Source organism: Riemerella anatipestifer (genome assembly GCF_035666175.1).
In the GTDB taxonomy this organism is placed as follows: Bacteria; Bacteroidota; Bacteroidia; order Flavobacteriales; family Weeksellaceae; genus Riemerella; species Riemerella anatipestifer_D.
Genome location: NZ_CP142016.1, coordinates 1,095,285 through 1,210,627 on the forward strand (window position 1 = coordinate 1,095,285; position 115,343 = coordinate 1,210,627).

The 115,343-nt window shown below is 36.0% G+C and carries 100 protein-coding genes, 3 tRNA genes, 3 rRNA genes and 3 pseudogenes (1 of these 109 only partly in view); 40 read left to right on the plus strand and 69 right to left on the minus strand.

The window, feature by feature from the left end:
* Window positions 1-244: 244 nt before the first annotated feature.
* The 6 genes from VIX88_RS05470 to VIX88_RS05495 form a co-directional block, all read right to left on the minus strand.
* On the minus strand, window positions 245-1,729 hold the full coding sequence (locus tag VIX88_RS05470) for a GLUG motif-containing protein (RefSeq protein ID WP_081276938.1): 1,485 nt from the start codon (window positions 1,727-1,729) through the stop codon (window positions 245-247).
* Between the two features lie 129 nt (window positions 1,730-1,858).
* Complete coding sequence (gene rpsJ, locus VIX88_RS05475) at window positions 1,859-2,164, minus strand: 30S ribosomal protein S10 (protein WP_004916455.1); 306 nt, start codon at window positions 2,162-2,164, stop codon at window positions 1,859-1,861.
* A gap of 22 nt (window positions 2,165-2,186) precedes the next feature.
* The gene (fusA, locus tag VIX88_RS05480) at window positions 2,187-4,304 is read right to left on the minus strand and encodes an elongation factor G (protein ID WP_014937531.1); all 2,118 of its coding nucleotides are present in this window, start codon (window positions 4,302-4,304) and stop codon (window positions 2,187-2,189) included.
* Window positions 4,305-4,310: 6 nt separating this feature from the next.
* Window positions 4,311-4,787 (minus strand): 30S ribosomal protein S7, encoded by a 477-nt coding sequence (gene rpsG, locus VIX88_RS05485; protein ID WP_004916451.1) that lies wholly within the window; start codon window positions 4,785-4,787, stop codon window positions 4,311-4,313.
* Between the two features lie 25 nt (window positions 4,788-4,812).
* Window positions 4,813-5,196, minus strand: coding sequence for a 30S ribosomal protein S12 (gene rpsL, locus VIX88_RS05490; RefSeq protein ID WP_004916448.1), 384 nt, complete (start codon window positions 5,194-5,196; stop codon window positions 4,813-4,815).
* Window positions 5,197-5,308: 112 nt separating this feature from the next.
* Window positions 5,309-6,073, minus strand: coding sequence for a DeoR/GlpR family DNA-binding transcription regulator (locus VIX88_RS05495; RefSeq protein WP_064971135.1), 765 nt, complete (start codon window positions 6,071-6,073; stop codon window positions 5,309-5,311).
* A 230-nt stretch (window positions 6,074-6,303) separates the two neighbouring features.
* On the opposite strand from VIX88_RS05495, the pseudogene VIX88_RS05500 reads away from it, so the two are divergent.
* From VIX88_RS05500 to VIX88_RS05515, 4 genes and pseudogenes are all read left to right on the plus strand, one after another.
* Window positions 6,304-7,182 (plus strand): annotated as a pseudogene (locus VIX88_RS05500) (IS982-like element ISRa1 family transposase).
* A 94-nt stretch (window positions 7,183-7,276) separates the two neighbouring features.
* A pseudogene (glpT, locus tag VIX88_RS05505) lies at window positions 7,277-8,608 on the plus strand (glycerol-3-phosphate transporter).
* A 14-nt stretch (window positions 8,609-8,622) separates the two neighbouring features.
* A complete protein-coding gene (locus tag VIX88_RS05510) occupies window positions 8,623-10,047 on the plus strand; it encodes a glycerophosphodiester phosphodiesterase family protein (protein WP_064971303.1) in 1,425 nt (474 codons plus the stop codon).
* 42 nt (window positions 10,048-10,089) lie between these two features.
* Window positions 10,090-10,350, plus strand: a complete 261-nt coding sequence (locus tag VIX88_RS05515) for a hypothetical protein (protein WP_064971304.1) — start codon at window positions 10,090-10,092, stop codon at window positions 10,348-10,350.
* Here VIX88_RS05515 and VIX88_RS05520 read toward each other — a convergent pair.
* The gene (locus VIX88_RS05520; protein WP_127919812.1) at window positions 10,347-11,225 is read right to left on the minus strand and encodes an IS982-like element ISRa1 family transposase; all 879 of its coding nucleotides are present in this window, start codon (window positions 11,223-11,225) and stop codon (window positions 10,347-10,349) included. The two genes, VIX88_RS05515 and VIX88_RS05520, sit on opposite strands and share 4 nt — an antisense overlap.
* Before the next feature lie 55 nt (window positions 11,226-11,280).
* Between VIX88_RS05520 and VIX88_RS05525 the strand changes: the two genes are divergently transcribed.
* Together VIX88_RS05525 and VIX88_RS05530 are read left to right on the plus strand one after the other, a co-directional pair.
* Window positions 11,281-12,438 carry a porin gene (locus VIX88_RS05525; protein ID WP_154212771.1) on the plus strand — a complete coding sequence of 386 codons (1,158 nt, stop codon included), beginning with the start codon at window positions 11,281-11,283 and terminating at the stop codon, window positions 12,436-12,438.
* A 175-nt stretch (window positions 12,439-12,613) separates the two neighbouring features.
* Window positions 12,614-13,090: a Dps family protein gene (locus VIX88_RS05530; RefSeq protein WP_222535155.1), complete on the plus strand. Its 477-nt coding sequence runs from the start codon at window positions 12,614-12,616 to the stop codon at window positions 13,088-13,090.
* A 102-nt stretch (window positions 13,091-13,192) separates the two neighbouring features.
* On the opposite strand, the gene VIX88_RS05535 is transcribed toward VIX88_RS05530, so the two are convergent.
* The 10 genes from VIX88_RS05535 to VIX88_RS05580 form a co-directional block, all read right to left on the minus strand.
* Window positions 13,193-15,310 carry a S8 family peptidase gene (locus VIX88_RS05535; RefSeq protein WP_064971305.1) on the minus strand — a complete coding sequence of 706 codons (2,118 nt, stop codon included), beginning with the start codon at window positions 15,308-15,310 and terminating at the stop codon, window positions 13,193-13,195.
* Between the two features lie 488 nt (window positions 15,311-15,798).
* A 5S ribosomal RNA gene (gene rrf, locus VIX88_RS05540) occupies window positions 15,799-15,906 on the minus strand.
* A 109-nt stretch (window positions 15,907-16,015) separates the two neighbouring features.
* Window positions 16,016-18,765: ribosomal RNA gene (locus tag VIX88_RS05545) — 23S ribosomal RNA — on the minus strand.
* A 161-nt stretch (window positions 18,766-18,926) separates the two neighbouring features.
* Window positions 18,927-19,000, minus strand: a tRNA-Ala gene (locus VIX88_RS05550).
* Between the two features lie 16 nt (window positions 19,001-19,016).
* Window positions 19,017-19,090, minus strand: a tRNA-Ile gene (locus VIX88_RS05555).
* 197 nt (window positions 19,091-19,287) lie between these two features.
* A 16S ribosomal RNA gene (locus VIX88_RS05560) occupies window positions 19,288-20,804 on the minus strand.
* The 16S, 23S and 5S rRNA genes sit together here with 2 tRNA genes alongside, the layout of an rRNA operon.
* 458 nt (window positions 20,805-21,262) lie before the next feature.
* Window positions 21,263-22,153: a DUF72 domain-containing protein gene (locus VIX88_RS05565; RefSeq protein ID WP_064971219.1), complete on the minus strand. Its 891-nt coding sequence runs from the start codon at window positions 22,151-22,153 to the stop codon at window positions 21,263-21,265.
* Between the two features lie 28 nt (window positions 22,154-22,181).
* Window positions 22,182-23,264: a serine hydrolase domain-containing protein gene (locus tag VIX88_RS05570; RefSeq protein ID WP_064971218.1), complete on the minus strand. Its 1,083-nt coding sequence runs from the start codon at window positions 23,262-23,264 to the stop codon at window positions 22,182-22,184.
* A gap of 111 nt (window positions 23,265-23,375) precedes the next feature.
* Window positions 23,376-25,031: a ribonucleoside-diphosphate reductase subunit alpha gene (locus VIX88_RS05575; protein ID WP_064971217.1), complete on the minus strand. Its 1,656-nt coding sequence runs from the start codon at window positions 25,029-25,031 to the stop codon at window positions 23,376-23,378.
* A gap of 47 nt (window positions 25,032-25,078) precedes the next feature.
* Window positions 25,079-26,053, minus strand: a complete 975-nt coding sequence (locus tag VIX88_RS05580; protein ID WP_064971216.1) for a ribonucleotide-diphosphate reductase subunit beta — start codon at window positions 26,051-26,053, stop codon at window positions 25,079-25,081.
* An 81-nt stretch (window positions 26,054-26,134) separates the two neighbouring features.
* Between VIX88_RS05580 and VIX88_RS05585 the strand changes: the two genes are divergently transcribed.
* Window positions 26,135-26,275 carry a hypothetical protein gene (locus tag VIX88_RS05585; protein ID WP_015345427.1) on the plus strand — a complete coding sequence of 47 codons (141 nt, stop codon included), beginning with the start codon at window positions 26,135-26,137 and terminating at the stop codon, window positions 26,273-26,275.
* Window positions 26,276-26,362: 87 nt separating this feature from the next.
* On the opposite strand, the gene VIX88_RS05590 is transcribed toward VIX88_RS05585, so the two are convergent.
* From VIX88_RS05590 to VIX88_RS05640, 11 genes are all read right to left on the minus strand, one after another.
* The gene (locus VIX88_RS05590; protein ID WP_004918078.1) at window positions 26,363-27,016 is read right to left on the minus strand and encodes a ComF family protein; all 654 of its coding nucleotides are present in this window, start codon (window positions 27,014-27,016) and stop codon (window positions 26,363-26,365) included.
* Window positions 27,017-27,104: 88 nt separating this feature from the next.
* Window positions 27,105-27,175: transfer RNA gene (locus VIX88_RS05595), tRNA-Cys, on the minus strand.
* Between the two features lie 63 nt (window positions 27,176-27,238).
* Entirely contained in the window at window positions 27,239-27,790 is a 552-nt protein-coding gene (locus VIX88_RS05600; RefSeq protein ID WP_064971215.1) for a hypothetical protein, read from the minus strand.
* Between the two features lie 54 nt (window positions 27,791-27,844).
* Window positions 27,845-28,495, minus strand: coding sequence for an HD domain-containing protein (locus VIX88_RS05605; RefSeq protein WP_154212730.1), 651 nt, complete (start codon window positions 28,493-28,495; stop codon window positions 27,845-27,847).
* Between the two features lie 21 nt (window positions 28,496-28,516).
* Window positions 28,517-29,395 carry an IS982-like element ISRa1 family transposase gene (locus VIX88_RS05610; RefSeq protein WP_127919812.1) on the minus strand — a complete coding sequence of 293 codons (879 nt, stop codon included), beginning with the start codon at window positions 29,393-29,395 and terminating at the stop codon, window positions 28,517-28,519.
* A 218-nt stretch (window positions 29,396-29,613) separates the two neighbouring features.
* Window positions 29,614-30,972, minus strand: coding sequence for an NADP-specific glutamate dehydrogenase (gene gdhA, locus VIX88_RS05615; RefSeq protein WP_049334426.1), 1,359 nt, complete (start codon window positions 30,970-30,972; stop codon window positions 29,614-29,616).
* Between the two features lie 183 nt (window positions 30,973-31,155).
* Complete coding sequence (dprA, locus tag VIX88_RS05620; RefSeq protein WP_049334427.1) at window positions 31,156-32,259, minus strand: DNA-processing protein DprA; 1,104 nt, start codon at window positions 32,257-32,259, stop codon at window positions 31,156-31,158.
* 2 nt (window positions 32,260-32,261) lie between these two features.
* Window positions 32,262-32,639, minus strand: a complete 378-nt coding sequence (locus VIX88_RS05625; protein WP_049334428.1) for a group III truncated hemoglobin — start codon at window positions 32,637-32,639, stop codon at window positions 32,262-32,264.
* 10 nt (window positions 32,640-32,649) lie between these two features.
* The gene (gene ruvC, locus VIX88_RS05630; protein ID WP_064971300.1) at window positions 32,650-33,204 is read right to left on the minus strand and encodes a crossover junction endodeoxyribonuclease RuvC; all 555 of its coding nucleotides are present in this window, start codon (window positions 33,202-33,204) and stop codon (window positions 32,650-32,652) included.
* Between the two features lie 23 nt (window positions 33,205-33,227).
* Complete coding sequence (locus VIX88_RS05635; RefSeq protein WP_153929505.1) at window positions 33,228-34,418, minus strand: carboxypeptidase-like regulatory domain-containing protein; 1,191 nt, start codon at window positions 34,416-34,418, stop codon at window positions 33,228-33,230.
* An 11-nt stretch (window positions 34,419-34,429) separates the two neighbouring features.
* The gene (locus VIX88_RS05640; RefSeq protein WP_064969902.1) at window positions 34,430-34,909 is read right to left on the minus strand and encodes an Lrp/AsnC family transcriptional regulator; all 480 of its coding nucleotides are present in this window, start codon (window positions 34,907-34,909) and stop codon (window positions 34,430-34,432) included.
* A 335-nt stretch (window positions 34,910-35,244) separates the two neighbouring features.
* Between VIX88_RS05640 and VIX88_RS05645 the strand changes: the two genes are divergently transcribed.
* From VIX88_RS05645 to VIX88_RS05675, 7 genes are all read left to right on the plus strand, one after another.
* Window positions 35,245-38,187 carry a SusC/RagA family TonB-linked outer membrane protein gene (locus tag VIX88_RS05645; protein ID WP_064969903.1) on the plus strand — a complete coding sequence of 981 codons (2,943 nt, stop codon included), beginning with the start codon at window positions 35,245-35,247 and terminating at the stop codon, window positions 38,185-38,187.
* A gap of 12 nt (window positions 38,188-38,199) precedes the next feature.
* Entirely contained in the window at window positions 38,200-39,624 is a 1,425-nt protein-coding gene (locus VIX88_RS05650) for a RagB/SusD family nutrient uptake outer membrane protein (RefSeq protein WP_064969904.1), read from the plus strand.
* Window positions 39,625-39,821: 197 nt separating this feature from the next.
* Window positions 39,822-40,406 carry a Holliday junction branch migration protein RuvA gene (gene ruvA, locus VIX88_RS05655; protein WP_064969906.1) on the plus strand — a complete coding sequence of 195 codons (585 nt, stop codon included), beginning with the start codon at window positions 39,822-39,824 and terminating at the stop codon, window positions 40,404-40,406.
* Window positions 40,407-40,411: 5 nt separating this feature from the next.
* The gene (sprA, locus tag VIX88_RS05660; RefSeq protein ID WP_214194137.1) at window positions 40,412-47,440 is read left to right on the plus strand and encodes a cell surface protein SprA; all 7,029 of its coding nucleotides are present in this window, start codon (window positions 40,412-40,414) and stop codon (window positions 47,438-47,440) included.
* Between the two features lie 105 nt (window positions 47,441-47,545).
* Window positions 47,546-47,989 carry a 6-pyruvoyl trahydropterin synthase family protein gene (locus tag VIX88_RS05665; protein ID WP_013446927.1) on the plus strand — a complete coding sequence of 148 codons (444 nt, stop codon included), beginning with the start codon at window positions 47,546-47,548 and terminating at the stop codon, window positions 47,987-47,989.
* A gap of 27 nt (window positions 47,990-48,016) precedes the next feature.
* A complete protein-coding gene (locus VIX88_RS05670; protein ID WP_004918105.1) occupies window positions 48,017-48,784 on the plus strand; it encodes a UDP-2,3-diacylglucosamine diphosphatase in 768 nt (255 codons plus the stop codon).
* Window positions 48,781-49,623, plus strand: a complete 843-nt coding sequence (locus VIX88_RS05675; protein ID WP_004918107.1) for an alpha/beta fold hydrolase — start codon at window positions 48,781-48,783, stop codon at window positions 49,621-49,623. Before VIX88_RS05670 ends, VIX88_RS05675 begins: the two co-directional genes overlap by 4 nt.
* A gap of 55 nt (window positions 49,624-49,678) precedes the next feature.
* Here the strand turns inward: VIX88_RS05675 and VIX88_RS05680 are convergent, their stop codons facing one another.
* Together VIX88_RS05680 and bcp are read right to left on the minus strand one after the other, a co-directional pair.
* A complete protein-coding gene (locus tag VIX88_RS05680; protein ID WP_154212492.1) occupies window positions 49,679-51,793 on the minus strand; it encodes a prolyl oligopeptidase family serine peptidase in 2,115 nt (704 codons plus the stop codon).
* Between the two features lie 14 nt (window positions 51,794-51,807).
* Window positions 51,808-52,257 (minus strand): thioredoxin-dependent thiol peroxidase, encoded by a 450-nt coding sequence (bcp, locus tag VIX88_RS05685; protein WP_103079649.1) that lies wholly within the window; start codon window positions 52,255-52,257, stop codon window positions 51,808-51,810.
* Between the two features lie 32 nt (window positions 52,258-52,289).
* Here bcp and nth point away from each other — a divergent pair, with 32 nt between their 5' ends.
* Entirely contained in the window at window positions 52,290-52,910 is a 621-nt protein-coding gene (gene nth, locus VIX88_RS05690; RefSeq protein WP_064969915.1) for an endonuclease III, read from the plus strand.
* A 55-nt stretch (window positions 52,911-52,965) separates the two neighbouring features.
* Here nth and VIX88_RS05695 read toward each other — a convergent pair whose 3' ends face one another.
* A complete protein-coding gene (locus VIX88_RS05695; protein WP_237190429.1) occupies window positions 52,966-54,480 on the minus strand; it encodes a GH3 auxin-responsive promoter family protein in 1,515 nt (504 codons plus the stop codon).
* Between the two features lie 159 nt (window positions 54,481-54,639).
* On the opposite strand from VIX88_RS05695, the gene gltX reads away from it, so the two are divergent.
* Window positions 54,640-56,151, plus strand: coding sequence for a glutamate--tRNA ligase (gene gltX, locus VIX88_RS05700; protein WP_064969919.1), 1,512 nt, complete (start codon window positions 54,640-54,642; stop codon window positions 56,149-56,151).
* 53 nt (window positions 56,152-56,204) lie between these two features.
* Window positions 56,205-57,161, plus strand: a complete 957-nt coding sequence (locus tag VIX88_RS05705; protein WP_064969922.1) for an acetyl-CoA carboxylase carboxyltransferase subunit alpha — start codon at window positions 56,205-56,207, stop codon at window positions 57,159-57,161.
* 43 nt (window positions 57,162-57,204) lie between these two features.
* On the opposite strand, the gene VIX88_RS05710 is transcribed toward VIX88_RS05705, so the two are convergent.
* Entirely contained in the window at window positions 57,205-57,783 is a 579-nt protein-coding gene (locus VIX88_RS05710) for a DUF6759 domain-containing protein (RefSeq protein ID WP_127919950.1), read from the minus strand.
* Between the two features lie 150 nt (window positions 57,784-57,933).
* On the opposite strand from VIX88_RS05710, the gene tsf reads away from it, so the two are divergent.
* Window positions 57,934-58,902: a translation elongation factor Ts gene (tsf, locus tag VIX88_RS05715; RefSeq protein ID WP_064969926.1), complete on the plus strand. Its 969-nt coding sequence runs from the start codon at window positions 57,934-57,936 to the stop codon at window positions 58,900-58,902.
* A gap of 77 nt (window positions 58,903-58,979) precedes the next feature.
* On the opposite strand, the gene VIX88_RS05720 is transcribed toward tsf, so the two are convergent.
* Entirely contained in the window at window positions 58,980-59,945 is a 966-nt protein-coding gene (locus VIX88_RS05720) for an ROK family protein (RefSeq protein ID WP_014937574.1), read from the minus strand.
* A gap of 623 nt (window positions 59,946-60,568) precedes the next feature.
* Between VIX88_RS05720 and VIX88_RS05725 the strand changes: the two genes are divergently transcribed.
* From VIX88_RS05725 to VIX88_RS05750, 6 genes are all read left to right on the plus strand, one after another.
* Window positions 60,569-60,952, plus strand: coding sequence for an HU family DNA-binding protein (locus VIX88_RS05725; protein WP_052911831.1), 384 nt, complete (start codon window positions 60,569-60,571; stop codon window positions 60,950-60,952).
* 139 nt (window positions 60,953-61,091) lie between these two features.
* Window positions 61,092-62,912: a hypothetical protein gene (locus VIX88_RS05730; RefSeq protein ID WP_153926378.1), complete on the plus strand. Its 1,821-nt coding sequence runs from the start codon at window positions 61,092-61,094 to the stop codon at window positions 62,910-62,912.
* 99 nt (window positions 62,913-63,011) lie between these two features.
* The gene (locus VIX88_RS05735; protein ID WP_014937578.1) at window positions 63,012-63,176 is read left to right on the plus strand and encodes a hypothetical protein; all 165 of its coding nucleotides are present in this window, start codon (window positions 63,012-63,014) and stop codon (window positions 63,174-63,176) included.
* Between the two features lie 138 nt (window positions 63,177-63,314).
* Window positions 63,315-63,683, plus strand: coding sequence for a hypothetical protein (locus VIX88_RS05740; protein ID WP_014937579.1), 369 nt, complete (start codon window positions 63,315-63,317; stop codon window positions 63,681-63,683).
* A gap of 123 nt (window positions 63,684-63,806) precedes the next feature.
* Complete coding sequence (locus tag VIX88_RS05745) at window positions 63,807-65,858, plus strand: TonB-dependent receptor (protein WP_014937580.1); 2,052 nt, start codon at window positions 63,807-63,809, stop codon at window positions 65,856-65,858.
* Window positions 65,859-65,911: 53 nt separating this feature from the next.
* A complete protein-coding gene (locus VIX88_RS05750) occupies window positions 65,912-66,766 on the plus strand; it encodes a hypothetical protein (protein ID WP_237190447.1) in 855 nt (284 codons plus the stop codon).
* 84 nt (window positions 66,767-66,850) lie between these two features.
* Here the strand turns inward: VIX88_RS05750 and secA are convergent, their stop codons facing one another.
* The 3 genes from secA to VIX88_RS05765 form a co-directional block, all read right to left on the minus strand.
* Window positions 66,851-69,922, minus strand: a complete 3,072-nt coding sequence (secA, locus tag VIX88_RS05755) for a preprotein translocase subunit SecA (RefSeq protein WP_064969934.1) — start codon at window positions 69,920-69,922, stop codon at window positions 66,851-66,853.
* A 105-nt stretch (window positions 69,923-70,027) separates the two neighbouring features.
* Window positions 70,028-70,249 (minus strand): DUF2795 domain-containing protein, encoded by a 222-nt coding sequence (locus VIX88_RS05760; RefSeq protein ID WP_002662059.1) that lies wholly within the window; start codon window positions 70,247-70,249, stop codon window positions 70,028-70,030.
* Window positions 70,250-70,342: 93 nt separating this feature from the next.
* The gene (locus VIX88_RS05765; RefSeq protein WP_154469093.1) at window positions 70,343-71,374 is read right to left on the minus strand and encodes a GDP-mannose 4,6-dehydratase; all 1,032 of its coding nucleotides are present in this window, start codon (window positions 71,372-71,374) and stop codon (window positions 70,343-70,345) included.
* A 157-nt stretch (window positions 71,375-71,531) separates the two neighbouring features.
* Between VIX88_RS05765 and VIX88_RS05770 the strand changes: the two genes are divergently transcribed.
* The 6 genes from VIX88_RS05770 to VIX88_RS05795 all read left to right on the plus strand — a co-directional run bounded on the left by VIX88_RS05770 (window position 71,532) and on the right by VIX88_RS05795 (window position 76,104).
* A complete protein-coding gene (locus VIX88_RS05770) occupies window positions 71,532-72,416 on the plus strand; it encodes an outer membrane protein assembly factor BamD (protein ID WP_222535087.1) in 885 nt (294 codons plus the stop codon).
* 79 nt (window positions 72,417-72,495) lie between these two features.
* On the plus strand, window positions 72,496-72,819 hold the full coding sequence (locus VIX88_RS05775; protein WP_064970829.1) for a DNA-directed RNA polymerase subunit omega: 324 nt from the start codon (window positions 72,496-72,498) through the stop codon (window positions 72,817-72,819).
* A gap of 112 nt (window positions 72,820-72,931) precedes the next feature.
* The gene (coaBC, locus tag VIX88_RS05780; RefSeq protein WP_064970827.1) at window positions 72,932-74,134 is read left to right on the plus strand and encodes a bifunctional phosphopantothenoylcysteine decarboxylase/phosphopantothenate--cysteine ligase CoaBC; all 1,203 of its coding nucleotides are present in this window, start codon (window positions 72,932-72,934) and stop codon (window positions 74,132-74,134) included.
* 6 nt (window positions 74,135-74,140) lie between these two features.
* Window positions 74,141-74,854 carry a nucleotidyltransferase family protein gene (locus VIX88_RS05785; RefSeq protein WP_222535086.1) on the plus strand — a complete coding sequence of 238 codons (714 nt, stop codon included), beginning with the start codon at window positions 74,141-74,143 and terminating at the stop codon, window positions 74,852-74,854.
* Window positions 74,851-75,582 carry a TIGR00730 family Rossman fold protein gene (locus VIX88_RS05790; RefSeq protein WP_154137624.1) on the plus strand — a complete coding sequence of 244 codons (732 nt, stop codon included), beginning with the start codon at window positions 74,851-74,853 and terminating at the stop codon, window positions 75,580-75,582. Before VIX88_RS05785 ends, VIX88_RS05790 begins: the two co-directional genes overlap by 4 nt.
* A gap of 48 nt (window positions 75,583-75,630) precedes the next feature.
* Window positions 75,631-76,104, plus strand: coding sequence for a DUF6702 family protein (locus VIX88_RS05795; RefSeq protein ID WP_079207390.1), 474 nt, complete (start codon window positions 75,631-75,633; stop codon window positions 76,102-76,104).
* 59 nt (window positions 76,105-76,163) lie between these two features.
* Here the strand turns inward: VIX88_RS05795 and VIX88_RS05800 are convergent, their stop codons facing one another.
* Window positions 76,164-76,784 (minus strand): TetR/AcrR family transcriptional regulator, encoded by a 621-nt coding sequence (locus tag VIX88_RS05800; protein ID WP_107046215.1) that lies wholly within the window; start codon window positions 76,782-76,784, stop codon window positions 76,164-76,166.
* Window positions 76,785-76,857: 73 nt separating this feature from the next.
* On the opposite strand from VIX88_RS05800, the gene VIX88_RS05805 reads away from it, so the two are divergent.
* From VIX88_RS05805 to rnpA, 3 genes are read left to right on the plus strand one after another with little or no spacing between them, the layout of a single operon-like run.
* Complete coding sequence (locus VIX88_RS05805; RefSeq protein ID WP_214194151.1) at window positions 76,858-77,484, plus strand: TatD family hydrolase; 627 nt, start codon at window positions 76,858-76,860, stop codon at window positions 77,482-77,484.
* Window positions 77,481-78,209, plus strand: coding sequence for a tRNA threonylcarbamoyladenosine dehydratase (locus VIX88_RS05810; protein WP_154469087.1), 729 nt, complete (start codon window positions 77,481-77,483; stop codon window positions 78,207-78,209). Before VIX88_RS05805 ends, VIX88_RS05810 begins: the two co-directional genes overlap by 4 nt.
* Window positions 78,206-78,547 (plus strand): ribonuclease P protein component, encoded by a 342-nt coding sequence (rnpA, locus tag VIX88_RS05815; protein ID WP_154469086.1) that lies wholly within the window; start codon window positions 78,206-78,208, stop codon window positions 78,545-78,547. The genes VIX88_RS05810 and rnpA overlap by 4 nt, the downstream gene beginning before the upstream one ends.
* A 13-nt stretch (window positions 78,548-78,560) precedes the next feature.
* On the opposite strand, the gene VIX88_RS05820 is transcribed toward rnpA, so the two are convergent.
* The 5 genes from VIX88_RS05820 to VIX88_RS05840 form a co-directional block, all read right to left on the minus strand.
* Window positions 78,561-79,961 (minus strand): hypothetical protein, encoded by a 1,401-nt coding sequence (locus VIX88_RS05820; protein ID WP_214194153.1) that lies wholly within the window; start codon window positions 79,959-79,961, stop codon window positions 78,561-78,563.
* Between the two features lie 4 nt (window positions 79,962-79,965).
* The gene (gene lptE, locus VIX88_RS05825) at window positions 79,966-80,508 is read right to left on the minus strand and encodes an LPS assembly lipoprotein LptE (RefSeq protein WP_004916326.1); all 543 of its coding nucleotides are present in this window, start codon (window positions 80,506-80,508) and stop codon (window positions 79,966-79,968) included.
* A gap of 3 nt (window positions 80,509-80,511) precedes the next feature.
* The gene (locus VIX88_RS05830; RefSeq protein WP_154469084.1) at window positions 80,512-81,786 is read right to left on the minus strand and encodes a sigma-54 interaction domain-containing protein; all 1,275 of its coding nucleotides are present in this window, start codon (window positions 81,784-81,786) and stop codon (window positions 80,512-80,514) included.
* 27 nt (window positions 81,787-81,813) lie between these two features.
* Entirely contained in the window at window positions 81,814-83,247 is a 1,434-nt protein-coding gene (gene miaB / locus VIX88_RS05835) for a tRNA (N6-isopentenyl adenosine(37)-C2)-methylthiotransferase MiaB (RefSeq protein WP_214194154.1), read from the minus strand.
* 163 nt (window positions 83,248-83,410) lie between these two features.
* Window positions 83,411-84,205, minus strand: a complete 795-nt coding sequence (locus VIX88_RS05840; protein ID WP_064970812.1) for a DUF2797 domain-containing protein — start codon at window positions 84,203-84,205, stop codon at window positions 83,411-83,413.
* 117 nt (window positions 84,206-84,322) lie between these two features.
* On the opposite strand from VIX88_RS05840, the gene VIX88_RS05845 reads away from it, so the two are divergent.
* The 3 genes from VIX88_RS05845 (at window position 84,323) to thiL (ending at window position 87,747) form a co-directional block, all read left to right on the plus strand.
* Window positions 84,323-86,074 (plus strand): DUF4153 domain-containing protein, encoded by a 1,752-nt coding sequence (locus VIX88_RS05845; RefSeq protein ID WP_222535085.1) that lies wholly within the window; start codon window positions 84,323-84,325, stop codon window positions 86,072-86,074.
* A 107-nt stretch (window positions 86,075-86,181) separates the two neighbouring features.
* Complete coding sequence (locus VIX88_RS05850) at window positions 86,182-86,679, plus strand: acyl-CoA thioesterase (protein ID WP_064970808.1); 498 nt, start codon at window positions 86,182-86,184, stop codon at window positions 86,677-86,679.
* A 15-nt stretch (window positions 86,680-86,694) separates the two neighbouring features.
* Window positions 86,695-87,747, plus strand: coding sequence for a thiamine-phosphate kinase (gene thiL, locus VIX88_RS05855; protein WP_064970806.1), 1,053 nt, complete (start codon window positions 86,695-86,697; stop codon window positions 87,745-87,747).
* A 59-nt stretch (window positions 87,748-87,806) separates the two neighbouring features.
* On the opposite strand, the gene VIX88_RS05860 is transcribed toward thiL, so the two are convergent.
* Together VIX88_RS05860 and VIX88_RS05865 are read right to left on the minus strand one after the other, a co-directional pair.
* The gene (locus VIX88_RS05860) at window positions 87,807-88,664 is read right to left on the minus strand and encodes a GLPGLI family protein (protein WP_064970804.1); all 858 of its coding nucleotides are present in this window, start codon (window positions 88,662-88,664) and stop codon (window positions 87,807-87,809) included.
* 108 nt (window positions 88,665-88,772) lie between these two features.
* Window positions 88,773-89,039 carry a hypothetical protein gene (locus VIX88_RS05865; protein WP_064970803.1) on the minus strand — a complete coding sequence of 89 codons (267 nt, stop codon included), beginning with the start codon at window positions 89,037-89,039 and terminating at the stop codon, window positions 88,773-88,775.
* A gap of 182 nt (window positions 89,040-89,221) precedes the next feature.
* On the opposite strand from VIX88_RS05865, the gene bioB reads away from it, so the two are divergent.
* From bioB to lpxB, 3 genes are read left to right on the plus strand one after another with little or no spacing between them, the layout of a single operon-like run.
* Entirely contained in the window at window positions 89,222-90,319 is a 1,098-nt protein-coding gene (bioB, locus tag VIX88_RS05870; protein ID WP_214194156.1) for a biotin synthase BioB, read from the plus strand.
* Window positions 90,312-90,935 carry a DUF502 domain-containing protein gene (locus tag VIX88_RS05875; protein WP_064969729.1) on the plus strand — a complete coding sequence of 208 codons (624 nt, stop codon included), beginning with the start codon at window positions 90,312-90,314 and terminating at the stop codon, window positions 90,933-90,935. Before bioB ends, VIX88_RS05875 begins: the two co-directional genes overlap by 8 nt.
* A 39-nt stretch (window positions 90,936-90,974) precedes the next feature.
* Entirely contained in the window at window positions 90,975-92,075 is a 1,101-nt protein-coding gene (gene lpxB, locus VIX88_RS05880; protein WP_064969731.1) for a lipid-A-disaccharide synthase, read from the plus strand.
* On the opposite strand, the gene VIX88_RS05885 is transcribed toward lpxB, so the two are convergent.
* The 5 genes and pseudogenes from VIX88_RS05885 to VIX88_RS05905 form a co-directional block, all read right to left on the minus strand.
* On the minus strand, window positions 92,072-92,989 hold the full coding sequence (locus VIX88_RS05885; RefSeq protein ID WP_237190432.1) for a TIGR01777 family oxidoreductase: 918 nt from the start codon (window positions 92,987-92,989) through the stop codon (window positions 92,072-92,074). The genes lpxB and VIX88_RS05885 overlap by 4 nt on opposite strands.
* 60 nt (window positions 92,990-93,049) lie before the next feature.
* Window positions 93,050-95,199, minus strand: a pseudogene (locus VIX88_RS05890) (DPP IV N-terminal domain-containing protein).
* Window positions 95,200-95,317: 118 nt separating this feature from the next.
* The gene (locus VIX88_RS05895; RefSeq protein WP_004918319.1) at window positions 95,318-96,100 is read right to left on the minus strand and encodes a TPM domain-containing protein; all 783 of its coding nucleotides are present in this window, start codon (window positions 96,098-96,100) and stop codon (window positions 95,318-95,320) included.
* Window positions 96,081-96,512, minus strand: a complete 432-nt coding sequence (locus VIX88_RS05900; protein ID WP_153926317.1) for a TPM domain-containing protein — start codon at window positions 96,510-96,512, stop codon at window positions 96,081-96,083. The genes VIX88_RS05895 and VIX88_RS05900 overlap by 20 nt, the downstream gene beginning before the upstream one ends.
* Window positions 96,512-97,117 (minus strand): LemA family protein, encoded by a 606-nt coding sequence (locus VIX88_RS05905; RefSeq protein ID WP_004918316.1) that lies wholly within the window; start codon window positions 97,115-97,117, stop codon window positions 96,512-96,514. The genes VIX88_RS05900 and VIX88_RS05905 overlap by 1 nt, the downstream gene beginning before the upstream one ends.
* Window positions 97,118-97,198: 81 nt before the next feature.
* Here VIX88_RS05905 and VIX88_RS05910 point away from each other — a divergent pair, with 81 nt between their 5' ends.
* The gene (locus VIX88_RS05910; protein ID WP_153926318.1) at window positions 97,199-97,690 is read left to right on the plus strand and encodes a dihydrofolate reductase; all 492 of its coding nucleotides are present in this window, start codon (window positions 97,199-97,201) and stop codon (window positions 97,688-97,690) included.
* 10 nt (window positions 97,691-97,700) lie between these two features.
* Here VIX88_RS05910 and rimO read toward each other — a convergent pair whose 3' ends face one another.
* From rimO to VIX88_RS06010, 20 genes are all read right to left on the minus strand, one after another.
* Window positions 97,701-99,005 (minus strand): 30S ribosomal protein S12 methylthiotransferase RimO, encoded by a 1,305-nt coding sequence (gene rimO, locus VIX88_RS05915; protein ID WP_004918313.1) that lies wholly within the window; start codon window positions 99,003-99,005, stop codon window positions 97,701-97,703.
* Window positions 99,006-99,110: 105 nt separating this feature from the next.
* Complete coding sequence (rfbA, locus tag VIX88_RS05920) at window positions 99,111-99,968, minus strand: glucose-1-phosphate thymidylyltransferase RfbA (RefSeq protein ID WP_038693865.1); 858 nt, start codon at window positions 99,966-99,968, stop codon at window positions 99,111-99,113.
* 4 nt (window positions 99,969-99,972) lie between these two features.
* Window positions 99,973-101,055 carry a dTDP-glucose 4,6-dehydratase gene (rfbB, locus tag VIX88_RS05925; protein ID WP_038693863.1) on the minus strand — a complete coding sequence of 361 codons (1,083 nt, stop codon included), beginning with the start codon at window positions 101,053-101,055 and terminating at the stop codon, window positions 99,973-99,975.
* Between the two features lie 10 nt (window positions 101,056-101,065).
* Window positions 101,066-101,611, minus strand: a complete 546-nt coding sequence (rfbC, locus tag VIX88_RS05930) for a dTDP-4-dehydrorhamnose 3,5-epimerase (protein WP_013446885.1) — start codon at window positions 101,609-101,611, stop codon at window positions 101,066-101,068.
* Window positions 101,612-101,643: 32 nt separating this feature from the next.
* Window positions 101,644-102,228 (minus strand): sugar transferase, encoded by a 585-nt coding sequence (locus VIX88_RS05935; protein WP_038694281.1) that lies wholly within the window; start codon window positions 102,226-102,228, stop codon window positions 101,644-101,646.
* 147 nt (window positions 102,229-102,375) lie between these two features.
* Window positions 102,376-103,509: an aminotransferase class I/II-fold pyridoxal phosphate-dependent enzyme gene (locus VIX88_RS05940; RefSeq protein WP_127919946.1), complete on the minus strand. Its 1,134-nt coding sequence runs from the start codon at window positions 103,507-103,509 to the stop codon at window positions 102,376-102,378.
* Between the two features lie 39 nt (window positions 103,510-103,548).
* A complete protein-coding gene (locus tag VIX88_RS05945; RefSeq protein WP_013446887.1) occupies window positions 103,549-104,292 on the minus strand; it encodes an SDR family NAD(P)-dependent oxidoreductase in 744 nt (247 codons plus the stop codon).
* 7 nt (window positions 104,293-104,299) lie between these two features.
* Window positions 104,300-104,530: an acyl carrier protein gene (locus VIX88_RS05950; RefSeq protein ID WP_013446888.1), complete on the minus strand. Its 231-nt coding sequence runs from the start codon at window positions 104,528-104,530 to the stop codon at window positions 104,300-104,302.
* Between the two features lie 8 nt (window positions 104,531-104,538).
* Window positions 104,539-106,125 carry an HAD-IIIC family phosphatase gene (locus VIX88_RS05955; RefSeq protein WP_013446889.1) on the minus strand — a complete coding sequence of 529 codons (1,587 nt, stop codon included), beginning with the start codon at window positions 106,123-106,125 and terminating at the stop codon, window positions 104,539-104,541.
* 2 nt (window positions 106,126-106,127) lie between these two features.
* Window positions 106,128-106,529, minus strand: coding sequence for a VOC family protein (locus VIX88_RS05960; RefSeq protein ID WP_220332279.1), 402 nt, complete (start codon window positions 106,527-106,529; stop codon window positions 106,128-106,130).
* 14 nt (window positions 106,530-106,543) lie between these two features.
* The gene (locus tag VIX88_RS05965; protein ID WP_013446891.1) at window positions 106,544-107,596 is read right to left on the minus strand and encodes a 3-oxoacyl-ACP synthase III family protein; all 1,053 of its coding nucleotides are present in this window, start codon (window positions 107,594-107,596) and stop codon (window positions 106,544-106,546) included.
* Between the two features lie 2 nt (window positions 107,597-107,598).
* Window positions 107,599-107,832, minus strand: coding sequence for an acyl carrier protein (locus VIX88_RS05970; RefSeq protein WP_064968423.1), 234 nt, complete (start codon window positions 107,830-107,832; stop codon window positions 107,599-107,601).
* Window positions 107,833-107,843: 11 nt separating this feature from the next.
* Window positions 107,844-108,485, minus strand: a complete 642-nt coding sequence (locus tag VIX88_RS05975; protein WP_013446893.1) for an acetyltransferase — start codon at window positions 108,483-108,485, stop codon at window positions 107,844-107,846.
* A 2-nt stretch (window positions 108,486-108,487) separates the two neighbouring features.
* A complete protein-coding gene (locus VIX88_RS05980; protein WP_013446894.1) occupies window positions 108,488-109,093 on the minus strand; it encodes a sugar transferase in 606 nt (201 codons plus the stop codon).
* Window positions 109,086-110,243 (minus strand): glycosyltransferase family 4 protein, encoded by a 1,158-nt coding sequence (locus VIX88_RS05985; protein WP_013446895.1) that lies wholly within the window; start codon window positions 110,241-110,243, stop codon window positions 109,086-109,088. The genes VIX88_RS05980 and VIX88_RS05985 overlap by 8 nt, the downstream gene beginning before the upstream one ends.
* A 7-nt stretch (window positions 110,244-110,250) precedes the next feature.
* The gene (asnB, locus tag VIX88_RS05990; RefSeq protein ID WP_013446896.1) at window positions 110,251-112,140 is read right to left on the minus strand and encodes an asparagine synthase (glutamine-hydrolyzing); all 1,890 of its coding nucleotides are present in this window, start codon (window positions 112,138-112,140) and stop codon (window positions 110,251-110,253) included.
* Window positions 112,141-112,197: 57 nt separating this feature from the next.
* Window positions 112,198-113,244: a hypothetical protein gene (locus tag VIX88_RS05995; RefSeq protein ID WP_013446897.1), complete on the minus strand. Its 1,047-nt coding sequence runs from the start codon at window positions 113,242-113,244 to the stop codon at window positions 112,198-112,200.
* Window positions 113,245-114,291 (minus strand): glycosyltransferase family 4 protein, encoded by a 1,047-nt coding sequence (locus VIX88_RS06000; RefSeq protein ID WP_013446898.1) that lies wholly within the window; start codon window positions 114,289-114,291, stop codon window positions 113,245-113,247.
* A gap of 11 nt (window positions 114,292-114,302) precedes the next feature.
* Window positions 114,303-115,175: a glycosyltransferase family 2 protein gene (locus VIX88_RS06005; RefSeq protein ID WP_013446899.1), complete on the minus strand. Its 873-nt coding sequence runs from the start codon at window positions 115,173-115,175 to the stop codon at window positions 114,303-114,305.
* On the minus strand, window positions 115,172-115,343 hold the 3' end of the coding sequence (locus VIX88_RS06010) for a hypothetical protein (RefSeq protein ID WP_014411263.1). Its footprint extends 860 nt past the window's final position; the window shows 172 of its 1,032 coding nt (coding positions 861-1,032); the start codon falls outside the window, past its right edge; the stop codon is at window positions 115,172-115,174. The genes VIX88_RS06005 and VIX88_RS06010 overlap by 4 nt, the downstream gene beginning before the upstream one ends.

Genomic DNA, 115,343 nt, shown 5'->3' on the forward strand with positions numbered 1-115,343 from the left:
ATAACTCGGGGAAAACCCTCCCCTCTTTGGGGCAACCTTCCCCCAACTTAAAAAACCGTCCCCCTATCTTGGGGAGCTTATTTTCAACAATGGGGAAGCCTTTTCCTATAAAACAAAATCTATTCTTTAGCTAAAAAAAATATTCCCCAAGATGGGGCGGCAGTTCCCCAACCCCAAAATTTTTATTTTTTATCCTAAAAAAAGCCCCCCTTAGATAGGGAGGCTTTAGTCTAAACAAATAAAACTAATCTTTCATAAACTTATGCACCGTGTAGCCTTGTCCGTTTTCCAGTTTCAGCAAGTACACGCCTCGGTTCAAGTCGCCCACCTCTACGGAAGCGTTGGTTTTGCCACTTTTTAGCACTCTCCCCGTAACATCAAGCACTTGGTAAGTGTAGGTTTGAGCCTTATCCGACAGGTACAGCTTATCCTTCGCCACCGTTGGATAGATGGAAACTTGGTCGGGTTTCTTAATTTCGGAAACGCCCATCGTTGCCGCATCGTAAATCACGGGATACCCCTCATTTACACCGCTCTCGAATTTCCATTTTTCAGGTGTTCGGTTATTATTCAGTAAATCTAAGAACGACTGCACTTTCATCGCTTCGGTGGTATGCCCCATAAGGCCCACTCCCGGAGCTGGAGCATCGCCATACCCCGACATCGGAGCCACGGTCTTGTTAAAATGAGCATTTTCAAGAATGCCTCCGCCTCCGATACTTCCCACAAATCCCCCTACCGTTCCCGAAGCGCCATCAACGGTACTCACAGAATACGAATTTTTAATTTTCCCTACCTGCAAACCGCCGTAAAAACCGCCCACGTGTTCAGCCCCCATCACTTCCGCCATCGCATAGCAATCCTCTATTAAAACCTCGGAATTAGGACTGAAGGCAAAGGTACTGAACCCTACTAAACCGCCCACGAAATAAGCACCTATCACTTTTCCTTTGAAATAAGAGTTTTTTATCACGGCTTTGTTCCAAGGCGAGCCTACCAAGCCTCCCACCTGCTGGAAGCCTTTAATCACGCCTTCTGCCGAACAATAATCCACCACGCTGGAAGAAGTTACCGAACCGCACAATAGCCCCACATTAAAGGCACTCGTGGTATAATTAGGGTCGTAAACGCCCAACAGTTTTCCGTTCTTGATATGGCAGTTGCTCATTGTAGCCCCCGAGGTGAAATTCCCTACCAGCACTCCCGCCGTGTCCTTCCCTCTGACCATACCTCCGTCAATCGTCAAGTCTTTTAAATTCCCCGAAGCATAGTAGCCGAACAATCCCAGGAAATCCCCATTATCCCCTCGGTACACTTTTAGATTTTTAATGGTGTGATGCTTCCCGTCAAAATTACCAAAAAACGGCGTTCTGTAAGTGTAGCCAATCGCTGTCCAAAGGTGTTCGCCCAAGTCCAAATCGTTCCCAAGACTAATGGTTTTTCCCGAAAAACTGTTGCCTTCCTTCACCAATTTGGACAGATCAGCGAGTTGCGCCTCGGTGGTTAAGGTAAACTCGTTCACCGCATCTGAATACCAAGACACATCGGCAAAAGTCTGCCATTCCGAAGTCGGAAACACCATATTATCCAACTCGGCATCATCCGCCATCGTAACAGGACTCACACTCTCGGCTAATGGAGCTTTATAGCCCTCTTGTCCATAGAGAGAACCCAAGCCAGCCCCTACCACACAAAATGCAATTGCTGTTTTTAATAGATTTCTTTTCATAGCTTTTTACTTTTTATTGTTATGCTACGAATATAAAACTATTTTTTTATTGACAATCTATTTTACATAAAAAAACGCCTCCCTTAATTATTAAGGGAGGCGTTATAATATCATAGCAAAGTTTATTTATCAAACTTTGATTTCTACATCTACACCGCTAGGAAGCTCTAACTTCATTAAAGCATCTACCGTTTTAGAAGAAGAAGAGTAGATATCCATCAATCTCTTGTGAGCTGAAAGTTGGAACTGCTCTCTCGCCTTCTTATTAACGTGCGGAGATCTAAGAACCGTAAAGATTCTTTTGTGAGTAGGCAATGGTATAGGACCATTCACTACAGCACCAGTAGATTTTACTGTTTTTACGATTTTCTCAGCAGACTTATCTACCAAATTGTAATCGTAAGATTTTAGTTTTATTCTGATTCTTTGTGACATTTTAATTCTAAATTTTAAAAGATTAACCTTTTGCTTTTTCTATTACTTCGTCAGCCACGTTCTGAGGAGCTGGTTCGTACTTTTCAAACTCCATAGAAGATGTTGCTCTACCCGAAGAAAGCGTTCTAAGAGATGTTACATACCCGAACATTTCAGAAAGAGGAACAAATGCCTTGATAACCTTAGCGTTGTTTCTATCGTCCATACCGTTAATAGTACCTCTTCTTCTGTTAAGGTCCCCTACGATATCCCCCATATATTCTTCCGGAGTAACTACTTCAAGCTTCATAATAGGCTCCATAATTACAGCCTTCGCTGCTTTACCAGCCGCTTTGAAACCTAACTTAGCTGCTAATTCGAAAGAAAGTTGGTCAGAGTCTACCGCGTGGAAAGATCCATCTTTAAGGGTAATCTTCATTGCTTCAACTTCGAATCCTGCTAAAGGACCATTCTTCATAGCTTCCTTGAATCCTTTTTCTACAGAAGGGATAAATTCTTTAGGAATATTACCACCTTTAATTTCGTTAATGAATTCAAGACCTGTCTTACCTTCATCAGCTGGACCGATTTCGAATACGATATCCGCAAACTTACCTCTACCACCAGATTGTTTCTTATAAACTTCTCTATGGTTAGCAGTAGCAGTAAGAGCTTCTTTGTACTCTACTTGCGGCTGACCTTGGTTAACTTCTACTTTGAATTCTCTCTTCAAACGGTCTACAATGATATCTAAGTGAAGCTCACCCATACCAGAGATAATAGTTTGTCCAGAAGCTTCGTCAGTTTTCACTTGGAAAGTTGGGTCTTCTTCTGCTAATTTAGCAAGAGCATTACCCAATTTATCTTGGTCTGCTTTAGTTTTAGGTTCTACTGCAATACCGATTACTGGATCTGGGAAAATCATAGATTCTAAAACGATAGGGTTCTTCTCATCAGAAAGTGTATCCCCAGTTTTAATATCTTTGAAACCTACCGCTGCACCAATATCTCCCGCTTCGATATACTCTACAGGATTTTGTTTATTAGCGTGCATTTGGTAAATTCTAGAAATTCTTTCTTTGTTTCCAGATCTTGTATTAAGTACATAAGAACCAGCATCTAGTCTTCCTGAATAAGCTCTAAAGAATGCTAATCTTCCCACGAATGGGTCTGTAGCAATTTTAAATGCTAATGCAGAGAAAGGCTCGTTTACATCTGGTTTTCTGCTGATTTCAGCATCTGTATTAGGATCTGTACCGTTGATATCATCTTTATCTAGTGGCGAAGGTAGGTATCTACAAACCGCATCTAGCATAAACTGCACCCCTTTGTTCTTGAATGATGAACCACAAGTCATTGGGATAATAGATAAATCAATAGTTGCTTTTCTAAGCGCATCGTTGATTTCTTCTTCTGTAATAGAATCTGGATCTTCAAAGAACTTCTCTAATAAAGACTCATCATATTCAGCAACAGCTTCCACCAAGTTTTGTCTGTAAGCTAATACATCATCTTTCATATCATCAGGAATAGGCACTACATCAAAAGTAGCTCCTTGAGTTTCCTCATGCCAAATGATAGCTCTATTCTTAATAAGGTCTACCACTCCTTTGAAGTCTTCTTCTGCACCAATAGGAAGTACGATAGGAACTGCGTTAGAACCTAACATTTCCTTAACTTGGTTCACCACATTAAGGAAGTCAGCACCTTGTCTATCCATTTTGTTTACAAACCCCATTCTAGCTACTTTGTAGTTATCTGCTAGTCTCCAGTTTGTTTCAGACTGAGGCTCTACCCCGTCTACTGCAGAGAATAAGAATACTAAACCATCTAATACTCTAAGAGAACGGTTTACCTCTACGGTAAAGTCCACGTGTCCTGGTGTATCAATGATGTTGAAGTGATAATCTTTAGCGTCTGCTGTAGGCTTTCCTTCATGTCTAGGAAATACCCAATTACAAGTTGTAGCCGCAGAAGTAATTGTAATCCCTCTTTCAGCTTCTTGCTCCATCCAGTCCATAGTAGAAGCACCATCGTGTACCTCACCTATCTTATGGGTTTTACCTGTATAGAATAGAATTCTTTCAGTAGTAGTGGTTTTACCAGCATCAATGTGAGCTGCAATACCAATATTTCTAGTGTATTTAAGATCTCTTCCCATTTCCTATTAGAATCTAAAGTGTGAGAATGCTTTGTTAGCCTCAGCCATTTTGTGAGTATCAGTTTTCTTTTTGAAGGCAGCACCTTCCTCCTTAGCAGCAGCAATAATTTCAGCAGCTAATTTCTGAGCCATAGACTTATCATTTCTCGCTTTAGCGTACTTAATAAGCCACTTCATTGCCATAGAGATTTTTCTATCTGCTCTAATAGGCATTGGGATTTGGAAGTTAGCACCACCAACTCTTCTTGAACGCACTTCTACGTGAGGCATTACATTAGTTAGAGCATCTTTCCAAATTTCTAATGAAGTTTTTTCGTTTTCTCCTTTTTTAGCTTCTACGATGTCTAGTGCATCATAGAAAATTCTGAATGCGATAGACTTCTTACCGTCTAGCATTAGGTTATTCACAAATCTAGTTACCAACTGATCATTAAATTTTGGATCTGGTAACAACGGTCTTTTTTTCGCTTTTGTTTTTCTCATTGTTCTGTTTCTTAAAATTTAATGATTACTTTTTAGCATCTTTAGGACGCTTAGCACCGTACTTAGATCTTCTCTGAAGCCTTCCGTTAACTCCAGCGGTATCTAAAGCACCACGAACAATGTGATAACGAACTCCCGGTAGGTCTTTCACCCTTCCGCCTCTTACCAATACTATCGAGTGCTCTTGGAGATTGTGTCCTTCGCCCGGGATATAAGCGTTTACTTCTTTACCGTTAGAAAGTCTTACCCTTGCTACTTTTCTAAGCGCAGAGTTAGGTTTCTTAGGTGTAGTTGTATATACTCTTGTACATACACCTCTCTTTTGTGGACAAGAATCCAAAGCAGCCGATTTGCTCTTCTTGGCAAGTGTGGCTCTTCCTTTTCTTACTAATTGTTGAATAGTAGGCATTTAATTGCTTTTATTTATTTTTAGTTTCAAGGTGCAAAAGTAATAATTTTATTTTAATCTACAAACTCTTATTTATAGTATTTAAAAATCAGTATTTTATAATAATTCCTTATTAGTCAGAAACAACAACTTGAACACCGTATTCATCAAGTTTCTTTAAAATATCACCATTCAGTTTTTGATCTGTGATAAGAAAATCTATTTCTTTCAAATCACACACTTTACCTAGACCTCTTTTACCAAACTTCGAGTGGTCAGATAATATGTATACTTTTCTGGAACATTCTATCATTTGCTGGTTAAGATAAGCCTCCCCCGTATTTGAGGTAGAAACGCCAAAATCTACATCTAGACCATCTACCCCTATAAATAATTTATTTGCAGAAAGCAACCTAAGTTGATGCTGTGATATAGGACCTACCGTTGATTGTGAAGAGCGTCTTACATCTCCTCCTAGTTGTATTACTGTAATATTTTCATATTTACATAAAAGTGATGACACTATTAGAGAAGATGTGATAACCGTAAGTTTTTTATCCATTGGTAGATTTTCTACCATACTCAGCACCGTTGTCCCTGAGCCTAAAATTATCACATCATTCTCCTCTATAAAGGAAACTGCTTTTTTTGCAATTTTACTTTTTTCCAGTGTATTGATTTGCTGTTTATGACTCAACGGCTTATCAGATACATACGGGTTTTCCCAACTTGCTCCCCCATGATTCCTAAACAGCAAACCTTTGTCTTCTAGCCCTCGTAAATCTTTTCTTATGGTAACTTCCGAAACTGATAGCTCTTTTGAAATATCCGAAACTAAAATATGTCCCTCTTTTTTTATTTTATCTAAAATGTACTGATGCCTTTTAGCTGTGCTCATATCCTAACTTTTCATCTATTTTGCCAAATATAAATATTTTCTCATTACCCTACAATATGGAAAAAATGTAATCCAAGATGATAAACTTCATATTGTTTCGATTAGTTTCGATAATGTATATTTGTGGTCTAAATTTTTAGTTAACCCGTTGTGCATTATGAAATGAAAAAAACAAGAGTTGTTTATTAGACTGAAAATCAGTATATTGTTTTTGCTATAAAACGATATAAATGAACAACTTAGAGCAAATATATGAAAGAATTTTGGAAGTTTTAGGACTTTTTTCAGAAAATCAACTGATTAGTTATCAGAGAAGAACACCTAAAATGAGCGATTTAGAAGTCATAAGTCTTAATATTACTGCTGAATACTTGAGTATTGATAGCGAATTACAGTTATTTAGAAAATTGCCAAACTCTCTGATAAACAAAATTGAAAGAAGTGTTTACAATAAGCGAAAACGAAGACTATCCCTACAAACAGAGCAAATTAGACAGCGTATTTCGATGGAGTTCAATGAGTTTGAAGATATTTTTATCGTTGATAGCATGCCAATGAAAGTTTGTGAAAACGCTCGTTCTACTCGTTCAAAAATTTGTAAAGAGTAATCCTATTCTTCACCAACATATGGTTATTGTGCTTCACAGAAATTATATTTCTATGGCTATAAACTACACGCAGTATGTTCTTTAAATGGTGTGATTAAGAATTTTGATATAAGCCCTGCATCCGTTCACGACATCCACTATTTAAAAGATAGTGGTGAGCAAATGCGAAACTGTACTTTAATTGGAGATAGAGGCTATTTATCAGCAAAAGTTCAAATAGATTTATTTAACTATGCTAATATTAAATTAGATACACCAATGAGAAGTAATCAGAAAGATTATATTCCTCAATTTTCATTGTACAAGAAAAAGCGAAAACGAATTGAGACATTTTTCTCTCAACTTTGCGACCAATTTATGATTAAAAGAAACTATGCTAAAACTTTTGAAGGCTTTAAAACAAGGATAATCAGTAAAATAACCGCCGCAACGGTTATTCAATATATCAATAAATTTATCTTCCAAAGAAAATTAAATCATCTAAAAATCAGTATTATTTAAAATGCACAACGAGTTTTTAGTTACAAAAAACTTTTTGAAATAACACAAAAGTATTTTATACATCAAAAAAACAATAAACACTTTAATACAATATATGAAATCTTTTTTATCTCCTGCTAAACATCTGCCTCTTCTACCAAAAGAGAAGATTGATAGCATTTATAAGAGTAAGCGTTTTCAAGTTTTTATAGGTATATTTATAGGGTATGCTGGCTATTATTTAGTCCGAAAAAATTTCTCTCTGGCAATGCCTTATTTAGAAAATGAAGGTTTTACAAAAGCAAGTCTAGGCTTTGCTCTTTCTGCCAACGCAATAGCTTACGGTTTATCCAAATTTTTCATGGGAGGTGTATCTGATAGAAGTGATGCTAGAAAATTTCTAGCCCTAGGTCTTATTTTATCATCTCTTGTTACTTTAGTCTTAGGGACTAGCCTTGGAGTTTCTTCCATCACCATCATGTTTATTTTACAATTTTTAATTGGTTGGTTTCAAGGTATGGGTTGGCCTCCTTGCGGAAGAGTGATGACCCATTGGTTTTCTCAAAATGAACGAGGCACGAAAATGTCTTTTTGAAATATAGCACATAATGTTGGAGGTGGCCTATTAGCTCCATTAGTAGGATATGCTACTCTATGGTTTGGCTCTTGGCAAGTGGGTACATTTTGGGTTCCTGCTATAGTAGGGATTGCAATAGCCCTCATCTCTCTTTTATTAGTAAGAGATACGCCTCAATCTTGTGGACTTCCTCCTATTGAAGAATACAGAAATGACTACCCTAAAAACTACTCGAAAAACTCAGAGGAAGAACTTTCAACAAAAGATATATTCTTCACTTATGTTTTAAACAATAGAACCCTTTGGTTTATAGCTATAGCTAATGCATTTGTTTATTTGGTAAGATACGGTGTTTTAGACTGGGCTCCTACCTACTTACAAGCCGTAAAACACTATGATATAAAAGAAGTTAGCTGGGCATACTCTGCTTACGAATGGGCTGCTATACCTGGAACCATTTTATGTGGATGGTTAAGTGATAAAATTTTCAAAGGTAAGAGATCTTTAATTACCATAATCTATATGGCTCTAGTTACTGTATTTGTATTTATCTACTGGAAAAATATGGATAACAAAGTTCTTGATGGGATAACCCTTATAGCCATAGGATTTTTAATTTATGGTCCAGTAATGCTGATTGGTGTTCAAGCTCTAGATTTAGCACCCAAAAAAGCTGCTGGTACTGCTGCTGGACTCACTGGTCTCCTAGGTTATCTCTTAGGAACGGCTATCCTAGCTAATATTACCATGGGCTACCTTGTAGAATATTTTGGTTGGGACTCTGGCTTTATCCTACTTATTATAGCATGTTTGCTATCTATCATTTTCATAAGCTTTACTATAAAAGATGAGAAAAATTTAAACCCTTAAAATAAAAGATAATTATGTTAAAAAATGTATTTAGAGCTAGCATGGCTGCGTGTGTTTTCACCATGCTTGCGTGTAATTCAGATCGGGAAGTAAGTAATCCTGATATTGATGTAAGTAAAGTAGAGGTAAAACAACTCTCTCCTGAAATGATAAAAGTGAGAGATTATGTTCCTGAAAATGCTGTTATTGCACACCGTGGTTCTACATTTTGGACACCTGAAGAAAAAGAAGCTGCTTTTAGATGGGGTAGAGAAATTGGAGCAGATTATCTAGAGGCAGATTTGCAGGTATCAAAAGATGGAGTTGTTTTAGCATTACATGATGACAACCTAAAACGAACTACCAACATTGAAATAGTGTATGGAGAACATCTCCCTTCTACTAGAAAGCAATATTATTTAGATTTAGGGTATTCATCTGATGAAGCGGACAAAATGGTGGAAGTAGACAGAAAAAATTTCTACCCTAACCTTCCAAGTTCTTACACATACGAAGAATTGTTAAAATTAGACGCTGGAACATGGTTTAATGAAACCAATCCTGAACAAGCAAGAGCTGGATTTACCACTCAGCGCCAATATATATCTTCTTTAGAGGACATGATTATGTATTCTAGAGGATATAAATTAAAAAGAAATGCAGATGGTACGAGAGCTGAAACAACTAAAAAGCTGACTGACAAAACAATGTCACACCCACTTTCTGGTGTTAAAGAAAAAATCGTAAAATATACTACTCAGTATGTAAAAGACGAACAAGACACAGGGCATAGACCTGGTATTTATGTTGAATTTAAAGAACCTTGGTTAAACCCTTCTGAGTTCGAAAAAATGGTTTACGATGAGTTAGACCTTTACGGTATGAATATCATCACTAAGCCTGAAGCTGAAAATACTCCGTTCTATGTTAATGGCAAAGTTAATGTAGGTAATACTAACGGTAAAGTTATCTTACAAACATTCTCATTACAAAGTTTAAAACGAATTAAAGACTTCTATCAAGGTAAGGTACCTATGTGTTTCCTACTTTGGAAAGGAAATGGAGCTACCGATATGTCTGATGACTCTCCAGAAGGATATGCTTCTTTCATCAATCTAGGTGTAGAGAACTTAGCTCACTTCGCTGGACCATCTATCTCTGGAGCACCTAACAACTACCCTGAGATGTTAAAACCTTGGCAAGCAGATCTTATCAGACGCTCTAACATGAAAATTCACCCATATTCATTTGATACTAAAGACCAAATGAAAAAATACTTCGGTGATTATAATTATGGTAATAGTATAGGTAATCTTTCTGCTCCACCTTATTGTGACGCTATGTTTACCAATAGAGCTGAAGAAACATTACACTACTACATAGAAAAAAATGCTAGAGATAAAAACGCAGCTCAATCTGTAGAAAACTCTTCAGACCTACTTAAAAGGCTAGGGTACTAAACTTTATAAAAACAAACCATAATATATTAAATAATTAAACTCATGAAAAAGAATATTATATTAGCTTCTTTATTCACTCTAGGAGCGTTAGGTAATCTGTACGCTCAGGATAAGGCAGCTATCAAACCATATACTATATATGAAGATAAAGAGAACGATGTTCAAGTAATGTTGGGGGCTAGATTTATTACAGATTTATCATTTAGTTCTAGTGAATACACCCCTGTAAGATCTGGAGCTGATATCTCTGATGCTAGAATCAGAACATCTCTAAATTATAAAAAAACTCGTTGTGCATTTTAAATAATACTGATTTTTAGATGATTTAATTTTCTTTGGAAGATAAATTTATTGATATATTGAATAACCGTTGCGGCGGTTATTTTACTGATTATCCTTGTTTTAAAGCCTTCAAAAGTTTTAGCATTGTTTCTTTTAATCATAAATTGGTCGCAAAGTTGAGAGAAAAATGTCTCAATTCGTTTTCGCTTTTTCTTGTACAATGAAAATTGAGGAATATAATCTTTCTGATTACTTCTCATTGGTGTATCTAATTTAATATTAGCATAGTTAAATAAATCTATTTGAACTTTTGCTGATAAATAGCCTCTATCTCCAATTAAAGTACAGTTTCGCATTTGCTCACCAATATCTTTTAAATAGTGGATGTCGTGAACGGATGCAGGGCTTATATCAAAATTCTTAATCACACCATTTAAAGAACATACTGCGTGTAGTTTATAGCCATAGAAATATAATTTCTGTGAAGCACAATAACCATATGTTGGTGAAGAATAGGATTGCTCTTTACAAATTTTTGAACGAGTAGAACGAGCGTTTTCACAAACTTTCATTGGCATGCTATCAACGATAAAAATATCTTCAAACTCATTGAACTCCATCGAAATACGCTGTCTAATTTGCTCTGTTTGTAGGGATAGTCTTCGTTTTCGCTTATTGTAAACACTTCTTTCAATTTTGTTTATCAGAGAGTTTGGCAATTTTCTAAATAACTGTAATTCGCTATCAATACTCAAGTATTCAGCAGTAATATTAAGACTTATGACTTCTAAATCGCTCATTTTAGGTGTTCTTCTCTGATAACTAATCAGTTGATTTTCTGAAAAAAGTCCTAAAACTTCCAAAATTCTTTCATATATTTGCTCTATGTTGTTCATTTATATCGTTTTATAGCAAAAACAATATACTGATTTTCAGTCTAATAAACAACTCTTGTTTTTTTCATTTCATAATGCACAACGGGTTAAAAAATGGTATTTCTACGGAGACTTCGATTTTGGTGGTGGTAAATTTCATCAAAGAAACTTATTCGTAAGATATTTCTTAAAAAATGACGAACAAAGCTCTAAGAGTATTAAGTTTGGTTACTATGCAGAGCCTTTCTCTATGAACTTAAACACTAGTGAATACGCTATGAAGTTCATGAATCGTCCTTCATCTGTAAATGCATTAGGAAACTTCAGAGCTCTTGGTATTACTTATAAATACTTCAACAATAGATTCTTCTCTGACCAAGGTTTATTTACAGAAGATGTATTAGAACAAAAGAAACCTGCAGGAAACCAAAGCTGGAATCTTACAGGTAGATATGTGTACTTACCTATTAGCAACTCTGATATGACCCTTCACTTGGGAGGTTCTCTTAGATACAGACAAATCAACGGAGGAGAACTTATCAATGAAGGTAAAACTCTAAAAACTAATCTTAGTATTGCTTCTCCACTAGAGCTTGGTATAGACCACAACAATAGTTTTGTAAACGCTGATGTTCCATGGGCTAAAAACCTATACAAAGCAGGATTCGAAGCTTTATTAAAAACACCAAAATTCTTTATTAGAGGTGAATATGTTATCCAAAAAGTGAAAAAACAAAGACCTGATAAAGAGTTATTTGAAGCTCAACTTGGAGGTATTTGGAGTTGGACTACTTTAGAAAGCTGGCAAAAAGCAAATCCTCTAGGAGACTCTCACTTTGATGGAGGATATGTAGAAGTAGGATATCTACTAAATAATAAATCTAAATACAAGTACAATAAAGAGTTTGCCCTTATCAGCGGTAACTATGATGAAGGTACTCTAGAAGCCGTTGCAAGGTATAACTATACCAACTTAAATGATATAGCACCTGGAGATGTATTCTTAAAGGGTAAAGATAAATTCTATCCTAATGGTAATATAACAGACTATCCTAATGAATCTTTAACTATTGCTGGAGGTAGAGTTCACTCTGCTACTGTAGGATTAAACTATACTTTCAACAGACACGCAATTCTTTCTGCGGGATATACTTATAGCCATTTAGACAATCCTTATTTCCCTAATGATAAGAATTTCCACTCTGTACAAGCTAGAATGATGTTCTCATTCTAAAAACAAGTAATATCTTACTTTTTTTAAAGGACTCGTTAATATTAACGAGTCTTTTTTTTATTTAAACTTAAATCTCTATCCTCTCAATAGTTTTTTACTATCATATTATTTATGAAGCAAATAGGAGTAAACCCTACCTTTGTACCAAGTTAATTCAATAATAAAAAATACTATTATGAAAAATTCTAAAATTATAGGGTTAAAAGAATCCGATTGCCAAAACATTACTGAAAAACTAAATATACTTTTAGCCAATTATTCTATTTTTTATCAAAATACAAGAGGTGCTCATTGGAATATCAAAGGGGCTGACTTCTTTACACTTCACCCTAAATTTGAAGAGCTTTACGACTCTTTAGTTCTTAAAATAGATGAAATTGCAGAGAGAATTTTAACACTAGGTGCTACACCTAACCACAATTACTCAGATTATTTAAAGGTTTCTTCCATCAAAGAAAGTAAAGAAGTAACCGACGGAAACAAATGTGTAGAACAAATTCTAGAAGCTTTTAAAATAGTGATTGACCTACAAAGAGAAATCTTAGAAATTGCTGGTGAAGCTGGTGATGAGGGTACTAACTCTCAAATGAGCGATTATATTAAGGAGCAAGAAAAAGAGGTTTGGATGTATAATACTTTCTTAGGTAAATAAAAGTTAAGTTCATTTTTATACTAAAAGCGTTCGTTTTAATTAAAACGAACGCTTTTTAATTTATTTCAAACTATGCTATTTAGTAAATTAAAATATTCACTTTTATTTTTTGATAAATTTCTTAGTAACCTTACCATTGATTGTCATCATATTTATTATATATACACCTGGCGTAAGCCCAGACACATCAACCGATTGTGAGAAATTACTACTTATAGTTTGAATTAATCTTCCTGACATATCATACATATACACAGGAGAAGTAATTAATTGAGGGTTAACAAAAATAATATTAGAAGTTACCACAGCATCTTGTAATGTGACCTCACTGGTCTGAGTACTCAACACAAGATTAGTATATCCAGAAACTATAATGCTATAATCTTGTGATTGCGTTTCAGCTCCTGAATTATTAAGTATTTTACCTTTATGGGAAACTTCCACTCTATATGTCCCTGAAGATGGTGTATCTATTAAAACCTGCTCTACATTATCTACCGTATTGTCTCCCTTAGTTGCAGCAGCCATTGGACTATTGATATTCAGCTTCCAAGGATAATATACCTCTCCCGTTTTTTCATTTATGATTCTTAAATCCAAATCATTTACTAACTTAGAAGTTCTATTATTATGAGCATCTCCATAGGTCTCAGGCAATTTTTTATAAGAAGGGTCTACCCAACTTATAGTTACCTTAAGCGGTTGTTTACCATCAGTGTTTAACGCTATTGACTCCTTACTTCCGCTTGTCAATTTTTTATTTTCAAAAATAACCTCTCCATTACTTTTCTTTACTAAAAGTTCTGCTCCTTTTTGGGCATTAGCAAATCCCCAACCAAACCAAGCATCTGGACCTATATTTCCTGCTTCGTCTGCAGAATGTACTAAAAGTGTTTTCGCCGATGCAGCATCTAAACTAGAACCATTAAACAAATCTTTATAAATCTGTATCCATAGCCCTATAATACCTGTAACTTGAGGAGCTGAATAAGAAGTTCCACTTCCATAAGTCCACCCATTACTACCTGTACTAGATGATGATGCAGAAAAAATATCACTTCCCACACCTGCAATATCAGGTTTTATAGCACCATCATCTCTAGGACCTGCACTACTATAATCAGCTTTTACTACATCGGTAGATTGATTATATCTTTTATTATTTGAGGTTATTTTTTCCGTAGCACCAACTACTATAATATTTTTAGCCAAAGAACCAGGTCCTATACAGTCATATCCCTCAGAACAGTTATTACTAGGTAAAGTATCAGCCTGCGTAAACTGAACATAATTCCCATTATCATCTTCATAATAAGAGTTTAGACTGGTACCTGAAGGACCATCACCAAAGGAATTCCCTGCTGATTTAACTAAAATCATAGAAGGATTTTCATAAACTATATCATCATATTTTTGGTCATTACTAAGATAGGCTCCATTCAAATCGTAAGACAATTTAGTTGCTGTATCATAAGCACCTCCCCAATAAAAGCCTTTTCCCATGTCACCTGCCTCTTCGTAACTCCAACCTGGATTTATACCATACGAATGATTAGAAAGATACGCTTTAGAGAATAATATTTTTTGATATACTGTTTTATCAGCATTTTCGCCCTCTAAAGTAGAATTCATAAAACTATAAGCATCAAAAGTAGCTTTAGGCATAATTCCCTTAGTATTACCCGAGATAGTCCCATCTCCTATAATATGCCCTATCCCCCCTAACATACTAGTAACAGCAGTCGCATGAGCACTATAACTAGAAGAAACTTTCTCTTTATTAACCACTCTAGTACTTACAGCACCTCCAAAATCAGTATGTTTCTCATAGACTTTCCCTCCGTCGAACACAGATACCTTTACATTTTCTCCATTATAACTTTTTGTCAGCCCTAACATTTTACCATTTTGGATAAAATCCACATTAGAGTTCTCTATTTGGTCTAAATCCTCTGTACTCAAGAAATAAGGCTTTCCATCAAAAAAGAAATCAACCTTTTTTCTTTTATCTAGCAAAGCCCTTTCTGCTTTTTTTATACCTTCAAGAGAGGACTTACCTGCCAATACTTTATTAGTAAGTAAATTATTCTTATAAAAATCAAACTGAGAGAGCAAACGATTTTTATCTTCTTCTAATTTTTTTTCAAGAGAAAAAGAATTCTCTTGAGCCAAAACAACACCCCCAAGCCCTATACAAGTTAAAAATATAATTTTCTTCATACTTAGATTTTTCACACTGCAAATGTAGTCATTTATTATTAAGTTCATAATTTTACTAAAAGATTAAAGATACCCTCTTCCCTATAGGGCGTGTCCCTTTGCCAAATCTAACCCAGCACTAGGGTCGGTCTACGGGCAGTCGCTATCTTACAAAGCCCACACCTATCCCTTACACCTTTGTAAGATGAGCTCCAACAATGCCCTTCGCCCTCACGCAACGGCATTCATAATACAAATTTCAATCGCTTAGTTCCAACTCTTTTAAACTTTCAGAAAACACTGCGAGAAGTTATCCTATCTCTCGCACCGTTTTAATTAAAACGGTGCAAGGAGTTTTATAATCCTACGCCGATGTGTTGCTTTACCCTACAACACTCCGTTGTCTTAGGCTACGCCGATGTGGCGTCTGATAAGACAACACACCTCCTTCCTGAACACTCCAAACAAAAAGCCTCTAGCAATACTGCTAGAGGCTTTTCAAAAATAAAAACTGGCGGCGACCTACTCTCCCACTTTCGTAGTACCATCGGCGCTGGTGGGCTTAACTTCTGTGTTCGGAATGGGAACAGGTGAGCCCCACCGCTAAAACCACCCTAAAGTTCTTTATATAAAAATTAGTGTGTCCTAATTCTTTTTATCGGTAATTTTCATCACAAAGACAAAACCTTGCTCGCACTTATAAGGCTTTTTTAACATAACCCATTAGGCTATAAATCTACGGGTAATTAGTACTACTCGGCTATGCTGTTACCAACTTTACACCTGTAGCCTATCAACGTGGTCATCTCCCACGACCCTTAAAAGATGTCTCATCTTGAGGCAGGTTTCGCACTTATATGCCTTCAGTGCTTATCCTTACCAAACTTAGCTACTCTGCGGTGCGCCTGGCGGCACAACAGATACACCAGAGGTTTGTTCAAATCGGTCCTCTCGTACTAGATTCAAGCCCTCTCAAACATCTAACGCCCGCAATAGATAGAGACCGAACTGTCTCACGACGTTCTGAACCCAGCTCGCGTGCCACTTTAATGGGCGAACAGCCCAACCCTTGGGACCTTCTCCAGCCCCAGGATGTGACGAGCCGACATCGAGGTGCCGAACCTCCCCGTCGATGTGAGCTCTTGGGGGAGACTAGCCTGTTATCCCCGGAGTACCTTTTATCCTATGAGCGATGGCCCTTCCATACGGAACCACCGGATCACTATGTCCTGCTTTCGCACCTGATCGACTTGTAGGTCTCACAGTCAAGCACCCTTATGCCATTACACTCTACGCACGGTTACCAAGCGTGCTGAGGGTACCTTTGAAAGCCTCCGTTACTCTTTTGGAGGCGACCACCCCAGTCAAACTACCCACCACGCAATGTCCTCGTTTCCGAGTTAGGCTCTAAGTAAACAAAGGGTGGTATTTCAACAACGGCTCCACCAACACTAGCGTGCCAGATTCACAGCCTCCCACCTATCCTACACATTGTTTACTCAAAGTCAATACGAAGTTATAGTAAAGGTTCACAGGGTCTTTTCGTCCCATTGCGGGTAATCGGCATCTTCACCGATACTACAATTTCACCGAGCTCGTGGCTGAGACAGTGCCCAGATCGTTACACCATTCGTGCAGGTCGGAACTTACCCGACAAGGAATTTCGCTACCTTAGGACCGTTATAGTTACGGCCGCCGTTTACTGGGGCTTCAGTTAATGCCTTCGCTTACGCTAAGCACCTTCCTTAACCTTCCAGCACCGGGCAGGTGTCAGACCCTATACAGCATCTTTCGATTTAGCAGAGTCCTGTGTTTTTGATAAACAGTCGCCTGGGCCTCTTCACTGCGGCCAACATTTCTGTTGGCGTCTCTTCTTCCGAAGTTACGAGACTATTTTGCCTAGTTCCTTAGCCACGACTCACTCGAGCACCTTAGGATTCTCTCCTCGACTACCTGTGTCGGTTTTGGTACGGGTTGCTTCACTTCGGCTTTTCTTGGAACTGCTTTCCCTACAACAACTTCGCCCGTAGGCTAGGTCTCAACTATTCCGTCAGTCTTCAGTAAGTACGGCAATCCGTCCCCTTTTTAGTGTGAGCAAGTATGGGAATATTAACCCATTGTCCATCCACTTCCCCTTTCGGGTACGCGTTAGGTCCCGACTAACCCTCAGCTGATTAGCATGGCTGAGGAAACCTTAGTCTTTCGGTGAGGGGGGTTCTCGCCCCCTTTATCGTTACTTATGCCTACATTTTCTTTTCTATAAGCTCCACAATACCTCGCGATACTGCTTCTGCGCCGATAGAATGCTCTCCTACCGATGTATTAATACATCCCATAGCTTCGGTAATATGCTTATGCCCGATTATTATCCATGCCGGACCGCTCGACTAGTGAGCTGTTACGCACTCTTTAAATGAATGGCTGCTTCCAAGCCAACATCCTAGCTGTCAATGCAGTCCAACCGCGTTATTTCAACTTAGCATATATTTAGGGACCTTAGCTGTTGGTCCGGGTTCTTTCCCTCTCGGACATGGACCTTAGCACCCATGCCCTCACTGCTGATGAACATTTATTAGCATTCGGAGTTTGTCAGGAATTGGTAGGCGGTGAAACCCCCGCATCCAATCAGTAGCTCTACCTCTAATAAACTTAACATCAACGCTGCACCTAAATGCATTTCGGAGAGTACGAGCTATCTCCCAGTTTGATTGGCCTTTCACCCCTACCCACAGGTCATCCGAAGACTTTTCAACGTCAACCGGTTCGGTCCTCCACTTTGTGTTACCAAAGCTTCAACCTGCCCATGGGTAGATCACAAGGTTTCGCGTCTAATCCTACTAACTATTCGCCCTATTCAGACTCGCTTTCGCTTCGGCTCCGTAACTTAATTACTTAACCTCGCTAGTAAAATTAACTCGTAGGCTCATTATGCAAAAGGCACGCCGTCACAGCAATAAGCTGCTCCGACCGCTTGTAGGCGTACGGTTTCAGGTTCTCTTTCACCCTTCTATTCGAAGTGCTTTTCACCTTTCCTTCACAGTACTTGTTCACTATCGGTCTTTCAGGAGTATTTAGCCTTGGAGGATGGTCCCCCCATATTCAGACAGGATTTCACGTGTCCCGCCCTACTCTTGTATCACTTATGTATGCCTTTCATGTACGGGGCTATCACCCTCTATGGCCACTCTTTCCAAAGTGTTCTATTAAACATATAAAAGCTTTTGGGCTAATCCGCTTTCGCTCGCCACTACTTACGGAATCTCTTCGATTTCTTTTCCTCCGGGTACTTAGATGTTTCAGTTCTCCGGGTTTGCTCTGCTTACGCAGTAATACATCTTCAATGTATTGGGTTGCCCCATTCGGATATCTACGGATCTATTCGTGTGTGCCAATCCCCGTAGCTTTTCGCAGCTTACCACGTCCTTCGTCGCCTCTGAAAGCCTAGGCATCCGCCATACGCCCTTAACGATTTCTTTCCTAATATTTTTGGTTACTCAAGCACTTATAAGTGCTCGGTTTTCTCTTTGTGATGTCTTTTACCGTTAATGTCAATGTGCTTTACGCTCGCTAAATATTTAATGAACTGATGTTGTATTTGGCCCCATCCGTCACTTTTAAATTAAATATCTAACCCTTGTGGAGAATAAGGGAGTCGAACCCTTGACCTCCTGCGTGCAAGGCAGGCGCTCTAGCCAGCTGAGCTAATTCCCCCTCTTTTTATAATTAGTAGTCTCGGGCAGGCTCGAACTGCCGACCTCTACATTATCAGTGTAGCGCTCTAACCAGCTGAGCTACGAGACTGTCTTAGATGTCAGAGTTTAGATTGTTAGAATTTAGACTTGCATCCTTTTTCTAACTTCCAACTTCTAGTTTCTAATCTCTTTCTTATCCCTGATACTAATCTTAGGGGTTATTTCTTTATATACCAACCAGTAAAAAAACCAAAGCTACTTTAAGTAAGCTCTCTTATTTTTGTTTATACTCCAAATGAGTCTCTAAAATGAGATGTTCCAGCCGCACCTTCCGGTACGGCTACCTTGTTACGACTTAGCCCTAGTTACTAGTTTTACCCTAGGCAGCTCCTGTTACGGTCACCGACTTCAGGTACCCCCAGCTTCCATGGCTTGACGGGCGGTGTGTACAAGGCCCGGGAACGTATTCACCGCGCCATGGCTGATGCGCGATTACTAGCGATTCCAGCTTCATAGAGTCGAGTTGCAGACTCCAATCCGAACTGAGACCGGCTTTCGAGATTTGCATCACTTCGCAGTGTAGCTGCCCTCTGTACCGGCCATTGTATCACGTGTGTGGCCCAAGGCGTAAGGGCCGTGATGATTTGACGTCATCCCCACCTTCCTCGCTACTTGCGTAGGCAGTCTCACTAGAGTCCCCAACTTAATGATGGCAACTAGTGACAGGGGTTGCGCTCGTTGCAGGACTTAACCTAACACCTCACGGCACGAGCTGACGACAACCATGCAGCACCTTGAAAATTGTCCGAAGAAAACCGTATTTCTACAGCTGTCAATTCCCATTTAAGCCTTGGTAAGGTTCCTCGCGTATCATCGAATTAAACCACATGATCCACCGCTTGTGCGGGCCCCCGTCAATTCCTTTGAGTTTCAACCTTGCGGTCGTACTCCCCAGGTGGCTAACTTATCACTTTCGCTTAGTCTCTGAACCCTAAAGCCCAAAAACGAGTTAGCATCGTTTACGGCGTGGACTACCAGGGTATCTAATCCTGTTCGCTCCCCACGCTTTCGTCCCTCAGCGTCAGTTATAACTTGGTAACCTGCCTTCGCAATCGGTGTTCTGAGTAATATCTATGCATTTCACCGCTACACTACTCATTCCAGCTACCTCAACTATACTCAAGACTAGCAGTATCAACGGCAGTTCTACAGTTAAGCTGTAGGCTTTCACCACTGACTTACTAGCCCGCCTGCGGACCCTTTAAACCCAATAAATCCGGATAACGCTTGCACCCTCCGTATTACCGCGGCTGCTGGCACGGAGTTAGCCGGTGCTTATTCGTACAGTACCTTCAGCTACCCTCACGAGGGTAGGTTTATCCCTGTACAAAAGAAGTTTACAACCCATAGGGCCGTCGTCCTTCACGCGGGATGGCTGGATCAGGCTTGCACCCATTGTCCAATATTCCTCACTGCTGCCTCCCGTAGGAGTCTGGTCCGTGTCTCAGTACCAGTGTGGGGGATCACCCTCTCAGGCCCCCTAAAGATCATTGACTTGGTGAGCCGTTACCTCACCAACTATCTAATCTTGCGCGTGCCCATCTCTATCCGCCGGAGCTTTCAATACTAATTGATGCCAATCAGTATATTATGAGGTATTAATCTCCCTTTCGAAAGGCTATCCCTCAGATAAAGGCAGGTTGCACACGTGTTCCGCACCCGTACGCCGCTCTCAAGTATCCGAAGATACTCTACCGCTCGGCTTGCATGTGTTAGGCCTCCCGCTAGCGTTCATCCTGAGCCAGGATCAAACTCTCCATTGTATGTTTTTCCCGTCTCACTCAAAGTTTTGTTACGCTTTGGTTTTTTCCTTACTTGGTTGTTATAGTATCTTTCAATGTCCTCTATTCTTCTCGCTAAATCTCTCACCGATTTTCTCAGTTCCGATTTGCGAGCGCAAAAGTAAAAAGTTTTTTTTAATTGACCAAATGTTTTTGAAAAAATTTTAAATATTTTTTCTCAACACCGATAAACACCCCCTCGCAATACTCCTCCTTATTCTTAAGGCTTATTACTACTAAGCATTTAAACTAATCAATCCACTCCTACTCTCTCATATCGAGGCTGCAAAAATATAAATTCTTTGTCATTAACTCCAAATGTTTTATAACATTTTTTTATCCATCATATATAATCGACTGATTTGCAAAATGAAAAATTTGAACATAATCTAGGACATATAGTAATATATGGTGTACTGCCTACATTTTTATTAGGTTTATTAAAATAAAGTTAGTGTTTTTGGACTCGCCATTTTGGGTATTTGTAAATTTTTACCTAATGCTTCATTGAGTGTTTGGATAAAATGTGCGGAAAGAAGCGGAGAGGCTTCCTCTAGATTCTGATGTACAAAAAAATAAAGATTTTGTAAACCTTGCTCCTTCCAATATTTAATGAGTTGTACCCAATCTTCTAATCTTGTATAATCGCTATCTGTATTTGCTCCTACATAACGAATAAATGCTGTGGACGTGGTAAGTCTTTGATGCAACATATCTCTCCTTCCCGCCGTATCCACTATAATATTAGTAATATTTCTACTTTCAAAAAGATTACAAGTTTCTTGAAATACTGTTTCATCAGAAAACCATTTTTCGTTTCTTAGTTCTATGGCTAAAGGAATTTCACAAGGCCAATCTAATACAAACCTCTCTAAACGGTCAAAGTTTTTAGGTTGAAAATTATCATGAAGTTGCAAAAATACCATTCCAAGCTTTTCATTAAAGTTTAAAATTGAAGTAGCATATTGCGTTACCACATCATTAACATTGATTAGCCTTCGGTAATGAGATATGGTATTTGTGATTTTTGGAAAAAACTTGAACCCTGCGGGTGTTTTATCTCTCCATACAGCAACCTGCTCAGCGGAAGGTAAACTATAAAAGGTCGCGTTAAGTTCAATTGAGTTAAATTGAGTAGAATAATAAGATAGTTCGTCTTTAGTCCCTTTTGGATAAAAGCCTTTCAACTCTGCTTTATTCCACTTGGCACAACCTACTGAAATATTTAGCTTTTGAACAGGCTTCCCTCCCAATATCCTTAGAGTATCTGGATGTGAACTAGGCAATGTAAAATCTACTACCGATGGGTCTAATACTTTTCCGAATTTCATTTTTAAGTTTTAGTCAATTACTTTTTCTCTATTTATACTTCCTTTTTAAAAGGTCTAACATTTCAAAAACACCTTTTTGTGCCTCCGCGGTTCCGCTATTTACCAATATAATATAACCTAAATGCTTTTTTCTATCAATTTGAGCATAGGAAAAAAATGTGCCATCTGAACCTGAATGGTCTGAAATCTCTTGAATTTTATCTTGATAATTACCCCAGCCTATAGAATAGTCTTTTTTGGAAGTATATAAGTATTGATAAGTTTCAGGAGTCAAAATATTTCTTTCCCCAGAAAGCCCCTGTATATTTAATTGTATAAACTTGGAATAATTGTAAATATTCATACTTAAATCTCCCGCTGGTTCTGCTAAACTCAAATCATAATCGACATTTGGTAAAACTTCAACTTGTTTTCCTCCTTCTAACCAATGCCCTAAAGGTTGATTTTTAGCATTTCTACTAGGCCAACCCAACCGAAAATCTATCTCTAATTTTGTTTTTAACACTTCTTCTATCAGTTGTTCCCAAGACTTTCCAGAAACTTTTTCAAGCATCATTGCCGCAATACTATACCCTGCGTTTGAGTAATTGTAAGTATTTTTGTTTTCTATCGGAGAGAGCCTTAAAACATATTCTCCAAATTTGGTTCTTTTCTGTTGTTTAGTTCCTTTAAATTTAGGAAGTTTACTATACTCCTCTCCACTAGTAAAAGGCTGAACATTAGCTCTATGGCATAATAAATCTTCTAAAGTTATACTGTGATACTTGACATTTGAACTCTTTTTAAACTTTGGAAATAAATCAAAAAACTTGGTTTTCCATTTTATTTTACCTTGTTCTACCAAATATGCAGAAATAAACCCCGTAATAGCTTTAGTATTAGAACCTAGATGAAATAAATCTTCAAAGGAAGCATTGGGTTTTCCTTTCTTTTCAGTAACTCTGTGATGCCCCCTTACTTTTTGCACCAATATAGTATCTTTCGTTACAACAGCGAACGCCATTTCGGGAATATCGTATTTTGTCATAATACTATCCGCCTGTCCTTCTAAATTTTGAGCTAAAAAACTTTCAAAAAATAAAATCAGGGCAATAAATATAATTCTCCACATACTATTGATACTTTGAACAAAGATAGAAAACCTTTAATTAAAAAGAAAAACCATAGCCCTAAGACTACGGTTTTATCTTCCTCAACTTTAATTATTACACTCTATATTTATCTATGCTTCGCAACTAGAACAAGTTACAAAATTTACCATCAATTCTTTGGACACAGACGAACTTCTCTGATAGTAAAGAGTTTTAACACCTTTCTTCCACGCCTCTATCATCAAGAAGTTAACATCTTTTACTGGCATTGTGGAAGGAATTTGCAAATTCAAAGATTGTGCTTGGTCTATATACTGCTGTCTTTGAGCCGCTTGACTGATAATTTCCATAGGAGAAATTTCTTTGAAAGTCTTGAAAACAGCCTTTTCCTCTTCCGTAAGCCCATCTAAATGCTGCACAGAACCATGGTTAAGCATAATGTTTCTCCATGTTTCCTCGTTTTCTAGGCCCTTCGCTTCCAGCAGTTTTTTAAGGTATTTATTTTTTCTCATAAAATTACCTTTAGCCAAACCTGCTTTATAATAATTTGATGCAAAAGGCTCTATACCTGGAGAGGTTTGCCCTAAAATAGCCGAACTAGAAGTGGTAGGTGCGATTGCCATCAGCGTGGTATTTCTCATACCGTAACCTTTAAGCAATTCTGGTTCGCCATAAATATTAGCTAACTCTTTAGAAGCTGCTTCCGCTTGTTCTTTGATGTGTTTGAATGCTCTAGCATTGAATTGAGTCGCTTCAAAACTTTCAAAAGGAATCATATTTTTTTGCAAATACGAATGATACCCTAAAACACCTAGACCTAACGCTCTGTGTTTCATTGCAAAATTTCTAGCTCCTTGTAAATAATAGTTACCTTCCGTTTTTTCGATAAATTCGGACAATACTGCATCTAAGAAATAAATCGCCAATTTAACCGCATTAGTATCCTTCCACTCATCATAAAGTTCCAAATTCATAGAAGAAAGACAACATATAAATGACTCCTCCTGAGTAGATGGCAACATAATTTCTGAACAAAGGTTACTCGCATTAACCAACAACCCTTTATCTTTATAAACTTGAGGTTTATTTCTGTTGACATTATCGGTAAAGAAAATATATGGCAACCCTTTCTGCTGTCTGCTTTCTAAAACTTTAGCCCAAATCTTCCTCTTATCAATGTCCCCATCTATCATATCTTGCATCCAGTAATCTGGCACGCAAACGCCCGTAAATAGGTTTTGAATAGGGCTACCGATGTCTTTTATCGTCAAAAACTCCTCTATATCTCCGTGGTCTATATCTAGATAAGCCGCAAACGCCCCTCTTCTTACTCCTCCTTGAGAAACCACATCCATAGCTGTATCAAACAACTTCATAAAAGAAACTGCCCCAGACGATTTACCGTTATCTGTAACGGCCGTCCCTCTATGACGAAGCTCCCCAAAATAACCAGAAGTACCACCACCTATTTTGGTTTGCATGATAACTTCTCCCATTTTGTGGGTAATCCCCTCAATACTATCTGGAATATGAACATTGAAACAAGAAATCGGAAGACCTCTCTGCGTTCCCATATTCGCCCATACAGGAGACGAAAAGCTAATCCAACCTTTCACAATCATCTCTTCGAAGGCTGGTTGTAACTCTGGTTTATAAAGCCTCTTTGCAGCAGCCGTAGTAATCCTTTTAATCGCTCCATGCACTGTCTCTCCCTTCAGAAGATAGCCTCTATTGAGCATTTGTTCAGACTCCTCATTTAGCCACCATATATCTTGTAGTTCTTCCATTTTGTTTTTCTTGTTTTATTTCTTGCTTTAGATTATCAAAAATTTATCTAAAACAAATCGTTAGCGGTAATACTCTTATCGTGTTTTGTATAATCTACTGGTCTTTTGGCAAAGAAATCGTCTAATGAGTTAGCAAAAACTTCCTCCTCAAACCATACCATCGGCTTGTATTCTTCCTCTGTAATATTAAACATAGAAGCCATACCAATTCTTTTCAAACTATCGTCTATACGATATTTCATAAAGCTGAGAAGTTGTTTTTTTGATAAATGGTCTAAATCTCCCATCTCAAAAATCCAATCTAATATTTCCGCCTCTAGCTCTACCGAGGTTTTAACAATATTATAAATCGCCTCTATATCTTCCTCTTGAAGAAGCTCAGGCTGTTCTTCCTTTATTTTATTGATGATATAAATCCCTGCATTGGCATGAATTTGCTCATCTACAGAAGTCCACGCAATAATGTTAGATACATTTTTCATATAGCCCTTAAACCTCGTAAACGAAAGAATAATGGCAAACTGAGAAAACAATGATACATTTTCTATTAAAATACTGAATAATAACAAAGAAGACACATACTCCTTAGGCGTTGAAGAGTTTGAGTTTTTAAGTACATCGGTTAGAAAATCTATTCTTTTTCTAATAGCAGGATTTTCGATAACATTAAGAAACTCATTGTTATATCCTAAAACTTCAAGTAATCTTGAGTAAGCCTCTGAATGTCTAAACTCACACTCTGCAAAGGTTGCTCCTAATCCGTTAAACTCAGGCTTAGGGAGATGATTATAAAGATTACCCCAAAAGGTCTTTACAGACACCTCAATCTGAGCAATTGCTAACAAAGCATTCTTAACTGCATTTTTCTCATGAGGCTCTAGCTGCGAATGAAAGTCTTGTATATCCGCCGTAAAATCTACCTCTGAATGTACCCAAAAAGACTTATTAATCGCCTCTATATACTGCATTACTTCTGGATACTCAAAAGGTTTGTAGTTTATTCTTTTCTCAAAAATCCCCATAATAATTGTTTATTCAGTTTTTTAACTCTTAGTTATTTCTAACAAAGAATAGAATTATATAACAATCTAAAAATCAATATATTGATTACACAAAGACTTAACAAAATCCTTTCTACAAAAATAGAAAATGAAAGCCTAAAAATGAAACGAAATATGGATAGATTATTTAATCTTTTGGATTCTAATTATATAAGTTTTCCACAATCCTCTATAATCCTATAAATAAGGGCAAAACCACCAATAAACATTTTATAATTAAACAAAAGATATAAACCTCAATACAAAAAGGAAATGTAATTAAACACCTATTTATTCATCTATTGCCAAAACCAAAACACTCACCTGATTCCCATTTCCTTTTAAAAGCTCCCAAACCGCTTTACTCATTGTATTTCCTGTGGTATATACATCGTCTATAAGTAAGATGTGTTTACCTTCTATTTTCTCATCTACAGAAAATATATTTTGCATCTTTTCTCTATCCAATTTTTGCTTTAAGGCTTGAGGCTTAGAATAGAAATTTCTTTTAAGAAGATAATGAGAATAAGGTATCCTCTGCAACTGAGATAATGTTTTTGTAAATAAATGCAACTGATTATACCCTCTCTCTCTTTGTTTTTTAGGATGAAGTGGAATATTAGTTAATATATCTATCCCTTGATGAGATAAATCCATATTTTCAGAAACCCAATGAGCTAACACCTTACCCACACGCTCCATAGAATGGTACTTTAAGGCGTGTATAATATCTTGAGAAAGTTCTTTTTTCTCGTACTTCATCAAACTAAAAGCCTTATTTACTGGAAATTTAAGAACAACTTTTTGATAAAAATCCCCTTTTCCTCCAAAATCATTGTAGGTAAAATTGATATGAGACTTACACGCCCAGCAAACGATTTCATCAGAGGAAATAATGAGATTACACTTTAGGCATCTATTGGGCAGAAAAAAATCTAAAAACATAGTTCCCAAATTAATACCGATAAATATAATACTTACTTAGATACACTCAACAAAAAATCTCATAGCAATACTATGAGATTTCATCTAGAGGTTCCGAGCGGATTCGAACCGCTGTACAAGGTTTTGCAGACCTCTGCCTAGCCGCTCGGCCACGGAACCATTTTTAGGTGTGCAAATATAGACATTTTTTATATAACTAAGAAATTTATCCAAAAATATTTTCTATTTTTTCTTTACCCAAGACACAATATTTATGAACAATATTAAAAAACAGAAAGTAACCCAAACTGCATCTCTTAGCCCTTCTCTCTTATAAAGCCTGATTTGTTTTTCTGCAATATTGGAAAGTTTAGCGCTTTGGTTAAGGTAATTATTAGCTTCGATATAAAGGTCTTCATTTTTATTTCCCACTATATGTTGTGTAAAATAAACCATTTTTTTTCCAGAAAACGCAACCAACCAAAATTCATCTGTATCCTTCATTCCCAAGTGGCACACACGATAATGCTCAGAACGAATATCTTCTAAATGCGCAATATTATACCCCTTATCCAAAACTTCCAAACTATAGAAATCTAGTGTTTGTGGATGTTTATTAACCAACTGAATAGCAATACTTCCTCCAACAGGATTAGGATAAATTTTAGTAAAAATCCAATATCCAAAAAAAAGAACGCCTACAATAGTGATTATTTTTCGGTATAGTTTTAACCTATTTATTCTTACTAGAGAAATCAATAACAGTATAAAAAGAACAAACGACAATGTTTCCATCAACCAAACATTTAATATAAAATATTTAACTGACGCAAATATATGAATTCTTAATTATTCCAATAAATTCCACTCACGATAGAAAGTTTCTAAAAAAATTAACATAAACTGATGCCTTTTTTCCGCAATATTTTTACCCTCAGTAGTTTGCATTAAATCTTTTAGGAGTAATAATTTTTCATAAAAATGATTAATTGTAGTTCCTTCTGATTTTTTATATTTCTCCTTACCAAAGGTTTTTTGAGGTAATATCTCAGGGTTGTACATTGGATTATTTTTATACCCACCAAAGTTGAACGCTCTTGCTACACCTATCGCTCCGATAGCATCTAGTCTATCTGCATCTTGTACAATTTTAAACTCTATCGGCAATTCTTTCGGTTGACTCTCTTTATTTTTAAAGGAAAGATGTTTGATGATAAATAAAACTTTATCTATGGTTTCTTCAGAAACTTTTTCCTTCATTAAAAAATCTTTTGATACTTGGAGCGCTAAAGTCTCGTCTCCATTATGGAATTTAGGGTCAGCTATATCGTGTAATAAAGCCGCAAGATTTACCACTTCCTCATTAGCTGCCTTTTCGGTACTTAAAATTTTTTGGGAAAGTTTCCAAACTCTTTCTATATGAAACCAATCGTGTCCAGCCTCTGCTCCTTCTAATTTATTTTTTACAAATTCCTTTGTATTATCAATAAGTGTACTCATTATATTAACTCGTTGTGCATTTTAAATAATACTGATTTTTAGATGATTTAATTTTCTTTGGAAGATAAATTTATTGATATATTGAATAACCGTTGCGGCGGTTATTTTACTGATTATCCTTGTTTTAAAGCCTTCAAAAGTTTTAGCATTGTTTCTTTTAATCATAAATTGGTCGCAAAGTTGAGAGAAAAATGTCTCAATTCGTTTTCGCTTTTTCTTGTACAATGAAAATTGAGGAATATAATCTTTCTGATTACTTCTCATTGGTGTATCTAATTTAATATTAGCATAGTTAAATAAATCTATTTGAACTTTTGCTGATAAATAGCCTCTATCTCCAATTAAAGTACAGTTTCGCATTTGCTCACCAATATCTTTTAAATAGTGGATGTCGTGAACGGATGCAGGGCTTATATCAAAATTCTTAATCACACCATTTAAAGAACATACTGCGTGTAGTTTATAGCCATAGAAATATAATTTCTGTGAAGCACAATAACCATATGTTGGTGAAGAATAGGATTGCTCTTTACAAATTTTTGAACGAGTAGAACGAGCGTTTTCACAAACTTTCATTGGCATGCTATCAACGATAAAAATATCTTCAAACTCATTGAACTCCATCGAAATACGCTGTCTAATTTGCTCTGTTTGTAGGGATAGTCTTCGTTTTCGCTTATTGTAAACACTTCTTTCAATTTTGTTTATCAGAGAGTTTGGCAATTTTCTAAATAACTGTAATTCGCTATCAATACTCAAGTATTCAGCAGTAATATTAAGACTTATGACTTCTAAATCGCTCATTTTAGGTGTTCTTCTCTGATAACTAATCAGTTGATTTTCTGAAAAAAGTCCTAAAACTTCCAAAATTCTTTCATATATTTGCTCTATGTTGTTCATTTATATCGTTTTATAGCAAAAACAATATACTGATTTTCAGTCTAATAAACAACTCTTGTTTTTTTCATTTCATAATGCACAACGGGTTATATTATTATAAATTTATTCGTAGTTGATTTACTCATAAAGAAAACAAAAAGTTCCTCATTTTAAATAGAGGAACTTCTTTCTTTCATTTTACTTTTTACTCGTATTACCCCACGAGAAGGTTTATCATATTAAACAACACCTTGTGCTAACATAGCCTCTGCTACCTTAACAAACCCAGCGATGTTTGCTCCTTTCACATAGTTTACATAACCATTCTCCTCTTTTCCATAATCTCTACATACTTTATGTATGCCTATCATGATTTCTTTTAATCTAGCATCTACTTCCTCAGAAGTCCAGTTAAGACGGATAGAGTTTTGAGTCATCTCTAATCCAGAAGTAGCTACACCACCAGCGTTAGACGCTTTACCTGGAGAGAAAAGAACTTTGTTATCTATAAAGTGATTAATTGCATCTAGTGTAGAAGGCATATTAGCCGCCTCAGTAACACAAATACAACCATTTTCTACTAGTTTTTTAGCATCTTCTAAATCTAACTCGTTTTGAGTTGCAGAAGGGATAGCCACATCACACTTCACCTCCCACGGACGCTTACCTGCGTGGAACTCAGCTTCTGGATATTTTTTAACATAATCCTCAGCACGGTTGTTTCCGCTCGCTCTAAGCTCTAATAAGAAATCTATTTTTTCACCAGTGATACCGTCTTTATCATAAACATATCCATCTGGACCAGAAATAGTAACCGCCTTACCTCCTAGTTGGTCAATTTTCTTAATTACTCCCCAAGCCACATTTCCAAATCCTGAAACCGTAAATGTTTTACCTTTAACTTCCTCACCTACCGTTCTTAGCATTTGCTCTGCGAAGTAAACCACTCCATACCCTGTAGCTTCTGGACGAATTAAAGAACCACCATAAGCCAATCCTTTACCAGTAAGTACTCCTGTAAATTCGTTTCTTATCTTCTTATATTGACCAAAAAGGTAACCTATCTCACGAGCTCCCACACCTATATCTCCAGCAGGAACATCGGTTTGAGGTCCAATATGCTTACAAAGTTCCGTCATAAATGCTTGGCAGAATCTCATAATTTCCATATCTGATTTCCCTTGTGGGTCAAAATCAGAACCCCCTTTACCACCACCCATAGGAAGCGTAGTTAAAGAGTTTTTGAACACTTGTTCAAACGCTAAAAATTTAAGTACTGAAAGATTTACAGTAGGATGGAATCTAATCCCTCCTTTATAAGGTCCGATAGCCGAATTCATCTGAATTCTAAACCCTCTATTTACTTGTATTTCTCCTTTGTCATCTACCCAAGGAACTCTAAAAATAATTGTTCTCTCCGGCTCTACCATTCTTTCTAGAAGTTTTTTACCTCTGTATTCTTCTTTGGTAGCAATGAACGGAATTACAGTAACAGCCACCTCTTTTACAGCTTGTAAAAATTCTGGCTCATTAGGATTTTTAGCCTCTACATTTGCTATAAATTCTTGAATTTTTTGTTCTACATTATATTGTTCCATAGCGTTTAATTGATGCCAACAAAGATAACCTTTTTTTGATATTACACAAATCTGATTTTAATTTTTATTAAAACCCACACAAATCAAATATATTAACATCAAAATTTTAATTAAAGTCAATTTTAATTAAAAAAAAGACACTATTATGCCCAAAATATCAATTTTAAAAAAGTGATTTTTTAGCTAAACAATAGAATATCTCCTCCCAGAATTTGCCCTTATCAATCCCAATAATTCTAATTCTAACAAAACTGGAAGCACTTTAGAAATAGGTTGATTTAACTTTTCTGACAAGTCGTCCAAAGAAATATCATTAACCTCTTTAATAATATCATAAATAGGCTTCTGAATAGGAGTTAAAGAAACCTCAACCGAAGGAAAAAGCTCCAAAACTTTAGAAGTATTATCCAAATCTAGGTCTTTTAGCAAACCTTTAATAGAAGATATGATTTTAGCTTTATTTTGAAAAATAAGATGATTGCAACCTTGGCTATACTTATCCGTAAGACGCCCTGCCAAAGCGTACACCTCTCTATTATACTGATTAGCAAAACTCGCCGTACTAATAGAACCTCCTGCATAAGCAGACTCTACCACAATCGTATTAGCCGAAAGCCCTGCCACAATACGATTTCTTTGCAAAAAATGTTCTCTATCTGGCTTTTCATCAGAGCAGAATTCAGAAAACAAAGCTCCACCATTATTTAATATTTCTTCAGCGAGAATTTTATGTTTGGACGGATAAACAATGTGTAAACCGTGTGCTAAAACCGCTGAAGTTTTTATATTGTTTTTTAAAGCCTCTTGATGAGCTATTCCGTCTGTACCTAAAGCTAAACCACTAATGACTTGAATATTTTTATTTTTAAACTGAACAATTAAATCCTCCAAAAACGACTTACCATAAGCAGTGGCATTTCTCGTCCCAACAATGCTAATATTATTAGCGGTATCGTCATAATCTCCTTTTTGAAAAAGAATAGCTGGAGCATCATAACATTCACCTAAAAGACGAGGAAGCTGATTAAGATGTCTCAGATTGATTTTTATCTCGTTTTTAATGCAGAACTCAACTTCCCTTTCGGCAAATTTCAAAAGGCTTTCATCACCAATACCTGAGGCAATTTGTTTACCTATGCCTGATATTTTTCTTAACTCCGATTGAGACAAACTCCAAACCTCCTTAGCAGAACCAACTTCGCCCACTAAATTTGCAAATGTAACATCTCCTACCAAAGAGCTTCGCCGTAAAGCAATAGAGTATAAAATTTCTTCTGCATTTACCATAACTATCGCCTTGCCATTTCCATCTTGTAAGCCATTAAATTGGCAATATTAGCCGCTTTGTATTTTGCTGTTTCTGCCATAGAACCTTCGTAGAGCTCATCAATAGTTTCTGTCCAAAGTTTTAGCCAATGTTCGAAGTGATGTTTTTCCATAGGCACTAAATCATTGATAGGAAAGTGGGCTCCCATCGGATTTCCTTTATAGGATACCTTACTAAACAATAGCGTTTCCCAAAAGGCATACATTTTTGGTAAATGTTCGTCCCAATTTACTTTTGCAACTTCGTTAAAGAAAAAGCCTATGGTAGCGTCTTTCCCTACCTTATCATAAAAACGATTAACTAACGCCTCTATATCCTGACGATTTTCTAGTGCTTTCATAAAAGATGATTTATTTAACCCTATCAGGGTTTTGTTTTATAAAACTCTCCCACCCTGAATAATTTTTACCCGTTGCTAATTTACCCGAATTAAAATGATGACAAACCGCCACCGCCAATCCGTCAGACGCATCTAAGTATTTGGTGGGAAATTCCTTAAGTTTAAGTAAATTTTGCAACATTCCTGCCACCTGCTCTTTACTTGCATTACCATTACCTGTAATCGCCATTTTTATTTTTTTGGGAGAATACTCAGTAATAGGAATATCTCTATATAGACTTGCCGCCATAGCCACCCCTTGTGCCCGCCCCAACTTCAGCATACTCTGCACATTTTTCCCGTAGAAAGGTGCTTCCAAAGCAACCTCATCTGGATGAAATTCATCTATAAGCGATAGAGTTCTCTCAAAAATATACTTCAATTTAGTTTCGTGGTTGGGGTATTTTTTTAAAATCAATTCGTTAACGGAAACCAATTCCATCTTCTGATTTAAAACAGAAATAATCCCGAACCCCATTACGGTAGTACCTGGGTCTATACCCAATATAATTTTCTCTACTTTCACAGGGTAAAAATACAGATTAAAATCTATGGTTCAAAATCCAATGGTAAAAGCTCCGAAAGATTACTTCTTGCCCACCCTTCCTCAAATACAAGTTCACTAGGATTGGAATAATTGCCATCTGAATAAACTTCAAAGCTAAGCCCTCTACAATCTAATATGTTATTTTTGGATACAGGCATTTCTGTTTTTTGTATTTGTTTTTTGTGCACTGTATAGAAATACTTTTTATAATTAACCCCAAGTAAATCCTTAAACTCCAAAAAAACTCTATTTTCACTATTTTTCCTAAATTTATCTGATAATATATTTCTTTCTATTATGGCAGAGTAGAACATAGGCTCTTCTTCCTTCCTTCTTGCAATATCTTCTATATGAGGAGGGTATTTATTAAATACAATGACTGAATCTTTGGAAATCTTTTTCCTAAAATCATCAATATAAGTGCGATAAACTTTCAGTTCTTCCGACGACGGATATTTTTCATTACGCTTCCTTACAATCCAATCCACAGAAAAACCCTCTTCAGATAATCTGTCTTGATAAAGAGCTCTGAAAAAATGTAAGGAACTACCACAATAAGCATTAAGCCTTTCTGTTTGCCACTTTAATTGCTTATGAGAAGAGCCTTTCATAGGACTAAAAAAAGAAGTTCCAAGATACTTCAAACTATTATCGGAAAGGTTCAGTTCAAATTCCAACAAGTTATAATTTACAACATATCCCAATTTTTCGTTACTAATAATAAGAGGTGCTTTTGCACGAGCCTTAAGAACATGCTCCTCTCTATCGTATGCCAATTGTATATCCTTCGGGTTTTTAACATAAACCATCTCCCTATCATAACCCAAGAGAGTATTAAGAAACTTTTCGATATAACGCTTATACACCTTATCTGTGTATGCCAATAGTTTGACCTCTGGAATTTCCGTTTCTTTTTCTAATTTAATTTCTAATGTTTGGCTATACAATTCTTTAATGGGTATTATTTTTGAGGAAAACCCTTTTTTTTCAACGATAAGGTTTCCTGTCTTCGCCTTCACACCTGACAAGTAAAATTCCCCATCTTGATTAGATTGTGTTTTATATTGAGTTCCATCTATATAAATCACAGCCCCTGACAATGGAGTTTCTCGAAAATCCTTAATGTAACCTTTAATACTTTGAGCGTTTATTAAAGTAATTCTCAATAAAACTAACAGAAAAATCACTCTCATAGAAATAAACTTTAGATTGTGGTTAATGTTATAACATTCATCACTCGGTTATCATTCTTAATGTATTTGAAAATAAAGCTACTCTTAACACTATCTATAATATCTAATTTTGATATTTTTCTTAGGATAAACTCTTCATAATGGTGCAAATCTCTTAGCAAAAGTTTCATAATAACATCATAATCCCCAGAAGTAAATGCCGCCTCCGTGACTTCCTCAAAAGACAATATTTCTTCTTTAAACTTATTAAAAATCTCTTCCTGATGCTTAATCAATTTAATTTGCATATAGGTAGTAAAGCCATACCCTAACTTTTCAGCATCTACAATAGCTGTATAGCCTTTAATATAACCATTAGCCTCTAATTTCTTTATCCTATCATGCACAGGTGTTACCGACAAACTTACTTTAGCCGCTATTTCTTTCACACTTTGGCTACTATCTTCGACCAATTCTCTAAGAATACTAAAATCAACTTGATCTAACTTCATTATTTTTTTCGGTTTTATCCAGCAAATATACAAACAAAAAGAAAAATAAACTAAAAAACACAACAAAAATAAATTTAATATCTTTTATTAAATAATAATTAGGTTTTTTATTTCGACATAATATAACTTTGCAGTGTAAATAATCAGTTATAATAATGTTATACAACACTCACCAACTTCTTTTCATTATGATTATGATGAAGAGAAGACAAACGGCATTATTTGTGTGAGAAGTTTTTAGTTGATATAATATTTCAGTTCCAACGGAAGGCTTTAAACACAATGTTTAAAGCCTTTTATTTTTGAGTTAAAAAAAATAAAAAATTATACAACTTATGAAAAAGAAACTACTAAATGCAGGAGCATTAGGTCTGTTTTTAGTGCTTGGAAATAATATACAAGCACAGGTAAAAGATAGCACAAAAACGAGAGCTATCGAAGAAGTAGTAATAGTAGCCTATGGTAAACAAAAATCCAAAGCTATAGTGGGCTCGGTATCCAGCGTAGGAAAAGAGGTCCTCTCTACACAACAAACAACTAATGTAGCTACTGCCATACAAGGTAGCGTACCTGGTGTTAATATCATTGGTTCGGCTGACCCTAGCGTATCACCAACTATAAGAGTGAGAGGGATTGGCTCTATAAATGCAAGTTCAGACCCACTTATCATTGTAGATGGAGCTCAATATACGGGTAGCTTATCTAATATTTCACAAGAAGAAATAGAAAGCATCAGTGTTCTTAAAGACGGTTCTGCCACCTCTCTATATGGTTCTAGAGGTGCGAATGGTGTAGTTCTAATAACTACCAAAAAGGGACGAAAAGGAAGACCAAGAGTAACTTTACAAACTTCTCTAGGATTTGCCTCTCCTGTAAACGAGTTTCATCCTCTTGTAGATAATACAAAATACTTACAATACACTTGGGAGTCTCTAAGAAACACCTATGTATTTAAAGACAAACTATCTTACGCAGACGCAGGAGCTAAGGCCGCTTCTTTGATAATCCCTACATTGCAGTACAATCCATACAATGTTAAAAATCCTATAGATGCTAACGGAAACTTGGTAAGTGGAGCTCAATTACTATGGAATACCGATTGGGCAAGCCACTTAATAAACCGAAGTGCCGAAAGACAAGAAAGCACAGCTACTGTATCAGGAGGAACTGAACAAAGCACCTACTTCTTAAGTCTAAACTACTTAAAACAAGAGAATTCTGTAAAGAATAGTAACTTCGAAAGAATTGCCACTAGATTGAATTTAGAATCTAAGGTACAACCTTGGCTTAGCGTAGGGCTTAATACTTCCTTTGTGTCTAATAGCAGAAATACACCTCCATTAGATGGTCCTCGCTATGGTTCTCCTATATCTAGTATATACACCATATCTTCTATCTATCCTCTTTATCAAAGAGACGAAAATGGTAATCTAATATACGATGAAAACGGTAATCTTTCTTATGATTATGGAGCTGGTAGCCCTAGTACCATTAACTCTCAAAGACCTTTTACTAGAAACGCCAATCCTGTAGGTTCGTTGGTTTACAATAATTACCGATATGTTACCAATACACTTACCTTAAATGGGTTCGCAAAAATTGATTTCACCAAAGACCTTTCATTCCGCTCTAATTATTCATTTGAACAAAACCAAAGGAATAATAAATCATTTGACAATGGGTTATATGGCGAATATGCTCCTCAAAGTGGTCTTATAGGATACAATAGAGATAATTTTTCTACTAGAAACTTTATTAACTCCCTAAACTACAACACTAGATTAGGAGAAGGGCACAACTTATCCGCAGACGCTATCGCAGAACTATTTGAAACAACTTATGATTTTATGTATGCTTCTGGTACAGGGCTATTCCCTGGCATCCAAGTTCTTGGTGGAGCCAATACTCCTAACAGTAGTAGCGGAAATATTCTAAAACAAAGACTAGTAGGCTTATTAGGAAGGGTAAACTACAACTATAAAGAAAAGTACTTTATAGAAGGTTCATTCCGTAGAGATGGTTCTAGTGTATTTAGTAGAGATACCAGATGGGGGAATTTCTTTTCCGTTGGAGGAGCTTACATTGTGAGCGAAGAAAACTTTTTAAAAGGAAACAAAACTCTAAGTTTCCTAAAACTGAAGTCTTCCTACGGAGAACTGGGGAACAATAACTTCAATGTAGCAAAGTACTCTAACGTAATAGAGTACGATTTCTTCCCTTACCTAGCTTCGTACAGTACAGGATATTCTGTGGGAGATAAGATAGGGATACTACTTTCATCTCCAAAAGATGCCAATATAAAGTGGGAAAAAACTGCATCTTTTAATGCAGGGATAGAGTTAGGCTTATTCCAAAACCGAGTGAACATCAATGTAGATTATTACGACAAGCACTCCGTAGATTTAATAGGTCCTCTTGTAACAGCAGGTTCCACAGGAGCTACTTCTATAACTTCCAATATCGGAAAGCTAAAAAATTACGGTTGGGAATTTGCCATCAATACTAAAAACATCAGAACCGAAAACTTCAGATGGGACACTGGACTCAATTTCTCGTTTGATAGAAATAAAATCTTAGCTTTAAGTAATGATGACAAACCTCAGCTTAAAGATACTAAAAGATGGGAAGTCGGGAAATCTCTTTTTGAGTTTTATATGAGAGAATACGCAGGTGTAAACCCTGATAATGGAAATCCTCTGTGGTACAAAGATGTTACTGATGCTAATGGCAACATAACCAAAGTAACTACAGAAAAATATTCAGATGCTAGTCTCTATTATCTGAATAAGAGTTCAATCCCTTGGGTAGTAGGTGGTTTTAATAACTATTTTAAATACAAAAACTTTGACCTCAACGCTCTAATAAACTTTAGCTTCGGAAGCTACCTATACGACGACTCTTACGCAAGACTAATGAGCGGAAACTTTAACGGAAATTCCAAAAGCGTTGATTTAGAAAGAAGATGGCAAAAACCTGGTGATATTACAGATGTTCCTAGGCTAAGTTCCACTTCATTAGAAGAGAGCAGTTTGTCATCTCGTTTCTTATTCAAGAATGATTATGTAAGGCTAAAAGCTCTTAATATAGGTTATAATTTTGATAAACAAGATATTGAAAAAATAGGATTGAAAAATTTAAGACTATTCTTACAAGCAGACAACCTGTTTACTTGGCAAACGAGCAAAAACATAGACCCAGAACAAGCCTTAAGTGGTCTGACATACGACAGAGCTTTTAGTCTTAAAACAATTTCTTTCGGTCTTAAATTAGAACTTTAAAAAAATAAAAAAATGAATCTATACAAAATAAAAACTATAGCTGTTGCAACTTTATTATTAGCCGCAACCTCTTGTCAAAGATATTTAGACGAACCTCAGCCCACAGACGAAATTAGTCTAAATTTAGCATTCTCTAGCTTAGACAATGCAGAAGCCAGCCTTACGGGTATCACAAGATTATTAAGAAGTGATACTGATGTACTAGGGCAAAGCACAACCAACTTAGGAAGTGTCTATTTCGCTAGAACTGTAAGAGGAGAAGATTTTATCGTTCCCAACAGCTGGTACTCTACAGATTATCAAAACACATACAGACTATCCACATCGCGCAGAACCGCTTTTACATGGAATTATTTTTATAAAATTATCCGCCAGTGTAATGAGTTTATAACAGGGGTTAATCAAAGTGGTAACATTAGTGCGACACAAAAAAACTCTCTTATAGCTAGAGCTAAGGTGCTACGTGCATTAGCTTATTTTGAAGTTGTACAAGATTTTCAGCTAGGTTACAAAGTTGCTAAAAACCAACCTGCAGTACCTATCTACGACAAATATACCAAAGATGCCAATCCTCTTAGTACAACAGAAGAGGTGTATAAATTTATTACTAACGACCTAGAAACTGCCATACCAGAGCTTTCTTATAGCAGAGCTTCAAAAGCTTTTGTTAATAAGCAAGTAGCCTACGCCATAGCTGCTAGAGTTTACCAAGTAAAAGAAGATTGGCAGAAAGCGGCAGAATATGCTAAACTAGCTTACGGAGGAGATGTTAATACCTCTCTTAACTCTGCAGAATATGCCGAAGGGTTTAAAAAACTAGACTCCCACGAATGGATATTGGGCTACGGACAACAAGTTGGACAGTCCATCTACTGGACTCAAGCCCCACACTCCTTCACGGATTTATCGCCAATCAATGATGGTTACAGCAATGTCTATGTAAGTAAATCTTTGTACGATTTGTTCTCTGATACTGATGTTAGAAAATTATTTGACGTAAACCCATCATCAAACAATTATACTAAATACAGTACCTATAAATTTACATTCAACAAAGATACTTCAGCGTGTCCTTACATCAGAACTTCGGAAATGATTTTGATAGAAGCCGAAGCTAAATACAGACTAGGGCAAGAAAGCCAAGCTAAGGATTTACTATTCCAATTACAGCAAAACAGAGACCCTAAAGCCGTAAAATCTGCTAATACAGGAGAAGCTCTCTTTAATGAAATTCTTACGGAAAGAAGAAAGGAACTATACGGTGAAATAGGTGTAGAAGTCTATGATGCTAGAAGATTGTCTCTGCCTTTAAAAAGGTCTTCGTGGCACCCTGTATCGCTATCTTTTGAGGCAAATGATAAGAAAATTATCTACCAGTATCCACAACAAGAGATAGACGCTAACCCTCATCTATCAACTAACATAAATAGTGATTGAGAAAACTAAAAAAGAATAAGTTTTTCATTTTTCTTCATATTAACCCGAAATCGGAGAGTTCTTAACAGGCTCTCTGATTTTTTTTATATCTAATTTTAATTTATACTCACAAAGTAGATTTTGCTCTTTTTGACAACAAAAACAAAGGTTTAATCCTAAAAAAACTTTAATTTAGCCACTTCAAATACTAGCAATATATGATTTATTCTCTCAGAGGTATCGTTCAGGAACTTAGTCCAACCCATTTAATTATAGAAGTTGGTGGTGTGGGTTATTATATAAACATAAGCATCAACAGTTCCAAATGTTTCTCTATCGGGAAAGAAGCCTTAATCTATACACAGCAAATTATCAGGGAAGATGCCCATTTACTATACGGCTTTTCGGAACTCAAAGAGAAAGAAATGTTCAACCTACTTATTTCCGTAAATGGTGTAGGACCTACCTCCGCTATGATTATGCTTTCCTCATTAGAACTGAAGGATATAGCACAAGCCATACTCTCTAGCAATAGTGTTGTATTACAAAAAGTAAAAGGCATCGGAACTAAAACTGCACAACGAATTATCATTGATTTAAAAGATAAAGTATTGCATTTTGGAGCAGACGAATCTGATATTTCTACCTTCGTTAATAATAAAGTAAAGGAAGAATCGTTATCTGCGTTAGAAGTTTTAGGAATTCCTAAAAAAATGTCAGAAAAGTTAGCCGACAAAATTTTGAAACAAAATCCAGAAATTCAAACGGAAGATTTAGTAAAACAAATTTTGAAAAATATTTAAAATAAGTGAAGCCACATCATCATAATTACACCATACATAAATTATTATGGGTTTTAGGGTTTGTATTTTTTAGTAACCTTACCTACTCCCAAACAGAAAAAGACACTCCAAATTCTCAACCTCAACTTAGTCTTCCAAATCCTGTTCGATATGAGGCTTTTTACGATGTAAAAGAAGGCGTTTATTTCCTTTATCCTAAGATAGGAAACGTGGTTACAGGCACACCTATCGTAATGACTCCTTCGGAATATGGTGCTTATGTAAAATCTATTGGACTAAGAAATTACTACCAAGAAAAATCACTCCAATACGATTTGGCTAATAATCTAAAAGAGCCAAAAGATGCAGAGAAAAAAAGACTTCTTCCTAGCATCAACATAAAGAACAAATTATTTGAAACTATTTTTGGAGGTAATAAAATAGAGCTTATCCCACAGGGGTTTGCTTCTTTTGATTTAGGTGGACTTTACCAAAGAATTGACAACCCGCTTATTTTACCACAAAACAGAAAGAATTTTGCATTTAATATTCAGCAGAGAATCCAGTTAGGCATACTCGGTAAGGTGGGCGAAAACTTACAACTAAAAGCCAACTACGACACCCAAAGTGGTTTCGCTTTTGAAAATAGACTTAATCTAGCATGGCGTGCAAAGGGTACTTGGAAAGACCTGCAATCCAAAACATTAGGAGAAAGCAAAAGAACAGGTGAGGATAAAATCATCAAGAATGTAGAATTTGGTAATGTTAATATGCCTCTATCTACCAGTCTTATGCGAGGCTCACAATCGTTATTTGGTTTAAAAACTGAATTTCAGTTGGGTAAAACTTATGGTACATTAGTTCTTTCTCAACAACAAGGTGAAGCAAGAACTGTAGTGGCACAAGGTGGAGGTGTACTCAATACCTTTAAAATAAATGCCATAGACTACGAAGACAATCAGCATTATTATTTAGGGCAATATTTCTTCCAAAACTACGACAATGCCTTAGCGAATTATCCTCAAATCAATTCCAAAATCAATATTACGCGTATAGAAGTTTGGGTTCTTGACCAAACAGCGAGTAACCTACAAAATCAAAAAAGTATAGTAGCTGTAAGAGATTTAGGGGAAGGTTCTGCACAATATCCAAATAACACACAAAACAATCTCTACCAAAGCATTAGTGCTTTAGTTGGTATCAGAGATGCTAATACAGCTTATTCTACTATCAATCAGCAATCGTTTCCGAACGCTTCAGGTACTCCTGAAACTTATACCGATGGAGAGCAATTTATCTTTAACCGAAGAGCAAGAAGACTTAATCAAAACGAGTTCACATTTCACCCACAGCTAGGATATATATCATTAAACCAAAGACTTACCGACAATCAACTCTTAGCAGTATCTTACTCTTACACCGTTAATGGTTCTAACCAAGTTTACAAAGTGGGAGAATTTTCAGAGGAAAGTTCGGTTCTTGTAACCAAATTACTAAAGCCTAATGTTTTAGTAAAAACCACTTCTCCTATGTGGAACTTGATGATGAAAAACATCTATAGCCTTAATGCTAATGGGGTAACTTCGGACAAGTTCTTCCTCAATGTGTATTATAGAGACCCTAAAAATGGTAAAGTTAACTATCTACCTAATACACCCGTACAAGATATCAACCTTTTAAAACTCCTAAACTGGGATAGACTTAATCTCAATAATGATTTACAATCTAACGGAAGTACTTTAGGAGACGGTTTATTTGACTTTGTCAATGGGATTACCATAGACCCAGCCAATGGAAAACTTATCTTTACCAAAGCTCAGCCTTTTGGTAATTTTATGGCAAGTACCTTAGGTAGTAACGACCCTCAATTTGTATTCTCGGAGCTTTACCAACAACAAAAGCAAGTAGCTACACAAAGTCCTCTAGCACAAAGATATACCATAGAAGGACGCTACCAAGGCGGACAAGGACAAGGCATTTCTCTAGGTGCAATAAATGTACCTAAAGGCTCCGTGCGAGTAACTGCCAACGGAGCTCAACTTACAGAGGGAGTGGACTATACCGTAGATTATATGCTAGGGCAAGTAACTATCATCAACGAAGCTCTTAAACAATCTGGACAAGCCATCAATATCTCTTTAGAAAACCAAATGACCTTTAATACCCAAAGACGAAGATTTTGGGGATTGAATTTGGAAAGAAAAATCAGTGATAAATTTATCATTGGAGCTACTGCGATGAATTATGCCGAAAGACCTCTTACCCAAAAAGTTCAGATGGGGCAAGAAGCAGTTAATAACACAATGTTGGGTATGAATGTTATGTATAATAACGAGTTACCTTTCCTTACAAGGCTTACCGATAAGATTCCGCTCATCAATACCGAAGCACCATCTCACCTTAATTTTAAAGCAGAAGCAGCGTATCTTATCCCAGGACAAAATAAGGACATTAACGACCAAGCCTATGTAGATGATTTTGACCAAACCACCTCAAAAATATCACTGAAAGAACCTGCTCTTTGGGCTTTAGCATCTAAACCAGAGAAAAACCCTAATGATATTATATTCAAAAACTCAGCATTAGACAATGATGTTAAAAATGGATACGGTAGAGGGCTATTATCTTGGTATTACATAGACCCTAGATTCTACGGTGTAGGAGGTAAAGCCCCTAATGGCATCACTGCTGATGCGTTGTCTAACCACGCCTCACGCCGTGTGAGAATGAACGAACTTTACAACAGCAGAGATTTTGTTGCTGGTGACCAAACCTATACCAATACCTTAGATATTACCTACTACCCTACCGAAAGAGGGCCATACAATCTAAACTCAGCCAACGAGTCTACTGCGGAAAGATGGGCTGGTATGATGAGACCTATCTCTGTGTCTAACTTTACCAATGCCAATATTGAATACGTTGAATTTTGGCTAATGGATCCTTACGCTGATGGAAAAATGCTGGGTACTAATCCTAAATTATTACTACACTTAGGAAATGTTTCCGAAGATATACTGAAAGACGGTAAACTGCAATACGAAAACGGATTGCCTACTCCAGAAACCCCTGCAAGAACCTCCGAAAGCAGCTGGGGGACTCAGCCAGAACAACAGCCTGTTCTATATGCCTTCTCATCAGAAGGGGCTAATAGAACGGCACAAGATGTAGGTTATGATGGTTTAGATAATGTTCAGGAAGCCACCAAATTTGGCACAACTTTTATCAATCCTGTGACTAATCTTACCGACCCTGCCGCAGACGACTTCGTGTTTTACCTTTCTACACAATTCCAAGGTGCTTTAGCCTCTTCGGTAGTAGAGCGTTATAGATATTTCCGAAACCCAGACGGAAACTCCAAAGCCAACTCAATGGAGGTAGCCTCTCAAATACCCGATGCAGAAGACCTCAATGGCGATTTTAATCTAGATCAAAGCGAAAGTTATAACCAATACACCATCAATTTAGATAAAGCTAATTTAGTTTTAGGAAAAAACTTTATCGTAGATGAAAAGGAAACCGAAGCCAAGTTCCAAAATGGACAAACTAGTAGAAGTAAATGGTTTTTATTCCGTATTCCTGTTAAACAGTTTGATGCTGATGCTGGGGAAGCTAGTGATGCTATCCTAAATAATGTAAGGTTTGCGAGAATGATTTTTAAAGGGTTTGACGAAACCTCAACACTAAGATTTGGTACTTTTGATTTAGTAAGATCAGACTGGAGAAAATTCACTAAAAACATTGCAGTTATCAACGAATCTGAGGAAGGCAACTACAACATAGATAACTCTAACTTTGATGTAGGAAGTGTTAATTTAGAAGAAAACTCAAAAGGTACTCCACCTTATGTTATTCCTCCTGGCATAAACAGGCAGGTACTAAGTGGAACTACTGGAGCACAAAGACAAAATGAGGCTTCTCTTTACTTAAAGGCAACCAATCTTTCTAAAACATCACACGCTTCTAGAGGAGTGTTTAAGAATGTAGCGTTGGATATGCGTCGTTACGAAAAATTAGAACTTTTTGTACACGCCGAAGACCTTAAAGATGTTACCTCTAACAGGCTAGACCGGAACGCCAAGTTCTTTATCCGTCTAGGAAGTGATGCCATAGACAACTATTACGAATACGAGTCTTCACTAAAATACACCGCTAAAAACGCAACCTCTCCACTAGACATTTGGCCAACTGAGAACACGATTAACTTTAATCTAAAAGAATTCATCAATGCCAAACTAAGAAGAGAAACCGCAGGGATAAGTCTAGACCAAAGATATAAAGACCAAGAGTATGGTGATAGCCACAGAGCTATATTTACCAAAGGGCGCCCTAGTTTGGGTAACATTTCTACCATCGTGATTGGGGTAAGAAATACAGGTTCTGATTCTAAAGATTTAGTACTTTGGGTAAACGAAATTCGTCTTTCTGGAATAGAAAACAAAGGAGGCTATGCAGCCAATGCTAACCTCAATTTTAACTTAGGAGATTTTGCTAATGTAAATGCCAACGCTGCTATCTCTACCATAGGATTTGGTTCTATAGACCAAAAACCTACCGAAAGACAGCAAACACAAAACACCGCATTTTCCATCAACACGACAGTAAATGTGGATAAATTCCTTCCTGAAAAAGCAGGAATGAAAATCCCTGTTAACTACTCTTACACCCAAACTATTGAGGATCCTAAGTACAACCCACTTAATGACGATGTCCTCTTTAATGAAGATCCTAAAAAAGACCAACTTAAACAAGTGGTGAGAACTTACACTCAGCAAAGAAGTTTTGGCGTGGTGAATATGAGAAAAGAAAGGGTAAACTCCGAGAAGAAGCCTAAGTTCTACGATGTAGAGAACTTAGCTCTTACCGCTGTTTATCACGACGACTATTACAGAGACATCTACACCAAGAAAAACTACCGACAAAACTTAAAGGCTTATATAGACTACAACTATAACTTTAAACCTTGGGTAATAAAACCGTTCAACAAAGTTATAAGTGATACTGCCAAGATAGTTCCTTATGTAAAATGGATTAAAGAGTTCAATATCAACCCTATCCCAACTCGTTTTTCTTTCAGAACAGAACTAGATAGAAATTATAGCGAACTAGAGTTTAGAAATATTGAAGCCCTACTTAATGGGAATAGTTCTCAAAACTTTGATGTTCTTAAAAACAGAAATTTCTTCTTTGGTTGGCAGTATAACCTAGGATTTAATTTCACTAAGTCTTTCAAAGCCGAAATATTCTCTGCCACTAGAACTCTTAACGATGACTGGGCAGTAAATACTATGGACACCAGATCTATCTTCCAAAATCCGTTTAAAGTGGGACGACCTGTACTCTATAACCACAGAATACAGTTTAATTACCGTTTGTCTTTTGAGCACTTCCCTTACCTAGATTTTGTGAATGCGGAGCTGGGCTATGGGTTGCAATACAACTGGAATGCAAGGTCTACCGTCCTCCTCAATAGTGCGAGTGGAAACTTAGGAAATGTAGCTCAAAACACCAATAATAAGGTAGCCACTGCTTCGTTGGATATTCCTCTGTTATTAGGAAAATTTAAATACTTTAGAAAGTTAGACTCTATCCGACAAGGAAGAAACAGAGAAATAGACTCGCTTAATCAGGTTTATGAAAAGGCTTTTGCTAATGAAAATAGCCGTAAGAGATTTAAGTTTAAGTCTTATAGATTTAAAAATCAATTATCTTTAACTCAGAAAGTAATGTCGGCTTTAACTTCCATTAAGCAAGCTAACCTTAATTTTAATGAAAATAACGGAACCGTACTTCCTGGGATACTTTCAGAACCGAACTTTTTCGGTATAGGACGAAGAGGATTTGGAGGTCCTACCAGTGGTTTCCTACTAGGCTCTCAGGCTGACATTAGAAGACTTGCCGTAGAAAATAACTGGGTTACTCAGTCAGAGTATCTTAACGACCCTTATACCCAAATGAGCAATAGAAATGTTACGGCTAATATCGTTATAGAGCCTATAAAGAATTTGAGGGTAGATGTTAACTTCCTTCAAACTTATAATAAAATGCTCACTCACGGCGGATTTAATATAGACTTAGATGGCAATCGTGCCAATGGTATACAATTCTCTTTTGCTAACGAGATGATAAGCTACTCTAACACAGAGTTCCTAATAGGTACTACTCTAAAAAATAGCACAGACATCTTTAACGATATTAAAGCTAGAGCTAGAGAGTTTTCTAGACTTAATAGTGGTAACTTGACAACTGACGGTTTCGTGGAAGGCTACAGTATTGCCAACACTTATGTTTTGGTTCCTGCATTCCGCTCTGCGTTATCAGGGAAATCAGTTTCTATGAAAAACCCTACTCGCCCTAACTTCCCGTTACCTAACTGGCGACTTACTTACTCTGGGCTTAGAAACATTCCTTTTATCAACAGTCAGTTTGAGAAGTTTGATATACAGCATGCCTATACTTCTACCTATACAGCCACAGGAATACAGTCTAATATAGATTATTATAACAACCCTAATGCTCTAGATGTAAGAGGTAATAAACTGAATCCTTATGTATTTTCTCAAGCTATGTTTGTAGAAGAGTTTGCTCCTTTTGTAGGTGCTGATGTTACCATGAGAAACCACATGCAGTTTAGAGCTCACTACAACAGAAACAGAATGTTTTTACTAGGCTTAGTAAACCAAACCTTAACCGAAGATTCTGGCTCTGAGTATGTGCTTGGTTTTGGATACATCTTAAAAGATTTAAAACTAAAACTAAGATATAAAGGTAAATCAAAAGATATTAAGAGCGACCTTAATGTTCGTGCCGATTTCTCGTTGAGAGATAACAAGACATCTATCATCAATATCTTAAAAGATGATGCCCAAGTAACGGGAGGACAGCGTTTGCTAGGCATTAAAGTATCTGCGGATTACAATATGTCTCAAAACTTTAACATTCGTTTCTTCTACGACCAACTGATGACGAAGTACAAAATCTCCACAGCATTCCCACTATCTACTGTTAGAGCAGGGTTATCAGCCACATTTACCTTTGGAGGAAACGGAATGTAATACTTTTATGTCAACAATCACTAAAGCTCCAAAAGGTATAAACCTTATTGGAGCTTTTTTATTAGCAATAAAACCACATCACCGATTATTTAGTATCTTTGCCACATGATTAGAATTACTAAGATTTTTTCATTTGAAACCGCTCATGTCCTTTACAACTACGATGGCAAGTGCAAGAATATGCACGGGCATTCGTACAAACTATTTGTTACCGTAAAGGGGGTCCCTATCAATGATTTAGACCACCCTAAAAACGGAATGGTAGTAGATTTTGGGGATATTAAAAAGATTGTGAAAGAAGAAATTGTAGATGTGTGGGACCACGCCGTCTTGCTCAATGCCAACTCACCACATATCAGCTTAGGGAAAGAGTTAGAAGAAAAAGGACACAAAGTAATATTCTGCAACTACCAGCCGACTTGCGAAAATATGCTTTACGACATTGCCGCTAAAATCAAAAACAGGCTCCCCGAGTCTGTGCAACTAGCCTATCTAAAACTCCACGAAACAGAAAACTCCTACGGAGAATGGTTGGCAGAGGAGAATTAGTCTTTTAAAACAGATGTTACCAACGCTATGACGATTACATTAGAAGACAGAAAAAAAATCTACTTCGCCTCTGACCAGCACTTCGGAGCCCCCACTCTAGAAGCCAGTAAACTTAGAGAACAAAAGTTTGTGCAATGGCTAGAAGACATTCGGAAAGATGCCCAAGTGCTGTTCCTTATGGGAGACTTGTTTGATTTTTGGCACGAGTGGCAGTTTGTAGTTCCTAGAGGCTTCGTGAGGGTGCTTGGTAAATTAGCCGAACTTAAAGACCAAGGCATAGACATCTACTTTTTTGTAGGTAACCACGACCTATGGATGAAAGACTACTTTGAGAAAGAACTCGGAATACCCGTTTTTTTTGAAAAAAGATACGCCACCATCAATGGCAAAAGGTTTCTCCTCGCCCACGGCGATGGTTTAGGTCCTGGCGATAAGGGCTACAAAAGAATGAAAAAGGTATTTACCAACCCTCTAGCTCAGTGGTTGTTCAAGTGGATTCACCCCGATATTTCAATGAAGCTTGCCCTGTACCTTTCTCAGAAAAACAAAATGATAAGTGGCGAAGAAGACAAAGAATTTTTGGGTGAAGACCGAGAGTTTTTAGTACGCTATTCCAAAGAAAAACTAAAGGCGGAGCATATAGACTATTTCGTATTTGGGCATAGACACCTCCCGATGATTTTGGAGGTGGGAGCAGGAGCCTCTTATGTTAATCTAGGCGATTGGATTTCTTACTATTCTTATGGTGTTTTTGATGGGACTCAATTTCAGCTTAAATACCTAAGCAACTTATGAGTGAATTCACCCTTACCACTTCCGATGGCTACCCTCTTGCGGTAAGCCTCTTTAAACCAGAAGCAGAGAATACGAATGGTAAATTATTACTCATCAATTCAGCAACAGGAGTAAAACAATATGTCTATTACAGTTTTGCCAAATACCTAATGTCAAAAGGCTACACGGTAATCACTTATGATTATAGAGGCATCGCATCTTCTAAGCCCACTAAAATGAAAGGCTTTAAAGCCAGTATGAGGCTATGGGGAACCGAAGACTATAAAACATTAACCAACTACATCAAAACACATTTTCCTCATTACGAGAAATATATTATGGGACATTCCGTAGGAGCTTTGATTACAGGAATGAACCCAGACACTAATCTTTTTAAAAAGATAATATTTATAGGAGCTCAAGACGCTTATGTAAAACACTTAGATTCTAAAACTAGATGGGCTGCTTACCTAGGTTTTGGTATATTGCAACCTCTACTTACCGAAATGTTAGGGTATTTCCCTGCCTCTATTCTTGGCCTAGGAGAATCTCTTCCAAAGGGTGTAGCTTACGATTGGAGAAGGCTTATTCTTAACAAAAAATCTACTCTTAAACTCCTAGAGATGTCTTATGACTATACAGAGCACCTTCATCAGGATACTTTGGTTCTCTATGCCGATGATGACAACTGGCTCACAGAAAAAGGCGTTAAAAGTTTAATGAACACTTATCATAATCTGAAAGCAAAATATCATATCATAAAATCTGAACTTTCTCCTAAAAACGATATTGGACACATCAACTTTTTTAGAAGTTACAACGCTCCACTATGGCACATTGTGGAAGATTACTTGAAATAAAAATCCAACACAATTATCGTGTTGGATTTTTATTTTGAAGGCGTTGTATTACATCTTACTTTTTAAGATTTCTAATGCCCATTTCATAAAGAGCAAAGCTCATTAAGTCGGCATTTTCGCCTATCACTTGGTCGGTAGAACGCCCCGCTCCGTGTCCTGCATTCATTTCTATTCTAACAAGTGCTGGGTTAGAACAGGTCTGTTTTTCTTGCAATTCCGCTCCAAACTTAAACGAGTGTGCAGGGACTACTCTATCGTCGTGGTCGCTAGTAATAATCATAGTAGAAGGGTAGCAAACGCCTTTCTTAACATTGTGTACAGGAGAGTAAGATTTTAGATATTCAAACATCGCTTTGCTATCTTGTGCCGTACCGTAATCATACGCCCACCCTGCTCCTGCAGTAAAGGTGTGATACCTCAACATATCCAAAACGCCCACACCAGGGAAAGCCACTTTAGCAAGGTCAGGACGCATCGTCATTGTAGCACCCACAAGCAGACCTCCGTTAGAACGCCCAGAAAGTGCCATAAATTCAGGAGAGGTATAACCTTTAGATTGTAAGTATTCTCCAGCTGCTATAAAATCATTAAATACATTTTTCTTTTTCATTTTAGTTCCTGCGTTGTGCCATTTTTTACCATACTCACCACCACCTCTAATGTTAGGCACTGCGTAGATGCCTCCGTTTTCCATCCATACCGCATTTGCTACAGAAAAGGCAGGTTTTAGACTCACATTAAAACCTCCATAAGAATAAAGAATGGTAGGGTTTTTACCATCTAGCTTAATACCTTTCTTATAGTTGATAGTCATTGGAACTTTAGTGCCATCTTTAGAAGTGTAGAACACTTGCTCCGAAACAAAATCATCTGGATTAAATTTAACCTTTGGCTTTTGATACACCGAAGAAGCTCCCGTTTCTACATTGAATTTATAAATCGTATTAGGTGTAATGTAGCTTGTGAAAGCATAGTACAATTCTTTTTCGGAATCTTTACCAGAGAAGCCTCCTGCAGTACCTTTACCTGGAAGAGTAATATCTCTTACCTTTTTTCCATCATAATCCATTTGTTGTACTAGAGTTACGGCATCTTTCATATAATTAGCAAAGATATAGCCTCCTCCCGTAGATACACTTAGTACATTTTCTGCTTCAGGAATGATATCCGTCCAAACGCTAGGTTTTTTAATATCAAATTTTACCAACCTCATATTTGGAGCACCTTTATCCGTAAGAGCATAGATAAAATCTCCTTTAGTATCTAACACATTAGTGTTATAGTCGTATCCTTGTTGAATAGGAACAAAATCTGTATTGTTCTTTAAATCTTTAATGTAAAGCTCGTTACCACTGGTTGCGTTAGCCGCAGAAAGGATAAGGTAACGCTGGTCTTCGGAAACTTCAGCACCGATATATCTTCTCTTAAAGTTTTCGCCACCTATGATAAGTTGGTCTTGAGACTGCTTAGTTCCTAACTTATGGAAATACACCTTGTGCATATCAGTCTTAGCAGAAAGTACACTTCCGTCTGGCTTATCATAGCTAGAATAGAAAAAACCTTCGTCTCCTAACCAAGAAATCCCACTAAATTTAACATCTACTAAAGTTTCGTCTATTTGTTTTTTAGTAATCGCATCTAAGATGATGATTTTGTTCCAATCGCTACCACCTTCCGAAATTTTATAAGCTACTAAATTACCTTTCTTATTAAACGAAATACCCGCTAGAGAAGTTGTCCCATCTTTAGAAAACTGATTAGGGTCTAAGAATACCTCTGTATTGTCATTCTTATCTTTTCTATACAATACTGATTGAGCTTGTAGCCCGTCATTTTTGTAAAAATAGGTATAATCACCCTCTTTAAAAGGAGCTGAAATTTTTTCGTAGTTCCACATATCTTTCAGTTGAGCTTTAATCTCATCACGGAAAGAGATTTGGTCTAGATAGTTCTGTGTAAAAGCCACTTGTCTCTTTACCCAATCTTTGGTATCCTCTGCACGGTCGTCCTCCAACCAACGGTAAGGGTCTTGTACTTGTGTACCAAAGTAAGTATCGGTATGATTCACTTTTTTAGTTTCAGGATAATTCATTTTAGCGGTTTTTTGTTGAGTGCTACAAGACACCAAAACCACAGCAGCCACTCCTAAATACAAATGTTTAAACTTCATAACTAATAATAAATTTAAGATTCTAATATTTGAGCCGAATGCTCCTTTGTTTTTACTTTATCTATAATCCTCGTACACACGCCATTTTCATCAAAAATAAAGGTGGTACGAACAATACCCATAAACTCTTTCCCCATAAACTTTTTAAGTTGCCATACCCCAAAAGCCTCTATGACTTGTCTTTCTTCATCGGCTAGAAGGTCGTAAGGGAAGTTAAATTTATCGTGAAATTTCTTTTGTTTTTCCACAGAATCGGCACTTACACCCAAAAGAGTATAGCCTTGTTTTTGTAGAGTCTCGTAGTTCTCGCTTAAGTTACACGCCTCTGCGGTACACCCCGGCGTATTGGCTTTAGGATAAAAGAAAACCACCAATTTTTTACCCTTAAAGTCTGATGCACTTACCCCTTTTCCGTCTTGATTTTTCACCGTAAAAGCAGGAAGGCTATCACCTATGTTTATCATAATGTTTATTTTTGTCCCAAATTTAGTTTAAAATGACCAAAAAACAAAGAGCCGAAATCATCATACAAGAGTTAGAACGCCTATATCCTGAGACGCCTATCCCTCTAGACCACAAAGACCCATACACCTTGCTAGTTGCCGTGGCTCTTTCGGCACAAACTACCGACAAGAAAGTAAATGAAGTAACCCCCCAACTATTTGCCGTAGCAGACACTCCTTTCAAAATGAAAGAGTTGGAAGTTGATGAAATTAAAAATCTAATTAAAGAAATAGGTCTTTCAAACACTAAAGCTAAAAACCTTAAAGCGATGGCAGAGCTATTGGTAGAACGACACCAAGGCATAGTTCCCCAATCTTTTGAAGAGTTGGAAGCCTTACCTGGTGTGGGACACAAGACGGCTTCGGTAGTGATGAGCCAAGCCTTTGGCGTTCCTGCTTTTCCTGTGGATACCCATATCCATAGACTGATGACTCAATGGAAACTCACTTCTGGAAAAAATGTAACCGAAACCGAAAAAGATGCTAAAAAGATTTTCCCAAAAGACAAATGGAATAGCTTACATCTGCAAATTATTTTTTATGGTAGAGAATATTCTCCCGCTAGAGGTAAAGGCGATAAAGATTTTATTACCAAAATGCTTTTTGAAAAGTAAAAGAATTACTTTATCAAAAATTTGGTTGCTTACCCTTAATTAAAATTTAACAATATTATCTATTTAGTTCAAGAATAGGGTCTATATATTCCCTATCGTTACTTAAACGAGGAACTTTGTTTTGTCCGCCTAGTTTCCCTCTACTTTCCAACCAATCATAAAATAAGTTAGCTCTAGCGATATGAATCACAGGTTTTTTTAGTGTCATATCATTATAACGCTTGGCTTCGTAGTCGGAATTGATGGATTTTAAAGTTTCATCAAACACTTTTTCAAAAGTTGTCATATCATTAGGAACTTGGCTGAACTCTATAACCCACTCGTGAGCTCCACTTTCACTTCCCTTCATAAAGATAGGAGCAGCGGTATAATCGGTAATCTTAGCGGCGGTTGCTTCACACGCTTTTTGTAAAGCCATTTCGGCATTATCAATCATCAATTCTTCTCCAAAAGCGTTGATGTAATGCTTGGTTCTGCCTGATATTTTGATGCGATAAGGATCGGTGCTGGTAAATCTCACGGTGTCGCCTATTAAGTAACGCCAAAGCCCACCATTAGTGGTAATTACTACGGCATAGTTTTTACCTACTTCCACCTCTTCCAGCGGAATTGCTTTAAGATTGGTCTCGGAAAAATGTTCCATAGGAATAAATTCGTAGAAAATCCCATAATCTAGCATTAGTAACATTTCATCACTATCAGACCTATCCTGAATACCGAAAAATCCTTCGGAAGCATTGTAAATTTCGTAATAATTAATGTCTTTACCAATGAGCTCCTTGTATTGTTCTCTATAAGGCTTAAAGCTAATTCCTCCGTGGAAAAACACTTCTAAATTAGGCCAAAGTTCAGAGATGGAACCTTTGCCTGTTTTTTTCAAGATGCGTTGCAATAGCACCATCATCCAGCTAGGTACTCCTGTAAGGCTTCCCACATCTTCTTGCCTTACTTCGGATACGATGGCTTTCAGTTTAGTTTCCCACTCAGACATCAGTGAGGTTTTTTTGCTAGGCGTGGTGGTAATTTCTACCCAAAAAGGCAAATTTTCTATTAAAATCGCCGATAAATCTCCAAACTTAGTATTAAAATCCTCATATAGCTCCGAGCTTCCTCCCAGTCTTAAATTTTTATATTGAAATAAAGTATTCTCTGGGTGGTTGTTAGCGTAGATAGACACTAAGTCTTTCCCTGCTTTGAAGTGGCAATCCTCTAGACTTTCATCAGAAATAGGGATAAATTTACTTTTGGCATTAGTGGTTCCAGAAGACTTTGCGAATTTTCTAATGTAGCCATTCCATATCACATTTTTTTCGCCTTTTCTTGCCCTTTCTATATAAGGCTCAAAATCTTCATAGGTTACAATTGGAACTTGATTACAAAAGTCCTGATAGCTAGAAATATTTTTAAACCCATATTCTTTTCCATACACTGTTTCTTCAGCTCTGAAGAGTTGCGAAAAAAGAATACCCTTTTGCGTTTCTATAGGATGCTTAATAAAATTTTGTATCTGATCCATTCTTTGGCGAATGAACCAGTTTACCACTGTATTGAAGAGAACCTTTGTTGCCATACCGAGCAAAGATAATACTTTTTCTGTTTTGTTTGGGTATCATAAGAACCCACAAATATCAGTTTCATAAATTCTTTTTGTTCCAAAAAACTTCAATAATATTAGAAACTTGAGTTTACATTCTGTAAATTTGCTGTTTCAAAAAAGAATTATCAAAATATGGAAAAAGTACGCGTTCGTTTTGCACCAAGTCCTACAGGAGCTTTACATTTGGGAGGTGTAAGAACGGCATTATACGACTATTTGTTTGCAAAACATCATGGAGGCGATTTTGTCCTTAGAATAGAAGATACCGACTCTGCTAGATATGTAGAAGGTGCTGAAGAATACATTATGGAGGCATTAGAATGGTGTGGTATCGTCCCTGATGAAAGCCCTAAACATGGTGGACCTTATGCTCCATACAGACAGTCGGAACGAAGAGCTATCTATGACCAATATACTGACCAAATATTAAAAACAGATTATGCTTACATCGCTTTTGACACTCCAGAAGAGTTAGATGCTATCCGAAAAGAGTTTGAAAGCAGAGGCGAAGTTTTTGCGTACAATTACAGAACTCGTGGCAGATTGAGAAATAGCATCAGCCTTCCTAAAGAAGAGGTAGAGCAACTACTTGCGGAAAAAACACCTTATGTGGCAAGGTTTAAAATGCCTGTGGACAGAATTGTAAGTCTTAAAGATATTATCAGAGGGGATTTCAGCGTAAATACCAACGACTTAGACGACAAAGTTTTAGTTAAAAATGATGGAATGCCAACCTATCATTTCGCTAATATTATTGATGACCACGAAATGAAAATTACCCATGTGATTAGAGGGGAAGAATGGTTACCGTCTATGGCGTTACATGTACTCTTATATGAAGCTATGGGTTGGGACGCTCCCGAATTCGCTCATTTATCATTGATATTAAAACCAGAAGGTAAAGGTAAACTAAGCAAAAGAGATGGAGCTAAGTTTGGTTTCCCTGTTTTCCCATTAGATTTCCAAGACCCTGAAAGTGGAGAAATATGGAAAGGTTACAGAGAATCTGGCTATTTCCCAGAGGCATTTGTAAATATGGTGGCTCTTCTCGGTTGGACTCCAGCAGACGACAAAGAAATTTTATCTATGGAAGAGATGGTTCAAGAGTTTGACCTTTACAAAGTACACAAGGCGGGTGCTAGATTTAGTTTAGACAAAGCCAAGTGGTTTAACCATCAGTATCTACAACAAAAGTCTAACAACCAGCTTTTGGAAGAATTAAAACAAATAGAAAATGTTAATTCTAAACAAATTTCTGACGAGGTACTGCTGAAAATAGTTTCTCTAATGAAAGAAAGAGCCACTTTTGTAAAGGATATCTACGAGGAAGGAAAGTTCTTTTTTGAAGCTCCTCAATCTTTTGATGAGAAAGCCGTTAAAAAAGCTTGGAAGGAAGATACTCACGGAGTAATGGCTACTCTAACAACTGTACTAGAAGCTATTTCTTTTGATGCAGAAACCATCAAAAATGCCATTCACGATTTTGCAACAGAACATTCTTTAGGTATGGGTAAAGTAATGATGCCTTTGCGTTTGGCACTCGTTGGTGAATTAAAAGGTCCTGATGTGCCTGATTTAATGGAAATCATTGGCAAAGAAGAAAGCCTTAACAGATTAAAAAAGGCGTTGGAGGTTTTAAAGTAAAATCTCTTTTATTAAAAAATTATTAAATTTGAACGGTAAATTATCTCATCAATATGGAATATTTAGATTTTGAAACCCCTATAAAAGAACTCATGGAGCAGTACGAAAAGTGCTCTCTAGTAGGCGAAGAAAGTGGCGTGGATATGAAAACGGCGTGTAGCCAAATAGAAGATAAAATCAACAAGAAAAAGAAGGAGATATACGGTAATCTTACGCCTTGGCAAAGGGTACAGTTGTCTCGTCACCCTAACCGACCTTATACTTTAGATTATATTAAAGGAATTGCAGATGAAGGTAGCTTTGTGGAAATGCACGGTGATAGAAACTTCGCAGATGATACAGCTATGGTGGGTGGTTTAGCCAAAATTGAAGGGCAATCTGTAATGTTTATAGGAACTCAAAAAGGGCGAACTACCAAAGAAAGACAACACAGAAGATTCGGAATGAGTAACCCTGAAGGTTACCGAAAAGCTCTTAGACTAATGAAATTAGCAGAGAAATTTAATATTCCTGTGGTTACTTTTATAGATACACCAGGGGCCTATCCTGGACTAGAAGCTGAAGAAAGAGGTCAAGGCGAGGCTATTGCAAGAAACATCTACGAAATGTGCCAACTTAAAACCCCTATTTTCTGCTATGTAATTGGCGAAGGTGCTAGTGGTGGTGCTTTAGGTATAGGTGTTGGCAACAAGGTTTATATGATGGAGAACTCTTGGTACTCCGTAATTTCTCCTGAAAACTGTTCTGCTATATTATGGAGAAATTGGGAGCATAAAGAAGAGGCCGCCTCTACTATGAAACTAACAGCACAAGACTCTCTCAAAGAAAAAATTATAGACGGTATTATAGAAGAACCTCTAGGAGGAGCTCACTACGACCCAAGTGTAGCTTACCAAAATGTAAAAAACTCTATCTTAAATAACATCAAAGCCTTTAAGAAATTCTCGGCTAAAGAGTTAGAATCTCAAAGACAAGATAAATTTATTTCAATGGGTAGATTTAAAGGGTAACAAAAAAAGAGGTTGTTTTTATCAACCTCTTTTTTATTTATATTTAGTTCCCTAGAACCATTTCCATATCGTCAGTTACCTTTTTAGAAGTGCTGAACTGAGCATTGCATATTGTAGAAGAAAACTGGTAAGTCCCTTTTTGCAACAAAGTCGCATTTCTACCTGAAGCTGGAATATTTAGTTCCAATGTCTTTTTACCATCACTAATTTTAAGAATAATTGGACATTTGGACTTATTTCTTACAGAAAAATAAGCCTCATTTTCGTTAGGTGTATCGCCTAAAAGATGGTTAATCATATCAGCAGCTTTCTCATTTTCTGTCTTAGAAGAATTATTTTTAATACTACTAGTTGTCTTAGATGATGATTTTTTTTCTACCACTACTGGAGTAGATGCTGTTTTCTTTTTAGAATCATTTGAGGTATTACCATTAAGGATATTATAAAGTTTAGCCTTAAATTTAGGCGTATCAGGATGGTCTGGATTATACTTTATAAAATTAGCAATTACCTTAATATCATCAGAAGCCTCCACCTGTTGCGGCGTATATTTTGATTGTGCATTTACCCATAAAACCGTACTAAAAAGTAGTCCATACACCATTAGGATTTTAAATTTCATTCTCATCTCTCTTATAATTTAAACTCTTTACTCGTTATCTAAAACAACGCAAAAACTCTATTTTTAGTTTATGCTAAAATTATTATCTTTGCACGGGTTTATTTAGAGACCCAAATATAGAGATAAAAAATAACTAAAAATATTATTATTATGTATTCACCAGCTGCAGCAGATGTTGCAAAACTAAGAAACACTACAGGGGCAGGAATAATGGACTGCAAAAAAGCTTTAGTAGAAGCTGAAGGAGATTTTGATAAAGCAATAGAAATCCTTAGAAAAAAAGGACAAAAAGTAGCTGCTAATAGAGCTGACAGAGAGTCTGCAGAAGGAGCTGTTATTGCTAAAGTAAATGCAGACAACACTGCAGGTGCTATTATCGCTCTTAATTGTGAGACTGACTTCGTAGCTAAAAACGAAGATTTCGTAGCACTAGCTCACAAATTAGCTGAACAAGCAATTAACTACTCTAGCAAAGAAGAGTTTTTAGCTTCTGACTTCGGAGGAATGACCGTAGCTGATAAACTTATCGAACAAACTGGGGTTATCGGAGAGAAAATTGAAATCGGTGCGTTTGAAACTATCAAAGGAGCTTATCTAGGAGCTTATATCCACGTAGGAAATAAAATCGCTGCTATTACAGCTCTTTCTAAAAACTTCGACCAAGCGGCAGATTTAGCTAAAGATGTATCTATGCAGGTAGCTTCTATGGGAGCTGAAACGCTTTCTTACAAAGATTTTGATCCAGCTTACATCGCTAGCGAAACTGAAGCTCGTATTGCTGTAATACAAAAAGAAAACGAAGAGTTAATTCGTTTAGGTAAGCCGTTAAAGAATGTACCTAAATACATCTCTTATGCACAACTTACTGAAGAAGTTCTAAAACAAGCTGAAGAAGATGCTAAAGCAGAACTAAAAGCAGAAGGCAAGCCTGAGCAAATTTGGGATAAAATTATTCCTGGTAAAATCCAAAAATTCATCAGTGATAACACAACTCTAGACCAAGAGAAAGCATTATTAGACCAAAACTTCATTAAAGATGATAGCAAAAAAGTAGCTGAATATGTGAAGTCTTTCGGTGATGATGTAGAAATCGTAGGATTTAGAAGAGTTAGCCTATAATTATAAAATTCAAATAAAAAAAGAAGAACCCAATTGGTTCTTCTTTTTTTATTTATATCACTTTGTAGATAATTATTTTACTTTTCCCAAACTAGAGAACTAGCGCCTAATATCGCTGCATCTGCTTCGTCTAGTTCACTAAAAACTAATTTTACTTTTCCTCTAAATATAGGTAACAAGTTTCTCTCCATATGCAGCCTTGTTGGTTTTAGAATGAAATCTCCCGCCTTTATAACGCCACCAAATAATAAAATAGCCTCTGGAGAAGAGAACATAACAAAATTAGCCAATGCTTCCCCTAATTTTTGACCAGTATATCTAAAGACCTCTACTGCCGTAGGGTCTCCTTCCAAAGCACACTCGTGTACTGTTTTAGCGTTAATCTGTTCCTCTGGATAGTTATTAAGCATAGATTCTGGAAACTCTGCCCTCATCTTTTTAGCTGTTATCGCAATGCCTGTTGCAGAAGCATAAGCCTCTAAACTCCCTTCCGAGCCTGTACTCCAGTGCTTTCTTCCTCCAGGTTTCACTATGGTATGCCCTAGCTCCCCCGCAAAACCGTCGTGACCATACACCAACTGACCATTAGCAATAACTCCACTCCCAACACCTGTACCTAGAGTTATCATTATAAAATCTTTCATTCCTCTTGCGGCCCCAAACATCATTTCTCCATAAGCCGCTGCATTGGCATCATTAGTTACCTTACACGGTACCCCAAATTTCGCAGTAATTTTCTCTGCTAGAGGCACTATTCCTTTCCATTTGAGGTTAGGTGCATTTTCTATAGTACCTTTATAATAGTTACCGTTAGGAGCTCCTATGCCTATACCTTCTAATTGGCTTTTAGCATCGTGTTGTTCTAATATAGGTTCTATTTCTTTATAGAGTGTGTTTATAAAATCATCTATATCATCATAGTCTGTCTTTATCCTGCCTTTTCCTAAAATTTCCCCTCTGTGGTTCACCAAACCAAACTTAGTGTTGGTACCTCCTATATCTATTCCTAAAGCCATACGGCTAGACAAATCCGAAACTGTCATACTTTATATTTTTAGGAGGATAAAAGTACAATTTTATTTTTTTACTGACAATGAAATACAACTTCTATTTGTATATTAAAAAAAAAGATGATATGTTTGCCCCAGTTTATGCAGTACACTATCAACCACATACAAGAAAATGTAAAAAAGTTACAAAATTATTTGGCTGTTCCAAATAATTTTGTAAACACACACACACACACACACACACACAGTTGCGTGCGTACGCGTATTATACCACTTTTTATCTAAATTTTTATCGTTAATTATAAATGTTCCGCCAATTTTTGTTGGGGGCTTTTTTCGTTTATCCTATTCTAATTTTAGTTTTCATCAATATTTGCTAAAAGCACCATTGTTTTGTCTTACAACTTGGTCGTTCTTGTTGGGTGCTTTTAGCGTTCAGAAAGGTAGCCTTTGCTGTCTTTCTGTCTTAGCCTTTCCTCTCGTTTTGTGTGTGTTGAGAGGGGAAAGGCATTTTTTAGGACTAGAAGTTAGATGTGAGATATTAGAACTTAGTATTACCTCAACTCTTAAGTCTAATATCCAATACCTAACACTCAACATTCAGAATCTAACATCTGAAATCCAATATCTAAAATCTAAACCTTAAATACTAGATTATGTCAATTAAGTACAAAACCATTCAGAAAGCCCAGCCAGGTGTGGCGGGCGGAGGCGACAAAAAATTCTATGCATCGCCTGTGTATCAAGGAGAGAAAACTCTAGAAGGTCTTACCAAAGACATCGAGAAAATTTCCACCGTAAGTGGGGCAGACATCAGAGCGGTGCTTTATGCACTCGTAGATGTGATGCAAAATTCACTTTCAGACGGACAGATTGTAAGGCTAGGCGAACTCGGCAGTATGAGAGTGAGCCTTAGCAGTGAGGGCAAAGCCAAAGAGGAGGAAGTAACTTCGGCAGCAGTAAAGTCAGCAAAGGTGCTGTTTACCCCAGGTTCTGACCTTAAAAAGATGCTGCAAACGCTGAAGTTTGAAAAAGCCTAGCTACCCACAAAAAATTTCCTAGCTAGGGAATAGTAATTCTCAAGCTAGGAAATTCTAAACGCCACGCTAGGGAATTTTAACCCAAAGAATAACAAAGAAAAAATTAAACGAAATCATTAACAACTTTAAAATAAATTTTATGAAAACAAAGACTACAAAATTAAGTATATTCGCCTTTTTAGGTTTAGGGTTAGCAGCTTATGGGCAAAGTGGTAAGGTAGGTATTAACACTGGTAAACCTGCAGCTACACTAGAGGTACAACCTACTTCTACTAACTTAGCTGGAACTACTAACGAGGGGTTCATCGCTCCAAAACTTTCTAAAACGCGTATTGCTGCTATTGCTAGCCCTGTAGAAGGAACTTTGGTGTATGCCACAGACGAAGCCGACAGTAAAATTTCGGATTATACAGGTACAGATACCAAAGTAGCCAAAATCACAGAAAAAGGCTACTACTATTATAATGGCACAGAGTGGGTAAAGAGTGCCGCAGGAACTTATAGCGAGATTTGGAAGGAGAATAAGTTTATGGACGGAAGTATTCTTAGAAGCGAGGTTATACTCCCATTCTTAGATTCGGAGGGGGAGAAAAGAAATGGGATAACCGCTTCTTTCCAATCTCCAGATAAACTGAATGAGCTTGGTTTTTCACTATCGGCTTATGGGATAGGAATGAAAAGGTATCATAATGGGGTTACCCCTACAGCACTCGTTTTAGAAAAGTCAAGAGGCACAATAGATAACCCTACCGCTATACAAAGTAATGATGGAATAGGTCAAATACACTTTAGAGTAGGAGACCCTACGAGTTCTTTTTCGGGAAATAGAGATGCTTCATTTTTCAGAACAACGGTATTAGAGTATAATGATTTGAATTCGTTTTCATCTGAATTAGCTTGGGGAGTTAGACGAACAACAGACTCTAAACCCTATTTTGCGATGTTCCTCTCTCCTGATGCAGGGCTTGGAGTAGGTAATAAAGCTACTGATGAACGCCTTTTGGTAAGAGGAACTCCTGTTCATCAAAACATTGTTAAATTTAAGTCTGCCACCAATAATGATGCTTTTTGGATTACTAACCAGTCACATACTTACACCCGTGCATTTACAGCATTAGGAGAAGGGGCAGTAGGCTCTGTAATCAATATTCAAAACGATTCTAAAACAGGTACTACACAAGCCAACAGATGGATGTGGTTTAACGCCTACGACACTACCCCAGCCGACCCTGTATCTGGATACAGAGAGGGGTTGCAGTTATGGTCTTACAATACGGATAATTCTGCTCCAAGTTCAGGACCTAAACTCATTATTAAGGACAACGGAAATGTAGGGATAGGAGGTGCTTACGCTTATAAAACAAATCCTGATATTGATGAGAAACTAGTAGTAGGTGGCTCTATTAAATCTACCGCATTAGCAGGTAATGGGCTTAAAAGTGTGATGGCAGATGAAAATGGTAAACTGGTAGTAGGGACTTCTGCAACGGCTCTAGGCTTATGGGCTAACGATGCTAATAATAATTTAGCTAGATTGGCTACTACTTCTGATGGCACTACTGCTAGGACTAATGATAACCGCGTTACCATAGCAGACGACGGAGCGGTTACAGCTAAAAGTTTTATGGGATATAGCGGAGCTACCATCTTCCCAGACTATGTGTTCCAAAAGTATTATACAGGTACTTCTAGCCTCAAAGCAGATTATAGCTTTAAAACGCTTAGCCAAGTAGAAAACTTTGTAAAGACCAATGGGCATTTGCCAGGATATTTGTCAGCTTCTAAAATCAAAGAGCAAGGTTATATAGACCTTATGGCTACCCAGCTTACCAATGTAGAAAAGATAGAAGAACTCTACTTACACTTATTAGAAAAAGACAAAGAGGTAAAGGCACTAAAAGCTAAAAATGAGGAACTAGAAACTCGTTTGCAAAAATTAGAAACTTTACTAAACCAGTAGCCTCGCTACTCTACCACAACCAAACACTCGTTCGCTATAAGAACGAGTGTTTTTTATCTTAATCATTGTATTTTCACAACCTAAATAACAAACAACAAAATGTACCTCATCGTATTTTTAGGACTAGGTCTATCTGTCTATGCCCAAAGCGGTAAAATCTACGGACACACTGACAGCGGTGGTCCTAGCCACTTGTACAAAGTAGAACCCACCACTGGGAATATTACCAAAACTATCATAATTATAAGACGCCACCAATGTTGATTGAGAAGATATTACCCCAAGATGATACCCACTTCTTTGTGGCAGATGTCGGTAACAATACTAATATACCACTGATAAAAAAGTAAACCGTACCTATACCCTCCCAAATGTATAAAAATTGTATCTTTGCGGGCAGGAATGTTAAAGAAGTATCCGTTTATCTACTTAATACTAATTTTTACACTCTCCACAAAAATTCTAATTTTCGGTGGAGAGTGGTCTTTGGATACCTATACTCATAACATTAGCAATCATCAAGAAAGAAATCAAGAAGACAACGAGTGCTTAAAAGGTATCATCTGCAATCATCACACTCATTTTAGTGCGCAGAAACATTACAAATCTTTTTTCTCTGCCTCTTACTTTGTTTTGCCTAAGCTGGTAAATATTCCCTCACTTCTGAAACATAAAAGGGAGAAAAAAATAGCAGATTATAGAAAGTGGCAGATAGTAAAATATACTTTCACTCATTCTAATAGAGGACCTCCTCATCTAAAACTATCTTAGTTATTACAATATGCTACCCTTTCTACAAAGGTAGCATCTATCGGTTTTAATCAAATTTTGTAAAACTTTGAATATAAACTACCATTATTTTGTGGTGGTTTGTATCATGGTAAATCACTACAAATGAATTTAGAAAAAATGAGAGGAATACTCCTTTTATGCTTCTTTTCGTGGGTAGTAGGCATTGCCCAAACCCCAAAAGAAAAAACAATAGATACGGTTAGTATCAGCGAAAATAGAAAACAAATAGTTCTAAACCCAATACAGAAAATAAAGGAGTATACAGGAAGTCATCTAGCCGAAATGTTAAAAAACACTCCTGGCGTTAGCATCGTACAAACTGGAGCTAATGTTTCTAAACCAATTATAGAAGGGCTATCTAGTAATCGTGTCTTGATACTACACAATGGTGTAAAATTATTAAATCAGGACTGGTCAGATCATCATGCACCAGAGGTAGATATTACAGCTTACCAAGATGTAAAAATTATAAAAGGGGCAAGGAGCGTTCGCTATGGTAGTGGAGCTTTAGGCGGCGTTATTCTATTATCCCCTAAACCTTTATCTTTTCATAATGGCTTGAATGGCTCCGTAAGTATTTCTGGAAACTCTAATGACGGGAAGTCTATTATCAATACCATTGTTAGGAGTTCTATAAAAAATACTTGGGCATGGCAAATACAACAGAGCTACCACTATTCTGGCGACTATAAAACAGCTAATTATTATGTGAACAATACAGGCTACCGACAACTTAATACTTTGGGAATGATAGGCTACAAAAAGGGCATCTTTTCTGGAACATTAAGTTTCAACCGATTTTATACCGAAATGGGTGTCTTTTATGGTTCATTAACAGGAAATATAGAAGAGTTTAGTCAAAAAATTAACGATAGCGCCCCCGAAAAAACCAGTGCTTTTGCTTACGATATCAATGCCCCTAAACAAAATACAACTCACCTTACACTAAAGTTTAATTCAAAATTAAATTTTGATACAGAAAATTTTGTAACTATTGATTACAGCTATCAAAACAACTACCGAAAAGAATTTGATGTTAGGCGACTAGACAGAACAAGTATTCCTACTCAACATCTTAATTTAGATTCACACTTAATTGAAAGTATATGGAATAAAACTTATTTCAAAAACCTAAAAGGAAGCATTGGACTACAATATCATTATCAAGAAAACACCAATATTCCAGGAACGGGCGTCCCTCCAACTATTCCTAATTATCTTCTTCATAATTATGCAGCTTTCTTTACTTCAGAATATTTTAAAAACTCTTGGAGAGCAGAATTGGGACTAAGATATGACTACCGCAAAACAAATGCACTAGGCTATAATTTTTTAGGAAACTTATACGGTAGTAAAAGAACTTTTTCTAACCTTTCATACAATCTATTGGTAGAAAAAAAGCTGGCTGAAAGATGGAACTATTCTTTAGATTTTGGTTTAGCGTGGAGAAGTCCAGAACCTTATGAAATGTATGTAAATGGCAAGCAACACGGTATCCCTATTTTTTATATTGGCAAAGAAGATTTAGAATCTGAAAAAGGATTTAAAATATCTCAAAAAATAGGCTACCTCCACAAAAATCTCAAAATTGATGTATCTACTTTTTTACAACCAATAAATGGATATATTTACAGTATCCCTAGTGGTAACTATAAATATCTTTTTTCTGGCCCCTCTATTATCTTCCAAATGGTTCAGAGTAATGCTTTTTTTAGAGGTGGGGACATTTCCCTAGACTGGAAAATATCATCTCATTTGCGTTATAAAACAAATGTATCTGTAGTCTATGCTAATGATGCCAAGACTAAAGACTATTTGCCAATGATTCCTCCTCTTACTCTTTACCAACAGTGGAAATGGCAAATACCCTCTAACCTACTCAATTATCTATACATTACTGCTGAACATCAATACGCCGCACAACAGAAAAGATACAATCCCAAACAAGATCTAATGCCACCTCCTAGTGCTTATCATACATTTGGATTTAATATTGCAACCGAATTCTACTACACCAAACAGAACACCTGTTTTGTAGCACTAGGCATTAGCAATCTTACCAACCAACAATATAAAAATTATACTGACCATTTTAGATATTTTGTTCATGCTAAAGGAATAGATTTCCAATTAAAAACCATTATTAATTTTTAACCATTTAATTTTTATTTTTTATGAAAAAGAAATTTTCATTCAACCATTTAGTTATGGTATTGATTTTTATCGTTAGTGTGATAAGTGTACAATCCTGTAATAGGGACGACTCTCCACTTGCACCAACCGACGAAACTACTGATAAAGGGCACGAAGAGTGGGCTAAAGTCACTTTTAAATTCACTAAAGGACATCTTCATGGTACAAATTTTCACGGAGACCCTATAAATCCTAAAACCAAATATTTCAAATCAGTACAAGAGATTTCTTATGAAATTAATGAAAAGGGGGATGTAGTCCCTAGTACCCAAGAACCCATTCGTTTTATACAAGGAAGCGAATATGGACTTGAGATAACTTATTATAATAAAAAAGGGGAAGTCGTTAATCAAGAATTTGTTTCTGAAAAAATGGCACCAATTCATCAACACTTTTTTATGATTAAAGATACAAAATCATTAGAAGGTAAACCTCTTAGTTTACAAACTCTAGATGTACTTAATTACACCTATAGAGACACTGTACCTTGGGATAAAATGATACGCTATGGAGGAGAATTAAGAGATACTAAAGATCCTATAGGATTAAAAGGCTATTTTTCTGTCAAGGAAAAATATATCAATTTTGCTCTAAACGTTGTCTTAGTTCATGTTATTAAAGGAAACAAACTAGATGACAATGGTAATCCTTATCCATTCCATAATCCTAGCAAAAGAATTTTAGGAGTACAAGACCTCAATTTGAATATACCCGTAAGAGTATACGCTGCACATCCTGAAGGTGATTATGAAATTGATGACCTTATCAACGATATTGCAAAAGAATTTAACATTAGTTACGAAGAAGCTGAAAAAGATTGGGATGAATCATTTGATGCACCTCATGACAGCAGCAAATATTGGCTATAAATCTTTTCTTCTTCAATAAAGCATGAACAAAACAAAATGGGACTACATATAATATGTAGTCCCATTTAAATAATACTAAATGCTCTATGCTGGTATCTCTCCCTTATAAAGGAAAGAAATAATTTCCTTATTGATTTTATCTACCATCTCACTAAACAAGTGGAAAGACTCTTGCTTATAAATCACCAATGGGTCTTTCTGCTCGTAAACTGCTCCTTGAGAAGAACGGCGTAAGTCGTCCATTTCTCTTAGATGAAGTTTCCAATTCTCATCAATAATAGATAAGCAAATGTTTTTCTCAAAATCGTTGATAAGGCTATCACACTGCGTTTCGTATGCTTCTTTAAGATCAGCGAGAATAGTCATTGTCTTAGTACCATCACTAAAAGGCACTTGTATCATCTTAAACATATTACCTTGGTTTTGGTACACATTTTCAATAATAGGGAACGACTTTTCTTTAAGCAAATTAAGTTTCATCTCATAATCTTCTTGAGCCTTTTTGAAAACAATATCGGTAAGTTCCTTAACTGTTTTATTTTTAAAATCCGCTTCGGATACAGGAGCTTCCATAGTAAAGTATTTAATAACTTCAAACTCAAAATCTTTGTAATCTCCGTGCATCTTGGTTTGATTAACAATAGAATGAGACACATCAAATATCATATTAGCAATATCATACTTTAAGTGGTCTCCAAAGAGTGCATTCTTTCTTCTCTTATAAATCACATCTCTCTGCTTATTCATTACATCATCGTACTCCAACAATCTTTTACGAATACCAAAGTTGTTTTCCTCCACTTTCTTCTGTGCCCTTTCAATAGACTTAGTAATCATGGAGTGCTGTATTACCTCGCCCTCTTTATGCCCTAGTCTATCCATCATTTTTGCAATTCTTTCTGAACCGAAAAGACGCATCAAATTGTCCTCTAACGATACATAGAACTGTGAACTACCTGGGTCTCCTTGTCTTCCTGCACGACCTCTCAACTGTCTGTCCACACGGCGAGAATCATGTCTTTCTGTACCAATAATAGCCAAACCTCCAGCATCTTTCACTTCTTTACTCAGCTTAATATCGGTACCACGACCCGCCATATTAGTTGCTATGGTTACAACACCAGCCCTTCCTGCTTCGGCAACAATCTCTGCCTCCTTTTTGTGAAGTTTAGCATTAAGCACTTGGTGCGGAATTTTTCTTAATTGTAATGCTTTAGAAAGTAGTTGCGAAATTTCTACCGAAGTCGTACCCACTAAAACAGGTCTTCCTGCCGAAGTTAATTTCTCCACTTCTTCTATTACAGCATTATATTTTTCACGATTGGTTTTATATACTAAATCGTGTTTATCATTTCTTTGTATCGGACGGTTGGTCGGAATCACCACCACATCTAATTTATAGATTTCCCAGAACTCGCCTGCCTCTGTTTCGGCAGTACCCGTCATACCCGCTAGCTTGTTGTACATACGGAAATAGTTCTGAAGAGTAATTGTAGCAAAAGTCTGAGTAGCCGCTTCTATCTTTACATTTTCTTTAGCTTCTATAGCTTGATGCAAACCGTCTGAATAACGGCGTCCTTCCATAATACGACCCGTTTGCTCATCTACAATCTTTACCTCACCATCCATCACCACATATTGGTCGTCTTTTTCAAAAAGGGTGTATGCCTTTAGAAGCTGGTTAAGCGTGTGTATCCTCTCTGATTTTACAGCAAAGTCTCTAAACAAGTCCTCTTTCTTAGCAAACTCTTCTTCTTTAGGTAAATTCTGTGCTTCTAATTCCGCCAATTCAGTTCCTATATCTTGTAGAACGAAGAAATTAGGGTCAGAGTTTCCTTGAGACATATACTCAACCCCTTTGTCTGTAAGGTCTATCTGATTATTTTTTTCATCAATCACGAAATAAAGGTCTTTATCTACCTTTGGCATTTCACGATTGTTATCTTGCATATATTGTGCTTCTACTTTCTGTAAAAGCGTTTTGTTACCTGTTTCTGAAAGGAACTTTATCAGTTGTCTATTTTTAGGTAAACCTCTGTACGCTTGTAAAAGTTTAAAGCCACCTTCTTTAGTATTTCCTTGAGTAATTAGTTTTTTTGCTTCGTGGAATATTGTAGAAACCGTTTTCTTCTGAACATCTACAATTCTATCTACAGAAGGCTTAAGAACATCAAACTCTTGTCTGTCTCCCTGAGGCACTGGACCTGATATAATCAAAGGCGTTCTAGCATCATCTATCAATACAGAGTCCACCTCATCTACGATAGCATAGTTAAGTTCACCCTGTACCATTTCGTTAGGTGAATTTACCATATTATCTCTTAGGTAATCAAAACCAAACTCATTATTAGTTCCGTAAGTAATGTTACATTGATAAGCCTTTCTTCTAGCATCAGAGTTAGGCTGATGATTATCAATACAATCTATACTAAGCCCGTGAAATTCGTACAATGGCCCCATCCAAGCGGAGTCTCTTCTCGCAAGGTAGTCATTCACCGTTACCACATGCACTCCTCTTCCTGGTAAGGCATTAAGGTAAATAGGTAGTGTACCTACTAAAGTTTTACCTTCCCCAGTAGCCATCTCTGCTATCTTACCGCCGTGTAAGACCACACCTCCTATAAACTGAACATCGTAATGAACCATGTCCCACTGCACCTTAGTCCCTGCGGCATCCCAATGATTTAGCCAAACCGCCTCATCACCTTCTAGCACAACGAAATCTTTAGTTGCAGCTAAAGCTCTATCTCTATCGTTAGCCTTTACTCTAATTTCTCCATTTTGAGCCCATCTTCGTGCCGTTTCTTTTAGTACAGCAAAGGCTTCAGGAAGAATATCTGTAAGTACTTTCTCTTCTATCTGATAGGCTTCTTTTTTAAGCTCTTCTATTTTGTTGAATAAAGCTTCTTTTTCATCAACATCTTTAGAGGTTTTAATTTTCTCCTTAAGTTCTTCTACTTGAGAGGTTATTTTAGAGGTTGCTTCTTTAATTTTATTCTGAAACTCTTCTGTTTTTTGTCTCAAACCATCGTCCGAAAGTTTTCCTACTTCTGGTTCAACAGCTTTTATTTTAGCAACTACTTTCTTTACCTCTTTAAGGTCTTTTTCATTTTTATTTCCGAGGAAACTTTTAAGGATTGTGTTTAAAAAACTCATAATCTAATTGTTCATTTTTTCAGCTATAATGCTGGTGCTTTTTGATAGTAACTAAAAAGGAAACTTACAGCCGTAATGCTGCAAGTTTCACAATTGTGTCTAATTTTAATATTCGTCTTCGTTCCAAAGGAAGTCTTCGTCCGTAGGATAATCGCTCCATACTTCCTCTATGCTCTCGTAGATTTCGCCTTCGTCTTCTATCGCCTGAAGGTTTTCTACTACTTCCATTGGAGCACCTGTTCTAATAGCGTAGTCTATAAGCTCCGCTTTTGTCATTGGCCAAGGGGCATCACTTAAATAAGATGCCAATTCTAATGTCCAGTACATAATATTCTATATTTTTTGCAAAAATAAAAAATAAAGTGAATTATTCTTTATCTTTAAAGTTATAATTAAAGGTTAATTTATAAATACTTGCGACTACTTTCTCAAAAACCATTCCACAAACTTTTTTATGCCATTTTGGAAGTTTGTAGTTGGTGCATAGCCTATTTTCTGTTGTGCCTTTCTAATATCTGCATTAGTTTTTTGTACATCTCCTGCCTGCATTGGTAATTTATTAAGAGTAGCCTTAACCCCTAGCTCTTCCTCTATAGTTGACAGCATTTTATGCAAAGAAACCACCTCACTTTCACCTAAGTTGAAAATTTCATAAACCCCTGTATTATCCTCTACATATTTTATGGATTTTATTATACCATCAATGATATCATCGATAAAAGTGTAGTCTCTAGCCGTATTGCCATCACCATAAAATGGTACTAACTCATTCTCTTTAATTATTTTGGCAAATTTATGTATTGCTAAATCAGGACGTTGCCTAGGACCATAGACCGTAAAAAACCTCAACTGAACCATATCCATACCATACAAATGGTGGTAAGTATGCCCCAAAATTTCCACACATTTTTTAGTAGCTGCATAAGGGGAAATTGGTCTATCCACATTGTCTTCTTCCGAAAATGGAATTTTCTCATTATTACCGTAAACACTAGAAGAAGAAGCTATTACAAACTTACAAACATCTAAATCTTTAGCCACTTCCCAAAGATTCATAGTACCTTTAATATTTACTTCTTGATACTCCAAAGGGCTTTCTATGGAAGGGCGAACACCTGCCAAAGCCGCCAAGTGAACCACCACGTCGGGACGATGATTTTTAAAGATTTTTTCCAGTCCTTCTTTATCTCTAATATCCTGATAATAAAATCTATAATTACCTTTATTAACCAAAGAAGCTAACTTTATTATATCCAAATTTTTATTTTCAAAGTCAAAATTTATTGTTACTCCTACGGATTCTAAAGTATTCTTTATTTTTATTTTATAGTCGTAGAAATCATCAAAATTATCAACATTGATGACAAAATGTCCGTTTTTCAATAAAGTTTCTACAAGATGAGAACCAATAAAACCGCTTCCTCCTGTAACAAGGTAAGTTTTCTTCTCCATTTATTCAATTTTAATTAAGTACAAAGGTACATAATTGCTGTATTTTATTGTCTAAAAAACTCTACAAATAGTCATTTTTATTGCCTTATGTTAAATTTTCATAAAAAGGAAAGATTTAGTAAAAAAGTTTTATTTTTGCAAACTATATAATTAAACAATGAAAAAATACATTCTCATACTCTCATTAGTCCTATTTTCTGTATCTTGTAACAGACAATACGACCTAGCAATGAAAAGTGCTGATAAAGATCTGATTCTGAAAACGGCTAATGAAATGTACACCAAAAAGAAATGGAAAGAAGCTCTAAGTTTATACGAAAGAGTTCAGAATCTAATTTCTGGTACAGATGAAGCTTCCGATATTTTATTCAAATCTGCCTACGCTAACTATTACGACAAGCAATACAGAATTGCAGGACATCAATTTAAAAAGTTTTCGGTAAATAGTGCTTTGGCTACCGACCCTAGAAAGGAAGAAGCCGCTTATATGTCTGCTATTTGCTACTACCAAGGCTCTATGGATTACAACCTAGACCAAAAAGATACAGAACTAGCAATAAACGAATTACAAAGCTTCTTAAATAACTACCCTAATTCCGAAAGAGCTAAGAACATCAACGAGCTTATTGATGAACTTTCTTACAAGCTAGAATTTAAGGCTTATGAAAATGCTCGTCAATACTACAAAATGCTAGAACTAAAATCAGCTATTATTAGTTTTGAAAATGTATTGGATGATTTCCCATCTACAAAACTTCGTCCAAAAATAGAAACTATGCTTATGGACGCAAAAGCTAAACTAGCCATAGATTCTAGGTTTAAACTTAAGAGAGAAAGATTAGAGCATGCCATAGCTTATACTTATCTCATGGAAAAAAATTATCCAAACACAGATATTTCTAAAACAGCTCTAGACCTTAGAAAAAAACTAAATACTGAATTAGATAACTTTTCTAAGTTAGAGAAACTTGTAGAACAAAAGAAAGAGGAACTAAAGGCTAAAGAAAAGGAGAGAGAAGAAAAAGAAAAAGCTACTAAATAAGGCTTACTCAAAAAACATTTTTTTTGTTATATATAATTATTTATCTTTGCAGACCTAAACAATAAAATACCCACCGAAAATGAGTGTAAAAGATTCTAAAGCAGAAGTAAACACTATTACTTATAATCGTGATAAAATAGAAGAAAAAGTAGGCTCTATCTATGAAGCTATAGTAATTATGGGTAAAAGAGCTGAGCAAATAAACGCAGAAATTCGCACAGAGCTTCACAATAAGTTAGATGAGTTTGCTGTACACAATGCTACTTTAGAAGAAGTTTTTGAAAACAGAGAACAAATAGAAATTTCTAAACTTTACGAAAAACTACCTAAACCTACCTCTATTGCTGTAAGAGAGTGGTTAGACGGTGAAGTTTATTTCAGAAAAAGAGAAGAAAAAGCTTAAAACCGTTTGCAATATACTAACGCTTCCCACAAAAGGAAGCGTTTTTTTATTTGCTTTTTTCTATATTGAAATAAAAAAACTATATTAGTCGCCCTATAAGTGAAAAGACACTATGATTTTGAACAATAAAAAAATCCTAATAGCCATTACAGGCGGAATAGCTGCCTACAAAATCAATTTATTAGTCAGAGATTTTGTTAAGGCTGGAGCTGATGTAAAGGTTATATTAACTCCCTCTGCTGAAAAGTTTGTTTCTAAATTGACTTTAGCCACTTTATCCAAGAATGAAGTTTTATCTGAACTTATTTCAGAAGACGAAGAATGGAACAACCATGTAGAACTAGGACTTTGGGCTGACGCTATGATTATTGCCCCATGTACAGCAAACACTTTAGCCAAGATGGTTCACGGAATTTGTGATAACCTTGTAATCGCTACTTACCTATCGGCTAAATGCCCTGTATTTATTGCTCCTGCAATGGATTTGGATATGTATCAACACCCTTCTACTAAAAGAAATTTAGATTTAGCAACTACATTTGGCAACCATATCATTCCTGCAGAAGAAGGCGAACTTGCAAGTGGTTTGGTTGGTATCGGTAGATTAGCTGAACCTTGCACTATTTTCAATCATATCCATGAGTATTTTAAGAGTCAAAACTCTACTTCAAAACTCAATCAAAAAAAAATACTCATCACGGCTGGACCAACCTACGAAGCTATAGACCCAGTGAGATTTATAGGCAATCATTCCTCTGGAAAAATGGGCTACGCTTTAGCCGAAACTGCCGCACAAAGAGGTGCAAAGGTTATTCTTATCTCTGGACCTTCCAACGAAATCGCACATCACCCTGATATAGAACTACACTCGGTAACTTCCGCAAAAGAAATGTACCAAGAAGTTTTTAAATACTATAATGATGTAGATATTGCCATTGCAAGTGCTGCCGTTGCCGATTATACTCCCAAAGTTGTGGCTTCCGAAAAAATAAAAAAACAAGAAGAGCAGTTTACCATAGAATTGGTTAAAAACCCTGATATTCTCAAAGCAATGGGGGAACAAAAAAAGCATCAAATTTTGGTAGGTTTTGCTTTAGAGACACAAAACGAAGAGGAAAATGCCAAGGGTAAACTAGAGAAAAAAAACTTAGATATGATTGTTCTCAACTCCCTTAAAGATAGCGGAGCAGGATTCAAAAAAAACACCAATAAAGTCAGCATTATTACTTCTAAATCAACCAACACATTTGATTTAAAATCAAAAAAAGAAGTAGCCAAAGACATTCTAGACTTTATAGAAAACCAGCTAATATAACCTTATATGAAAGCACTGATTTTTGCAGCAGGCAAAGGCACAAGGCTAAAACCCTTTACAGACCAACACCCTAAAGCTCTCGCTAAAGTGAATAATATTCCACTTTTGGAGCGAAATATTAAATATTTGCAATCATTTGGCATCAATGATTTTGTGATTAACATACATCATTTCGGAAATCAAATTTTAGATTTTCTCAAAGAAAACAATTATTTCGGTGCCAACATAGAAATTTCTGATGAAACCAATGAACTATTAGAAACAGGCGGTGGTATGATGTTTGCAAGACCTTTCTTAGAGAAAGAATCTCACTTCTTGGTGATGAATGCAGATATTCTAACCAATCTTGACATTGCAAAGTTTGTAGAGTTTCATTTATCATCAAACCAAATGGTAACTCTTGCCGTATCGGATAGAAAAAGTTCTAGAAAACTCCTTTTTGACCAAAATAAATTTTTATGTGGCTGGACTAACAAAAATACAGGAGAACTAAAACTATCCAAAACCAACGATACACTCAAAGAGTTGGCATTTAGTGGAATACATTGTATTTCCTCGGAGATTTTCTCAAGAATTAAACGAAAAGGCAAATTCTCTATTATTGATGAGTATTTAGACCTAATGAATGAAAAAGTAATTATAGGCTATGAGCATAATGCTCTACTAATAGACGTAGGCAAGCCTGAAGCCATAACAGAAGCAGAAAAATATTTTTTATGATAGACAATAATAGTAATAATAACGACTCTACCGACAACCGTATAAGTGATAGTTTCCGCCCGAAAACTTGGGACGAAAGCATCACCAAAGACAGTTGGATGGTATTTAAAGTAATGGCCGAACTCGTAAACGGCTACGAAAGTATGGTAAAATTAGGACCTTGTGTTTCTATATTTGGCTCTGCCAGACTAAAAGAAGACGACCCTTATTACCAAATGACCGTAGATATTGCGAAGAAAATAACAGAACTAGGGTTTGGAGTTATCACGGGTGGCGGACCTGGGATTATGGAAGCGGGGAATAGAGGTGCCTTTGAAGCAAAGGGTAAGTCTATTGGGCTAAACATTGAACTTCCTTTTGAGCAACACTTTAATCCTTACATCAGCAAAGATTACAACATGACTTTTGATTATTTCTTTGTAAGAAAGGTGATGTTTGTAAAATACTCACAAGGGTTCATCGTAATGCCTGGAGGTTTTGGAACACTAGACGAACTATCCGAAGCTCTTACCTTAATACAAACTCGAAAAATAGGAAGATTTCCTATCGTTTTAGTAGGTTCTAAATTTTGGAGCGGATTATTAGACTGGTTTAAAGATACACTACTTGAAAACAAGCTAATTTCTCCAGAAGATCTCAACCTGTTCCGTGTGGTAGATACTGCCGAAGAAGCTGTAGCACACATTAAAGCCTTTTATGAGAAATATGCCATTAGTGTCAATTTCTAGTATTGGCATAATTATTGAGATTATAGTACACAACAAAAAACAATTATAATGAAAAAGTTTTTAAACATATTAGGTATTTTCGCTTTAGTGAGTTTTGTAATGAGTTTCTTCCCTAGTGAATTTTACTCTACAATGACTAAAGTGGACTACATAGATGGTAGCAACACACTAAAGTTTACAACAAAACTAAACACTTCTCACATTAGTGATGTGATTAAAGTAGATGCAAGAACAGCTGCTTTTGAAGCTGAATTGAAAAAGTATATTAACTCTAAGGTTGCTGTTTCTATCAATGGTAAACCTCAAGCCATAACCTTTACAGGTAGCCAAGTAAGCGGCGAGAGCGTTTGGATTTACTATGAGGTAAATAATGTAGCTTCCATCAGTACAATTAAAATAAAGAATGCCATACTATTGGAAGCCTACCCTAAGCAACTTAACCTTGTTAATATATCCTACAAGGGTAATCAAAAGAACATGAATTTCTCTAGAGGAAACGATACTAGTGAAGTTTCTTTCTAAACCAAATTTCAAAATATTGTACAGTAAAAATCCCTATCTTGTTTAAGATAGGGATTTTTTTATTCTTCATAACCTAAAATTGCGTAAATCATCGTCTTAAGATGATGTTCCATTTTTTTCTCCAAAGCTGGCAAATAAGCCTCTCCTTTAGGTAAATAGCTTTTATAAAAAAACTGATTTCTAATCGCAAATAAGACTGTCCCAATAAGACTGGCTAATATCTCTTCTGACTTAGCTATCTTTTTGAATACTCCTATAGCAATACCTTTTTGTATTGCCTCCTCTAGCCTATGGGTACATAACTCATAAAAATCTTGTAAAAAAACGGCTAAATTAGAATTAAAACCAATCTCTTGAGTCGCAAATCCGTGAAAGTAATTGAATTTCAGCATCTGCTTTACAATAAAAGAGACCATTTCTGAAATCTGAACTTCTGGGCTTGCCTTAGCTATAGTTTGGGTAAAAAGGCTAAACATCTCTCGCGTCTTCTCTACCCTGTACTGATAAAGAGAGACCATCATTTTCTCCTTTGAACCAAAATAATAAGAAATCATTGCTATATTTACTCCTGCTTTCTTTGCTATTTCCCTAACGGACGCTCCATCAAAGCCCTTTGCTGCAATTAAATCCTCTGCAGCATTTAAGATATTGATTTGTTTTTGAGTAAAGTTTTGATTCATATATAAGTTAGTTTAACACAAAGTTAGAAAAAATATTAGATATACATACCCTTATTTTATTATCTTCGCTAGTATGTTTTTCAATTTTCATCACCATAACCCGACCGAATTTGGTATTTACAATCTTCCTAAAGAGAATTATTCACATCAAGATTATTTTTCTATAGGAATTCACCCAATGGATATTACATCTGATTATGAAAAAATATTGCAAAATATAAAAATAATCGCACAAAGTAAAAATTGTATCGCCATAGGAGAATGCGGATTAGATGCATTAGTTCCCATTAATGAACATTTACAAACCGAAGTTTTTAAACTTCATATAGAACTAGCAAAAACTCTAAAGAAGCCTCTAATTATCCATTGTGTAAAACGCCATAATGAAGTTGCTAGACTTTGTAAAAACCTTGATATTCCTGTCATTTTCCACGGGTTTAATAAGAATAAAAATATTGCAAATATGCTTTTAGAAAAAGGTTTTTATCTTTCTTTTGCCACAGCTCTTTTTAAAAATTTATCTTTGCAAAATGTTTTTATAGAAACTCCTTTAGAAAGGATATTTTTAGAAACCGACGACTCCTCTAATAATATAGAGCAAGTTTATATAAAAGCTGCAGAGCTTAAACAGCTTTCTGTACAAGAACTTAAAAGTAGGATTGAAAACAACATTCTAAATGTTTTAAAATTAAATTTATGACAAATAACTGGCTGGAAAGAACAGAACTTTTAATAAAACAAGACGGACTAAATAAACTACAAAACGCCAATATTTTGGTAATAGGATTGGGTGGCGTAGGCTCTTTTGCTGCAGAATTTTTGGCAAGAGCTGGCGTAGGAAAAATGACGATAATAGATGGCGATACGGTAGACATTACCAATATCAATAGACAACTTCCAGCATTACACTCTACTGTGAATCAATCCAAGGTAGAATTGGTTTATACGAGATTAAAAGACATCAATCCTAACTTAGACCTTACAGCCATCAATGAGTTTCTTACGCCTGAACGAATGGAGTCCATTCTTACCAAAGAAAAGTTTGACTATGTTTTGGACTGCATTGATAGCGTTTCCCCAAAACTATCTCTTATCTTAGCTGCTAAAAGAAATAAAATAAAAATAGTGAGTGCTATGGGAGCTGGTGGCAAAACCGACCCTTCCAAAGTAATGGTGAGAGATATTAGTAAAACCAACAACTGTTTTTTAGCCAAGCAAATACGAAAAAGACTTCGCAAAGAGAAAATCAATAAGGGTGTCAAATGTGTATTCTCCACCGAATTACAAAAAGAAGACAGCCTTAAAATGACCGATGGGTCTAATTTCAAAAAATCTTTTTACGGCACCATTAGTTTTATGCCTGCATTATTTGGTCTCCACGCAGCAGCTGAAGTTATCAATTATCTTACTAAAAAAGACGTATGAGCTATACCTACCCTAAATCTGAAAGATTAAAGTCTAAAAAAGATATTACCTCTCTTTTTGAGAAAGGAAAATGGCTGACTTGTGGCAACATTAGACTCATCTTTGCTGATGCAGAGGCAAGTAAAATCGGGGTTTCTGTATCCAAACGCTATTTCAAAAAAGCTACCGACAGAAACAGAGTGAAAAGACTCCTGAGAGAATGCTATCGCCTAAACAAAGAGTTATTTCATCAAAAATTTGGAGCTACACCTCACGCTATGATATTTTGGGTATCTGCAGAAATGCCTAAAAAATATCAGTTGGTAGAAGAAGATTTTATAAAACTTTGCAAAAAGTAATACTTAGAGAAATCTAAGCTCTTCCGCCCATTCTCATTTGTTTAATTTCTTCTATTTTTTCTGCATAAATATCAACCTTTTCTGGATATTTATTTTGTAAAATACCATAAGCCTCAATAGCCTTAGTATAAAGATGTTGTTCTACATAAAGCTGAGCTAAGGTTTCCGTCATTAGATGAGAAATATCATCACCTTTTTCTTTGATTACAAACTCTTTTTCTTCTTTAATAGGTGTGTGTTTATCTACCTTAGCAATGCTAGGATTAGTCTCTATAAACTTGTCTATAATTTGAGATTTTTTATCAACTTCAGGAACTACCGTCCTATCTATTTTGAGCCAGTTTTGCCAAGTATTGATGAAACTTGGGACATTACTTTCCTCAACCTCTGGTTGAGTTTCAGTAGCAACAACAGCATCTATCGGAGCTGGAGTATCACCAAAAAAAGAAACATTTAAGGCTTGTCTTTCTTCCGATTCTTCCCCTAAATCTTCTAGAGTTCCCTCCCTTACTAGAGTTTCTGTATTATTGTTTTCCACTAAGATAGGTTCTTCTTTCACCTCCTCCTTAAGTTCTAGAGATGGCTTGGGTTTACCTATCAAAGCATCAGGCAAATGCGTTTCAATAGACATAGGCTTCCATTCTGAAGCTAAATTTTCTTCTAGTTGAAGACTATCATTTAACCTATCCTCCATAGATTCTACTAAAACTTCCGTAGGAACTTCTTCCGTTACAACAGGTTTTTGTTCTTCTACTATGTTTCCTTTAACCACTTCGCTTTTTATGTTGCTTTCAACCTTTAATTCGGTATCGGGTGTTTTAAATTTAATGTTTGGTAAAAATGCTTCCATTTCTTGAAAACTTAAACTTGTAGCCTCTTCCTCTTTGCTATCAGCCTCAAAAACTTCCTCTCTATCTACCTCTATTTTTTGAGTATTGACTTCTTCTACAATCCCTATTTTTTCATCATTCTGAACCTCATCAGTGATTGATGATTGCGACTCCATAGCTTCATCAAAATCTACCACTTCTAACTCTTCCTCCTCTAAAACAATACCCATAGCCACAGGTACTTCCTCTGCGTTTTCAGATAAGACATTGGTCTCGCTTGGAGTTACCGCTTCTTCTATCTTCTCAACAGATTCTTCTTCAGAAACCAAAGATTGAACCTCCTCTACTTTTTTCGGTTTACCAAAAATCAACTGATATAATATCTTTTTATCTGTGGTAAAAGCAGCTGTTTCTGACAAAACAGAATTATAATTCTCAGGAAAAAACTTATGAGTCCCCATCAACTTCAAAGCCCTTAGCGACTGTAGATAAGGTTGATTTTTAAGCTCTTTATCTAGCAAAGCCACATCGTCTTTCTGAATAAGTTGAGGCTGTTTTATAAGTTCTAAAATTCTAGCATTCATAATTTTACCAGTTGGCTACTATGTCGTTAAATATCTTATTGATGATTCTCTCATTCACGATTTGAACCTGAGAACTTTCTATCTGAGTAATATCTAAATCACTATTGTAAACCGCTTCATCGGTATAGGTTCTATCAAAACTAAGCTGAGGGTCTATTTTATTTTCATACCTTACCTTAACACTAATTACTAGTTTGTTTTGAGCTGCTTGCATCACTCCACCTTGTGTGGACACTCCTGTAGATATCGTGGTTGGCTCGTTAAGGCGATAATCTACAATCTCTCCTTCTATCATCAAATCAGGGTTTTGAGTGGCTCCTTTAAGGGTTGTTCTCTGCAAAAACCTGTTTTGTAAAGCTATGGTAAACTGCTGACTTAACTCTGGATTTACCAAAGCTGCATTGTTAGGAAATGTTTTTATCTGTATTGTTTTCATCTCCGGTGTCAAAGAATTCCCCGTAAAGCTATAACAACTTGTTAGGAACAAGAAACTCAAAAATGAAAATAATATTTTACTCAATCTCATTTGATGATAGATGATATTCATAATTTAGTCTTCTAAATCATATTGTTTAATCTTACGATAAAGCGTTCGTTGAGAAATACCTAATGCTTCCGCCGCTTTATTTCGTCTTCCGTTATGCATTTCTAGTGCTTTTACAATAAGCTCTCGCTCATTGTTCTGCAAAGATAAAGATTCTGGCTTAGCTTCTTCTACCTCTATATCTTCAATTTCCACATCATCTTGCACAGGTGCTACCATACCAGACTCCATACCACTATTTTGATTTTCAAAATAAAGTAAAGACCCTGTATTAACCGCCGCCGTATCTGGTGTGTAAATTCTATTGATAAGACTTTTCTCGTGATGGCTAAAATCAGAATTCCCTCTATTTTTTATCAGCTCCGAAGTGAGTGATTTTAAATCATTGATATCGTTCCTCATATCAAAGAGTATTTTATACATAATCTCTCTCTCGGAACTAAAATCAGAACCCGAGCTACCCATTGTATTCTTCTGAACTAAAGCAGGCAATTTATTTTCTGTAGGAATATACTCCGCTAATCTTACAGCATCTATCTCTCTTTTTTGCTCTACCACCGTCATCTGCTCTACCAAATTCCTCAACTGTCTCACATTCCCAGGGAAAGGATATTGTTCTAAATAATTTACCGCATCATCAGTAAGTTTAAGTTCAGGCATACGGTATTTTTCTGCAAAATCTATTGCGAATTTTCTAAAAAGCAAATGGATATCTCCCTTACGTTCTCTAAGTGGTGGCATATCTATCTGCACCGTATTCAGACGGTAAAATAAATCCTCACGGAAACGCCCGTCTTGGATTGCACTCAGCATATTAACATTGGTTGCTGCCACAATACGCACATTGGTTTTCTGTATTTGGGAAGACCCCACCTTCATAAACTCCCCGCTTTCTAACACACGCAACAGACGAACCTGTGTTTGTAAAGGCAACTCTCCTACCTCATCTAAAAAGATAGTTCCACCATCTGCCACTTCAAAATAGCCCTTTCGTGTGGAAGTTGCCCCTGTAAAAGCCCCTTTTTCGTGTCCAAAAAGTTCGGAGTCTATAGTACCTTCTGGGATAGCCCCACAGTTTACCACGATATAAGGTTGATGCTTTCGGCGTGATTCGGAGTGAATGATTTTAGGAATAAACTCTTTACCAACCCCACTCTCTCCAATCACCAAAACCGAAATATCCGTAGGTGCTACCTGTATGGCCTTTTCTAAAGCTCTATTGAGTACGGGATAGTTGCCTATAATCCCAAATCTATTCTTTATATTTTGTAGCTCTGACATCTTTGATAAAATTAAAGGTTAAAAAACTTAGTCCACTCTCCCCAAAAGTGTGCCTTGCGTATTATCATAGACAAAAACAGAAACTATGTCTCCTATCTTCTGCCCTTCTTTCTTATCAAACACACAAACCGCATTTTGGGAGTTTCTTCCTTTCCATTGATTTTTATCCTTTTTACTTTCTCCTTCTATCAGAATTTCATGATGACGCCCTACATAGCCTTTCATTCTCTTTCTAGAAAGCTCTCCCTGCAAATCTATAACTTCCTGCAAACGGCGTTTTTTAACCTCCGCCGGGACATTGTCTTCCATTTTTTTATGAGCAGGCGTCCCTGGTCTTTCTGAATAAGCGAACATATAACCGTAATCATACTCCACCTCTTTCATAAGAGACAGGGTATCTTGATGGTCTTCTTCCGTTTCATTACAGAAGCCTACTATCATATCTTGAGAAAAAGCTACATCAGGCACTATTTTTCTTGCCTCTCTAATAAGCTCTAGATATTCTTCTCTAGTATGCTGTCTGTTCATTAGTTCTAGCATTTTGTTGCTTCCCGTCTGAACAGGCAAATGCACATACTTACAAATATTAGGATACTGAGCCATTTTCCTAAACACCTCTAAACTCATATCTTGAGGGTTAGAAGTAGAAAATCTGATACGCATCTCTGGTACTGTCTTTGCGACCATCTCTAAGAGTTGAGAGAAGTCTACCGCTGTAGCTTTTTGCATCTCTGTGGCTTTATCAAAGTCTTTTTTAGGACCGCCACCGTACCAAAGGTAAGAATCTACATTCTGCCCCAGTAAAGTAATTTCCTTATAGCCGTTTTCCCATAATTCTTGGCATTCTTTGATAATAGAATGTGGGTCTCTACTCCTTTCTCTTCCCCTAGTGAAAGGCACCACACAGAAAGTACACATATTATCGCAACCTCTAGTAATGGTTACAAAAGCTGTAACCCCATTACCCCCCAACCTCACAGGGTTGATGTCTGCATAGGTTTCTTCCTTAGAGAGAATCACATTGATGGCATCTCTACCGTCTTCGGTTTCTTTAAGTAGGTTAGGTAAATCTCTGTATGCATCAGGACCAACTACCAAATCCACCAGCTGTTCCTCTTCTAAAAATTTGGTTTTAAGCCTTTCTGCCATACAGCCCAAAACCCCCACCGTAAGACTTGGTTTTTCTTTTTTCAAATTCTTGAACTGAGACAAACGCATTCTTACTGTTTGCTCTGCCTTCTCTCTAATAGAGCAAGTGTTAAGCAAAATTAAATCTGCTTCTTCTACCTTTAGAGTAGTATTGTAGCCTTCATCATTTAAAATAGAAGCCACGATTTCGCTATCAGAAAAATTCATTTGGCAACCATAACTTTCTAAAAAAAGTTTCTTAGAGTTGCCTTCCTTTTCTGCTATGGCGTAAGCCTCTCCCTGACGACTTTCGTCTATATATTTCTCTTGCATAGTCTATTGTATTAACCATTAAATATTACCCACAGGATAATCTAAACCGCAAATATACTAATTATTATGACAAAATGGCAGATAAAAACTATCGTATCATGAGAAATATAACTCGGTTACTTTCAACTGAAGACGACACTTTATTTCCGAAACCTTTTTTAAGCTAATCTTTTATTTCAAGTTCCACCACATAGCCCTCGTGGGAACGGACATTCATTACGCCACCATCTTCAAACGCCAAGTACTGCCCTTTAACTCCTTTTAAAATACCTTGATATTCTTTTGTTTTGCTTAAATTTATAGAAGTAATTTTTTCTAAAGGTGTATAAGGATATTTTAAATTATAAAGTTCAGACTCTACCACAAACTTTTGACTTTCTTTTGGGAATAAACCAACAACCTCCTCTCTTAATGCAAACAAATCCACTTCGCTAGCTCCATCATCGGAGAGCATTTTTCTCCAATTGGTTTTATCGGATAAATGGTTTTTAAGAGCGACTTCTATAACTCCTGCTTCGTAGCGGTTTTCCGTCTTTGCTATGGGCAAAGCCTTTGTTGCTCCTTGGTCTATCCATCTAGTAGGCACTTGTGTTTGTCTGGTAACCCCAACTTTAACCTCCCCCGTATAAGCCAAATAAACCAAATGAGGTTGTAGCTGTATTTTCCGTTCCACCTCTATATCTCTTTCTTCTATATCTAGGTGGGCTTTAGAAAGTTCGGGCTTTAGGATAGTTTCACTAGCGTAAGGGCTTTCAAAAAAGCATTTTTTACAAAACCCCATCTGGTACACAGGCTCATCGCTCCCACATTCCACACACTGAAATCCTATATGCTTTATACTCAACCTACGGTTAAACAAAGCGTTGATGTGCAGTAAATCATTAGATAGATTAAGGTAATATTGGATAGGTTCTGCCAACTGTGCAGACATCTTGAGTACTTGCCCTGTAAATAACATCTTTTGTGAATTTTCATCAAAAATACAGATTAAATTCGTCAGTAACAAACCAATGAATTATCAGACTTTGCTACTAAAAACAAAAACAATACATTTGTTATCTAATTTAATCTAATTATGAAACTACTTAATAACGCTCTCAAAAATTTAAAGAAAGTAGTTGCCAGCTACCCAATGGTACTACTTTCGGCGCTCATTTCTTATATCGCCATCGTTACAACTACTATATGGGATACAAAGTCCGATTTTGTTTATAATATGACGGTTATTGCCTTTGTTTCTGCCACGGGGATGGGCTTATTCTTTTCTATAAAAAAACTAAGTGATGTTATCGGTAAAAAGTGGATTCTTAATATCTTGGGCGTAGTGCTATTAGTGGGATATTACGCTATTTTCCCCAATGGTGAAAACAAATTCAGCTCTCAGTTTGAAACCTTTAAATTTATAGTTATTATTGTGGCCGCAATTATCCATTTATTTATTTCGGTAGCTCCTTTTTTACCAAAGGTTAAAAATGAATACTCCTTCTGGAACTATAACAAAAATTTGTTTGTTAACTTCGTACTGTCCTCTATTTTTAGTGGTGTTCTAGCGGCTGGAATTCTTTCAGCCATCAATATTTTTAATAGTTTATTTGGCATCAATGATAATTATAAAATATATCCTATCTTATTTTCTGGCATATCCATTTTAGGGAATACCATCATTTTCCTCCTTTTTGAAGAAAGAAGCAGAGAAGAAGAACGCACCAGTACTGTAACAGAGTTCCCTATCGCACTCAAATTCTTTACCCAATACATACTTATTCCACTTCTGTTCATCTATTTAGTGATGATGTACCTGTATGCTGCCAAGATTATTTTCTTATGGGAACTCCCTAAAGGCTTGGTATCTATCACTGTGATTAGCTATTCTTTGGTAGGGATATTCGCATTGCTTTTGGTACACCCACTAAAAAATGAAGACAGTAAATCTTGGGTTAAATGGTTCTCCAAAATATTTTATTTCTCACTTGTGCCAATGCTAGTATTACTATTTGTGGCGATTTTCACTCGTTTGTTTGATTATGGAGTTACAGAGTCTAGATATTTTGTCCTTTTAATGGCGATATGGATTACCTTGTGCACCTTTTATTTCATTTTTAGAAAGAAGACTTCCATATCGTTTATCCCTAAAAGTTTGATGGCATTTTTAATCTTTGCGTTAATTTTCCCTTACTTCAATGTATTTTCAGCATCTAAGAGAAGCCAGCTAAACCGTTTACATCAGGTATTGTCTGAAAACGGACTGCTCGTGAATGGCAAAATCAATTTTAATAAAGTGATAAAGCGTTCTGTTTTTTATGAAATTAGTGATTCAGGAAGGTACTTAATTAACCGAAATGCAAAAGATGAACTCGCCCAATACCTTGATGAAAAACACATTAAAAACCTAAACAAAGAGTACCCTTCTTTTGTAGAATATGACGATTTTACCACTATAAATGATGAAACAGGAAGCATTACTGAAAGAGGTAATGAATATAAATACTTCAACTTAAAAGACAGAACACAAGCGATACCTTTTGACGGCAAAGGCTGGATTCTAAGTACTGAATATGATAACAATGCCGAACTAACAATAGAAAACAAATCGTTGAAGATAAATAGTAGCCTACTCATAAGCCTAGATAACAAAGAAGTAAATTTTGCACCAGATATTACTGAGTTTGCTAAAAACACTCCTTCGGGCGAAGTAGAAGAAATGGCATTCACAAAAAACCTTGAGGGCTACCGTATAACGATATACATTAACCGTATTGATTATAATGTTGAAAAAGAAGAAGTAACCTATGCGAATATAGAGCTTATTACAATTCAAAAACTTTAAAGTAAATATAACATAGTAGCTGTACCTTTAAATACTTTATTATACGAGGTATTACTAAAGACTATTTTACTTTAAATTTTCTTACCTTTGACCTTAAAAAATTAAAAATGTCAGTATTCTACCATAAATTTGAAGTGCGTTGGAGCGATATAGACGCCAACAGACACCTTGCCAACTCAGCCTATGTGCAATATTGTGCCCAAACAAGAATGGCTTTTATGAACCAACACAAAATGGGATTAGCACAGCTTAATCGTTGGGGAATTGGTCCCGTACTTCTTCACGAAAAGTATTCGTTTTTTAAAGAAATTTATGCAGACCAAACGGTTTATGTTTCGTTGGAGGTTTCGGGCGTGTCAGAAGATGCCAGCATCTATGCTTTTACTCACAAGTTTTATCTGCCTGACGGCACCCATTGTGCAACTTCGGAAGTAGTGGGCGTATGGATAGATACTATGTTACGAAAAACCACTACGCCACCTGATGATATTTTGGTAAGTTTAGCACCTTATAAAACAGAAAACACCAAAAATCTAAGTAGAGAAGACATCAAAAATCTTCCTTTCAGACCAGAAAATATAGACCCTTCTGTTTTTCAATCTTAATTTTTAAACTTCATTATGTTAGAAGAAAAGAAAATGGCACTTACTCCAGTTTCTCAATTAGGAGAGTTTGGACTGATAAAACACTTAACCGATAAATTCAGTTTAAAAAACACCTCTTCGGAACTAGGCATAGGAGATGATGCTACCATCATCAATCCAGAAAACAAAAAAGTAGTTGTTTCTACCGATGTTTTAGCAGAAGGCGTACATTTTAATTTAGGTTATGTTCCACTAAAGCACCTAGGGTATAAGGCTGTTGTAGTCAATCTCAGTGATATTGCAGCTATGAATGCCACACCTACACAAATATTAGTTTCTGTGGCGGCTTCCAACCGTTTTCCTGTAGAGGCTTTTGACGAAATTTATGCAGGTATCGCTTTAGCTTGCGAACGCTACAATGTAGACCTTGTAGGTGGTGATACTACCAGCTCTCAAGCAGGACTTATATTGAACATTACAGCCATAGGACTCGCACACGAAAATGAATTAGCCAAACGAAGCGGTGCTAAACCTAACGACCTATTAGTAGTTACAGGAGATTTAGGCGGTGCATATATGGGGCTGCAAATTCTAGAACGAGAACATTCGGTGTACTTAACCAATCCTAATATGCAACCCGAAATGGAAGGCTACGACTATATCCTAGAACGCCAACTAAAGCCCGAAGCGAGAACAGACATTAAAAAGACTTTAACCGAATTGGACATCACTCCAACCTCAATGATAGATATTTCTGATGGATTGGCTTCGGAGATACTGCACTTGTCAGATCAAAGCCAAGTAGGTTTTAGGCTGTACGAAGAGAAAATACCTATGGATACTCTTACCATAACTACGGCAGATGAGTTTAATCTAAACCCTGCAATGGCAGCCCTTAACGGTGGCGAAGACTATGAACTCTTATTCACCATTTCGCCAAACGATTATGAAAAGATAAGAAACCACCCAGATTTTACCATTATTGGTCATGCTACAGAGCTAGAACAAGGCAATTATTTGGTACTGAGAGGAAGCGAACAGCTCACACCACTTACCGCACAAGGCTGGGACGCATTACTTTCAAAGTAAATATTTTTCATAAAGAAAAAGGCTTATACTTTTTTCCGTATAAGCCTTTTTTTGAACAATCAATGTTCTGTTTTTTCTATCAGATTTTCATTTTCAAAATTATGAAGTTTTCGTTTTTGTCTTTCCAATAAATTTCTCACATTTTCCGCAGAAGTATCAATCCCCATACTGACAGCCTCTGCCACAAGCCTTTCTATGTTGCTTTTCTTCATTTTTCGTATTTCTGAAAAGGTGGCTGGGGTAGCCTTTTTGTATCGCGAATCTTGTAAAGAAAGTGCTTTGCCGTTGAGGTTATCTTTGAATGTAGATTTTACCAATTCAAAACTAAACTCGCCATCTTCACTTTCTATTTTCACCACCAAACCTGGCAAGCCTGTAAATTTATAAGGTCCGTAAGGCAACGGAATCTCTGGGGCATACCAAGCCACCCAATCTCTACCCTTGTAATGTAACGTTGCTTTTTTGCAACTAAAAGTATTGATGGTTTCGCTTTCATTTATCAATTTCCAATCTTTGATGACTGGCTCTTTATAAGTATATGAACTACTTCCATTTCCCTCAAAATACTGATTTTCTTGGCTGGTTTGTAAAACACTATAATCATATTTGCTTTTCAATCTATCAGACATTGTAACCCGAATAGGTTGTCCTTTTGGTGTGGCGGCAAGAACTCTGTAAATATCACTTTGTCTTGCAGAGTCATTTTTCGCCATATTTTCACTAAAAAAGAAAGCCTTGTCCTTTAAAACCTGCAAAAGAAAAACTTCCTCATCTACGAAAGAATTAGTTTTATCCAATTTCGCCTTTGAAAGATAGGCAAATTCTACTTCCAGCGTATTTTCATCCTTCTTTTGAGCTAATAATAATGTGGAGAAAATTAAGCCTAAAAATATTACTATATTCTCTATTTGTTTCATTATAATCTTCAACAAAAATGAGACTGTCTCAAAAGTCTCACCTCTCCTCCGTTTAGGAGATTTTCAAAGTGTCATTCTACTTTTGAGACAGTTTTAATTTAATACAATTTATTCACAATAATTTTTTTCTAGTTTTCCTACCCATTCTTCCAATTTTTCAAAAGAAAAATCAGAGATACAAGTGGTAGCATCTATACATCCGTGGTAGATCACCCTAACACAATCCTCCTCCGAGGCTTTGTCTTCTTTCTTCGCTTTTTTAGGTTTTGCCTCTACGACCTCAGAGGTTTTACTTGCTGGTGATACCTTATCACCAGTACTTGCACTCAATACACCTGCAAAAGATAACGCAGCAATAAAAATGATTTTTTTCATAACTTTATTATTTATTTTTTTGCCAAGGTAAAACTTTTTTATAAAATATCCAAAAGTTTTTTATAAAATATATCTAATTAAATAAAAAACACTTTGTAATTCTCGTTTTTCATCTTTCGTTAAAGAAAAAATAAGTAAATTTACAACCTCTAATTTGAACAAAAATCTATAACAAAATAAAAATGATTAAACAAAACTGGACCACTCAGGAAATATTAGACATATACAATCTTCCTTTTTTGGAACTTATCTATAAAGCGGCTACTATTCATCGCCAATACCACGACCCTAATAAAATACAAGTATCCTCACTCATTTCTGTAAAAACAGGAGGTTGCCCAGAAGATTGTGGTTATTGCCCTCAAGCAGCAAGATACCACACAGAGGTTAAAATCCACGAGATGTTACCTGTAAACCAAGTGAAAGCTCAAGCCTTAAGAGCCAAGCAAAATGGTATTTCTAGAGTGTGTCTAGGGGCAGCGTGGAGAAACGTAAAAGACGGTCCTGACTTTGACCATGTATTAGATATGGTAAGAGAGGTAACTAAACTAGATATGGAAGTATGTTGCACCCTAGGAATGCTTACCGAAAATCAAGCTAAAAGACTAGAAGAAGCTGGGCTATACGCCTATAACCATAATATAGACAGTTCCGAAGAATATTATAAAGAAGTGATTTCTACCCGTGCTTTTGAAGACCGATTAGAAACCATCAATAATGTAAGAAAAACCTCTATCACCCTTTGTTCTGGAGGGATTATTGGTATGGGAGAAAGTGTGGAAGATCGCTGTGGAATGCTAAAAGTTTTAGCCAATATGATGCCGCAGCCCGAAAGTGTTCCAATCAATGCTTTGGTTGCCGTAGAAGGAACACCTATGGAAGACCAAGAACCTGTAAACATTTTTGAGTTTGTAAGAATGGTAGCTACTGCTAGAATTGTTTTGCCTAAAACTCAAGTAAGACTTTCCGCAGGAAGAACCGAGTTCTCTAAGGAAGGACAAACCCTTTGTTTCTTTGCAGGTGCCAATTCTATTTTTGCAGGAGATAAACTATTAACCACCCCTAACCCTGATATTAACGAAGACAAAACCTTATTTAACCTATTAGGAATAAAACCTCAACAGCCTTTTGAAAAACACCCCAAAAGAGAGGTAGTGGATAAAGAAAATAGCCGATACACTGCTCTAGGAGAAAACCCTAAATGGACGAGGCCTAATCATAAAATCCCAAGAAACGAAGAGAAAAGAAAATCTAGTAACTTTCTAAAAGATAATGAATAAAAATATAAACGATTACCTTGGGCTCTTCCTTCGTTCTTTTTTGCAAGGATTAGTTATTATTGGTCCCGTTGCAGCAACGGTATGGATTATTTGGTATATTGTTTCTAGCATAGACAACATTATACCTTCCATTGCGGAAAAGTTTCCAGGGCTTATCTTTATATTGGTAATCAGCAGTACGGCACTTATAGGCTGGCTTGGTAATAAATTTTTATTAGGAAGAATCTTAGTAGATAGTATGGATTATCTACTTGAGCATACGCCAGGTATCAAATTTATTTACACTTCTTTAAAAGATGTAATGTCTTCTTTTGTTGGAGACAAAAAGAAATTTAACATACCTGTACTCATCAAAACTAATGATTCTCCAGAAGTTTGGAGAGTAGGCTTTCTTACTCAAAAAGATGTTTCTATCATGGGACTTCAGGGGCATGTATCCGTCTATCTTCCACACTCCTATGCTGTTTCTGGCTGGGTTGTTCTAGTAGAAAGCAAAAATGTAAAATTATTAGAAAATATCAACGCTGCTGATGCCATGAAATTTGCTGTAAGTGGTGGAGTTGCTGGATTTCCTAATGATACAACTTCGAGAAAAAAGGAAAATACAGTATCGTAATTATATTTCATAAACTCTACATTTATAATAAGGATTGAAATGAAATACTACATTATAGCAGGAGAAGCCTCTGGTGATTTGCACGGAAGCAACCTTATGAAAGCTCTAAAACGAAAAGACCCTAACGCTACTTTTAGATTTTGGGGTGGTGATTTAATGGAGCAACAAAGTGGCACTTTGGTAAAGCACTACAGAGATTTAGCATTTATGGGGTTTGTGGAGGTTATTCAAAACTTAGGTACTATACTCAAAAATATTAAATTCTGTAAAGAGGACATCCGTAATTTTTGCCCTGATGTTTTAATCCTTATAGATTACCCCGGCTTTAACCTTAGAATTGCCAAATTTGCAAAAAAGCTAGGTATTAAAGTCGTTTATTACATTTCCCCTCAACTTTGGGCATGGAAGGAAAGTAGAGTAAACATCATAAAAAAATATGTAGATGAGATGCTTGTTATCCTACCATTTGAAAAGGATTTTTATAAAAAACATCAGATAGAAGCTCATTTTGTTGGGCACCCACTTTTAGATGCTTTATCTGATTTACCACCAATTGACATTCAAGCTTTTAAAAAAGAACATCAATTAAGTGATAAAAAAATCATTGCTCTTCTACCTGGTTCTAGAGAACAAGAAGTAAAAAAAATGCTTTCAATAATGCTTTCTGTGAGGAGTGAATTTAAAGACTATCAGTTTGTAATCGCTGGAGCTCCTAGTTTACCTAAATCCTTCTACGAAAGTTATGTAGATAAGGAAGTGAATTTTATCTCTAACAAAACCTACGATCTCCTCCGATGCTCCGATGCAGCACTCGTAACCTCTGGCACAGCTACTTTGGAAACCGCCTTATTAGAAGTCCCAGAAGTGGTTTGTTATCGTGGAAGTAAAATCTCCTACGAAATCGCTAAACGCCTCATTAAACATATTAAATACATTTCGCTTGTGAATTTAATTATGGATAAGGAAGTGGTTAAAGAACTCATTCAAGATGAACTCAATACACCTAATCTTGTTAAAGAACTCAAACTGATTCTCAATGAAAATAGAGCTAGTCTTCTTTCTGACTATAAAATTCTAAAAGAAAAACTAGGAGGAAAAGGAGCCAGTGAGAAAGCAGCAGAAATCATTACTAAAATTTAGTTGCTTTTCTCTAAATCTTCAACGACATCTTTTATATTAGGATACTTAAATTTATACCCTGCTTGTTCTATTTTCTGTGAGGAGACTTTAGCACTAGAAATTAGCATATCCGATAGTTCGCCTAGCATCATTCTAAGAAAAAATTTAGAAACTTTTACAGGCAGACTATATTTCTTTTTATATTTTTGAGTTTGATTTAAAAATTCATTTTGTGTTACTGGATTAGGTGCCACCGAATTAAAAATACCTTCCACTTCGTTCTCTAATAAGTGATGGTAAATAGCACAATGGTCTTTGATATGAATCCAACTCATCATTTGTTTACCATTTCCAAGTAGAGGTTTAATACCAAAATTTAAAGGTTGAGTCATTTTAGGATAAGCCCCACCATTTGCTCCTAAAACAATACCTGTTCGTAGAATACATAATCTTTTCCCTAAATCCTTAACTGGCTTTATAGAGTCTTCCCATTTTTGGCATAATTGTGCTAAAAAATCTACTGTCGCAGGCATATCTTCCATACAAAGCATATCACTAGGAATTTCTAACCCATACCAACCTATCGCAGAAGTACTAATAACCATCTTAATATGATTATCCACTTCTTGTAAAGCCTTTACTATGGTCTCATTAGCATTGATTCTACTATTCATAAGTATTTCTTTCCTTTGAGTAGTCCAGCGTTCATCTGCAATACCTGCTCCTGCGAGGTTGATGATAGCATCTGCCATTTCAAAAGGTTTTTTATCAAAAGTTTTTAACTGAGGATTCCATTCAAAATAGCGTAAGTTGCTCTGCGGATTATGAGTTGGCAAATTTCTAGTTAATACCAAAACCTCATATCCTTTTGAAAGAAGATACTCTGTGAGTTGTTTCCCCACAAAGCCTGTCCCTCCTGAAATAATGACTTTCATCTTTGCTTCCACTTTTTTAATCAAAAAGCCCTAAGATATTTAATCCTAGAGCCTTTAGATTTAGTTTTTATTATTTTTCAAATGAGCATCAAAATAGTCTGTAACCTTTTGCATTAGATGCACCCTATCTTTACCTAGCACATTATGTGCATGACCTGGATAGACGAAGTAATCCAACTGTACTCCTTTGTCAACTGCTGCTTTCAAGAAATCAATCGTATGTTGCATACCACCACATCATCTTGAGCTCCGTGTATTAGGAGTAAATTCCCTTTAAGATTTTGAACCTTATCTAGTAGATTAGCTTGTGCATAACCCTCTGGATTTTGCTGAGGTGTATCCATATAACGCTCTGTGTACATAATTTCATACATCTTCCAATCTATCACAGGACCTCCTGCCACACCTACCTTAAAGACATCTGGGTGACGAAGCATTAAACTCGTCGTCATAAATCCTCCGAAACTCCAACCATGAACGCCCATTCTTTCAGCATCTACAAAAGGTAATGATTTTAAATAATCTACCCCTTTTAGTTGGTCGTTCATTTCCACAGTTCCTAGCTGACGAAATGGTGCCGACTCAAACTTTAGACCTCTATTAGACGAACCTCTACCGTCCATAGTAAAGACCACATAATCCCTCTGGGCTAAATATTCGTACCAAAGATTACCACTTGCAGGGAAAGAATTAGTAACCAATTGAAGGTGTGGACCATTATATAAATAAACAATAACAGGATACTTTTTGTTTGGATTAAATGAAGTCGGCAAAATCAGCTTTCCATAAAGAGGCGTACCATCATCTGCTTTTAAAGTTACATTTTTAACCTCTGGACGAAGGTATCCCTCCAAAGTATTATCCGCAGACAACAAAGTACTAGACACCATTGTATTGGTATTGATGACCTCTATTTTTCTTGGCGTAGTTGCGTTAGAATAGCTATCTAACAAAGCGGTTCCAGATTGATTAAGCAATCCCCTATGAACACCCGCCGACTTGGAAAGACGCACCATTTTCTTATTGTGCCAATTAACCTTATACAAGTGTTTTTCTAAAGGGGTTTCTTTAGTTGCTTCTATATAAATTTCATTTTTCTTAGCATTAAACCCTAGAATATCACTCACTAACCAATCGCCTTCTGTAATTTGACCAACCAAACCTTTAGTCAAATGATAGTGAAACAAATGATTATATCCCGTTCTTTGGCTCTGCCAAAGAAAATCTGTATTAGAATTAGGGAAGAATACCAACGAGTGCTGTGGCTCCACATATTTATCACTTTTTTCTTCAAAAAGAGTTTTGATAAACGCTCCTGTTTTAGCGTCATATTGGTTCATTTTGAGGTGATTTTGGTCTCTATTGAGAACACCTACAAAAATATATTTAGCATCTGGGCTCCACGAAACTGCCGTTAAATATTGCTCTTTATCTCCTTCTATATTTAGAAAATGAGTGCTTTTAGATTTTATATCATAAACACCTAAACTCACTTGGTGAGAAGTACCGCCAGCCATAGGATATTTAATATTATGATTTTTTGCAGGCGTAACCGACCAATCTATCACAGGATAATCATTCACCATCGTTTGGTCCATTCTGTAAAATGCAATCATAGAATTATCAGGAGCAGAGAAAATACCTCCATCTATCCCAAACTCGTTACGGTGAACCGATTGTCCACTAATGATATTTTCGTTCTTTTCATCGGTGATTGCAAATGCTTGTCCATTTTTTTGCCAATAAAGGTTATTTTTAACCGTATAAACAAAAGTGGAATTATCCGATAACAGTGTGATATTATCCGCTTCCTCTGGCAAACGCTCCCATTCTTTAATATTCCAACCATTACTTTTTTTCTCCAACAAATAATGGGTGTTGTCCTGAGAAAAATAAGCTGTATTATTATTGATGAAATTGAGATTAGGAAAACCAAATAATTTTCTACCTCCTGTTAAATTTTGGTTGATTTGGTAAAGAGAAATTAAAGTATCCGATTTCATTGAAGGGTACTCTGTAACCATATAGGCATTCTTAACCGAATGAATATACGCTGAACCATCTTTTGCCCACTGTAATTGAGGTAAATTCTTAATTGCCAAATTAGAACGAAGCCCATTAACAGCTTCACTCATTGTAAACTTTTGTTTTTGAGCAGGTAACAACCCCACTACTAATAGGGCTAACCAATAGTTTTTATTAAATTTCATAACGATAATTTGTTCTAACTTCAAAGATACTAAAAAATGTTACACTGAAAACAAAACACCTCTAGTCTCCTTTGAATTTAAAATAAACTCCGTTATGAAAATCCTATTATAGTTGAGATTACCAACCACCACTGGCTCCTCCACCGCCAAAGCTACCACCGCCGCCAAAACCGCCGAAACCTCCTCCACTACTAGAGCCTCCTCCAAAACCTCCCCCTGGAAAAGGAAAGAATCCTCCAGAATAAGAGCGTCTTCCTCGTCTTGTAATAATTACATCTTCATCATCGTAACCACCTCTCCCATTAGAATCATGTCCTGAAAACATCAGTAAAATAAATACTATTATAATAAAAATAATGATACCTGCCGCTAATCCGCTATTTCCTTCAGGCTTCGGAATAGGTTTAAATTTACCTTGTACAGCTTCTATAATCGCAGTTGTTCCGTAATCTATACCTTCATACCAAGCACCTCTTTTAAAACGAGGTACTACAAGATAATCTATAATTTGTCCCGCTGTGGAAGCTGTAAGATATTGCTCCACTGCACGCCCCTGCTGTATAGACACTTTCTTATCTTCCGTAGCTATAAGAAAAACTACCCCATTATCTACCTTTTTTTGACCTATTTCCCACTGTTGCCCAAACATTGTAGCCACATAGTTAATATCTTCGCCCTTAGTTGTTGGGATAATAATGACCATTATCTCGGTAGAAGTAGAATCCGCAAAGGCTATCAGTTTTTGGTTAAGCTGTTGCTTCTCTTGTACAGAAAGTAAGCCTACCTCATCGTAAACTGGATAAAGTACACTTGGCTTTTTAGGAATTTGATACTGAGCTACAAGATTTCCAAACCAAATAAAAGATAGAAGTAAAAATATTTTAAGAGAATGTAATCTCATTCGGTAATTCGTTATGATTTTGTTCTTCTATAGGAAAATATTTTTTGAGTTCTTGACCTGCCTTTAAAATAGCTTCCTTCAACCCTGAATAATATAACCCTTGAGCAAATGAGGCGGTAATTTCATCGTGCAATCTGTCCCAAAACTCTTGTTTAACCTTTTTATGAATCCCCTCATCACCTATAATCGTAAGGTATTTATTATCAAAGTTAATGTGAAATAAAACCGCATTTCTGTGTTTAGTATCTTGCATACCCAACGACTGAAATACCTCAAAAGCTCTCTTAGCGTGATGATGTTCTGACTGAGTATCTATATGAACTCTAATTTCTCCTGTAGAAAAACTTTCAGCTACTTTAATGGCTTCCACAAGGGAAGCCTGTTGTTCTTCTGTAAGATAATCTTTAACCATTATTTGAAAACTTCTGGAGCTTTTTCTGCCCCTACTTCGGAGCGGAAATAAGGTTTATCTCTAAAGTTAGTAAAATTAGCCAGAATGTTATTAGGAAATTTCTTAATAGTATTATTGTAATCTTTTACTGCATCATTAAAATAAACCGTTTCTGCTCTAATACTGTTCTCTATTGCTATATATTCTCTTTGAAAATTAATATATTGTTGGTCTGCCTTCAAATTAGGATACTGCTCTACCACAGCCATTAGACGACTCAACGCTCCGCTCAATTCCCCTTGTGCCGACTGAAATCTTGCTAAATCAGCTTCCGTCATATTAGTAGGGTCTATAGTTACCGAAGTAGCTTTAGAACGAGCCTCAATTACTCCTGTTAGAGTTTCTTTTTCAAACTGAGCGTAAGATTTTACTGTTCTTTCCAAGTTAGGGATTAAATTAGCTCTTTTCTGGTAAACCGTTTCTACATTAGACCATTTAGAATTTACTTCTTGGTCTTTCTCTACGAAAGTATTATAACCTGACTTTCCCCAAAAGAAAAGCCCTACCAAAATAACTCCCAGTGCTATAAAAATAGTACTAGCACTCATACATCCTTTATTATTCATAGTTTCATTTTTTTAAATTAAAATTAAATCTGCACCGAATATACAAATTATATGCTAAATTTGTCAAAAAATAGTATAAAAATGACCACCATCATTGTAGCAATGGGTAAAAATAACGAAATAGGGGTTAATAATCAGCTTCTTTGGCATTTACCTAAAGATTTGAAACACTTTAAAAATTTAACCTCAGGGCACCCTATAATTATGGGGCGAAAAACCTATGAAAGCATCGGAAAACCTCTACCCAACAGAACCAATATTGTGGTTAGTCAAAAAAATGATTGGTTTGAGGAAGGTATTCTAATTGTTGGTACTTTAAAGGAAGCCATTAAATTTGCCAAGAAAATAGACGAAAATATTTTCATCATTGGTGGCGGTAGCATTTATGAGCAGACCATAGACCAAGCTGACCGACTGGAAGTAACTTTAGTAGATACTACCCTAGAAGCAGATACCTTTTTCCCAAAAATCAACTCAAAAGAATGGCTAAAAACTGATGAAATTTGCCACGAAAAAGATGAACAAAACCCTTATAATTTTTGCTTTCAAACTTATGAAAGAGTACAGAAATAATCAAATACGATTAAACCAACTCTCCGTATAAGTCATATTCCTCTGCGGAAGTGATACGAACATTAGCAAACTCGCCGATAGAGATATAGGTATTTTCTGCCGACACCAATACAGTATTATCTACATCGGGAGAGTCAAACTCGGTTCTCCCTACAAAGTAATTACCTTCTTTTCTATCAAAAATACAACGGAATACCTGCCCTACTTTCTCTTGATTTTTCTCCCAAGAAATTTGAGATTGTAACGCCATTATTTCTTCCTCTCTAGCTTCTTTAACCTCCTGAGGCACATCATCTTCTAACTGATACGCCGTAGTATTTTCTTCGTGAGAATAAGTAAAACAACCTAACCTATCAAATCTTTGCTCTTTTACCCAGTTTTTCAATTCTTGGAAACGCTCTTCCGTCTCTCCTGGGTAGCCTACAATAAGAGTGGTACGCACCGCCATATTTGGCACTTTCTCTCTAAACTTATTTAAAAGAGCATTGGTTTTTTCATGCGTTGTCCCTCTTTTCATAGACTTTAGCAAATCAGTATTGATATGCTGCAACGGAATATCAATATAATTACATACTTTAGACTCTTCTCTGATAATATCCAATACCTCCTCTGGAAATCCCGTAGGGAAAGCATAATGTAGTCTTATCCACTCAATACCATCTACTTTTACCAACTCTTTTAAAAGGTCTCCTAGAGCTCTTTTCTTATAAATATCTAAACCATAATAAGTTAAATCTTGTGCAATCAAAATGAGCTCTTTAGTTCCTTTTTTAGCTAATTTTTTCGCTTCTTCTACCAATTTTTCTATCGGTGTAGAAACATGTCCTCCTCTCATCAACGGAATAGCACAGAACGAACACGGTCTATCACAGCCCTCTGATATTTTAAGGTAAGCATAATGCTTAGGAGTCGTCGTCAATCTTTCTCCTACTAATTCGTGCTTATAATCTGCTCCTAAATGTTTGAGTAAAATAGGTAAATCCCTCGTCCCAAAATATTGGTCTACATCAGGAATTTCCTTCAATAAATCTGGCTTATATCGCTCCGAAAGACAACCTGTTACAAAAACTTGCTCTACTTCGCCTCTGTTCTTCGCCTCTACATAATCTAATATTGTATTGATAGATTCTTCTTTCGCATTATCTATAAATCCACAAGTGTTAATTACCACAATATCTCCACGCTCTTGCTCATGCACCACTTCTTTTCCGTTGGCTTTAAGTTGCCCCATAAGCACCTCCGAGTCGTACAAATTTTTTGAACACCCTAGCGTTACTACATTGATTTTTTTCTTTCCTGTGGATTTAGTTCTCATAACATTAATGGATTAAAAGCCTGCAAATTTAGGGATTTTTACACAAATAAAAAGGTACACCTCATAAAGATGTACCCTATTGATATTTATTTGTCTAAGAAATTGTTACAAAATTCTTCTTAAATATTCTCCATAACCACTTTTACCGTATTTATCCGCTGATTTTAGAAGTTGCTCTTTATTGATGAAGCCTTTTTTATAGGCAATTTCTTCAATACAAGAAATTTTGAAACCTTGACGCTTTTCTAAAACTTTCACAAACTCCGAAGCCTCATGTAAAGAATCAAATGTTCCTGTATCTAACCATGCTGTTCCTCGGCTCATTACTCCAACTTCTAACTCGCCTCTTTCTAAGTAAATTTTATTGATGTCCGTAATTTCTAATTCGCCTCTTGGTGAAGGCTTTAAATTTTTAGCAAATTCTACCACCTGATTATCGTAGAAGTACAGTCCTGGAACCGCATAATTCGATTTTGGATTCTCAGGTTTCTCCTCAATGGAAATCGCTTTGTTATCAGAATCAAACTCCACCACCCCATATCTTTCTGGATCAGAAACTTGATAAGCAAACACACAACCTCCTTTGATTTCAGTCTTACTATTTAGCAACTGCGGCAAACCCGTACCATAGAAAATATTATCGCCCAATACCAACGCCACCGAATCATCACCGATGAATTCCTCTCCTAAAATAAAGGCTTGTGCCAATCCGTCTGGGCTGGGCTGTACTTTATATTCTATTCTACAACCAATTTGTGAGCCATCACCCAAGAGTTTTTTAAAGCCCTCTTGGTCGTGAGGTGTCGTAATGATAAGGATTTCTCTAATCCCCGCCAACAACAAAGTAGAAAGCGGATAGTAAATCATTGGTTTATCATAAACAGGCATTAGCTGTTTGCTCACCGCAATGGTTAATGGGTAAAGTCTTGTACCTGACCCCCCTGCAAGTATAATTCCTTTCATAGTTTTAATTTTTATACTGCGCTTTGTAATATTCTTGATAAGCTCCGCTGGTTACATTTTCCAACCAATCTTGATTATTCAAAAACCATTCGATAGTCTCAGCCAAACCTTCTTCAAAAGTAACGCTTGGTTTCCAACCTAAATCTTTATTAAGCTTCGTAGCATCTATCGCATAGCGTTTATCATGTCCAGGACGGTCTTTCACAAAAGTAATCAGTTTTTCGGAATATCCCTCTGGACGACCTAACTTGGCATCCATCTGTTTGATAAGCTCTTTAATTAAATCAATATTTTGCCATTCGTTCCAACCGCCAATATTGTAAGTTTCGCCTGTTTTAGCCTCGTGGAAAATTTGGAAAATCGCTCTCGCATGATCCACCACGAACAACCAATCTCTTGTATATTTACCGTCGCCATAAATAGGTAGCGGTTTCTCGTTGATAATGTTAGAAATACAAAGCGGAATTAATTTCTCAGGAAAATGATTCGGGCCATAATTGTTAGAACAATTAGACACGATAAAAGGCATTCCGTAAGTGTTCCCATACGCTCTTACCAAGTGGTCGGAAGCCGCTTTACTCGCCGAATAAGGTGATTTTGGATCGTAAGGCGTTTCTTCGGTGAAGAATCCCGTCTCGCCTAAAGCCCCATAAACTTCATCAGTAGAAACATGATAAAATAAGTTTTGCCTAGGCTCATCTGGGAAATTCCCGTGCGTATGCTCTGGATTAAGCGTCCAAAATTCACGGCAAAGATTTAATAAATTAGCCGTCCCCATCACATTGGTATTGATGAAAGCGTTAGGGTCGGTAATACTTCTATCCACATGACTCTCCGCCGCCAAATGCACCACCGCATCAGGCTGATGTTTTTCAAATACCTTTCTTAACTCTTCTACTTTGGTAATATCTGCCCTTTCAAAAGTATAGTTGGGTTCGTTTTCAATATCTTTTAAATTCTCTAAATTCCCCGCATAAGTCAGAGCATCTAAATTGATTATTTTGGTATTAGGCAAGTTTTTCACAAACGCTCTTACCACATGAGAGCCAATAAAACCTGCTCCGCCTGTTATTATAATTGATTTCATCATTTATTTTTTAAAAATTCTTTTTAGAAAATGGCAACTGTACTTTATCTTTTTCGGAAAGAATAACATCTGTCTCATCCAACTTCCAATCTATAGCTAAATCCGCATCGTTCCAAAGGATTCCGCCTTCAGACTCCTTATTGTAAAAATTATCACATTTATAGGCAAAAACTGCCATTTCACTCAACACCGCAAAGCCGTGAGCAAAGCCTCTCGGCACATAAAACTGTAACTTATTTTCTGCCGTTAATTCCACTCCATACCATTTCCCAAACGAAGGCGAATCTTCTCTTAAATCCACCGCCACATCCCAAACCTTCCCCTCTAAGCAAGATACGAGTTTCGCTTGGGCATGCTCTCCTTTCTGTAGGTGCAACCCTCTAAGAACCCCATAAGACGATTTAGAAATATTATCTTGAACAAAATGCCCATTCATTCCCGTAAGGTCCTCAAATTTTTTCTCGTTAAACTTCTCGTAAAAGTAACCTCTTTCGTCTTCAAAAATAGTAGGCTCTATGATGTAACAATCCTTTAGTGGCGTTTCTTTAATCTTCATAATTTGAATATGCTGTACAAAAGTAAAGTTTTTTATCTATTGAAAAAAATATTACAGGCTTTTAGCAACAGTCTTAGGTCTTCTTTAAAGGATAATTTCTCTAGATATTCTAAATTTAGTTTGACTTTATGTGGAAAAATAACTTCATCATTATATTTCAATGAGTCTTCCTTTTGATTCAGGAGGTACTCTTCGTTTCTGTATTCTAAACTCGCTTCTGATAAAAGTCCTGGTTTTAAAATCAATACTTTTCTATCTTCTCCCTTGAGACCGTCATAATAGCCCGACACATCTGGACGAGGTCCGATGAAACTCATTTCACCCTTTAAAATATTGAACAATTGAGGTAATTCGTCTAATTTAGTTTTTCGCAAAAAAGCTCCTACATTTGATATTTCACGAGAAACCGTACGAATGGTTTTGAACTTATATATTCTAAATATCTTACCATACTGCCCCACCCTATCTTGTACAAAAATTCCGCAGGAAAATGTATCTACAGATACCAATATTAACAAAAACAAAAGTAAAGGAAATATAACAACAATAATAACACCCGCTAAGATTCTAGCGAGTGTATATTTTATTTTCAGATAGGCGTGTTGTTCTCCTTTCATAATACTCATTTTTCTTTAAACATCGTATCCGCGTAAGGGATAGAGTGAATCCCCCGAAGGGAAGACGTCGCGGAGCGGCAATGACCGAGGCGTATGAACGATAGCCCGACCCTAGCGGCTGGCAATAGCATTGGAGAGGGATACGCCCTAACTTTTCAGTTTATAAACTACTTCTGATATTCTCTGTCTATCCGCATCGGTTAAATTAGACCCCGAAGGCAAACATAATCCGTTTTCAAACAACTGCTGTGCTACTTGCCCCCCATAATATGGAGTATCAGCAAAAACAGGCTGCAAATGCATTGGCTTCCATAATGGACGAGATTCGATATTATCCTCCAAAAATTTCAAACGCAAATCTTCCCTTGAAAATCCTGCTTTCTGAGGGTCTATCACAATAGCTGATAACCAATGGTTGGAAAAATAATCCTCCGATGGCTCGGTAAACACCTCTACACCCTCTATATTTTTGAACAAATCAATATAAAACTGATGATTGGCTCTACGCTGAGAAATCCTTTCATCTAAAACCTCCATTTGTCCACAGCCTATCCCTGCACAAATGTTGCTCATTCTATAATTATACCCAATTTCAGAATGCTGGTAATGTGGTGCGTTATCCCTTGCCTGAGTAGATAAAAACACCGCTTTTTCTTTCTGTGCAGAGGTCTGACAGAGCAAGGCTCCACCTCCTGAAGTCGTAATAATTTTATTACCATTGAAACTCAAAATACTCATTTCCCCGAAAGTACCGCATTTCTGTCCTTTATAGCTGCTTCCTAAAGCCTCTGCCGCATCTTCAATGATGGGAATTTCATATTTAGAAGCAACTGCCATCAGTTCATCCATTTTTGCTGGCATTCCGTAAAGGTGGACAACGATAATGGCTTTCGGCTTTTTACCTTTGGACAATCTCTCCTTAATAGCATCTTCTAAAGCTAATGGACACATATTCCAAGTCTCTTTTTCGCTATCAATAAACACAGGTGTAGCTCCTTGATAAGCAATAGGATTTGCCGATGCCGAAAAAGTCATACTCTGACAAATGACCTCATCTCCCATTTTAACCCCTAAAATAATCAAAGCTAAATGTAATGCAGCGGTGCCCGCACTGAGGGCTGCCACATCTACACTTTGTCCCAAATAGGTTTTAATACTTTCTTCAAATTGATTAACATTAGGACCTAATGGGGCTACCCAATTCTCAGCAAATGCCTCATTGATATATTTTTGTTCATTTCCTCCCATGTGTGGAGAGGATAACCATATTTTTGTGTTCATGGTATCAAATCTATTTTTTTTGCTTCGCAAAGTTTCACTTTATTGTGCACTATATCCACCATCTACGGGGATATCTACTCCAGTTATCCACTTAGAATCCTCTGAAAGTAAAAATTTAATGGTATTGGCAACATCTTCTGGCTGTCCCAATCCCAAAGGATGCATACTTTCTATCTTTTGTATATTTTCTTGGCTGATACTTTCTAGTATTTTTATAGACATATCGGTTTTTACCATTCCGGGAAGCACACAGTTTACTCGTATGTTCTTAGGAGCCAACTCTAGGGATAACGCCTTTGAAATCCCTGAAAGAGCATGTTTGGACATACAATAGGCTGTTTTTGCCGTTTGTCCCAAATGTCCCATTACCGAACTAACCAACACAAAACTTGCCCCCTGGGAAGAAAGGTAATTTTTCTTCAGCAAACATTTAGAAATTAACACTGCTGGTATGCTATTTACGGACAATACTCTTTCTAAGTATTCCTTTTTAATCAGCTTAGAGGGAATCGTGGCTTCCATGCCCGCAGAATACACAAAACCATCGTATGGAATACCATCTTGAAGACTTTCTGCTATAGCGTTATACAAGGCTTCTTCATCTGTAACATCTACTGAAAATACTTGATGCCCGTCTCCACTACATTGTTGGGATACCTCTGTTAATTTTTCAACATTACGAGACATCAAAACAAGTTGAAAACCTTGACTAGCTAACGTGATGGCAGTTGCCTTCCCGATACCTGAAGAGGCACCAACAATTAAAATCTTTTTTAGTTTCATCAATTATTTATTGTTTTCCCTGTTTTTGAAGCATTTCCAAAATCTTGTCCATAGTAATCATTTCGGAAATTTCTTCTGGCTCAAAAGATACATCAAAAGACTCTTCTATCTCTACAATAAGGTTAAGATGACGGAGCGAATCCCAATTTTCTACCGTTTCTTGTGAAATTTCTTGTGGAAAGCTATTCTCATCCATCTCAAAAACTTCTGCCATTATTTTAATTATTTTCTCTTTCATAAGGCTTTCTATTTAAATGTTATTTTGTAATAATCTTTCATTTGTAATTTTTCAGAATGCTCTAAGCGATACTTTTTAACACCGTCAGTCGTCGTTTCTATTAGAGTAAATCCTACTTTTTCTAAAAAATTAGTTGCCATTGCATTTTTTTTAGTTGGGATAAACTCTGCCGTAATATTGCTAAGCTGTTTTTCTTTTTTAATTTTATCAATCAATGCCAAAAGTACCGTTTTTTCTATCTCTCGACCTAATATTCTACAACTCAAAAGATACGAATCTAGATGTAAACACTGCTCTTTTTCTGTAATAATCGCAGCAATGGTAATACCATTATCTCCAAATTTATCCTTTACATGGGCACAATAGATAGATGCTCCCTGCGATAACATATATTGTAACTGCTCTTGTGTGTATCTTCTGGTTGTAAGATTGAACTGATTGGTTTTTTGTGTCATTTGAGCAATTCTGGAAATATTACTTTCATTGGCTTGAATAATGTCTATCTCCATGCCCAAACTCGACAAATAGTCGTCCATATCATCAAAGGCTTTCTTACTTTCGTTGCGGAAGAAATTTTGTTTATACTGTTCTGTTTTCTTCATATCCTCCGCAGAAAACTCATATGCCATAAAATAATCGTGGTATACCTGCCAAAAAAAGTTAACCAACTCATAAGGTTTATCCGGAAAATCAGGCACCGCCACCTCTGGCAAAAACTCCTTTACCAATCCTCTTTCTACAGGATTATCGTCTATAAAAACAAAACTATCCGTGCCAATATTCAACTCTTCGGCTATGGATTTAATATTCGATGCCTTATCCTGCCAATTAATTCGATACGCCGAAAGCACATTACTATTAATCAAATGATTAGGATTTTTGTCCCAAACCTCTTGTACATCTTTTAAGTTATTTTTGCTACAAACAGCCAATATCACTCCTTTCTCCGAAAGCTTTAAAAGCAGTTTCTGAAAGCTTTGAAAACAAATTCCTGGATAATCCATACCCAATTTAATACCAAAAGGACCTTCTTCGCCCACAACCCCTCCCCACAAGGTATTATCACAATCCAAAACAATACATTTTTTTCTCTTCAAATCCAACGCATGAGTTTGTTTATAAAACCAATCCTTAAATGCCTTGGAAAATTTGGGATTGTAAGGCATTTGAGAGGTAAAAAAGAAACGCCATTCTATAATAGGCAGTTTTTGTTCTTGTAAAAAGCGATTGATATCCAATATCTTCACATGACCATATTGAGCCGATTTTTCTTGCAAAAACTGTATATTAAAAGAATCTATTGCATTCAAAAGTTCGGGTGTTTTGATATTCCAATCTCGATTGGTATCTCGATACAGAGTAAAGATTATGACCCTACCTGTGAGTCCCGAATGTAGAATAAAATTAATTTTAGACTTTATATCCTCTATTTCGTTAATTTGCTCCTCTGGAGACAGTGAAGGATTTATCTGATAAAAGATTATATAATCGCTATGCCCTTGTGTAGGTTTACTAACATCTCCATACCCACTAAAAACATCTTGAGCATCAAATAGATACTCTATCGTATAGTTTCTATATATATATTTTGACATTATTATTTTTCTAAAAATTCTATTAAACCTAAATGTGTATTGTACATAAAACTAATTCTTCTATTGTTAAATGCTACTGCAGGCGTTGGGGCTAACACTAACAAAAATTTCTTTTTTTTGAAATCCTCTATTGTAACATCTAAATCCTCTACCTCATAACAAATGTGATAGAGGGAAGCTCCATTTTTTTGTAATATTTTCGTTACTGGGCTTATCGTTTTTGTCCAATGCAATGGAGATACCAGCTCTATTAAATGACTCGTATCATTACCGATGAACAAAAGCTCTACCCCTTGTATGGGATCTATAATTTTTTCACTAGTCGCTGTGTAGCCTATTTTTTCAAATTCTTTTAGGCTTTTATCTATAGACTTGGTTGCAAAACCGTAATGATGTAGTTTCATTGTTCAGTGTTTTTTTAGATTTCTTGTAAATCCGAAATATGTGTCCCATCTAAGTTTAAAATAGCAGCTCCCCAAGATAATCCAGCACCAAATCCACTAATTAACACTCTTTTTCTCTCGCTTTGCCAATTTTTTAGTTCACTAACAATGGTAAGCGGTATGGTAGCAGAGCTTGTATTTCCAAATTTATCTAAACTATATGGAACATTATCTGAACGATACTTCAATTTCTTAGTAAAGAAATCCGTCATAAATTTATTGGCTTGATGAAATATGATTTTATCAATATCCTCCAATGCTATTTCGCATTTTTCCGTGATTTCTTTAATGCTTTTAGGAACTACTTTCATAGTAAAATTGAATACATCGATTCCATTCATATATATCTGAGTATCATCACCCAAACTACCGTCCTCTCTTTCATATTCTTGAAAAGACTGATGCGTGGTAGGCACTCTACATCCTCCCGCTTTTATCATAACAGCATCCCAACCTGATCCGTCGGTTTTTAGTAAACTAGAAAAATGTTCTCCCTCTTTCTTTTCTAACAAAGTAGCCGTACCTGCATCTCCGTAAAGCAACGCATTGGTTTTATCTTTAGGATTTACTATTTTAGAAAATGTTTCGCCATCTAAAAGCAACACTCTACGCACATTAGGTAGATTAAGGTAAGTAAAAGCCGTTGTTAAAGCGTATACATAGCCACTACAAGCCAAAGTAACATCAAAACAAGCACAATCTTTACTAAGTCCTAATTTTTGTTGCAATATCGGTGCTGTGGCAGGAATTTTATAATCGCTGGTTTGAGACATAAATATCAACACATCTATACTTTCTCTATCTATTTCCAAATCGGCAAATAGTTTTTCAGCAGCCTTCATGCACAAATCAGATGCCGTTATACTAGCATCAGCGATTCTTCGTTCTTTAATACCAACGGAGTTAATAATTTTCTCTAACTCTTCCTGAGGAAAAATATTTGTAAGGCTTTCATTTTTTACGACTTTTTTAGGCACACAAGCTGCGATACCCTTGATATGTACATTAGGAATTTGTAAAAATGCCATTATTATTCGGTTTTATCTTTTACTATTTCATAAATATCGCGTACCAGAGTAGCCCCTTTGATATCGTTATGTGTAAGAGTTACCTCATATTCTTCTTCCATTACAGCAAGTAATCCCAAAGCAGTAAGGGAACTCCACTCTTCAAAATTTTTGAATTCGGTATCCATGGTTATTTCTTCCAATTCAACTTCATCGAATATAGAAGCAAAATGCTCTAAAAAAGTTTGTTCATTCATTGTATTTTATTTTAAAAATTAACTCTTATAGCAGGGTTTCCAATATAAGTGGAATCGCTTTTAATACTTCTAAGTAATATGCTCCCTGCACCTAATATGTTATTGTTTCCTATCTTTTTTTGTTGAATAACCCCACAATTAAAACCTAAATAATTGAGATTACCTATTTCCACCCCTCCTGATATTTGCGCATTGGGACTCAATACATTAAAGTCTCCTACCTTGCTATCATGCCCTATGGTAACCCTAGTATTAAAAATATTAAAATTACCTATGGTTACATTACAACTTAGCATAGTATTGGGAGCAAAAATATTTCCTTTTCCCAAAACTAAATTTTCTTTGTCATAAAATACCGCTGTGGGATGTATGATATTAGGGAAAGAAATATTATTGTTATTTAATAATGTACTTATCGTACTTAGGTGTATGGGTTTCCCAACGGCAATAGCGACTTCTATGGAATAATCAATATTGTTCAAGCCCTCCACTTTTCCTAATACCTTACCATAGGCATTGCTTTTAACCAGTGTATCATCATCAAAAAAACCTATAAATTCAAAAGTTTGCTGCTGTGTAATCAACAAATCTTTCCAGATGCAAAATACCTCTTGCCCAAAACCTCCTGCTCCAATAATTGCTATTTTTTTCATAACTATTCATTCCCTTTAAATGGCTCTATAGTTGCCTGTCCTTCTTGGGAAATCCCCTCGGAGACAAAGACTTTCTTTACCGTTAATAATAAAATTTTGATATCCAAAGATAGTGAGATATTTTCTACATACCAAACATCGTATTCAAATTTTTGCTGCCACGAGATAGCGTTTCTGCCGTTGACTTGAGCCCAACCTGTAATGCCAGGACGCACATTATGTCTTTTTTTCTGTTCCTCATTATATAATGGCAAATACTGTGGTAGTAGAGGTCTTGGACCAACTAAGCTCATATCTCCCTTAATTACATTTAATAGTTGCGGAATTTCATCTAACGATGTTTTTCTAACGAATTTACCTATTGCTGTTAAGCGTTCTGCATCAGACAATAAATTACCATTAGCATCTTTTTTATCATTCATTGTTTTGAACTTAATGATACTAAAAATACGTTCATTTTTCCCAGGTCTTTTCTGAAAAAAGAAAGGCTTCCCTTGGTTTGCAAAAAACAAACCTATTGTAACTAAAATAAAAACAGGACTTAATAGCAAGAAACCAACAAGAGCCAAAGTGAAATCCATAATAGGTTTAAAAAAATCTCTATACATTCTCTCTAATTAGCTTATTATACTCTTTTAATAATTCTTCCCATACAAACTCACGCTGATAACAGCTTACAATCATTTCTCTACTATTTTCTTTTAACCGTAAATACAAATTATCATCATCTATAATGATTTGCATAGCCTTTCGAAGACTTTCTACATCTTTCGATGGAACAATTAACCCATTTTTGTTATTCTCTATAATTTCATTGCATCCATTAATGTTTGACACAATGCTTGGAAGTCCCATAGCTCCTGCCTGCATAACTACATTAGGAAAGCCTTCCCGATAACTTGGAAACACAAGAGCATCAGCAATAGCAAAGTAAGGCCTTACATCTTTTTGAAATCCAACAGCTATAATATTCTTATTCCTTTCAATTTCTTGAATAGTCTCAGTTTTTAAAGGATCTAAGTCTCTTTCTTCTGCTCCTACTAAAAGTAATTTAATATTTTGTTTCTGTATTTGTTTAAAAGCTTTTATTAACTCATTAATCCCTTTATCACCAACTAATCTACCTACAAAAATGTAAACAAAATCAGTATCTTTAATATCCAGTTCTTTCCTTAATTGCTTTTTCAATTCCTCACTTATTTGTTTGGGAGAAAAATGAGTGGTATTGATACCGTTTGAAGAACCATTCGCTATAATACTCAATTTATCTATTGAAGTATATTTTTGCTCCACAATAAAATCATACAACCCCTTAGAATTCGGATACACTTTGGTAGCACAAGCATAAGTCAATTTTTCTACAAAATCCAATAATTTACGCTTACCTCCTTTGGTTTCCATCAGAGGTAGACCCGCCACTGTATGTAAACGAATAGGAACTCCTGCTAATTTAGATGCCAACATCCCAATCAACCCTGCTTTTGGTGTATGTGTATGAACGATACAAGGCTTCTCTCTCCTAAACAAGAGCCACATTTTCCAAAGTGATTTTAAATCTTGAAAAGGCGTTATTTTTCTTGACATCTCAACTGCGGAAACACATACTTCCTCTTCCTCCTCTACCAACTGAAGTTCTTTTCCGAAAGATGAAATACCCCAAACATCAAAATGGTCAGACATATACCTCAGTTGTCCTCTCAGCAAAGCATAAAGAGAAATAGGAACTGTGGTTACTCTAAATAATTTTCTTTTCTGCATACTTAATTTACTCTAAATGCATATTAAAATACCACTTCTGAAAGCAGTAAAGCGTCCAAACACGGAATGTATTATCTTCTATTTCATTTAAATGATTGTAAACCAATTTTTGGATTTCTAGAACATTAAAAAGACCTTGTTTCTCCAATTTTTCTGTTACTACGTAAGACATTAATTCCTCTTTAAGTGTAGATTTTAACCAATCCCCAACAGGTACTCCAAAACCTTTCTTTGATTTCTCTAAAAAACCTTCTGGAAATTTATCCTCAAAAGCCTTCTTTAGTATATACTTTTTATTATTCCCATTAAGCAAATAATGCTCTGGAAGAGTGTGAGAATAATCCCAAAGTTTTTTATTTAAAAAGGGCGCCCTACATTCCAACGAAGTCAACATACTTGTCCGATCCACTTTTACAATCATATCTCCTTCCAAACTTATCATTCTATCCACATTACGAAAATCGTTAAGTGTTTTAGGATTAGGTATTCTCTCTTTGTAAAGACTCAAAGCATCTTTTACTAACCATTCTTTCCTAAGAAAACGTGATAGTTCAGGCTCTTGAAAACCTAACTTAACCATATTATAGTAAAACTCTCCCCCGTAGTCAATGGCATTAACTGCTTTTCGCACTTTAAATTTCAATCCCCGCTGATCCTCTTTTTGTTTAGTTAAAAAGTCTGACACTTTTTTTATCGTACAATGCAAAGCCTTTGGCACTATTTGCGTATATCTTTCATTTATTTTTCCTATAAGATATTTGTTATATCCTCCAAAGACTTCATCTCCTCCATCTCCTGTCAGAGCTACTTTTACATATTCACTAGTTTTTTTTGCCACAAAAAAACTAGGCAATGCAGAAGAGTCAGCAAACGGCTCGTCAAAATTCTGTAGTACAGAAGTTATTTCGTCTTCTAAATCTTGTTCTTTAAGTATAAATTGATGATGTGTAGAGCCTATCTGCTTAGCTACAATTTTTGATTTATCCGACTCGTCAAACGATTTTTTATCATAGCCAATAGAAAAAGTATTAATCTTTTGCCCCATTTCTTCAGCTAAACAAACCGTTACAATAGAAGAATCTACTCCACCAGACAAAAAAGTACCTATGGGAACATCAGAAATACTTCTAGAAAGAACACTTTCCTTTACCAAATCCCTCAATTCCTTCTTAGCATCATCAAATGAAATCTCTCTCTTATCAAATTTACCTTCAATATGTATTTTTTCTAATCTAAATTCATTCGCAACCAAATCATACTCTATAAAGTGATTGGGTTCTAACTTATAGACTCCCTCATAAATTGTAAAAGGTGCGGGTATATAAGTCAACTGAAAGTAAAGATTTAATCCTTCTTTAGAAATAACTCGTTCTTCTTCTGAAACCGACATTAAAGATTTTAACTCCGAACACCAAATAAGTCCTCCCTTTGAATTCTGATAATATAGGGGTTTCTCCCCAAAGAAGTCCCTTGCTATAAATACTTTATTAATAGACTTATCATAAATAGAGAAAGCAAACATTCCGTCTAACATTTTGAATGCCTCTTTCCCATAAACTTCATATAACCTTAGTATAACTTCGGTGTCAGAATTGGTTTTAAAGGTTTTTCCTACGGATAAAAGCTGCTTTCTTAAACTTTGATAATTATAAATTTCACCATTAAAAACGATAACCTTAGTTCCATCCTCTGAAAAAATAGGTTGCTTACCACTAGACAAGTCAATAATAGAAAGCCTACGCATAGCAAACCCTATAACATTTTGCTCTTTTTGCTCTACAAAGAACCCATCTTCATCTGGTCCACGATGAAAAATTCTTTGATTCATTATTTCCAGCTTCTTTATCGCTGAATCAGAATTTATATCTTTTAAAATAAGTCCATTAATACCGCACATCAATATTTTTTTTCAAAATTACAACTATTATCTTAATAATTAAAAAATTATATAATACTACTGCACTGGTTTGGAAGATTTAGAATACAAGATTACCCCAATGAAAATAAATGGTAAAATCATTACTTTCATTCTATTAGCTAATCCCAAATTATATATGTATACTGATATAATAATCCAAATAGCTACTCCAAGCGTTATGAATAAATTATTTTTCCGTTTTGCTCTAATAATATAAAAACCTAATATAAAAACAGTGTAAATGAGAAGTATTAGATTTTCCATGGACGCTAAATTCTGTGTGTAGCCTTTTGCATCAAAAAATAATGGACGATACATTAGCATTAAAAAACGTTCGTAAAAATAGGTTTCACCTAATCTGATAGGACTATGCCCCAAGCCATTACGCAGAAAGTTAAATTGTCCAAAACTGGTTACAAATTCCAATAAATTTTGAAGTGGAGATATCTTGAAGTGAAAAAAAATCAAAGCACAAAATATCAACATGAACACAAATATTAGAAGTGAAATTTTTTGTTTTGTACTAAGATAATAATAATACCCACGGTGATAAAACAGAGTTACAATTAGAATAACTATTGCTATATGTGGGCGAATAAACATGAGGGCTAGAAATAAAAACTGTAACCTAAATTTTTCTTTTTTTATTGAAAAAACTAAACCACAAATGAGAAAGAAGAAAACAGAATCTTTACTAATAAAACAAGTCCAATAATGTATAGATGGCAATAAAAATAAAAGTAATACGCTCAAGTATGATAAAGAATTATTACAAGTTTCCTCTTTGACTACGAGATATAAAAAATAATATCCTGCCAGAGAAATAAATGAGAAAAAAAGGGTCAAAACTTCGTAAGTTATGCCAAATTTCACAGGGATTGAGAGAGCAGCTGCTAAAATTGTAATCCCCCAGTCTCCTCCTTTTTGAAATTCAGCTCCTGCTAACTTAAAAATTCTATGTGAATCTAAATGTCCAAAATTATCAGGACTATTTAAAACTAAGCCTAAAATTATTAAATGGAATAAAATACAACATCCAAAAACAATCTTATAAAAACTTTCTCCCTTTACTTCTGTTTGCATCTAAAGTTTACTTTTTATCATATCTGCATATCTCTCCCCCCATATTTGATATGAATAGTATTCCTCAACACGCAATCTACCCTTAACTCCCATTTCCTCAGCGATTAATGGATTTTCAAGCAAGAATCTAAGGTACTTTTTCCATTCAAACAAATCATTAGCTATAAAACCGCAATCTTGAGTTATAATTTCCTCATTTGCTGGCAATTTAGAGGCTACTACAGGAATACCACTAGCCAAATATTGTATTAATTTAAACCCACATTTCCCTTTCTCCCATTCGGTTTCTTCTAAAGGCATAATCCCAATTGTACTCTCTGCTAAAAGTCGATTTTCGGACTCTGCACTCCAAGAAATATATTCAACATTTATACGAGAATCTAGCTTAATTTCCCCTCCTATAATTCTTAAAACAAAATCTATATCGCTTGACAACTCAACAAAAATAGGCTCAAGCAATTTTAAATATTTCACAGTAGATGGTGAACCTATCCAAACTATTGTCTTCGTTTTTGAAATTATATTATGAATCGGATATTTATCTAAATCAATCACCGTAGGCAAATAAATTAAATTCCCCTCCTTAAACTTAGTAAAGTACCACCTATTTCCAACAGTAGTAAATTTAGAGTGTTTAACCAACTCAGATATTTTGTTTCCTAAAATTTTATTTTTAAGTCTAGAAGATTGATAAGATGCTGCGACATGATCATCAAAATCTAATGCATAAGGTTTATGATTTAGAAAAAGCTTTTCTAGCCATAAAGGCAAAAAAGGAAACATATCCTTTTCAATAATAAAAGCATCATACCGTCTATAATTTTTTAAAAGAAATATTATACGTTTTAAGACAGCTAATAATTGTAAAAAAAATAAATAAAAACTTCTATTATTATATATTTTTTTGATATAATCGTCGTCAAAAAGTGGCTTAAACTCTATATCTAAACCTACCTTTTGAAAATATGGATAATAATTATAAAAACGGTATCTAGAGCTTGGACCCGCTACACCATATTTGGACAAGAGAAGTATCTTTTTTTTCATTCAACGCAGTATTAATTATTCAACCATAGTAATACTTTTTCTTTCATTCTAAGTGGAATATTATTAGAATACATTAACTTCCATTTAGACCACCTAGATTTTTCATTATTCACCATATCAAAATACAGTTTAAATCTACTTTTTTTATCTGGATATAGATTGACAAGAATCTCTATCAATTTCTTATCTGGTTCCAAATAAAATTTTTGTTTTAGATTAAGTCGTTTCAACTTATCTATGAATGTATTACTTCCAATAAGATTTGCACCATGCTGCCTATACCACATTGTAGGTTGTGGTATATAAACTCTTTCTCCAAATAATTCTGCCATAAAATGAATATACCTATCATGGATATAAATATTATTTGGGAATGGTAAAATCTTATTTTTTAAAGACTTATTAATCATGGACGAAGCTCCCTGTACAAAGTAGTGAAAATAAGAGTTTTCTATTCTTTTATTAGAGGCAGGATTATCATCTAAAAACAACCCTCTTTCATTTAAATCGCCATCGGTTACCATACAGTTTGAGTGTAATAAGGTAGGTGTATCTGTAGGTTTATAATAGCTGAGAAATGTTTTAATTTTATCCTCATACCAAACATCATCTTGATCTGCAAGAAAAATTAAATCCCCACTACATTTTGTTAATAGATACTCTACATTTTTGACGAGCCCAAGGTTATTATTTAAATCTTGATATAGAATAACATTCGGATATTTATTAGAAAAACTCTTGATAATATTTACCGTATCATCCTTACTCCCATCATCTCTGAGATGTATAGTAATATTTTCATAAGGCTGTTGTAATATACTTTCAATTTGCTGAGCTATATGTTCAGACCCATTGTAAGTAGGAATAATAACATCTATTTTCATTTTACATCAATCTTAAGATTTTCACCCAAATTTTTCATTTGAGACTGAAGCATAAAAACATCCTTTTTCGTAGATTTAAAATTAACTTTAATATTTGTGTTTTTATTTTCATCATAGGAGAGAAATTCAGCTCTAGAAAGCCCCCTAAATTGGAAATCTTCAATATTA

Excerpts from the sequence above, each read along its gene's own strand:
- VIX88_RS05535 (WP_064971305.1), bottom strand. The coding sequence starts at position 15,310 with ATGAAGAAAATTATATTTTTAACTTGTATAGGGCTTGGGGGTGTTGTT.
- rimO (WP_004918313.1), bottom strand. The coding sequence starts at position 99,005 with ATGAGAACTAAATCCACAGGAAAGAAAAAAATCAATGTAGTAACGCTA.
- asnB (WP_013446896.1), bottom strand. The coding sequence starts at position 112,140 with ATGTGCGGTATTAATGGACTTATTTTAAAAGATATAAATTCTGATTCA.
- gdhA (WP_049334426.1), bottom strand. The coding sequence starts at position 30,972 with ATGGAACAATATAATGTAGAACAAAAAATTCAAGAATTTATAGCAAAT.
- VIX88_RS05605 (WP_154212730.1), bottom strand. The coding sequence starts at position 28,495 with ATGAGTACACTTATTGATAATACAAAGGAATTTGTAAAAAATAAATTA.
- lptE (WP_004916326.1), bottom strand. The coding sequence starts at position 80,508 with ATGAATATCATCTATCATCAAATGAGATTGAGTAAAATATTATTTTCA.
- rfbC (WP_013446885.1), bottom strand. The coding sequence starts at position 101,611 with ATGAAGATTAAAGAAACGCCACTAAAGGATTGTTACATCATAGAGCCT.
- VIX88_RS05950 (WP_013446888.1), bottom strand. The coding sequence starts at position 104,530 with ATGAAAGAGAAAATAATTAAAATAATGGCAGAAGTTTTTGAGATGGAT.
- VIX88_RS05470 (WP_081276938.1), bottom strand. The coding sequence starts at position 1,729 with ATGAAAAGAAATCTATTAAAAACAGCAATTGCATTTTGTGTGGTAGGG.
- rnpA (WP_154469086.1), top strand. The coding sequence starts at position 78,206 with ATGAGCTATACCTACCCTAAATCTGAAAGATTAAAGTCTAAAAAAGAT.
- VIX88_RS05575 (WP_064971217.1), bottom strand. The coding sequence starts at position 25,031 with ATGGAAGAACTACAAGATATATGGTGGCTAAATGAGGAGTCTGAACAA.
- VIX88_RS05865 (WP_064970803.1), bottom strand. The coding sequence starts at position 89,039 with ATGAAAAAAATCATTTTTATTGCTGCGTTATCTTTTGCAGGTGTATTG.
- VIX88_RS05510 (WP_064971303.1), top strand. The coding sequence starts at position 8,623 with ATGTTAAAAAATGTATTTAGAGCTAGCATGGCTGCGTGTGTTTTCACC.
- VIX88_RS05520 (WP_127919812.1), bottom strand. The coding sequence starts at position 11,225 with ATGAACAACATAGAGCAAATATATGAAAGAATTTTGGAAGTTTTAGGA.
- secA (WP_064969934.1), bottom strand. The coding sequence starts at position 69,922 with ATGAGTTTTTTAAACACAATCCTTAAAAGTTTCCTCGGAAATAAAAAT.
- VIX88_RS05735 (WP_014937578.1), top strand. The coding sequence starts at position 63,012 with ATGTACCTCATCGTATTTTTAGGACTAGGTCTATCTGTCTATGCCCAA.
- VIX88_RS05495 (WP_064971135.1), bottom strand. The coding sequence starts at position 6,073 with ATGAGCACAGCTAAAAGGCATCAGTACATTTTAGATAAAATAAAAAAA.
- VIX88_RS05705 (WP_064969922.1), top strand. The coding sequence starts at position 56,205 with ATGGAATATTTAGATTTTGAAACCCCTATAAAAGAACTCATGGAGCAG.
- VIX88_RS05725 (WP_052911831.1), top strand. The coding sequence starts at position 60,569 with ATGTCAATTAAGTACAAAACCATTCAGAAAGCCCAGCCAGGTGTGGCG.
- VIX88_RS05740 (WP_014937579.1), top strand. The coding sequence starts at position 63,315 with ATGTTAAAGAAGTATCCGTTTATCTACTTAATACTAATTTTTACACTC.
- VIX88_RS05625 (WP_049334428.1), bottom strand. The coding sequence starts at position 32,639 with ATGAAAGCACTAGAAAATCGTCAGGATATAGAGGCGTTAGTTAATCGT.
- VIX88_RS05695 (WP_237190429.1), bottom strand. The coding sequence starts at position 54,480 with ATGGCAACAAAGGTTCTCTTCAATACAGTGGTAAACTGGTTCATTCGC.
- VIX88_RS05875 (WP_064969729.1), top strand. The coding sequence starts at position 90,312 with ATGAATAAAAATATAAACGATTACCTTGGGCTCTTCCTTCGTTCTTTT.
- VIX88_RS05905 (WP_004918316.1), bottom strand. The coding sequence starts at position 97,117 with ATGAATAATAAAGGATGTATGAGTGCTAGTACTATTTTTATAGCACTG.
- VIX88_RS05730 (WP_153926378.1), top strand. The coding sequence starts at position 61,092 with ATGAAAACAAAGACTACAAAATTAAGTATATTCGCCTTTTTAGGTTTA.
- VIX88_RS05675 (WP_004918107.1), top strand. The coding sequence starts at position 48,781 with ATGAGTGAATTCACCCTTACCACTTCCGATGGCTACCCTCTTGCGGTA.
- rfbB (WP_038693863.1), bottom strand. The coding sequence starts at position 101,055 with ATGAAATCAATTATAATAACAGGCGGAGCAGGTTTTATTGGCTCTCAT.
- VIX88_RS05900 (WP_153926317.1), bottom strand. The coding sequence starts at position 96,512 with ATGGTTAAAGATTATCTTACAGAAGAACAACAGGCTTCCCTTGTGGAA.
- VIX88_RS05795 (WP_079207390.1), top strand. The coding sequence starts at position 75,631 with ATGAAAAAGTTTTTAAACATATTAGGTATTTTCGCTTTAGTGAGTTTT.
- thiL (WP_064970806.1), top strand. The coding sequence starts at position 86,695 with ATGTTAGAAGAAAAGAAAATGGCACTTACTCCAGTTTCTCAATTAGGA.
- VIX88_RS05940 (WP_127919946.1), bottom strand. The coding sequence starts at position 103,509 with ATGAACACAAAAATATGGTTATCCTCTCCACACATGGGAGGAAATGAA.
- VIX88_RS05800 (WP_107046215.1), bottom strand. The coding sequence starts at position 76,784 with ATGAATCAAAACTTTACTCAAAAACAAATCAATATCTTAAATGCTGCA.
- VIX88_RS05845 (WP_222535085.1), top strand. The coding sequence starts at position 84,323 with ATGAAACTACTTAATAACGCTCTCAAAAATTTAAAGAAAGTAGTTGCC.
- VIX88_RS05820 (WP_214194153.1), bottom strand. The coding sequence starts at position 79,961 with ATGAATGCTAGAATTTTAGAACTTATAAAACAGCCTCAACTTATTCAG.
- VIX88_RS05945 (WP_013446887.1), bottom strand. The coding sequence starts at position 104,292 with ATGAAACTAAAAAAGATTTTAATTGTTGGTGCCTCTTCAGGTATCGGG.
- VIX88_RS05645 (WP_064969903.1), top strand. The coding sequence starts at position 35,245 with ATGAAAAAGAAACTACTAAATGCAGGAGCATTAGGTCTGTTTTTAGTG.
- VIX88_RS05775 (WP_064970829.1), top strand. The coding sequence starts at position 72,496 with ATGAGTGTAAAAGATTCTAAAGCAGAAGTAAACACTATTACTTATAAT.
- ruvA (WP_064969906.1), top strand. The coding sequence starts at position 39,822 with ATGATTTATTCTCTCAGAGGTATCGTTCAGGAACTTAGTCCAACCCAT.
- VIX88_RS05590 (WP_004918078.1), bottom strand. The coding sequence starts at position 27,016 with ATGTTTTTAGATTTTTTTCTGCCCAATAGATGCCTAAAGTGTAATCTC.
- fusA (WP_014937531.1), bottom strand. The coding sequence starts at position 4,304 with ATGGGAAGAGATCTTAAATACACTAGAAATATTGGTATTGCAGCTCAC.
- VIX88_RS05995 (WP_013446897.1), bottom strand. The coding sequence starts at position 113,244 with ATGCAAACAGAAGTAAAGGGAGAAAGTTTTTATAAGATTGTTTTTGGA.
- bioB (WP_214194156.1), top strand. The coding sequence starts at position 89,222 with ATGATTAAACAAAACTGGACCACTCAGGAAATATTAGACATATACAAT.
- bcp (WP_103079649.1), bottom strand. The coding sequence starts at position 52,257 with ATGATAAACATAGGTGATAGCCTTCCTGCTTTTACGGTGAAAAATCAA.
- rpsL (WP_004916448.1), bottom strand. The coding sequence starts at position 5,196 with ATGCCTACTATTCAACAATTAGTAAGAAAAGGAAGAGCCACACTTGCC.
- VIX88_RS05565 (WP_064971219.1), bottom strand. The coding sequence starts at position 22,153 with ATGAAATTCGGAAAAGTATTAGACCCATCGGTAGTAGATTTTACATTG.
- rpsJ (WP_004916455.1), bottom strand. The coding sequence starts at position 2,164 with ATGTCACAAAGAATCAGAATAAAACTAAAATCTTACGATTACAATTTG.
- lpxB (WP_064969731.1), top strand. The coding sequence starts at position 90,975 with ATGAAATACTACATTATAGCAGGAGAAGCCTCTGGTGATTTGCACGGA.
- VIX88_RS05970 (WP_064968423.1), bottom strand. The coding sequence starts at position 107,832 with ATGAATGAACAAACTTTTTTAGAGCATTTTGCTTCTATATTCGATGAA.
- VIX88_RS05975 (WP_013446893.1), bottom strand. The coding sequence starts at position 108,485 with ATGAAAAAAATAGCAATTATTGGAGCAGGAGGTTTTGGGCAAGAGGTA.
- dprA (WP_049334427.1), bottom strand. The coding sequence starts at position 32,259 with ATGGTAAATGCAGAAGAAATTTTATACTCTATTGCTTTACGGCGAAGC.
- VIX88_RS05965 (WP_013446891.1), bottom strand. The coding sequence starts at position 107,596 with ATGGCATTTTTACAAATTCCTAATGTACATATCAAGGGTATCGCAGCT.
- VIX88_RS05515 (WP_064971304.1), top strand. The coding sequence starts at position 10,090 with ATGAAAAAGAATATTATATTAGCTTCTTTATTCACTCTAGGAGCGTTA.
- VIX88_RS05830 (WP_154469084.1), bottom strand. The coding sequence starts at position 81,786 with ATGTCAGAGCTACAAAATATAAAGAATAGATTTGGGATTATAGGCAAC.
- VIX88_RS05665 (WP_013446927.1), top strand. The coding sequence starts at position 47,546 with ATGATTAGAATTACTAAGATTTTTTCATTTGAAACCGCTCATGTCCTT.
- VIX88_RS06005 (WP_013446899.1), bottom strand. The coding sequence starts at position 115,175 with ATGAAAATAGATGTTATTATTCCTACTTACAATGGGTCTGAACATATA.
- VIX88_RS05760 (WP_002662059.1), bottom strand. The coding sequence starts at position 70,249 with ATGTACTGGACATTAGAATTGGCATCTTATTTAAGTGATGCCCCTTGG.
- VIX88_RS05985 (WP_013446895.1), bottom strand. The coding sequence starts at position 110,243 with ATGCAGAAAAGAAAATTATTTAGAGTAACCACAGTTCCTATTTCTCTT.
- VIX88_RS05895 (WP_004918319.1), bottom strand. The coding sequence starts at position 96,100 with ATGAGATTACATTCTCTTAAAATATTTTTACTTCTATCTTTTATTTGG.
- VIX88_RS05805 (WP_214194151.1), top strand. The coding sequence starts at position 76,858 with ATGTTTTTCAATTTTCATCACCATAACCCGACCGAATTTGGTATTTAC.
- rfbA (WP_038693865.1), bottom strand. The coding sequence starts at position 99,968 with ATGAAAGGAATTATACTTGCAGGGGGGTCAGGTACAAGACTTTACCCA.
- coaBC (WP_064970827.1), top strand. The coding sequence starts at position 72,932 with ATGATTTTGAACAATAAAAAAATCCTAATAGCCATTACAGGCGGAATA.
- VIX88_RS05770 (WP_222535087.1), top strand. The coding sequence starts at position 71,532 with ATGAAAAAATACATTCTCATACTCTCATTAGTCCTATTTTCTGTATCT.
- VIX88_RS05530 (WP_222535155.1), top strand. The coding sequence starts at position 12,614 with ATGAAAAATTCTAAAATTATAGGGTTAAAAGAATCCGATTGCCAAAAC.
- VIX88_RS05785 (WP_222535086.1), top strand. The coding sequence starts at position 74,141 with ATGAAAGCACTGATTTTTGCAGCAGGCAAAGGCACAAGGCTAAAACCC.
- nth (WP_064969915.1), top strand. The coding sequence starts at position 52,290 with ATGACCAAAAAACAAAGAGCCGAAATCATCATACAAGAGTTAGAACGC.
- VIX88_RS05580 (WP_064971216.1), bottom strand. The coding sequence starts at position 26,053 with ATGGGGATTTTTGAGAAAAGAATAAACTACAAACCTTTTGAGTATCCA.
- VIX88_RS05850 (WP_064970808.1), top strand. The coding sequence starts at position 86,182 with ATGTCAGTATTCTACCATAAATTTGAAGTGCGTTGGAGCGATATAGAC.
- VIX88_RS05980 (WP_013446894.1), bottom strand. The coding sequence starts at position 109,093 with ATGTATAGAGATTTTTTTAAACCTATTATGGATTTCACTTTGGCTCTT.
- VIX88_RS05840 (WP_064970812.1), bottom strand. The coding sequence starts at position 84,205 with ATGTTATTTACAGGGCAAGTACTCAAGATGTCTGCACAGTTGGCAGAA.
- miaB (WP_214194154.1), bottom strand. The coding sequence starts at position 83,247 with ATGCAAGAGAAATATATAGACGAAAGTCGTCAGGGAGAGGCTTACGCC.
- rpsG (WP_004916451.1), bottom strand. The coding sequence starts at position 4,787 with ATGAGAAAAACAAAAGCGAAAAAAAGACCGTTGTTACCAGATCCAAAA.
- VIX88_RS05650 (WP_064969904.1), top strand. The coding sequence starts at position 38,200 with ATGAATCTATACAAAATAAAAACTATAGCTGTTGCAACTTTATTATTA.
- VIX88_RS05765 (WP_154469093.1), bottom strand. The coding sequence starts at position 71,374 with ATGGAGAAGAAAACTTACCTTGTTACAGGAGGAAGCGGTTTTATTGGT.
- VIX88_RS05710 (WP_127919950.1), bottom strand. The coding sequence starts at position 57,783 with ATGAAATTTAAAATCCTAATGGTGTATGGACTACTTTTTAGTACGGTT.
- tsf (WP_064969926.1), top strand. The coding sequence starts at position 57,934 with ATGTATTCACCAGCTGCAGCAGATGTTGCAAAACTAAGAAACACTACA.
- VIX88_RS05600 (WP_064971215.1), bottom strand. The coding sequence starts at position 27,790 with ATGGAAACATTGTCGTTTGTTCTTTTTATACTGTTATTGATTTCTCTA.
- VIX88_RS05885 (WP_237190432.1), bottom strand. The coding sequence starts at position 92,989 with ATGAAAGTCATTATTTCAGGAGGGACAGGCTTTGTGGGGAAACAACTC.
- gltX (WP_064969919.1), top strand. The coding sequence starts at position 54,640 with ATGGAAAAAGTACGCGTTCGTTTTGCACCAAGTCCTACAGGAGCTTTA.
- VIX88_RS05810 (WP_154469087.1), top strand. The coding sequence starts at position 77,481 with ATGACAAATAACTGGCTGGAAAGAACAGAACTTTTAATAAAACAAGAC.
- VIX88_RS05720 (WP_014937574.1), bottom strand. The coding sequence starts at position 59,945 with ATGACAGTTTCGGATTTGTCTAGCCGTATGGCTTTAGGAATAGATATA.
- VIX88_RS05680 (WP_154212492.1), bottom strand. The coding sequence starts at position 51,793 with ATGAAGTTTAAACATTTGTATTTAGGAGTGGCTGCTGTGGTTTTGGTG.
- VIX88_RS05745 (WP_014937580.1), top strand. The coding sequence starts at position 63,807 with ATGAATTTAGAAAAAATGAGAGGAATACTCCTTTTATGCTTCTTTTCG.
- VIX88_RS05790 (WP_154137624.1), top strand. The coding sequence starts at position 74,851 with ATGATAGACAATAATAGTAATAATAACGACTCTACCGACAACCGTATA.
- VIX88_RS05960 (WP_220332279.1), bottom strand. The coding sequence starts at position 106,529 with ATGAAACTACATCATTACGGTTTTGCAACCAAGTCTATAGATAAAAGC.
- VIX88_RS05610 (WP_127919812.1), bottom strand. The coding sequence starts at position 29,395 with ATGAACAACATAGAGCAAATATATGAAAGAATTTTGGAAGTTTTAGGA.
- VIX88_RS05910 (WP_153926318.1), top strand. The coding sequence starts at position 97,199 with ATGACCACCATCATTGTAGCAATGGGTAAAAATAACGAAATAGGGGTT.
- VIX88_RS05935 (WP_038694281.1), bottom strand. The coding sequence starts at position 102,228 with ATGAAAGGAGAACAACACGCCTATCTGAAAATAAAATATACACTCGCT.
- VIX88_RS05635 (WP_153929505.1), bottom strand. The coding sequence starts at position 34,418 with ATGAGAGTGATTTTTCTGTTAGTTTTATTGAGAATTACTTTAATAAAC.
- VIX88_RS05670 (WP_004918105.1), top strand. The coding sequence starts at position 48,017 with ATGACGATTACATTAGAAGACAGAAAAAAAATCTACTTCGCCTCTGAC.
- VIX88_RS05860 (WP_064970804.1), bottom strand. The coding sequence starts at position 88,664 with ATGAAACAAATAGAGAATATAGTAATATTTTTAGGCTTAATTTTCTCC.
- VIX88_RS05750 (WP_237190447.1), top strand. The coding sequence starts at position 65,912 with ATGGTATTGATTTTTATCGTTAGTGTGATAAGTGTACAATCCTGTAAT.
- VIX88_RS05955 (WP_013446889.1), bottom strand. The coding sequence starts at position 106,125 with ATGTCAAAATATATATATAGAAACTATACGATAGAGTATCTATTTGAT.
- VIX88_RS05640 (WP_064969902.1), bottom strand. The coding sequence starts at position 34,909 with ATGAAGTTAGATCAAGTTGATTTTAGTATTCTTAGAGAATTGGTCGAA.
- VIX88_RS05570 (WP_064971218.1), bottom strand. The coding sequence starts at position 23,264 with ATGTGGAGAATTATATTTATTGCCCTGATTTTATTTTTTGAAAGTTTT.
- VIX88_RS06000 (WP_013446898.1), bottom strand. The coding sequence starts at position 114,291 with ATGAAAAAAAAGATACTTCTCTTGTCCAAATATGGTGTAGCGGGTCCA.